The sequence below is a fragment of the Arthrobacter sp. NA-172 genome, from assembly GCF_043952055.1.
GTDB lineage: Bacteria > Actinomycetota > Actinomycetes > Actinomycetales > Micrococcaceae > Arthrobacter.
In genome coordinates, this window is sequence record NZ_JBINOT010000003.1 from 1,021,510 (window position 1) to 1,136,852 (window position 115,343).

The 115,343-nt window shown below is 63.7% G+C and carries 85 protein-coding genes, 16 pseudogenes and 1 riboswitch (2 of these 102 only partly in view); of the genes and pseudogenes, 62 read left to right on the forward strand and 39 right to left on the reverse strand.

From position 1 onward, the window contains the following. From ACF0H6_RS18895 to ACF0H6_RS18945, 11 genes are all read left to right on the forward strand, one after another. A protein-coding gene (locus ACF0H6_RS18895; protein WP_395251002.1) for a 50S ribosomal protein L25/general stress protein Ctc crosses the window boundary here: on the forward strand, nt 1–112 show its final stretch. 464 nt of this gene lie to the left of the window's left edge; the window shows 112 of its 576 coding nt (coding positions 465–576); its start codon lies beyond the left edge, outside the window; the stop codon is at nt 110–112. Between the two features lie 103 nt (nt 113–215). Beyond that, the gene (gene pth / locus ACF0H6_RS18900) at nt 216–800 is read left to right on the forward strand and encodes an aminoacyl-tRNA hydrolase (protein ID WP_395251003.1); all 585 of its coding nucleotides are present in this window, start codon (nt 216–218) and stop codon (nt 798–800) included. A gap of 250 nt (nt 801–1,050) precedes the next feature. Then, a complete protein-coding gene (locus ACF0H6_RS18905; RefSeq protein WP_395251004.1) occupies nt 1,051–3,771 on the forward strand; it encodes a LuxR C-terminal-related transcriptional regulator in 2,721 nt (906 codons plus the stop codon). Further along, nucleotides 3,749–4,372, forward strand: a complete 624-nt coding sequence (locus tag ACF0H6_RS18910; protein ID WP_395251005.1) for an AAA family ATPase — start codon at nt 3,749–3,751, stop codon at nt 4,370–4,372. Before ACF0H6_RS18905 ends, ACF0H6_RS18910 begins: the two co-directional genes overlap by 23 nt. Before the next feature lie 288 nt (nt 4,373–4,660). Then, the gene (locus ACF0H6_RS18915; protein WP_395251006.1) at nt 4,661–6,505 is read left to right on the forward strand and encodes a response regulator transcription factor; all 1,845 of its coding nucleotides are present in this window, start codon (nt 4,661–4,663) and stop codon (nt 6,503–6,505) included. A gap of 354 nt (nt 6,506–6,859) precedes the next feature. After that, complete coding sequence (locus tag ACF0H6_RS18920) at nt 6,860–9,505, forward strand: LuxR C-terminal-related transcriptional regulator (protein ID WP_395251007.1); 2,646 nt, start codon at nt 6,860–6,862, stop codon at nt 9,503–9,505. Next, a complete protein-coding gene (locus ACF0H6_RS18925; RefSeq protein ID WP_395251008.1) occupies nt 9,502–12,183 on the forward strand; it encodes a LuxR C-terminal-related transcriptional regulator in 2,682 nt (893 codons plus the stop codon). The genes ACF0H6_RS18920 and ACF0H6_RS18925 overlap by 4 nt, the downstream gene beginning before the upstream one ends. 516 nt (nt 12,184–12,699) lie before the next feature. After that, nucleotides 12,700–14,085: a nucleotide sugar dehydrogenase gene (locus ACF0H6_RS18930; protein ID WP_395251009.1), complete on the forward strand. Its 1,386-nt coding sequence runs from the start codon at nt 12,700–12,702 to the stop codon at nt 14,083–14,085. Between the two features lie 31 nt (nt 14,086–14,116). Next, nucleotides 14,117–15,121: a dTDP-glucose 4,6-dehydratase gene (locus ACF0H6_RS18935; protein WP_395251010.1), complete on the forward strand. Its 1,005-nt coding sequence runs from the start codon at nt 14,117–14,119 to the stop codon at nt 15,119–15,121. Nucleotides 15,122–15,242: 121 nt separating this feature from the next. Next, entirely contained in the window at nt 15,243–15,551 is a 309-nt protein-coding gene (locus ACF0H6_RS18940; RefSeq protein WP_395251011.1) for a hypothetical protein, read from the forward strand. Nucleotides 15,552–15,582: 31 nt separating this feature from the next. After that, nucleotides 15,583–16,026 (forward strand): hypothetical protein, encoded by a 444-nt coding sequence (locus ACF0H6_RS18945; protein ID WP_395251012.1) that lies wholly within the window; start codon nt 15,583–15,585, stop codon nt 16,024–16,026. Nucleotides 16,027–16,173: 147 nt separating this feature from the next. Here the strand turns inward: ACF0H6_RS18945 and ACF0H6_RS18950 are convergent, their stop codons facing one another. Further along, a complete protein-coding gene (locus ACF0H6_RS18950) occupies nt 16,174–17,232 on the reverse strand; it encodes a chitinase (RefSeq protein ID WP_395251013.1) in 1,059 nt (352 codons plus the stop codon). Nucleotides 17,233–17,889: 657 nt separating this feature from the next. Here ACF0H6_RS18950 and ACF0H6_RS18955 point away from each other — a divergent pair. Beyond that, nucleotides 17,890–19,302 (forward strand): polysaccharide deacetylase family protein, encoded by a 1,413-nt coding sequence (locus ACF0H6_RS18955; protein WP_395251014.1) that lies wholly within the window; start codon nt 17,890–17,892, stop codon nt 19,300–19,302. 191 nt (nt 19,303–19,493) lie between these two features. After that, nucleotides 19,494–20,456: a glycosyltransferase family 2 protein gene (locus tag ACF0H6_RS18960; RefSeq protein ID WP_395251015.1), complete on the forward strand. Its 963-nt coding sequence runs from the start codon at nt 19,494–19,496 to the stop codon at nt 20,454–20,456. A gap of 353 nt (nt 20,457–20,809) precedes the next feature. Here ACF0H6_RS18960 and ACF0H6_RS18965 read toward each other — a convergent pair whose 3' ends face one another. Then, nucleotides 20,810–21,208, reverse strand: coding sequence for a hypothetical protein (locus ACF0H6_RS18965; RefSeq protein WP_395251016.1), 399 nt, complete (start codon nt 21,206–21,208; stop codon nt 20,810–20,812). A 28-nt stretch (nt 21,209–21,236) separates the two neighbouring features. Beyond that, entirely contained in the window at nt 21,237–21,548 is a 312-nt protein-coding gene (locus tag ACF0H6_RS18970; RefSeq protein WP_395251017.1) for a hypothetical protein, read from the reverse strand. Nucleotides 21,549–21,579: 31 nt separating this feature from the next. Here ACF0H6_RS18970 and ACF0H6_RS18975 point away from each other — a divergent pair, with 31 nt between their 5' ends. The 6 genes and pseudogenes from ACF0H6_RS18975 to ACF0H6_RS19000 all read left to right on the forward strand — a co-directional run bounded on the left by ACF0H6_RS18975 (nt 21,580) and on the right by ACF0H6_RS19000 (nt 27,193). After that, a complete protein-coding gene (locus tag ACF0H6_RS18975) occupies nt 21,580–21,915 on the forward strand; it encodes a hypothetical protein (RefSeq protein WP_395251018.1) in 336 nt (111 codons plus the stop codon). Nucleotides 21,916–22,302: 387 nt separating this feature from the next. Beyond that, nucleotides 22,303–24,786 (forward strand): hypothetical protein, encoded by a 2,484-nt coding sequence (locus ACF0H6_RS18980; protein WP_395251019.1) that lies wholly within the window; start codon nt 22,303–22,305, stop codon nt 24,784–24,786. Nucleotides 24,787–24,799: 13 nt separating this feature from the next. Further along, nucleotides 24,800–25,036 (forward strand): response regulator transcription factor, encoded by a 237-nt coding sequence (locus ACF0H6_RS18985; protein WP_395251020.1) that lies wholly within the window; start codon nt 24,800–24,802, stop codon nt 25,034–25,036. Between the two features lie 122 nt (nt 25,037–25,158). Further along, complete coding sequence (locus tag ACF0H6_RS18990) at nt 25,159–26,493, forward strand: SufS family cysteine desulfurase (RefSeq protein ID WP_395251021.1); 1,335 nt, start codon at nt 25,159–25,161, stop codon at nt 26,491–26,493. Next, nucleotides 26,490–26,989, forward strand: a pseudogene (gene sufU, locus ACF0H6_RS18995) (Fe-S cluster assembly sulfur transfer protein SufU). Before ACF0H6_RS18990 ends, sufU begins: the two are co-directional and overlap by 4 nt. 66 nt (nt 26,990–27,055) lie before the next feature. Beyond that, on the forward strand, nt 27,056–27,193 hold the full coding sequence (locus ACF0H6_RS19000; RefSeq protein ID WP_395251022.1) for a hypothetical protein: 138 nt from the start codon (nt 27,056–27,058) through the stop codon (nt 27,191–27,193). A gap of 137 nt (nt 27,194–27,330) precedes the next feature. Here the strand turns inward: ACF0H6_RS19000 and ACF0H6_RS19005 are convergent, their stop codons facing one another. From ACF0H6_RS19005 to ACF0H6_RS19020, 4 genes and pseudogenes are all read right to left on the reverse strand, one after another. Continuing rightward, nucleotides 27,331–27,468, reverse strand: a complete 138-nt coding sequence (locus ACF0H6_RS19005) for a hypothetical protein (RefSeq protein WP_395251023.1) — start codon at nt 27,466–27,468, stop codon at nt 27,331–27,333. A 110-nt stretch (nt 27,469–27,578) separates the two neighbouring features. Beyond that, nucleotides 27,579–28,890, reverse strand: a pseudogene (gene nhaA, locus ACF0H6_RS19010) (Na+/H+ antiporter NhaA). A gap of 97 nt (nt 28,891–28,987) precedes the next feature. Continuing rightward, nucleotides 28,988–29,209 carry an SCO4848 family membrane protein gene (locus ACF0H6_RS19015; RefSeq protein ID WP_395251024.1) on the reverse strand — a complete coding sequence of 74 codons (222 nt, stop codon included), beginning with the start codon at nt 29,207–29,209 and terminating at the stop codon, nt 28,988–28,990. Nucleotide 29,210: 1 nt separating this feature from the next. After that, nucleotides 29,211–29,707: pseudogene (locus tag ACF0H6_RS19020) on the reverse strand (DUF2505 domain-containing protein). Between the two features lie 159 nt (nt 29,708–29,866). On the opposite strand from ACF0H6_RS19020, the gene mfd reads away from it, so the two are divergent. Then, entirely contained in the window at nt 29,867–33,607 is a 3,741-nt protein-coding gene (gene mfd / locus ACF0H6_RS19025) for a transcription-repair coupling factor (protein ID WP_395251025.1), read from the forward strand. A gap of 4 nt (nt 33,608–33,611) precedes the next feature. Beyond that, a pseudogene (locus ACF0H6_RS19030) lies at nt 33,612–34,420 on the forward strand (metal-dependent hydrolase). 88 nt (nt 34,421–34,508) lie between these two features. On the opposite strand, the gene ACF0H6_RS19035 reads toward ACF0H6_RS19030, so the two are convergent. From ACF0H6_RS19035 to ACF0H6_RS19055, 5 genes and pseudogenes are all read right to left on the reverse strand, one after another. Next, nucleotides 34,509–34,733 (reverse strand): hypothetical protein, encoded by a 225-nt coding sequence (locus ACF0H6_RS19035; protein WP_395251026.1) that lies wholly within the window; start codon nt 34,731–34,733, stop codon nt 34,509–34,511. Between the two features lie 50 nt (nt 34,734–34,783). Next, entirely contained in the window at nt 34,784–35,488 is a 705-nt protein-coding gene (deoC, locus tag ACF0H6_RS19040; RefSeq protein WP_395251027.1) for a deoxyribose-phosphate aldolase, read from the reverse strand. Between the two features lie 145 nt (nt 35,489–35,633). Further along, nucleotides 35,634–36,555 (reverse strand): annotated as a pseudogene (locus ACF0H6_RS19045) (FAD-dependent oxidoreductase). A 153-nt stretch (nt 36,556–36,708) separates the two neighbouring features. Next, on the reverse strand, nt 36,709–37,497 hold the full coding sequence (locus ACF0H6_RS19050) for a LacI family DNA-binding transcriptional regulator (protein WP_395251028.1): 789 nt from the start codon (nt 37,495–37,497) through the stop codon (nt 36,709–36,711). A 4-nt stretch (nt 37,498–37,501) separates the two neighbouring features. After that, a complete protein-coding gene (locus ACF0H6_RS19055; RefSeq protein ID WP_395251029.1) occupies nt 37,502–37,720 on the reverse strand; it encodes a LacI family DNA-binding transcriptional regulator in 219 nt (72 codons plus the stop codon). Between the two features lie 133 nt (nt 37,721–37,853). Here ACF0H6_RS19055 and ACF0H6_RS19060 point away from each other — a divergent pair, with 133 nt between their 5' ends. Beyond that, nucleotides 37,854–39,311: a sugar porter family MFS transporter gene (locus tag ACF0H6_RS19060; RefSeq protein WP_395251030.1), complete on the forward strand. Its 1,458-nt coding sequence runs from the start codon at nt 37,854–37,856 to the stop codon at nt 39,309–39,311. Nucleotides 39,312–39,324: 13 nt separating this feature from the next. Here ACF0H6_RS19060 and ACF0H6_RS19065 read toward each other — a convergent pair whose 3' ends face one another. The 3 genes and pseudogenes from ACF0H6_RS19065 to nirB form a co-directional block, all read right to left on the reverse strand. Beyond that, nucleotides 39,325–40,485: a uroporphyrinogen-III synthase gene (locus ACF0H6_RS19065; protein ID WP_395251031.1), complete on the reverse strand. Its 1,161-nt coding sequence runs from the start codon at nt 40,483–40,485 to the stop codon at nt 39,325–39,327. A 10-nt stretch (nt 40,486–40,495) separates the two neighbouring features. Continuing rightward, the gene (gene cobA / locus ACF0H6_RS19070) at nt 40,496–41,530 is read right to left on the reverse strand and encodes a uroporphyrinogen-III C-methyltransferase (protein WP_395251032.1); all 1,035 of its coding nucleotides are present in this window, start codon (nt 41,528–41,530) and stop codon (nt 40,496–40,498) included. A gap of 11 nt (nt 41,531–41,541) precedes the next feature. Further along, nucleotides 41,542–44,167, reverse strand: a pseudogene (gene nirB, locus ACF0H6_RS19075) (nitrite reductase large subunit NirB). A gap of 280 nt (nt 44,168–44,447) precedes the next feature. Between nirB and nirD the strand changes: the two are divergent. Further along, complete coding sequence (gene nirD, locus ACF0H6_RS19080; protein WP_395251033.1) at nt 44,448–44,819, forward strand: nitrite reductase small subunit NirD; 372 nt, start codon at nt 44,448–44,450, stop codon at nt 44,817–44,819. A 31-nt stretch (nt 44,820–44,850) separates the two neighbouring features. Here nirD and ACF0H6_RS19085 read toward each other — a convergent pair whose 3' ends face one another. The 4 genes from ACF0H6_RS19085 to ACF0H6_RS19100 all read right to left on the reverse strand — a co-directional run bounded on the left by ACF0H6_RS19085 (nt 44,851) and on the right by ACF0H6_RS19100 (nt 49,117). Beyond that, on the reverse strand, nt 44,851–46,638 hold the full coding sequence (locus ACF0H6_RS19085) for a phospho-sugar mutase (protein ID WP_395251034.1): 1,788 nt from the start codon (nt 46,636–46,638) through the stop codon (nt 44,851–44,853). Nucleotides 46,639–46,740: 102 nt separating this feature from the next. Beyond that, nucleotides 46,741–47,472 (reverse strand): YcnI family protein, encoded by a 732-nt coding sequence (locus tag ACF0H6_RS19090; RefSeq protein WP_395251035.1) that lies wholly within the window; start codon nt 47,470–47,472, stop codon nt 46,741–46,743. A 121-nt stretch (nt 47,473–47,593) separates the two neighbouring features. After that, nucleotides 47,594–48,196 carry a hypothetical protein gene (locus ACF0H6_RS19095; RefSeq protein WP_395251036.1) on the reverse strand — a complete coding sequence of 201 codons (603 nt, stop codon included), beginning with the start codon at nt 48,194–48,196 and terminating at the stop codon, nt 47,594–47,596. Nucleotides 48,197–48,316: 120 nt separating this feature from the next. Beyond that, nucleotides 48,317–49,117: a purine-nucleoside phosphorylase gene (locus tag ACF0H6_RS19100; RefSeq protein ID WP_395251364.1), complete on the reverse strand. Its 801-nt coding sequence runs from the start codon at nt 49,115–49,117 to the stop codon at nt 48,317–48,319. Between the two features lie 146 nt (nt 49,118–49,263). Here ACF0H6_RS19100 and ACF0H6_RS19105 point away from each other — a divergent pair, with 146 nt between their 5' ends. Further along, nucleotides 49,264–50,679, forward strand: a complete 1,416-nt coding sequence (locus tag ACF0H6_RS19105) for an NAD(P)H-quinone dehydrogenase (RefSeq protein WP_395251037.1) — start codon at nt 49,264–49,266, stop codon at nt 50,677–50,679. A gap of 78 nt (nt 50,680–50,757) precedes the next feature. On the opposite strand, the gene ACF0H6_RS19110 is transcribed toward ACF0H6_RS19105, so the two are convergent. From ACF0H6_RS19110 to ACF0H6_RS19125, 4 genes are all read right to left on the reverse strand, one after another. Then, the gene (locus tag ACF0H6_RS19110) at nt 50,758–51,024 is read right to left on the reverse strand and encodes a type II toxin-antitoxin system Phd/YefM family antitoxin (RefSeq protein WP_395251038.1); all 267 of its coding nucleotides are present in this window, start codon (nt 51,022–51,024) and stop codon (nt 50,758–50,760) included. A gap of 220 nt (nt 51,025–51,244) precedes the next feature. Further along, complete coding sequence (locus tag ACF0H6_RS19115; protein WP_395251039.1) at nt 51,245–52,804, reverse strand: FAD-dependent oxidoreductase; 1,560 nt, start codon at nt 52,802–52,804, stop codon at nt 51,245–51,247. Next, nucleotides 52,801–55,053: a molybdopterin oxidoreductase family protein gene (locus tag ACF0H6_RS19120; RefSeq protein ID WP_395251040.1), complete on the reverse strand. Its 2,253-nt coding sequence runs from the start codon at nt 55,051–55,053 to the stop codon at nt 52,801–52,803. The genes ACF0H6_RS19115 and ACF0H6_RS19120 overlap by 4 nt, the downstream gene beginning before the upstream one ends. A 1-nt stretch (nt 55,054) precedes the next feature. Further along, on the reverse strand, nt 55,055–56,464 hold the full coding sequence (locus ACF0H6_RS19125) for an MFS transporter (protein ID WP_395251041.1): 1,410 nt from the start codon (nt 56,462–56,464) through the stop codon (nt 55,055–55,057). A gap of 291 nt (nt 56,465–56,755) precedes the next feature. Here ACF0H6_RS19125 and ACF0H6_RS19130 point away from each other — a divergent pair, with 291 nt between their 5' ends. Next, nucleotides 56,756–58,165: an MFS transporter gene (locus ACF0H6_RS19130; RefSeq protein WP_395251042.1), complete on the forward strand. Its 1,410-nt coding sequence runs from the start codon at nt 56,756–56,758 to the stop codon at nt 58,163–58,165. A 77-nt stretch (nt 58,166–58,242) separates the two neighbouring features. On the opposite strand, the gene ACF0H6_RS19135 is transcribed toward ACF0H6_RS19130, so the two are convergent. From ACF0H6_RS19135 to ACF0H6_RS19175, 9 genes and pseudogenes are all read right to left on the reverse strand, one after another. Next, the gene (locus ACF0H6_RS19135) at nt 58,243–60,048 is read right to left on the reverse strand and encodes an acetyl/propionyl/methylcrotonyl-CoA carboxylase subunit alpha (RefSeq protein ID WP_395251043.1); all 1,806 of its coding nucleotides are present in this window, start codon (nt 60,046–60,048) and stop codon (nt 58,243–58,245) included. Nucleotides 60,049–60,164: 116 nt separating this feature from the next. Then, the gene (locus tag ACF0H6_RS19140; protein WP_395251044.1) at nt 60,165–60,848 is read right to left on the reverse strand and encodes a Maf family protein; all 684 of its coding nucleotides are present in this window, start codon (nt 60,846–60,848) and stop codon (nt 60,165–60,167) included. Between the two features lie 49 nt (nt 60,849–60,897). Then, nucleotides 60,898–63,420 carry an MMPL family transporter gene (locus ACF0H6_RS19145; RefSeq protein ID WP_395251045.1) on the reverse strand — a complete coding sequence of 841 codons (2,523 nt, stop codon included), beginning with the start codon at nt 63,418–63,420 and terminating at the stop codon, nt 60,898–60,900. A 43-nt stretch (nt 63,421–63,463) separates the two neighbouring features. Then, on the reverse strand, nt 63,464–64,147 hold the full coding sequence (locus tag ACF0H6_RS19150; RefSeq protein ID WP_395251046.1) for a TetR family transcriptional regulator: 684 nt from the start codon (nt 64,145–64,147) through the stop codon (nt 63,464–63,466). A 156-nt stretch (nt 64,148–64,303) separates the two neighbouring features. Continuing rightward, a complete protein-coding gene (locus ACF0H6_RS19155) occupies nt 64,304–64,759 on the reverse strand; it encodes a YbjQ family protein (RefSeq protein ID WP_395251047.1) in 456 nt (151 codons plus the stop codon). 99 nt (nt 64,760–64,858) lie between these two features. Next, nucleotides 64,859–66,278 (reverse strand): annotated as a pseudogene (locus ACF0H6_RS19160) (dicarboxylate/amino acid:cation symporter). Between the two features lie 161 nt (nt 66,279–66,439). Continuing rightward, nucleotides 66,440–68,127 (reverse strand): annotated as a pseudogene (locus tag ACF0H6_RS19165) (DUF885 domain-containing protein). A 124-nt stretch (nt 68,128–68,251) separates the two neighbouring features. Beyond that, nucleotides 68,252–68,479: an acyl-CoA carboxylase subunit epsilon gene (locus tag ACF0H6_RS19170; RefSeq protein WP_395251048.1), complete on the reverse strand. Its 228-nt coding sequence runs from the start codon at nt 68,477–68,479 to the stop codon at nt 68,252–68,254. Then, nucleotides 68,476–70,060 (reverse strand): annotated as a pseudogene (locus ACF0H6_RS19175) (acyl-CoA carboxylase subunit beta). The gene ACF0H6_RS19170 and the pseudogene ACF0H6_RS19175 overlap by 4 nt, the downstream one beginning before the upstream one ends. 211 nt (nt 70,061–70,271) lie before the next feature. On the opposite strand from ACF0H6_RS19175, the gene ACF0H6_RS19180 reads away from it, so the two are divergent. The 11 genes and pseudogenes from ACF0H6_RS19180 (at nt 70,272) to ACF0H6_RS19230 (ending at nt 79,660) form a co-directional block, all read left to right on the forward strand. Next, nucleotides 70,272–71,159: an SDR family oxidoreductase gene (locus ACF0H6_RS19180; RefSeq protein WP_395251049.1), complete on the forward strand. Its 888-nt coding sequence runs from the start codon at nt 70,272–70,274 to the stop codon at nt 71,157–71,159. A 47-nt stretch (nt 71,160–71,206) separates the two neighbouring features. Further along, a complete protein-coding gene (locus ACF0H6_RS19185; RefSeq protein WP_395251050.1) occupies nt 71,207–72,115 on the forward strand; it encodes a biotin--[acetyl-CoA-carboxylase] ligase in 909 nt (302 codons plus the stop codon). Between the two features lie 210 nt (nt 72,116–72,325). Continuing rightward, a complete protein-coding gene (locus ACF0H6_RS19190; RefSeq protein ID WP_395251051.1) occupies nt 72,326–72,742 on the forward strand; it encodes a PH domain-containing protein in 417 nt (138 codons plus the stop codon). Continuing rightward, nucleotides 72,732–73,895 (forward strand): adenylate/guanylate cyclase domain-containing protein, encoded by a 1,164-nt coding sequence (locus ACF0H6_RS19195; RefSeq protein ID WP_395251052.1) that lies wholly within the window; start codon nt 72,732–72,734, stop codon nt 73,893–73,895. The genes ACF0H6_RS19190 and ACF0H6_RS19195 overlap by 11 nt, the downstream gene beginning before the upstream one ends. Before the next feature lie 103 nt (nt 73,896–73,998). Beyond that, complete coding sequence (locus ACF0H6_RS19200; RefSeq protein WP_395251053.1) at nt 73,999–74,766, forward strand: PP2C family protein-serine/threonine phosphatase; 768 nt, start codon at nt 73,999–74,001, stop codon at nt 74,764–74,766. Between the two features lie 141 nt (nt 74,767–74,907). Continuing rightward, nucleotides 74,908–75,420, forward strand: a complete 513-nt coding sequence (locus tag ACF0H6_RS19205; protein ID WP_395251054.1) for a hypothetical protein — start codon at nt 74,908–74,910, stop codon at nt 75,418–75,420. Then, the gene (locus tag ACF0H6_RS19210) at nt 75,417–75,542 is read left to right on the forward strand and encodes a hypothetical protein (RefSeq protein WP_395251055.1); all 126 of its coding nucleotides are present in this window, start codon (nt 75,417–75,419) and stop codon (nt 75,540–75,542) included. Before ACF0H6_RS19205 ends, ACF0H6_RS19210 begins: the two co-directional genes overlap by 4 nt. Before the next feature lie 39 nt (nt 75,543–75,581). After that, nucleotides 75,582–77,784: pseudogene (gene ligA / locus ACF0H6_RS19215) on the forward strand (NAD-dependent DNA ligase LigA). Next, nucleotides 77,781–78,623, forward strand: a complete 843-nt coding sequence (locus ACF0H6_RS19220; protein WP_395251056.1) for an inositol monophosphatase family protein — start codon at nt 77,781–77,783, stop codon at nt 78,621–78,623. The pseudogene ligA and the gene ACF0H6_RS19220 overlap by 4 nt, the downstream one beginning before the upstream one ends. Nucleotides 78,624–78,697: 74 nt before the next feature. Further along, on the forward strand, nt 78,698–79,210 hold the full coding sequence (locus ACF0H6_RS19225; protein WP_395251057.1) for a GNAT family N-acetyltransferase: 513 nt from the start codon (nt 78,698–78,700) through the stop codon (nt 79,208–79,210). A gap of 57 nt (nt 79,211–79,267) precedes the next feature. After that, nucleotides 79,268–79,660: a RidA family protein gene (locus ACF0H6_RS19230; protein WP_395251058.1), complete on the forward strand. Its 393-nt coding sequence runs from the start codon at nt 79,268–79,270 to the stop codon at nt 79,658–79,660. Between the two features lie 57 nt (nt 79,661–79,717). Here ACF0H6_RS19230 and ACF0H6_RS19235 read toward each other — a convergent pair whose 3' ends face one another. Continuing rightward, complete coding sequence (locus ACF0H6_RS19235; RefSeq protein WP_395251059.1) at nt 79,718–80,392, reverse strand: response regulator; 675 nt, start codon at nt 80,390–80,392, stop codon at nt 79,718–79,720. After that, a complete protein-coding gene (locus tag ACF0H6_RS19240) occupies nt 80,389–82,209 on the reverse strand; it encodes an ATP-binding protein (RefSeq protein ID WP_395251060.1) in 1,821 nt (606 codons plus the stop codon). The genes ACF0H6_RS19235 and ACF0H6_RS19240 overlap by 4 nt, the downstream gene beginning before the upstream one ends. 240 nt (nt 82,210–82,449) lie before the next feature. Between ACF0H6_RS19240 and ACF0H6_RS19245 the strand changes: the two are divergent. From ACF0H6_RS19245 to ACF0H6_RS19295, 11 genes and pseudogenes are all read left to right on the forward strand, one after another. Further along, nucleotides 82,450–83,894: pseudogene (locus ACF0H6_RS19245) on the forward strand (CitMHS family transporter). Nucleotides 83,895–84,023: 129 nt separating this feature from the next. Then, complete coding sequence (gene gatC, locus ACF0H6_RS19250) at nt 84,024–84,320, forward strand: Asp-tRNA(Asn)/Glu-tRNA(Gln) amidotransferase subunit GatC (RefSeq protein ID WP_395251061.1); 297 nt, start codon at nt 84,024–84,026, stop codon at nt 84,318–84,320. Nucleotides 84,321–84,324: 4 nt separating this feature from the next. Then, nucleotides 84,325–85,891, forward strand: a pseudogene (gene gatA / locus ACF0H6_RS19255) (Asp-tRNA(Asn)/Glu-tRNA(Gln) amidotransferase subunit GatA). Continuing rightward, complete coding sequence (gatB, locus tag ACF0H6_RS19260) at nt 85,891–87,399, forward strand: Asp-tRNA(Asn)/Glu-tRNA(Gln) amidotransferase subunit GatB (RefSeq protein WP_395251062.1); 1,509 nt, start codon at nt 85,891–85,893, stop codon at nt 87,397–87,399. The pseudogene gatA and the gene gatB overlap by 1 nt, the downstream one beginning before the upstream one ends. Nucleotides 87,400–87,499: 100 nt before the next feature. Then, on the forward strand, nt 87,500–88,504 hold the full coding sequence (locus ACF0H6_RS19265) for a LacI family DNA-binding transcriptional regulator (RefSeq protein WP_395251063.1): 1,005 nt from the start codon (nt 87,500–87,502) through the stop codon (nt 88,502–88,504). A 260-nt stretch (nt 88,505–88,764) separates the two neighbouring features. Beyond that, the gene (locus ACF0H6_RS19270) at nt 88,765–90,087 is read left to right on the forward strand and encodes an ABC transporter substrate-binding protein (protein WP_395251064.1); all 1,323 of its coding nucleotides are present in this window, start codon (nt 88,765–88,767) and stop codon (nt 90,085–90,087) included. 143 nt (nt 90,088–90,230) lie between these two features. Further along, a complete protein-coding gene (locus ACF0H6_RS19275; RefSeq protein WP_395251065.1) occupies nt 90,231–91,070 on the forward strand; it encodes a carbohydrate ABC transporter permease in 840 nt (279 codons plus the stop codon). Further along, a complete protein-coding gene (locus ACF0H6_RS19280; RefSeq protein WP_395251066.1) occupies nt 91,063–91,992 on the forward strand; it encodes a carbohydrate ABC transporter permease in 930 nt (309 codons plus the stop codon). Before ACF0H6_RS19275 ends, ACF0H6_RS19280 begins: the two co-directional genes overlap by 8 nt. Nucleotides 91,993–92,596: 604 nt before the next feature. Further along, nucleotides 92,597–93,193: pseudogene (locus ACF0H6_RS19285) on the forward strand (glycoside hydrolase domain-containing protein); the annotation flags it as partial. Nucleotides 93,194–93,251: 58 nt separating this feature from the next. Next, on the forward strand, nt 93,252–93,719 hold the full coding sequence (locus tag ACF0H6_RS19290; protein ID WP_395251067.1) for a DUF4091 domain-containing protein: 468 nt from the start codon (nt 93,252–93,254) through the stop codon (nt 93,717–93,719). A gap of 63 nt (nt 93,720–93,782) precedes the next feature. After that, on the forward strand, nt 93,783–94,964 hold the full coding sequence (locus tag ACF0H6_RS19295; RefSeq protein ID WP_395251068.1) for a Gfo/Idh/MocA family protein: 1,182 nt from the start codon (nt 93,783–93,785) through the stop codon (nt 94,962–94,964). A gap of 7 nt (nt 94,965–94,971) precedes the next feature. Here the strand turns inward: ACF0H6_RS19295 and ACF0H6_RS19300 are convergent, their stop codons facing one another. Then, the gene (locus tag ACF0H6_RS19300; protein WP_395251069.1) at nt 94,972–95,907 is read right to left on the reverse strand and encodes a LysR family transcriptional regulator; all 936 of its coding nucleotides are present in this window, start codon (nt 95,905–95,907) and stop codon (nt 94,972–94,974) included. 115 nt (nt 95,908–96,022) lie between these two features. Between ACF0H6_RS19300 and tdh the strand changes: the two genes are divergently transcribed. The 12 genes and pseudogenes from tdh (at nt 96,023) to ACF0H6_RS19360 (ending at nt 107,333) form a co-directional block, all read left to right on the forward strand. Next, nucleotides 96,023–97,069: an L-threonine 3-dehydrogenase gene (gene tdh, locus ACF0H6_RS19305; RefSeq protein WP_395251070.1), complete on the forward strand. Its 1,047-nt coding sequence runs from the start codon at nt 96,023–96,025 to the stop codon at nt 97,067–97,069. A gap of 44 nt (nt 97,070–97,113) precedes the next feature. Next, nucleotides 97,114–98,322 (forward strand): glycine C-acetyltransferase, encoded by a 1,209-nt coding sequence (locus tag ACF0H6_RS19310; RefSeq protein WP_395251071.1) that lies wholly within the window; start codon nt 97,114–97,116, stop codon nt 98,320–98,322. 6 nt (nt 98,323–98,328) lie between these two features. Further along, a pseudogene (locus tag ACF0H6_RS19315) lies at nt 98,329–98,673 on the forward strand (6-phospho-beta-glucosidase); the annotation flags it as partial. Between the two features lie 52 nt (nt 98,674–98,725). Beyond that, nucleotides 98,726–99,709, forward strand: a complete 984-nt coding sequence (locus tag ACF0H6_RS19320; RefSeq protein ID WP_395251072.1) for a 6-phospho-beta-glucosidase — start codon at nt 98,726–98,728, stop codon at nt 99,707–99,709. 53 nt (nt 99,710–99,762) lie between these two features. Next, nucleotides 99,763–100,233 carry a pyridoxamine 5'-phosphate oxidase family protein gene (locus tag ACF0H6_RS19325; RefSeq protein ID WP_395251073.1) on the forward strand — a complete coding sequence of 157 codons (471 nt, stop codon included), beginning with the start codon at nt 99,763–99,765 and terminating at the stop codon, nt 100,231–100,233. A 51-nt stretch (nt 100,234–100,284) separates the two neighbouring features. After that, a complete protein-coding gene (locus tag ACF0H6_RS19330; protein WP_395251074.1) occupies nt 100,285–101,382 on the forward strand; it encodes an NAD(P)/FAD-dependent oxidoreductase in 1,098 nt (365 codons plus the stop codon). 11 nt (nt 101,383–101,393) lie between these two features. Continuing rightward, a complete protein-coding gene (gene hutI, locus ACF0H6_RS19335) occupies nt 101,394–102,617 on the forward strand; it encodes an imidazolonepropionase (RefSeq protein ID WP_395251075.1) in 1,224 nt (407 codons plus the stop codon). 193 nt (nt 102,618–102,810) lie between these two features. After that, on the forward strand, nt 102,811–103,743 hold the full coding sequence (locus ACF0H6_RS19340; protein WP_395251076.1) for an SIS domain-containing protein: 933 nt from the start codon (nt 102,811–102,813) through the stop codon (nt 103,741–103,743). Between the two features lie 96 nt (nt 103,744–103,839). Then, entirely contained in the window at nt 103,840–104,718 is an 879-nt protein-coding gene (locus ACF0H6_RS19345) for an ROK family protein (protein ID WP_395251365.1), read from the forward strand. A 20-nt stretch (nt 104,719–104,738) separates the two neighbouring features. Next, a pseudogene (locus tag ACF0H6_RS19350) lies at nt 104,739–105,682 on the forward strand (1-phosphofructokinase family hexose kinase). Further along, nucleotides 105,679–106,518 carry a ketose-bisphosphate aldolase gene (locus ACF0H6_RS19355; protein ID WP_395251077.1) on the forward strand — a complete coding sequence of 280 codons (840 nt, stop codon included), beginning with the start codon at nt 105,679–105,681 and terminating at the stop codon, nt 106,516–106,518. Before ACF0H6_RS19350 ends, ACF0H6_RS19355 begins: the two are co-directional and overlap by 4 nt. Nucleotides 106,519–106,541: 23 nt before the next feature. Further along, nucleotides 106,542–107,333 carry a DeoR/GlpR family DNA-binding transcription regulator gene (locus ACF0H6_RS19360; protein WP_395251078.1) on the forward strand — a complete coding sequence of 264 codons (792 nt, stop codon included), beginning with the start codon at nt 106,542–106,544 and terminating at the stop codon, nt 107,331–107,333. Nucleotides 107,334–107,348: 15 nt separating this feature from the next. On the opposite strand, the gene ACF0H6_RS19365 is transcribed toward ACF0H6_RS19360, so the two are convergent. Next, nucleotides 107,349–108,029 (reverse strand): histidine phosphatase family protein, encoded by a 681-nt coding sequence (locus ACF0H6_RS19365; protein ID WP_395251079.1) that lies wholly within the window; start codon nt 108,027–108,029, stop codon nt 107,349–107,351. 109 nt (nt 108,030–108,138) lie between these two features. On the opposite strand from ACF0H6_RS19365, the pseudogene ACF0H6_RS19370 reads away from it, so the two are divergent. Beyond that, nucleotides 108,139–108,904: pseudogene (locus ACF0H6_RS19370) on the forward strand (CPBP family intramembrane glutamic endopeptidase). A 182-nt stretch (nt 108,905–109,086) separates the two neighbouring features. On the opposite strand, the gene ACF0H6_RS19375 reads toward ACF0H6_RS19370, so the two are convergent. Next, nucleotides 109,087–109,725, reverse strand: a complete 639-nt coding sequence (locus ACF0H6_RS19375) for a VOC family protein (RefSeq protein WP_395251080.1) — start codon at nt 109,723–109,725, stop codon at nt 109,087–109,089. 246 nt (nt 109,726–109,971) lie between these two features. Here ACF0H6_RS19375 and ACF0H6_RS19380 point away from each other — a divergent pair, with 246 nt between their 5' ends. Continuing rightward, a complete protein-coding gene (locus ACF0H6_RS19380; protein WP_395251081.1) occupies nt 109,972–111,288 on the forward strand; it encodes a bifunctional o-acetylhomoserine/o-acetylserine sulfhydrylase in 1,317 nt (438 codons plus the stop codon). A gap of 56 nt (nt 111,289–111,344) precedes the next feature. Here ACF0H6_RS19380 and ACF0H6_RS19385 read toward each other — a convergent pair whose 3' ends face one another. Then, complete coding sequence (locus tag ACF0H6_RS19385) at nt 111,345–113,702, reverse strand: S8 family peptidase (protein ID WP_395251082.1); 2,358 nt, start codon at nt 113,700–113,702, stop codon at nt 111,345–111,347. 214 nt (nt 113,703–113,916) lie between these two features. Then, a riboswitch (SAM riboswitch) is annotated at nt 113,917–114,033 on the forward strand. A gap of 13 nt (nt 114,034–114,046) precedes the next feature. On the opposite strand from ACF0H6_RS19385, the gene ACF0H6_RS19390 reads away from it, so the two are divergent. Next, nucleotides 114,047–115,168 (forward strand): homoserine O-acetyltransferase, encoded by a 1,122-nt coding sequence (locus tag ACF0H6_RS19390; protein ID WP_395251083.1) that lies wholly within the window; start codon nt 114,047–114,049, stop codon nt 115,166–115,168. Between the two features lies 1 nt (nt 115,169). Here ACF0H6_RS19390 and ACF0H6_RS19395 read toward each other — a convergent pair whose 3' ends face one another. Then, nucleotides 115,170–115,343 carry the 3' end of a hypothetical protein gene (locus ACF0H6_RS19395; protein WP_395251084.1) on the reverse strand. It continues 303 nt past the right edge of the window, so the window shows 174 of its 477 coding nt (coding positions 304–477); its start codon lies off the right edge, out of view; the stop codon is at nt 115,170–115,172.

The following is a 115,343-nucleotide window of genomic DNA, read 5'->3' on the forward strand; positions in this document are numbered from 1 at the left end:
CGTCCTGCCGAGCGGTTCGACGCTGCTGACCGATCCCGAGACGCTCATCATCAACATCTCCGAGGCCGCTTCGGCTTCCGAGGAAGAAGAGGAAGCTCCTGCTGCCGAGTAGTCATTGCGACTAGTCGTGGCATCAGCCTCGTGAGTGGCCGGGTCCCCTTGGGTCCCGGCCACTTCCTTTTCATTCCACCTTCCCGATTCCCTAGGATGGCTTCATGACAGACACTTGGCTGATTGTCGGCCTTGGCAATCCCGGCAGTGAATACAGCCACAACCGCCACAACGTCGGCCAGATGGTTCTGGACGAACTTGCTTCGAGGATGGGCGGAAGCTTCAAAGCCCACAAGGCGCGGGCCCAAGTGGTGGAGGGCAGGCTTGGGATCGGGGGACCACGCGTGGTACTGGCGAAACCGATGTGCTACATGAACGTCTCCGGGGGACCGGTCTCCGGCTTGGCCAGGTTCTTCGATGTCGCGCCGGATCACGTCATTGCTGTCCACGACGAAATAGATATTCCTTTCAATACCGTGAAGTTGAAGATCGGCGGCGGAGAAGGCGGACACAACGGCCTGCGGGATATCTCCAAGGCTTTGGCGACCAAGGACTACCTGCGGGTGCGCGTGGGCGTAGGCAGGCCGCCGGGCCGGATGGATACCGCGGATTTTGTGCTCAGGGATTTTGGCGCCTCCGAAAAGAAAGAGTTGCCGTTCCTCCTGGATGAAGCGGCGGACGCCGTTGAACTGCTCGTGACCCAGGGATTGCTGGCGGCCCAGCAGAAATTCCACCCGGTCAAGGCATAGTTTCCACCCTCGCGAGGCATCGCACCGGCGACTAGGACGCGTGCGTGGGAATCAGCGTGCGCAGGTGATCCGTGCGCACCCAATTCACTTGTTAACAAGTACCCTGGTGGTTCGCTAGCTGACTAATTGATTCAGGCGGATCGCTATGATATTTTGCAAATCACTGCTGGGGCTGAACAGGAAATACCGCAAAGCACATGACCCGCTGAACGTCACGTCCGCCAAAGCGACGAAGGTAGCGTGATCTACATTGCGAGCAACACCGGAAACTGACGTAGGGCGACCCCCAACGGAGCGGCAAGCGCTGGGGTCTGCAGAACGCCGGAAATGGTCGTCGCTGGTCCGGCAGGATCTCCAGAACACGGTAATTGACGCGCTTGGCGATCAGTCTTTGTACGGGGTGGTGGTGGTCGGCCCACCCGGCGTCGGCAAAGCGACATTTGCCCGTTCAGTAGAGGCCCGGATCACTCCAAATACCCACGTACTCCACGTGCACGGTTCCGCTGACGTCACAACTCCCTTTGGTGCAATGGCCCACCTGGTGGCCAGGTTGCCGGCGGATGCTGCAAATTCCCCTGGCGCGATCATCCACGGCATATCGCAACTGATAACTTCAGATGCCGCGGGACGCGAAGTGCTGTTGATGCTTTCGGAAATTCCCGGTTTGGACAGCATGAGCACGGCTGTTTTGGTGCACTTGTTAATTAGTGGCACGGCAAGAGTCCTCGTCACGGTCCGTCAACCTACTGATATGCCCGAAGACCTGATCAGGCTGCTGAAGGACGGCCTTCTTCAAGAGGTTCAGCTTCAGGTCTTTTCCCGGGCGGAAGTGGCCAAGTTGCTCGCTGGTGTGCTTGGAAAGCGAGTGACAGCGACGGCCGCAAGCGCATTGCATGCTTCAAGTGGCGGGAATCCCTTGGTCCTTCAAGCAATCGTCACGGAGCAGCTCCGCTCAGGAAACCTTCATCTGGCCGGGCAGGTTTGGGCGGTGAAAGGCGAAATCCACCTTTCATCGGCGGAAGTTCTGACCGACCTGGTCCGTTCTCGACTGGCGCGGGAGAGCCCCTCGATCAGGGAGGCGCTGGAGCTGCTTGCCCTTATTAGAACCGCCCCGCTCTCCGTGCTGTTGGATGTCCTCGAACCTGAAGTGGTTGCGGAGATGGAGTGGTCCGGTTACCTCCGCATCGAGCCGTCTGGTGCCCGCCGGGTGGCCCTGCGCGATGAGTACATGGGGGAGGTCATTCGAGGTTGGATGGACCTGCCCCGGCGAAACGAGCTCCGGAGTCTCGCCGCAGGGGTCATTGGCGGCATGACCCGTGACCTGGACGCCGAGGCCCTCTTGGGATTCGCTTCCTCGACGCTGAACTGCCGCGAACCGCTGGAACCCGCGGTGGCCCTGGCCGCTGCGGCGGCCGCCAACAAGCAATTCGATCCGTGGTTCGCTTTGGAGTGCGCCCGGCAGATCACGCGGGAAGACAAAGAGTGGGTTGCAGCCGCTCAGCAACGATGCGTTTCGCATGTCATTCTTGCCGAGCACGAGGCTGCAGTCGCCGCTTTGGAGGATGTGACTCCCGAGCAACTTCGGCGCCTGCCGGCGTACGACTATGCGGACTACATCCAGGAGTTCTGCAGCGCCCTGTTATGGGTTCCTGGTGGGCACATTCAGGTGCCGGGCGTGCTCGCCAAGGCCCAGGAGGAACTTGCTCGCCGGGCAAGCGAAAGTGCCACTGATGCAGCCGACCTCGAACGGGCAGGCGGAATGCTCAGGCTCGCCAGTTTTGAGCTTCACGTCCATCAGGGGGAGTATTCCGAGGTTGCCGAGGCCCTCGAACACGAGTACAGGGACGGCAGCGACCTTCAACAGAGGTTGAGCTGCGGGAGCCTGCTGACGATGGCGTGGGCAGTACTTGGCAGGGAAATGGAAGCAATCGAGCTTGCGCGTGAGCTGAGGCTCAAGATACAACGGGCCAAAGCTCAGCCGCGGCTACACAACTGGTTGTCCGAAGGCCTGTTTGCCGCCCTGCTTTGCAGTGGCCAGTGGGAAGAGCTGGCGCGAATGCTCACGGCTACCCTCGATCAGCAGCCGAAGAACATCCACTACCTGGGTGGAGCGGCAGAGCTTGCCCTGGGCGTTGCCTACACCTACGCCGGACGGGCCGCTGTGGCGATTGACACCCTGCTGGGGGCCCAAGCGCAGTTGGAGATCAGGCGCAACTACTATGGACCCGCCCTGGCCTACTCCGCCCTTGCCTTTGCTTATGCGCAGGCCGGCGACGTGAAGGAATCCCGGACGTTCCTTGAACTGGCGGAAAATGGGCAAGAGGAAACGGCGTGGTTTCCCGCATGGATGGCCGAATTTTGCGTCAAAATGGCACGACGGTGGTTGAAGGATCCAGGGGCGAAGCAGGGCCTCATCGAGTCGGCCACCCGGGACCTGGCGAAAGGACGGACCACGACGGCATCCATCAGTCTCTTTGGAGCCACCGTGCACGGGACCGACGAAGAGCTGCTGCTCCTGGAGCAAGTCTCGTCGCGCCGCCAAGGCAAGATGGCGGCCGTGAACCGAATGGTGGCTGAAGGTAGCCGCAAGAAGCAAGCGAAGACTCTTCTGCTTGCCGCCTCCGTTGCCCAGGAACTGAAGTTGGATGCCGTAGAGTCGCGCTGCGCCGTGCTGGCACTGGATATCGCCCGGGAAGCCAGCGATTCGGCGTCGGCCAGGTTGGCCCAGCAACGGCTGGACCGCTTGGTGGGCACCGTTCCGGTGCTGCCCCTGACACCGCATACTTTCGGACCCGAACTGACCGAAAGGGAGCGGCAGGTTGCAAAGATGGCCAGTCAGGGGTTGAGTAACAAAGAGGTAGCCAACCAGCTGCAAGTTTCCGTCCGCACGGTCGAAGGCCACCTGTATCAAATCTTTACAAAAATGGGAATCTCATCGAGGAGCGAGCTTGAAGGAACCGCGCAGGCATGACAACGCTGCCGTGGTGCATGGTTCTGTCGGAGAAAGCAGTACGAGACGGCCTGAGCAGTGGCTCGACTACGGGCATTTGCTTCCGGGAATTACGGCTGCAATCCGTGCGGATGACTGTTCGGCTGTCTTCATCGTGGGCGATTCCGGGCTCGGCGCGTCCACCCTTTTAGCTCAATTGGCCGCGGTCTTTGGTGCGGACCTTGCGGTAGTCCCGATTCATGGAAGTCCTTCACTTACTGCCGTCCCGTATGGAGTGTTGGCCCCCTATCTTTCGCAACTTTCCGTCGCCGACATTTCCTCCCGGGTCGCGGTGCTTCGCGCGCTGTGGGATCACCTTGAGAGCGTCCGCATCGGCACCGGACCAGCGTTGCTCCTGGTAGATGACGCGCATTACTTGGACGATGCCACGTGCGCGATGCTGACCGAGCTCGTGCAGGCCGGGTGGGTGAAAGTCGTGGCCGCTTGCGTCCCGCGGCCCGGAGTTCCCGCACCGCTCTTGCGCTTGTGGCACGAGGGAACTGCCGAGTGGTTTGACTTGGAGCCGCTGACAGCCGCTCAAGGCCACGAATTGTGCGAAGCATTGCTGGGGGAATCGTCCTGAACAGCACCAGCCATGGATTCTGGACAGAGGCCGGCGGCAACACCCTGCTTCTGAAGACCCTAGTCCGGGAGGCAGAGAGTTCAGGGAGCCTTGTCCAGCGGCACGGGGTGTGGCTCAAGACGGCCGCAAACCCCGTGCATACGTTGAAGCTGGAAGCCGTGGTCAAGCTGCAGCTGATGCGCATTTCTGCCGCGGGCAGGGATGCACTGAGCTTGATTGCGTTGGCTGAGCCGGTGGACGAGGGGCTGGTCACCGTTGTCGCGGGAGAACCCGCAGTCCAGGAAGCTCTTGGACCAGCATTTGATCAAGCCCGCAGGCAACGGGTTGCCAAGCCTCCGGCTCGTCAATCCGGTCTACGGAGAGGTGCTTCGCAGCATCGTCCCCGCTGCCCAGAGCCTGCAATTGCACAGGCAACTGATATCCAGGATGGATGTCCTGGAGGACAATCCTGATTCCCTTCTGCGGATGGTGACGTGGTCCCTTGACTGCGGGGCGGACGTGCCGGACCGGCTCTTGATCCGCGCCGCAGTCCTTGCCGGGAGGCTCCTGCAGAGCCACACTGCATTGCGCATGGCGGCCGCGGTGCAGGAAGTGCAGTGGCAAGCGATTGCCCAGGCTGTTATGGCCCGCTCGTACTTCAATCTTGGCCGGCGCGAAGAGGCGGCGGCAGTCCTGACCCAGGAAACATTGGACGACGCCGGACCTTCCCACGTAGTCTTCGGCAGCCTGCTACGAGCTGTCACGCGCGCCGCTGTAGGCGAACCGGCCTCCCTGATCCTGGCCGACGCCGAAGCACTCCAAGAGTGGCGCGGACAGTTGCCCGGCCTCGAGGGGCAAGAAACGCCGGATGCGAAAACCGAGGTACCGCTCGCCGTCACCCTGATGGGCCTCATTGCCGCTTCCTTGCAGGGCGAGTACGGGCGCATGGGCGCTGAGGCGGAAAGCGTGCTGGAGCAGCTTGGATCAGTGGAAGGTCCTTCGGCGGCACTGTTCAAGGCTTTGGCACTGTCCCTGAAATCAGAGAGGCTATGCGCCCAGGGTTTCGCAGGCCAAGGAAAGCTGCTGGCATTGGAGGCTGCCTCCTTGGCCCAGCCCCAAGAGAACGACGTATTCTTCCTTCCCGAGTTCATCGCTGCCCGCCATGTCATCTGCACGTTGGCTACCGGTGCGTGGGCCGATGCGCAAGAGTTCCTCGACAACTACTACGAATCGTCAGGCATCGCCATGACCTCGTTCGGCGGCGCGGCCTACGTAGTGCTCGGCTACATCGCGATCAGGCAAGGAAAGTCCGGCGACGCCCTGCCGCTGCTGACCGCCGGACTGGAAGCCCTGCGGGACAGCGACCCTCAAAATCTTTTTGGACTGTGTGCGGCCCTGGCCTTTTATGCAGCAGCCAGCACCGGGTTTTCCGAAGCTGAAAGGTTCCGGGCGGACTACAAGGCATGGGGGCAACACGGCATGCATCTTCTCTCGGCCCAGGCCAGCAACTTTTTCGAAGCCGCGATTGAACTCCTCAAGGGTGACGGATCCGGCGTCGAGGCGTTGTACCGCAACGCCGACGATGCCGCGAAAGAGAACGCCACCTTCTTGGAATTGCATGCCCTGGAGCTTGCGCTTGGCCTGGGAGACACCAGCAGGCTGGACCGGTTTTGTGAAGTTGCTGCCGCAACGGAAGGCGAATGGGCCCAGGCTCTCGCTGAGTACGGGCTTGCGCTCAAATTCGGGGATGCTGCCCGGCATTTATCCGCGGGGGAGAAGCTCTACGCGGCCTCTGTCTACCACCTGGCCGCGAAGGCTTTCGGCTCGGCCCTCGGAGCCCCGGATCGAAGCCGAACGAAGGAACTCACCGCCCTGGCAAGGGCAGGGCTGGCCCGCTGCAACGAAGAACTAGGGCACGGCAGCGAGGAATCGCAGCATGAGTCGGTCGCTCCAAGGCTGACCAAGCGGGAATGGGACATCGTTAACCTTGCCGTCCATGGCCTCAGCGACCGGCAGATCGCGGACACCTTGCTCATCTCCGTCCGCACGGTCGAAGGACACTTGTACCGGTGCTACTCGAAATTGGGGATCACGGGCCGGGACGAACTTGCCGGTGCCGCGGCGGTCGCGCAGGGAACGTCCGCGAACAGCTGAACTTCAGGTGCAGCTGAACTCCGGGAGCGGAACACGGCAGTAGCAGCGCACGCTCGATGTGAAGAAACGCCACTGCCACCGCCGAGTAGCCACCACCCTTGGTAGGGGTACTCACACCCGCATACGAGTACCGGGCACGAGGAAAGTCGAGTACTCACTACTGGTGTAGCGCTGACGCCTAGCTGGTTAATTGGGGGGTGTCACACTCGATCACTGGGGGTCTCGCTCATGTTGACAACAGGCAGTGCATCTACGGTCCATGCTGTTCGGTCCGGGGGCGGGGCCCGGTACCAGGCATTCGACGGGTCTTCGGCTTCATCTTCACCTGAAGGCGAGGTCAAGTCGGTAATTTCGATGGCGTGGCCGCCGATTGGGCCCAGGGCCGCTGTTGAGGACATTGCACTTGCCATACAGGCTTCCACGGGAGGCGTACTCGTCACGGGGCCGTCGGGGAGTGGCAAAAGCTACTTGACCACTCGCGCGGTGAACGAAATACGCGGGCAGTCATTCGTCGTCGTCATCCGCGGCAGCGCAGCGCTGGCGAGATCACCGTACGGCGCACTCAATATTCTCTTGAGCGACCTTGACCCGGGGTATCTGGCCCATCCCGTCCTCGTGTTGTCAGCGCTCACCGCACTGCTCCGTGAGCGCGCTGAGGGAAAACCGGTGTACCTGGTCATTGAAAATGCGTCCGAGCTTGACGAGCTGGCCGCGATGACGGTGGCCCAACTCGCGCGGAACGGAACCGCGCAGCTTGTCCTGACCTGCACCGACCCGCAGCGTCTCTGTGGCGAGATCACGCGGCTCTGCGGTGATGGCTTCCTGAACCGGATCGACCTCAAACCACTGACGTTTCAGGAGACCCATGCCTGGCTCGAGGCGGGGCTGGGGGCAAAGGTCTCGCCATCGGGGGCCCATGCGCTGTGGGCAGCCAGCGGGGGAAACCCCCATTACCTCAAGATGCTCGCGGCCGAGCTTGCCGAATCGGGTGCGCTCCGGAATAGCGGCGGCGTCTGGGTCCTGACTTCGCGGAGCGAACTGCACGGCCGGGCGATCACGGATCTCATCACCACCCGGCTTGGCCGGATGAGCGGTGGCGAACGGAAAGTCCTCGAGATCCTCTCACTTGCCAAAACGGTGCCCCTGGAATCGTTGCTGGCGCTCGCATCCCCGGACGATGTTGATTCCCTCGAGAAGAGGGGCGTCCTTGTAGTCGACGATTCGCTGCCCAGGATGGCCCGGCTGCAAAGCCAACTTGTAGGTGACGTGGTCCGGGCAAACGTTCCGCCCGGCCGAAGCAACGAACTTCGGGACATATTGACAGGGGCGACCCATCCGTCCCTCGGCCAATCTTCGATGCGGCTCTCCATGGCTGCCTGGGCGCTGGACTGCGGGGCCAAACTTAGCAGGGAAGAAACGCTTGAAGCCGCCGCGATAGCGAACCGGCAACTTGATGCGCAGCTGGCCCTGCGCCTTGTCCGGTCGCTTCCAAGCCACTCCACGATCTCCGGCGCAGTCGCCGAAGAAGCCCGGGCGTTGATGACCCTGGGTGACGTTATGGGGGCCCAAAAGGTTCTGAGGCTTCATCTTGAAGGACCCGGTGAAGAAGCTGCCCTTTCCGAATGGGTCCGGCTGAAGCTGGCCGAAAGTTCGGTCCTCCTGGCCCGGCCCGAAACGACGGCCCAAGCCTGCGAGACACTGGCAAACGTTCGACGGCGGGTGGAGGAGGAAGGCGAAGGGCGGGACATCCCCGGGATTCGGGAGGACCTGGTTCTGGCCGAATCGCAGGCAGCCAGTTATTCCGGCTCGTACGCTGAGATGGCCGCACGGCTGGAGGAAGTACTCCAGGACTTCCAGGCCCACGGAGTGGAGTTTCGCCTCCTTGCCGGAAGCTGGCTGTGCGAGGCCTGGGCCCTGACCGGTCGGCAAACCGAAGCGGCGGACATGGCCGAACAACTGATGGCCGGCTGCCACGATCCTGCCGTTTCGGTGGCGGCAGCCCGGCGCGCAACATCGCGCCTGAGGTTCGCCTTCGTCCTTGCCGGAAGGTGGGACAAGGCCGATGAAATGGTGCAGCCGGACGACGACGTCCTGATCTCCACCGTCGAAGCACTCCCCACGGCTATTGACCTTCCGAAGGCGATCTTCCGTTGCCTCCAAGGACGTGGACAAGACGGTTTGGAAGCGCTTATTCCCGTCATCAGCCAGCTGAGGGTCCAGGACAACGAGGGCATGTTGGACATCGCCTGTGCCGCAGCGGCCTATGCCTCGGCACTGCAAGGTGAGGAGGATCAGGCCTTGGCCTACCTGCAGGAAGCGTCCACGCAGCAGCGCCGGCCGACATGGCGGAAGGCACGGACGCAGAAGTACCTCACGGCACTGGCCCACGAGCGTCTCCAAAGCCCGGAAGCCGCCGTCGAGGATCTCCTCCGCCTGGCCGACGCCGACCGTGCGGAGGGCGCCCCGGGCCACGAGATATTTTGCCTCAGTTCGGCCATCCGGCTCGGTGCGGTGACGGCCGCTCCCAGGCTGCTGGACTCGGCACTCAGGTGCCAGGGAAAATTCGCCGAACTGTGCGCCGCGTACGCACGGGCGGTGATATCGGGTAGCGCCGAGCTTCTTCTCGAAGCGGCACGGTTGGCCGAAGACATGGAGAACGACAGGTTCGCCTTCGACATCGCCGAGACCGTGCTGCATCAGGAACAGCTCCAGTTGGACAAGACGGTTCTCAGGAAGGCGCGGCAGCTCGCGGAGACCTGCCGGCAGCGCCTGCGCACTCCGCAAAGCGGCAACCAAGAGGGACTGAGACTCACCGCCCGCGAGATGGAGATTGCGAAGCTGGCGGCGAGACGGGAAAGCAACAAGGGTATTGCCGCCAAGCTGCACGTTTCGGTACGCACGGTGGAGGGTCATCTGTACCAGACCTTCGGCAAGCTGAAGATCGTGGAACGCTCGGAGCTGAGCTTTGCCCTTGGTAGCGTCGAAGGCGGTGCGCAATGACCGAGGTGGTCTCCACGGAAGAGCTGGTGGGAAGATTCAGCGTCATGGCCGCCGTCGTGGACTGCCTCCTCGATGCGAACGGCCCCGGGGTCCTGCTGTTCGGTGACGCGGGGATCGGCAAGACGGCACTGATTAACGAAGTGATCCATGAGCTGGGGCATCGAGTCCGTCCTTTCCGGGTCTTTGCCGGCCCGACTCTGGCCTCGGTTCCGTTCGCAGCATTGGCTCCTTTGCTGACGGCCTTGACCCCGGTCCAGATCAATGAACCGTTGTCAGTCCTCCGGGCCGTAGTAGCAGCGCTGAACCCGGCAGGGCAGCCCCATCCAGCACCAGCCGTGCTGATTGTGGAAGACGCACATCACATCGATGACAGCAGCGTGGCAGTCTTGGCGCAATTGGCGGCGGCGGAAGCGGCCAAAGTCGTGTTCTTGTGCCGTCCGTACCCTGCGCCGCCGGCGGAGGTATTCTCCATGTGGTCCGAAGGGCTCGTGGACCGATTCGATCTTCAGCCGCTCACCGAGCAGGACGTCAATCAACTTTGCGCCCAGGCCTTGGGTGCCCCGGTGGTACAGAGCACCAGTGCGGTCCTCTGCAAGTACTCGAGCGGGAACCCGATGTTCCTGCTGGAGCTCATTGAGCACGCCAAGTCGCTGGGCCAGTTGATTTGCCGCAACGACGCCTGGATGCTGTCGGGGGAGCTGCGGGGAACCAGTGTGCGTTTGATGGACCTCGTGAGGAACCAGATCCTCCTTTTGGGACCCCGGCAGCGGGAGACCTTGGAGACCGTGGCATTGGCAGAGCCAGTCCCGCTGAATGTGGTGCAACAAGCCAGCGACTCCGACGCGGTGGACGAACTGCAAGAGCTCCATTTCATCGAGATCGCCGCCGATCCCGCGCGGCACGTCCGGCTGGCCCAGCCGCTGGTGGGCGAAGTGATCCGCCAATTGGTTCCGACGGCCCACAGCATGACTATCCGACGCCGCATCGTGGCGCTGATGGAGGCCAAGCCGCAGACCATGGACGGGCTTCTGCGCTACGTCTCCTGGGGATTGGAATCAGGTACCGACGTACAAGACGCCGACATCCTAGAAGCAGCGCAGCTGGCCAACCGGCTGTTTATCCCGAGCTACGTGGAGCGGGTTGCCGGAGCGATCAGGGATCCGTCCCTGAGATTGGCCGCCCAGGTGGAGGTGGCGCGGGCTAAATGGTACCGGGGCGACATCAGGGGATCGGTGTCCTCCCTTGCCGGGGTGGTGGACAGAACCGGCGATCCCCGGACGGTCAGGCAGGCATCGATGTTGGCAGCCCAGCTTGCAGGGCGCCAAGGCGTCGGACCGAACGCCATTAAACAGGCGGCCTACGAATGGGAAGCGGCCCTTGCCAGGCTCGCAGAGTCGCCGCTGGGGATCGACCCGCGTGAACTGGAGCGCGGGAGGCTGGGAAGCCGGCTTCTTTCGCTCGAAGGCCTCCAGGCGGAGGGTCACTATGTCGAAACAGAGCGCGAGCTCCGGCAGATCTGGAAAGAAACGGACGACGACGAGTCCCGACTGGTCGCGGGGACCCTGCTCGCGGAGGCCATGGCGGTCACGGGACGGCCGGTCTCTGCACTTCAGATCCTCATGGGGATCCAGGAGATGGTGGCGGAGAGCGGTGATTGGAGCCTCCAGTACGCAGGCTTTGTCATGCGCAGCTACATTCTTGCTCTGCAACATGCAGGTGAGTTCGGCGTTCTTGAGGCGTTCCTGAGGAACCATATTTCGCAAGCACCGAACTCCCTGATCTATTCGGGCGGGATGCTCCATTTGGCAGCAGGAATGGTGGACTTGCGCAGGGGAGACTTGGGCGTGGCGCTGCCACGGCTTCGCCAGGCCGTCAGCATGCTGCGGGTCTCGGATATGGGAAGCGACTTGCCCGACGCCGTTGCTGCCGCCGCCTACGCGGCCTCGATCCTGAAACGCCGGGACACCGCCATGACGTACTCCAGCGAGTACGACGCATTGCTCCGGGAAGGCGTGCATCCATCTTTGCTTGCCCAGGGCCATGCTGCAGTTGTCAGGGCGGAACAGACCGGATCACAGGCAGCGATCGCGAGACTCATGTCGATTGCGGATTCTGCTGCCGCAGACGGAGCGATCGGCGCTGAGATCGACATCCTGACGTTGGTCCTGAGACTGGGAGACACAAGTGTGGCACGCCGGCTGATCGCGGTCGCCGAGGGGAGCGAAGGCCGCACTGCGGAGTTTGCCTTGAGCGTCGGGTTGGCCTTGTCGCACAAAGACGCCGATCGCCTCATTCAACTGAGCGATACAGCAGCAAAGGAAGGCTTGGAACTGGCCGCCACCGATTGTGCCAGCCAAGCCCTGCGAATCCTGGAAAGCAGGGGGGACAAGGCTCGGCAGCTCGAGGGACAGCGGCTTCTCAAGCGCCGCACCGCAGCCTTGGACAAAGCAGGACCGGTTCTGGAAGGGGGCTCGCCGGACCTGCAGAAGCTCACCAGGCGAGAACAGGAAATCGCAAACCTCGTTCAGTACGGCTCAAGCAACAAGGACATTGCGATGAGTCTGGGCCTTTCATTGCGCACCGTCGAAGGCCACCTGTACCGGATGTTCGCCAAGCTTGGCATTAGCCACCGGGAAGATCTGATGAACGGCACCCACGGCATGGAAAGCCTGGGCTAGCAGCACCGAAACCGGGTTACCCGGCGCCTTGGGCGCGGGGCCCTTCGTCGTCTCCTTTGCGCCGTCGTGCGGGGTTCCCTTCGTCGTCTCCTTGCGCCGTCGTGCGCCTGATTCAAGGGTGCAGGGACCAAAAACGAGTACTAAATCGAGTGGTTGAAAGCCCGTGGACGGGTAGTCAATGGCCTCGGAAGGGACCGCGCATCCAAAGACGGGTAGAGCCCACTCGCGCCCGCCCTAGGGGTTGGTTAATACGCTTTTCTTGATGGCAACCGCCTCTCAATTGGGGATAAGTGAGTCTCAAATGAAACGCAGGAAGAATTCTTTGCTAGAGGAAAGCCAACCGGCAGTCCGGCGAGAAATCAGCTCCAATGCGAACGGTCTTCCGCATTATGCGGTTACCCCCACAAGCGAGCCGGCGGCGGGCGGTCACCTGCCCTCTGAGACCAGGGCACACCCCGCTTCGCCGCCGGCTTTTTTTCACACTGGAGTCAATAACCACCGGGAGGTCGACTGACCATGGCACCGAACACGAAGGTAAAGATCCTCAAGACAGAGCCCAGCGGGAGCTCACAGCCATTGCACACGCAAGCTCCTGCATGGCCGGAGGGCGCTGCAACAAGGACAACTATCCCGCAGGACCAGACCTTCACCTTCGACGTGGCGATCGTCGGCATGGGGTACGTAGGACTGCCTACTGCGCTGGCCATCAACGCCTCTGGCCGGCGTGTCCTGGGCCTGGACGTATCCGATGGCCGGCTGGCAGTGATCCGCGAGCAACGGGCGGATCTCCTCGATTCCGACAAGGAACGGCTCAGCAATGCCCTTCTGGACCCGACGTTCATGCTGAGCAGCGATCTGTCGTTGCTCGCTCACGCGGCCGCAGTAGTTGTCTGTGTTCCTACTCCGGTTGATGAGTACTTGGTGCCGGACCTCGGTATTCTCCGGGCGGCCTGTGCCTCCGTGGTCGATTTCGCCACCACGGGCCAGCTGTTGATGCTGACCTCCACAACGTATGTGGGGTCCACGCGTGACCTCCTTGCTTTGCCCTTGGCCGCGAAGGGGCTTATCCCCGGCCGGGACGTGTTCGTTGCATTTTCACCGGAACGCATCAACCCAGGCGTGGACTCGTTCTCGCACGAAGACGTTCCCCGGGTAGTCGGCGGCGTGACTGCGGCATGTGGCGAAGCTGCGGAACGCCTCCTGAGCGCCAGCACCAAGCTGGTTCACGTGGTCCCGTCCGCAGATGTCGCTGAAATGACCAAACTCGTGGAAAACACCTTCCGGGCCGTCAATATCGCCTTGGCGAACGAGTTCGCCGATATCTGCCACGAACTCAACATGGAGGTCATGGACGTTATCGACGCGGCGTCCACCAAACCCTACGGATTCATGCCGTTCACGCCTGGCCCCGGAGTAGGCGGACACTGCATCCCGTGCGACCCCCACTACTTGCTGTGGCAATTGCGCAAAGCCCGGTTGACGGCACCAGTGATAGAGCAAGCGATGGCCGGCATTGCAGGCAGGCCGCACCAGGTGGTGGAAAAGGCCCGGCGTATCCTCTCGGACCGCAACCACGGTGTATCCGGTGCCCGCGTCATGGTGCTTGGAGTTGCCTACAAGCCCGATGTCGAAGATCTTCGGGAATCCCCGGCTTTGGAGATCATTGCAGCCTTGATCGCTGACGGAGCGGAAGTTGCGTACTCCGATCCTTGGTGCCACACGGCGCCCGATGGCCATGGCGGCACCCTCCAATCCGAGCAGTCACCGGCTGACTGGGGTGCGGACCTAGTGATCCTGCACACGAGGCACAGCCGGATGGAGCTTGACTGGCTGGCCGGAGCACCAGCAGTCCTGGACACGACATACCGCTTGCCCAAAGCCGATAACGTAACCCGGCTCTAGACCACCAGGTTTTTCGACGGAAGCAGGAGTAATGAAAACAGCGATAACCGGCGGTGCCGGATTCATTGGAAGCCATCTAGTTGAGCACTTGCTCGCGGCCGGGGACGAAGTCGCGGTCCTGGACAACTTGTCGACAGGCCGCCTGGAGAACCTCAAAGGCGTGATCGGCCACAGGAACTTCCACTTTGTCGAGGGAACCATTCTCGATCGGGACGCAGTGGACAGAGTTGTGGCTGGCGCCGACAGGGTCTTCCACTTGGCGGCCGCCGTCGGCGTGAATCTGATCGTCGATCATCCACTGGAAAGCCTCCGCACGAATATCCACGGCACTGAAGTGGTCCTGGACGCAGTGCTGGAGTCGGGCGCGACGTTATTGTTGGCGTCAACAAGCGAGATCTATGGCAAGAACACCTCGGACAGCCTCTCTGAAGAAGCGGATCGCATCCTGGGATCCGCGCTCAAGTCACGGTGGACCTACGCCGCGGCCAAGGGCATTGACGAGGCATTTGCGCATGCTTACTGGCGCCAGTTCGGGCTGCCGGTTGCCATTGTGCGGCTCTTCAACACGGTCGGGCCGCGGCAGACGGGCCGGTACGGAATGGTTGTCCCGCGGCTTGTGCGTCAGGCGCTCATGGGTGAGCCTTTGACGGTGTATGGCGATGGCCATCAGACCAGATGCTTCTCCTACGTCGGTGACATCGTTCCCGCCATCACCCGCATTTCCGAGGAACCCCTTGCCTATGGGAATGCGTACAACCTCGGTGGCAGCTACGAGATTTCCATCCTGACGCTGGCCGAAAGGATAGTTGAACTCCTCGGTAGCGACAGTCCTGTCACCCTGATTCCTTACGAGCAGGCTTACTCGGAAGGATACGAAGACATGCGCCGGCGGGTTCCCGATAACAGCAAGTCCTTCGGCCTTGTCGGCTTCGCGCCGAAGACAACCCTGGATGAAATCATCCTGAACGTGGCTGCCGACTACAAGCCGGCAAAAGTCCTGGACCCCGCAGGCTGGAAGGTCACCTTGGCATCTTGAATGATAGGGCAGGATAGCCTACAGCTTAGGGACAGGCGGCCGGGCAAGTGGAGGATCCGCTCACCGGTCGCCTGTCCGTGTCCAAGGAACAATTGGCCGAACAATTTCCAGGAAGCACAATGTGAATCGCTCAGCATCCGGACCAGGGCGTCACGGCCGCGGCGGAGTGGCTGTACTTGCTGCCTTGACCCTGCTGACCGCAGCCTGCGGTGGACCATCACCCGCGCCGAGTCCCTCCCCATCAGCCACAACGGCCGGGAAATATCCCTGGCACACAGGGATCGTCTCCACCACCTTTTGGGTGGGGGAGATCTTTGACCCCAATGCCGCAGATGGCAGCCAAGTGACGTCCACTTACGATTCCCGGTGGATGCAGAGCTACGGAGGTTGCGACGGCCTGGTCGACGAATGGCTGCAAGACCGAGGCTAGAACGCAGGCCAAGGGATTTGCACCCACCAGCATGACTCCGAAGGAGAACCCCTTCTACCTGGATCTTCCCTATGACGACATTAACGATCCCACTGCCTTTGCGGAACGGGCCACTGTCATCCCCTGGGCCAACGATCCTGGCTTTGCTGGCAACGCGCAGAACCGTTCCTTCAGCTACATGAAGAACCAGTGGGTCCGGATCCGCAAGGGCGGCCGCGAGTGCTATGGACAGATCGAAGATGCCGGTCCCGGCCAGTACCACGACAAAAACTATGTTTTCGGCACGAATGACGCCCGCCCTGTCAACACAAAATTCAACGGGGCCGGCATGGACGTCTCACCGGCGCTCAACGGATGCCTCGGCTTCTCCGAGCTCGACGGCGAATCGGACAAGGTCGACTGGCAGTTCGTGCCAAGGGACCAGGTTCCTGCGGGACCGTGGATGAATATCGTCACGGTCAGCCAAGTGAAGTAGGACCGAGGAAAACAGGAGGTATTCATGAAGTGGTTCAAGAAGCTGTTTCGTCGCGGCAACGGCAGGCACCTCGCCCGCCCCGTCGAACCCAAAGCCCAGGACAGAAACGAGCGTCCCGGCCTGGCATGATCCCGCTGGGCGCTGGGCTCAGGGCAGCTTGCCTTGGAATCCCGCACTCAACAAATCAGAGAAGCGCTGGCTTCCTTGGTTGATGCCGCTGCATATGTGGCTGGCTGGATCTAACGGGGCGTCCTGGAGGCATGCCATGTCCCGGTTCAGCGACCACATCGAGACCCTTGTTACTCCCTTGCTGACGGCAAAGGAGTTCAACCCGCGCGCCGCGTCGAGGTCAAATACTTCGCCCGGGAGATCGTTCCGGCCGATCATGGGGGTCAACCCCATCTTCCTCCAGATTTGCTCGCTGCTGAGCGTCGTTCCGACACGCTGATAGATGATGCTGAGTTGCTCGTGGGTCGACTGGGCCGCCGAGATACCAGCGTCGAGCATGCTCTGCGATGAACTACGGCTTGAGCCATAGTTCATCGTCATGATGTTGACGCCGGCCACTTGGACGCCGGCGGCGAGCATCTGATCGACAGCCAAGGTCCCGGCGTCGGTCAATCCTTGCGGCGTGACCGGAAGCGTCAGCCAGACTGCAAGGGGGTGGCCTTCGTTGCTTCGCGACTTCTGGAGTGAGGCGACAGCTGCTGCGCGACGCTGCCACGCGGAGGTGTCGCCCAGATTGTTGCCTTCGACGTCAAAGTCGATGGTTCCAGGGTTGTACCGGTCCAGCACGGATTGATATGCCGTTTCGAGTTCCGCCACGTTCTGGCAAGAGTCAGCGAGTTCGCTGTTAATCGAGCCGCCGAATGAAACGGCGATCGCCCCACCGTTTGAGCGTAGCTTGGCAATCCGCTCGTCGAGCTTGAGCGAGGTCTTCGCAGCATCGAGACTGTAGGTGCTTCCCCATGTGGGCGTGCAGGCTTGCCCGGCCCCTGCCACGACGAACGCCAGCGTGACATTCTTGGTGCCGCCGCTCACGGGTGCCTCGAATGGGTACTGCGGGACCACGGTGACATCGACGTAGCCGGAAAACCAAGGTGGCTGGAGAGCGCCGTCTGCGTCCGTCGTCACCCGCCACGCGACAAAGCCACCGGCTCCCGCCACCACCAGGGCTGCGGCAATCCAAGCCCTTGTAAAAGACATGGGCTGGCGGCGGTGTCTCTTGGCTGGGCCGGACGGTCCTCGGACATTCCGCGTGTTTTCTGCCGCAACTGCAACCGAGGTGCCACTTCCCTGTTTCTTGGACACGCTCTTCCGCCATCCCTAAACTCCAACTGCCCGATGCACCATTTGACCATGAACACCCCGGATTCGCGCCTGCCAGCTCCTGGCGTTCGAGCAGGAGTTCGAGCTCGTGTTCGAGCTGGGGTTCGACGCCGGCGGCTTCGATAGGTGGCGCACGAGTAGTGGCGATGTTCGAAGGCCGGGTTTGAGTGAAAAGACGGGTAGAGCCTACTCGTGCCCGTGGTCGCCGGACTTCCTAGGCTGAGGGTGTCAGTTGGTTGACGGCAACGGGGGAAAGACAGGTCTCACAATGGAAAAGGACGCTCCGGTCCGAGCGGCATCAGAACGCGGCGGACATATCCGGGACGGCGTACGGCTCGAATTCGGGTCTGTCCCCGAGGGGCTCAGCCTTGTCCCTCCCAAAGATCCATCGCCAATTGACAGCGCTGCCTTACGGCAGCGAGCCCTCGCAGAGAGGGCCCCTGAGCGGGGGCCGGTGGTGAATAAGCCTTTGAGACCGAGGCTTCCCCCAGTCGCCACCGGCCCCTTCAGGAATCCGCACAGTAAGGGTTGGCGATGAGTTCCGGGGGGAAGGACTTCGCCGCTGGACCAGTCCGCACCTCGAGGAAGAGGGCAGGGCTGTGGGCCGCCACCTGGGTGTCGGTCTTGGTGCTCCTGACGGGCACCGCTACGCTGCTCAATGGAAACCAGAATTCGGCTGGCGGGTCCCAGCCGGCAAGCGCCACCCCTTCTGCAGCCCCTTTGTCATCCGTGAGCCTGACGTTTGATTCGGGCCGCGCCAGCCAGATGGAAGCCGCCCGGATCTTGAAAGACCATGGCCTCCGCGGCACCTTCTACATCGATTCAGGGTTTGTTGGGGCACCCGACTACATGACCATGGATAATCTCCACAGCTTGGCCGCGGACCAGAACGAAATCGGCGGCCACACAGTCACCCTCGCCGATCTCACGGCCGTGGAACCTGACGAAGCTTCGAGGCAGATCTGCAACGATCGGGTGAGCCTTACGAACTGGGGTTTCAAAGTGACGTCCTTCTCCTATCCGTTTGCGGCCTCGACGGCGGCGTCGGAGAACCTCGTCTCGGGATGCGGGTACAGCAGCGCCCGGGGCCTCGGCGAGATCCACAGCCCGGTTGACTGCCCGAGCTGTGCAGCGGCAGAGACGGTCCGGCCCGCGAACCTCTTCCGGACACGGGCCACATCAGAGGTGGGCAGCACCTGGACGTTGGCCGGCCTTCAGGCAACAGTGGAGCAGGGGGAAAAGGCTGGTGGATGGTTGCAGCTGACTTTCTACGACATTGACAACAGCGGCAGCCCCCGCTCCATCAGTCCCGCCCTGTTCGAACAGTTCGCCACGTGGCTGGCGGCCAGGACGGCACAGGGAACCATGGCTGTGCGTACCGTTCATGACGTGATCGGCGGAGTGTCAAAGCCCGTGGTCAACGGTCCCGCAGCCGCACCGGCAGCCCCGGGCAAGAACGCACTCCGCAATCCGGGACTGGAAATCGCTGGAAATTATGGCTTGCCGCAGTGCTGGCAGGTTGCCTCGTACGGCAAGAATTCAGCAGTGTTGAGCACTTTGAACCCGGGACACAGCGGAACGGTGGCACGTCGCCTGGACGTGAGCCAATACGCGTCCGGTGACGCAAAATTGATTCCCGTCCTCGATCTTGGAGCATGCGCCCCGAGCGTCACGGCGGGCCACACTTATTCGCTCCGTACGTGGTACCAGTCCACTGCGAAGACGCAATTTGAACTGTATTACCGTAACAAGCTGGGTACGTGGACCTATTGGACAGCGAGTCCCTGGTTTGCACCAAACACCAGCTACGAACATGCAATCTGGCAAACACCGCCGGTTCCCGCCGGAGCCGAAGCGATCAGTTTTGGCTTGAATCTCTTTAGCGATGGCCAGCTTGCTACCGATGATTACGAAATGTACGACACAGTGGGAGCTCCGTCGCCGTGATACTTCTTTCAATCGTTTTGGTTCTGGGGATCAGCACGATTTTCTGGTCGTGTGCCGGGCTCTTGCGCCTGGCCAGTGAGCAGTCGTGGCGGGTCCAGATATTGTTCCACCGAATCCGTGGATGGGGTTCTTTGCTGCGCCGGGGGGCGCCAGTCCAGCAACGCCAGCATGCCCGCCACCGTTCAGGAGGAGTGCGGATCAATCCGTCGAATGTGGCGGTCCTCGTAGCTGCCCATAACGAGGCGCTCGTGATCGAGGAGACGATCCTTGCCGCGTCCGCCTTGGTCCCTCGACGCAACATCCATGTCATTTCGGACATGTCCACTGACGACACCGCAGCCATTGCCCGGGCCGCCGGAGTGAAGGTCCTTGAACTTGAACCGAACCGAGGGAAGGCAGGCGCTCTGGCAGCGGGAATCGCCCACTTTGATCTGTGCAAGCGGTTCAAGGTGGTCATGCTCCTTGACGCGGACACACGCCCGACACCGGATTACCTCGAAACGGGGCTGCCGCTGTTTTCCGATCCCACCGTGGTGGCGGTGGCGGGACGCGCCAAGTCGATCATGAGCCCGGCGGCTCCAACGGCGATTGGCCGCTTCCTGGTGGCCTACCGGGAGCGCCTGTACATCGTGGTTCAACTGTTGCTCAAATACGGCCAAGCAGCCCGGGGCGCCAATGTTGTCTCCATCGTTCCGGGCTTTGCCAGCATGTACAGAACCAGCGCGCTCGCCGAGATCGAGGTCTTGGCACCGGGACTGGTGATCGAAGATTTCAATATGACCTTCGAAATCCACGCGAAAAAGCTGGGACGGATCGCGTTCCATCCAGGCGCCGCTGTTGCGTACACGCAAGATCCCGATAATTTGCAGGATTACGTCAAGCAGGTGCGGCGCTGGATCCTTGGCTTCTGGCAAACCGTCAGGCGGCACGGCCTGCAGTTCAGCAGATTCTGGTTCGTCTTGGCGCTGTACATCGTTGAGCTTGTTGCCAGCTGTATCTTCTTCGTTCTGCTGGTGCCGGCTTTCCTGCTATCGTCGATCGCCGCCGTCGAGGTTTGGATCCTGGGCAATCGATGGGATGTCTTCGTCTTCCTGTCCGGTGTACTGCGGCCCAGGACGTACTCATCGGCGTCTTCCTGCCGGATTTCGTCCTGACAATCCTTGCCGCCGTGTCGATGCGCCGGCCCCGCCTTCTGCTTTTGGCCCCGTTGTTTCCGCTGATGCGGATCCTGGATGCAGTCATTTGCCTCCAGGTATTGCCGCGGGCGTACTCGGCGAGTTCATCGGGAGTCTGGGTGAGCCCTGTCCGGAGGATCCAACGCCAACCCCAGGAAATGAGCCCGGTGGGACGGTCCGTGGTGCGGGCTGGCTAAGGTGCGGCTTCTTGGGGGTGGGGATGGCCTGCCGCGGAAAGACGAACGCCCATGTCCCAGCCGCCTCGGCTGGGACATGGGCGTCGCCCCGCTACCCAGGGCCCCGGAATGGGTCCCCGGAATCGGCGCTGTTGCTTAGTTTGTGACTCCCGAGGTGGTGACCACGGAGAGCCACGGGCCGGCGGGCACGCTGGCACGGTCGACGAAACGCCACGACACGTGGTCGTTGTCGCCGTTCAAGTCAGCGAAGCCGAGGCAGCCGTTCAGGGCTGGGGAAACATCCATGCCCGCACCCTGCGACGGGTCGCCGGAGAACTGCTTGTTGGCGGGCCTGGCGTTGTTCGAGCCGAAGACGTAGGCGGAATCGTGGTAGAGGGAACCGCTGGACGGACCCGCATCTTCCACTTGTCCATAGCAGACGCCGCCCTTGGGGCCGGTGATCTGGACCCATGCGTTCTTCATGTAGCTGTAGCTCGAGTCGGCACAGTGGTTGACGCCGGTTGCGGCATTGTCTGCGGCGGCCCACGGAATCACTTTGCAACGCTCTGCGAAAGCAGCGCTGTCATTGACGTCGTCGTAAGGCAGATCCAGGTGAGAAGGGGTTCTGCAAAGGCTTGGACTGGTGCAACGGGAAGTAGCCGTTGCTGGCTACGCGCTGTTCCGTGGCGCACTTGAAATTCGAGCCGGTTCCGGAACTGACGCCATCGCAGCCGCCATAGGGGCTGCCGGGACAACCGCTGGCGCCCGCAGGGGTAGTTCCGAGGTTCACTCCGGTGTGCTGGAGCGCCCACTGGCCGTTGAAAGTGGAGCAGACCTGAGAACCATCAGAGAGGCTCGCGTTGAAGATTTCGCCCACCCAGAAGGTGGTGCTCACGATGTTGGTGTGAAGCGGGTAGGTCCCGCCTGTGGCAGGCAGCGGCGCGGGTGCCGAAGCCGGGGTACTGGCTGGCGCCGCAGGCGCCGGAGCGGCTGGAGCGGGCGTGCTCGAGGGCTTCGCAGCCGGAACTTTGCTCGGCGTCGGGGTTGGCGTCGGCGTTGAAGCGGGTTTGGGGGTGGAGGAGGGCGAGGGAGAGGCGCTTGGGCGGGCGCCCGAAGTGCGGTCCGAGGCCTGGGCGGAGGATTTGTGGGAGGACTGGACGGCCGATATGGTTGCTAGCCCGCCGAAGGTCAGGAGCAACACGGCGACGAGTGCTGTTAACAGGTGTTTCATATTTTGGGTGACATATCTGTTGGGGACATAGACATACGAGACCGAGGCAATGGATAGGGCGGTCTGCAGGCGAAAATGCCGCAGAGTCGTACACGGCCAAATGGTGTGTCACGACAGAGTTGTTACGAAAATCGGCTGTGCTTCGACTCCCCAGAAGTAGCCAGCCAGAACCTACTCTTGCGAGACCAGCTTACACATTGTGGCCAGACCGTCGAGGAATCGGGGCCGCGAAGGTGCCTGTCGTGCCTCTCATGGCGGCTGCGTGGAGGGGTCGAATCCCATGCGAGTAGCCCTGGAAATTCAAGTAGTTACCACTCAATCCAGGACAGAAACCCGCAGGTAGGTTTTGGAAATGACACCGGTCCGTGCCGCGGCCGTCAGGAACACGAGTCCGGCGGCCCGAGGATGAGACAGGACCATGGACGATACTGAAGGGACCCACACCTCGCCCCCGATCATTCGGGCCGCAGAGCTTCAAGAGATAGTTATTGCCTTGTCAGGGCCGGAGCCAGCCGGAGTAGTCATTTCAGGTCCGGGAGGCTCAGGGATGACCACCCTCCTGGGCGCCGCCGCGTCCGTCCTGCGCGGATCATTCAGCGTGATCGCCCACAATGTTTCCGAGTCATTCGCCGATATCCCCTTCGGAATCGCCATGGCACTTGTTCCGGACCTGCCAGCCCGGTCCAAGGTGTGGCCGGGCTCCATCGTCGCTGCATGTCGCAAAGCGGTACGCGGCGCTACGGCATCGGGGTCCTCTGCCTTGCTGGTGCTGGACAACATCGATTTCCTGGACGACATGTCTCTTTGGCTCCTGAACCAGCTGCTCGTTGAACCGGATATCCGCCTGATCGCCACCCACCGCTCAGACCGGCCCTTGCGGATGGAACTGATGGAGTCCGTGGTTTCGCGGCAGTTGTCGGTGGTGACTTTGGACGAGCTCACCCAGGAGCAGCTTCGCGAATACCTGGACCACCGTTTGGGCGGTCGCGCTGCGCGCAGCCTGGTTCGGGATATCCATGCCCTGACCGGTGGAAACCTGCAGACCGCGAAATTGCTTCTGGACGAAGCCTCGGCGCGCGGCGAGATCGTGGAGCAGGCCGATTCCTGGATGCTCTCCGGGCCGATTCGAATGGATGGATCGCAGGCCCTGGAGCTGACCCGGCACCGGCTTGAAGGGTATTCCGTACCCCAGCGGCAGGTGGTTGACACCCTGGCGGTGGGGGAGCCGATACCGCTTGCTGTTCTTGAGGAACTTGTCCAAAAACGGGCCATTGAAGCGCTCCGGGGCGACGGCACCATCCGCGTTCAGAACGACAGCCAGGAGATGGCGACCCTCAGCCACGCCATCGAGGGTCGGTTGGCGCGGCAGCAGCTGGGACCTGCCCGGATCCTGGAACTTCGGCGGAGCATCTACATCATGTCTGCACCACTTGCCGACGATTCGCTGTGGACCCTGTTCCGTCGTGTGGACCTCGAACAGGAAAACGGCTTGCCGGTGTCCGACGCAGACCTCTTGGCCGTGGCCATAGCGGCGAACGACATCCATGACAATCGGCGGGCCCGCCGCGCCGCGGATGCCGTCCAAGCCCCGGAACTGGCGCTGATTGCAGGAGTGGAGCTGGCAAGGGCGCTCTACCAGACGAGGGACTTCACCGGAGCGGTAACCGTCCTGAAAGGCTTGGTCGCAAACACTCCAGACGTCCTGACGGCGGACTTCGCCCACGCCGTATGGCTGCTGCTGCACGCACTATTGCCGACATCGCCCGGGGTCAGCGTGCTCCAGGCGGTCCTTCACGATGCCCGACGGCGGGTGGAGGCTGCCGCCGTCGGGCCCCTGCCCGGCGGGCAGGCCTCTCCCGAGCAATCGGCCGTCCGAGACGAGCTGGACGTTCTCCAGGTCTATCTGGATGCCCAGAACGGTAGCTGGCCTTCCGCCGGCAGTGAGCTGTTCCGCAGGCTTTGCCACAGCCAATTGATCGACCCCGTCTTGCGCTCGGAGACCCAGCCGCCACCGCCCACCTTGGCCTGCGTCCTTTTGATGGCGCTGGTATCTCAAGGGTTGGCCGTGAGCGGACGGTTTGCGGACGCCGTCGCGCTTTCGAAGCTGGCTCTCGAGGCCGTGGGTAAGCTGCCGCGGTGCCCCGTGGATTTCCACTCCACCATATTGACCATCCACGGATCCAATTTGATCTGGCGCGGGCAATGGGGCGGTACTGAAATGTTCTGCGCCGGCAGTTCCAGCTACAGCAACCGGATGAGCTACTTCGGCGGATCGGCCCACCTCTACAGGGCGCTGGTGCTTGCCAGGCAGGGGAGCCTGGAGCTGGCCTGTGAACAGTTCCGCCAAGCCAAGGCCCGGTTGGACGAAGCTGACCCAGACGGACTTCTGCCACCTGCCCTCGGGGGACTTGCCGCAGCCGCATGGTTGCTGGGCGATGTCAACCAGGTACGTCGGGCGCTCGCGGCCTACGATTCACGCCTCAGCGCAGGGAACTATCTTGCGTCGCAACTCGCCGAAAGCTATTCATCCGCAGCACGGTCAATCCTGATTGGCGCAGAACATTCCCACAGGAAGCTCCTGCAACTCGCGGGTTCTGCTGCCAAGAGGGGACACCGGGCGCTCGAAATGCTGAACCTCGGCTTGGCCGCCCGCACCGGTAGCCGTGGCTATCGGCAGCTGGGCCCAGGAGTGTCCGAGGTGGTGTGGAGCGTCGAGCCCGGCATGCCGCCGGGCTCGGATGCAACCCAAGAACCGGGGCACGGACTTGGTGCAGGGCAGCTCGGCGCAGGACCCCTTGGAACGGGGCCCCTCGGAACAGGGTCCCACGGAACAGGGCCGGGAAGCGCGGGCGAGCCGTTGCAAGATTGGGCTTTCGACCAGGAAAGAGGCGTTTGCGTTTGACGAACCCGCCGCGGTGGGTCCGGAGACCGGGGCATCTGTTCTTCCAGGGATCGTCAAGCTCTCGCAACGCGAACGCGAGGTGACCGCCCTGGTCGCGTCCGGGCTAAGCAGTGCGGAGGTAGCCGCTCGCTTGGGCATAGCTGTCAACACTGTCAACGCCCACCTGCAGCGGGTCTATGGCAAACTCGGAGTCTCCCGCAGGCAGAAGCTTTCAGAGCTCTGGGACGAATTGGCGAAACCCGAGGAGTAGCCTGTGCTGCACCACGGATGAGGCAGCGATGGCAATTGGTGGGACAATTACTAGGTGACGCCGCCATTCCTGGCGGTTAGCCGCTGGCGATTGCCACGTATTTCCAACAAGGAGCACCGGTTTTGACAATGGTTTCCACCCCCGCGCGGGGAGATGCCCAGGCTTCCGCACTCGATGACGCGGAGGTCCTTCGCATACGCAATGACTTCCCCGTTCTTGACCAGGAAATCAATGGCAAACCTTTGGTCTATTTGGATTCGGGTGCCACCTCGCAGAACCCCAGGAGCGTCCTTGAGGCCGAGCAGGAGTTCTATGAGCAGCGAAACTCCGCGGTCCATCGCGGCGCACACCACCTTGCTGTGGAAGCCACGGATGCCTTCGAAGAGGCACGAGCCACGGTGGCACGCTTTGTAGGCGTTGGAGACGATGAACTGATTTGGACCGCGAACGCCACGGCCGGTTTGAACCTTCTGGCCTATTCGTTCTCGAACGCCAGTGTGTCCAACGCGGCGGCAGGTGGTGAGCGATTCGCCCTGATGCCGGGTGACGAAGTCCTCGTCACCGAAATGGAACACCACGCCAACCTGATCCCGTGGCAGGAACTGTGCCGGCGGACCGGTGCCACCCTCAAGTTCATTCCGATTGACGACGCCGGTGCGCTGCGACTTGAGGAAGCCGCCCGCCTGATGACCGGACGCACCAAAATCTTCGCCTTTACCCACACGTCCAATGTGCTTGGCAACATCAATCCTGTGGACATTCTGGTTCGGATGGCCCGGGAAGTAGGCGCCTTGGTGGTCCTGGACGCCTGCCAATCCGCTCCGCACCTTCCCCTGAACTTCAAAGCCCTGGACGTGGACTTTGCCGTGTTCTCGGGCCACAAGATGCTCGGGCCCACGGGAATCGGCGCGGTCTACGGACGCCGTGAGTTGCTCAACGCCATGCCACCGTTCCTGACTGGTGGTTCCATGATCACCACCGTGACCATGGAACAAGCCCAATACCTGCCCGCTCCCCAGCGCTTCGAGGCGGGAACACAGGCTATTTCGCAGGCTGTTGCCCTGGCTGCCGCAGCGAACTACCTCAGTGAAACAGGCATGCAACGGATCGCGCTTCGCGAGGCGGAGCTTGGCCAACGGCTTGTCACCGGCCTTAGCGCCATCGACGGAGTCCGCGTTCTGGGCCCTGGGACCGGGGAGGAACGGACCGGACTTGCCGCGTTCGACGTCGCCGGAGTGCACGCGCACGACGTCGGGCAGTACCTCGACGAGCTGGGCATTGCCGTCCGTGTGGGTCACCACTGTGCGCAGCCATTGCACCGGAGGCTGGGCCTGACAGCCTCCACGAGGGCCAGCACCTATTTATACACCACTTCCGAGGAAGTAGACCTTCTGATCGAGACAGTTGCCCAGATCCGGCCCTACTTCCGCGTGACTTCTTCTGGAGCCACGTCATGAGCGGCCTGGACGCTTTGTACCAACAGCTGATTCTCGAGCACTCGAAGGCGCGCAGCGGTGGAGATCTGGCTCATCTTCCGGACGCAGCAGCCGGCACGGCCGGCACGGGACAGAGCCATCAGCTCAATCCCGTGTGCGGGGATGAGATCACCCTCCGGCTGAGTGTGGGCATGGCCGGAGACGGACAGGCCGTCACGGAAATCCATTGGGACGGCGATGGCTGTGCCATTTCCATGGCGTCAGCGTCCATCCTGAGCGAAATGGCACCGGGCATGTCGCCGGCGTCCCTTCGCCGGACGATTGATTCTTTCCGTGAATTGATGCGCTCGCGCGGCAAACTGGAGGCGGATGAGGAATTGCTCCAGTGAACGCTGCCGCTTTAGCCGGGGTTGCCAAATATCCGGCACGGGTAAAGTGCGCCATGCTCGCCTGGGTGGCTGCGGAGGACGCACTGCGGCAGGCTGAGGCCAGCGAAGGCGTGTCTCAAGCTCTCTAATTCGGGTAAGCGAGTCGAGTAGCGTCCACTCTATTTCGAACCCGCGGCCGGACTTAGCCTCGAAGCATGATTACCTTGGAGAGCAGGCGCGAATGGCGCCGGAGCCAGCACCGGGTCCGCAGGGCCGAATTTGTGATTGTGGGAATGTTGTTTGCCCTCGTCGCCGCGACCATTTTTGCCGCCGCCGCGGGGTTAATGCGCTGAATACCAAGGCTCGAATGCAGTCAAGCCACTGCACTGACGCCTGGCCGCATTACCTTTGAAATCTCATGAGTAAATAAAAGCTCGGACCCGTGTATACCGGTCCGAGCTTTTTGTACCATTGGCCTTTTGTCATCGCATCACCTGGGTACCGCTGCAATGACCACCGAAATCGACATGAGCCCGAAAATCGCCCAGACAAAGATCAACGACCAGTTCTTTGCCCGGACCTTCCTGTGGCTTCCGTGCCACACCCGTTCCATACTATTCGCGTCCATACCAGCAAGGTATTCCTGGCGGTACGGGGCAAATAGCGTGCCAATCACCCTAATTGCGGACAGCAATACTCCATAAGAAATGTAGGCTACTCGCATACCGGCCAGGCACCTCAGGCGCGGGTGAAAACGTCAGGTACGCCGTCGCCGTCGTCGTCCCTTTGCTCTTCTTTCGCCACGTGGCGGTAATGGCGGTTGCGGGCCTTGAGCACGACGGCGGCGAGCACCGCCGCGGCGAGGGAACCGGCCAGTGATCCGCAACCTTCGCATGATCGTCGTGCGGAGAACCGGAGCCGAAGCTCAGCTCGGCGATCAGGAGCGAGACGGTGAAGCCGACGCCGGCCAGCATGGCGAGCCCTGCGACGTCGATCCAGGCCGAGCGCCGTCATCCAGCCGTGCGCGGGTGGTCTTCGTGATGAGGAATGTGGTGCCGAAGACTCCCACCGTCTTGCCCACCACGAGGGCCATGATGATGCCAACCGCCACTGGATCGCGCAGGGCGGCTCCCAGCCCTTCGGCGCCGCCCAAGGCAACGCCGGCGGAGAAGAAAGCGAAGACGGGCACCGCGAATCCTGCAGAGAAGGGACGCAGGCGGTGCTCGAACGTTTCGGCGAGGCCGGCTTTGGGTTCGCCCTTCTTTCCCGACGCCAGGACGGGAACAGCGAAGCCAAGCAGGACGCCCGCCACGGTGGCGTGGATGCCGGAGGCATGGACGAACGCCCAAGTGGCGGCCGCAAGGGGGAGCAGCAGATACCAACTGCGGATGCGCTTCTGTACCAGGAAGGTGAAGAGGGCCAGCGGCACGGCTGCGGCCAGCAGCATGAGTGGCTCAAGGCCGTTCGAGTAGAAGAACGCGATGATGCCGATGGCGATCAGGTCATCCACCACCGCCAATGTCAGCAGGAAAGTCCGCAGCGCTGACGGCAAATGCGTGTTGATGACTGCCAGAACGGCCAGGGCAAATGCGATGTCGGTGGCAGTAGGTATCGCCCAGCCTTTGAGGGTTTCCGCGCCCGAGCCAAGATTGAGCACCACGTAGATGAGTGCCGGAAGAGCCACGCCGCCTATTGCGGCCGCCACCGGGACGATCGCCTTGGACGGCTTCCGCAATTCCCCGGCGACGAATTCGCGCTTCAGCTCGAGTCCGGCGATGAAGAAGAACACAGCCAAAAGCCCGTCTGACGCCCAGTGGCCCAGGCGCAGTTCAAGATGCCACGGGGCATAGCCGATTTTGATATCGCGGAGCGAAAAATAGCCGTTGGAAAGGGGCGAATTGGCCCAAACAAGAGCGGCCACGGTAGCGGCGAGCAAGAGGGCGCCGCCAACGGTCTCAGTGCGGAGAATAGCAAGGATGCGTTGGTACTCGGGGAAACTGGAGCGGCTGAAAACCCGGGTATGGGCAGCGGAGTGCGGGCGGTTCGCCATGTGGCTCCTCGGGGAGTTCGGGGTCAACAAAACTGTTGCCGACCAGACTTCCCGGCGCACCTGTTTTCTATTTTACCCAACTAGCTCGGAAGGGGCGCTAGGCGACCAGGCCCGCGACGCCGATGATCGCCGTCGCGAGGCCAAGCACCATGGAGATGGTCACGAGCACAACGTGCACCGTGAGGAACTTGGTCGCCTTCCCGGCGGCGTCGCGGGCGCGGGGGTCCGTCATGACGCGGCGCAGGAACTGCGGCCACACGATGAGCGACCAGGCCCCGGCGACAATCAGCACAATGGCCAGGCCAGGTACCAGCTGCACGCTAGTGGCTTTCGAGCCAGGCCTGGCCTGCTGGGACTGGATGTTCAGGGCCTTGCCCACCATCGGTTCGGCCGCTTCGGCGATCTTGCCGCCGAGGAACGGTACCGACGAGGTGACGTTGCCTTCAAGCTCGACGCGGGTGTTGCCGCCGTCGGCCACAAGACGCTGTACCGCGGTGACATCCAAAGGGGCGCCGGAGATTTTCAGGGAAATGGTGCTGGCGCGGGAGCCGTCGGCCGTCGGTGCCTCCCACTTTTCGGTCTGTGTGACGGTGAGCTTTTCGCCCACGAACTTCCGGGCGATCTCGGGCAGCCGCGTGGTGGGCAGGGTACGGACCGTGATGGTGCTGAATGCGCCGGCGGTGTCGCCGTCGACCTGGAATGATTCCAAAGTGCCGCCGACATACTCGCTCGTGTGGCGCAGGAAGTCTTCGTCAATGAAAGTAGCTGTTACGCGGTCGACGCCGTAGGGCAGCGTGGTGGATGCGTTCAGGGCCATGGGGGTCCTCCGTGAATATCTCGGTTGAAAGGTCTTGCGGCTCCCAAACATCCTACGGTGTTGCCGGGGTAGGCTAGGAACGCCCCGGGATTCGAGAGAATTTCGGGCTTTCGTGTTGCCTTCCCCAATCCGACTTCCCTCTTCCGAGGAGTGCCATCCATGAGCCCCAAAGGCCAGCCGTCCGCGGTAAACCCTGGAACCAACCACGCGGGCACCGTCGCATCCCTTGACGGATTGCGGCGGGCTTTGGGCGAGGACCGGACGTTCGCGCGCGTCAGGCCCGAGGCCGCACGGACGTTCAGCGAACGCAGCAGCGACTACCAGATCAGCGCGCCTGCAGGCTTGAGGGCCGCGCTGCTGGCGGAGATGGTAGATGGCCTCGCCTCCCAGGAGGACGAAGGCGGCTCTCTTGAAAACAACGCGGTGGTGTTGGCCGTCACGGCAACCGGCCGCGAAGCCGAGGACCTCACGGCCGCCTTGGCCGCCTATCTTCCGGCGGATTCAGTGACGGCTTTCCCCAGCTGGGAAACCTTGCCGCACGAAAGGCTCTCGCCCCGCTCGGACACAGTGGGCCGCCGGCTCTCGGTACTTCGCCGGCTGGCCCACCCGGAGAGCTCGACGGCGGGTGCCTTGCGTGTGGTGGTGGCCCCGGTTCGCGCCGTGGTCCAGCCGATCGTGGCGGGCCTGGGCGAACTGGTCCCCGTGACCCTGAGGGTAGGGCAGGAAATGCCCTTCAGCGACGTGGTACGCCGCCTTGCCGACGCCGCCTACTCCCGCGTGGACATGGTTACCCACCGGGGTGAATTCGCCGTCAGGGGCGGCATATTGGATGTTTTCCCACCCACCGAGGACCACCCCATCAGGGTGGAATTCTTCGGCGATGAGGTAGACCAGATGCGGTGGTTTGCCGTGGCGGACCAGCGTTCGCTGTCGGGTCCGTCCGTGCATCACCCCACCGAATTGCATGCCCCGCCCTGCCGGGAAATCCTCATCACGCCGTCGGTCATGTCCCGGGCTGCCAAGCTCAAGGCCGAGATGCCGGCCGCCGCGGACATGTTGGAAAAGATCGCCGGCGGCATCGCCGTCGAGGGCATGGAATCCTTGGCACCTGTCCTGGTTGATTCCATGGTGCCGTTCGTCGAACAGTTGCCGGCCGGTTCGATCGCCGTGGTGATCGAACCGGAGAAAGTGCGCACCCGTGCCCACGACCTCGCTGCCACCAACGAGGAATTCCTCGAAGCGGCTTGGTCCACGGCGTCCGACGGCGGAAAGGCGCCTTTGGCGCTCGACGCGGTCCTGGGTTCCCAAGCCGCCTCCGCCCTGCACTCGGCCAGCTTCCAATCCTTGACGGACACCCGGGGCGCAGCCTTGGCGCACAGCGTCTCTTGGTGGTCCATCACGTCTTTGGCGACGGACGAAGAACTTGTCCTCGACATCGACGTCCTGAACTTGCATGCCCGCGAACCGCGCGGGTACCAGGGCGACGTCGCAGAGATGCTCGAATTCATCGGGTCCCGCGTGCGGGACCAATGGCGCATCGTGGTGGCGACCGACGGACCCGGACCGGCTCAACGGCTCGCCGAGTTGTTCCATGACGCTGATATCCCGTGTTCCCGCGTCGAATCCCTGGCCCACGAACCGCAGGCCGGCATCATCGAGGTGACCACGGCCGCCGTCGGACGCGGATTTGTGCTCGACGGCCTCAAACTGGGGCTGCTCACGGAAGCGGACCTCCTGGGCCGCACGTCGGCCGGGTCCACGAAGGACATGCGGCGCATGCCCTCCAAGCGGCGCAACGCCGTCGACCCCCTCCAGCTGCACGCCGGTGACTTCGTGGTCCACGAACAGCACGGAATCGGGAAGTTCGTGGAGCTGATCCAGCGCAAGGTGGCTGGCTCCTCTGCCGGTCCGTCCGGGGGAGACGCAGGTCTTCGCGAGTACCTCGTGCTCGAGTACGCGGCGTCCAAGCGCGGTGCCCCCGGCGACCGGCTTTTCGTGCCCACGGACCAGCTCGACCAAGTGACCCGCTACGTCGGGGGCGACTCGCCGGCGTTGAGCAAGATGGGCGGCGCGGACTGGGCAAGCACCAAGTCCAAGGCCCGCAAAGCCGTCAAGGAAATCGCGGGCGAGCTCATCCGGCTGTACTCGGCCCGCATGGCGTCCCGCGGGCATGCCTTCGCTCCGGACACCCCGTGGCAGCGGGAGCTTGAGGAGGCTTTCCCCTACGTGGAGACGCCGGACCAGTTGACCACCATCAACGAGGTCAAGGCAGATATGGAACGCGAGATCCCCATGGACCGCCTGGTCTCGGGCGATGTTGGCTACGGAAAGACCGAAATCGCGGTCAGGGCCGCGTTCAAGGCGGTACAAGACGGCAAACAGGTAGCGGTGCTGGTACCAACGACACTGCTCGCCCAGCAGCACTACGAAACCTTCACCGAGCGCTTCTCCGGATTCCCTTTGCGCGTCAAGCCGCTGTCACGGTTCCAGGGCGCGAAGGAAGCCAAGGAGACCATCGAGGGAGTCAAGAACGGCTCCGTGGATGTGGTCATTGGCACGCACCGGCTGCTCTCCAAGGACTTCGAATTCAAGGACCTTGGCCTGGTGATCGTGGATGAGGAGCAGCGCTTCGGCGTGGAGCACAAGGAAGCGCTCAAGAAGATGCGCACCAACGTAGACGTCCTCGCGATGAGCGCCACACCCATCCCGCGTACCTTGGAGATGTCCCTCACGGGTATCCGCGAAACCTCCACGCTGGCCACCCCGCCGGAGGAGCGGCACCCCGTGCTGACGTATGTCGGGCCGTTCACGAACAAGCAGACCTCCGCGGCGATCCGGCGTGAACTCATGCGCGAAGGGCAAGTGTTCTTCGTCCACAACCGTGTGTCCTCGATTGAACGCATCGCCGCCCAGATCCGTGAACTGGTTCCCGAGGCCCGCGTTGAAGTGGCGCATGGGCAGATGTCCGAGAGCCGCCTGGAAAAGATCATCGTGGACTTCTGGGAGAAGCGCTTTGACGTCCTGGTCTGCACCACCATCATTGAGACCGGCCTGGATATTTCCAACGCCAACACCCTCATTGTGGACGGCGCGGACAAGTACGGCCTCTCCCAGCTCCACCAGCTGCGTGGCCGTGTGGGACGTGGCCGCGAACGTGCCTACGCCTACTTCCTGTATCCCTCGGAGAAGCCCCTGGGGGAGGTGGCCCTTGAACGGCTCAAGGCCGTCGCGGCCCACAATGAACTCGGCGCGGGAATGCAGCTGGCCATGAAGGACCTCGAAATCCGCGGCGCCGGCAACCTGCTGGGCGGGCAGCAGTCCGGGCACATCCAAGGGGTCGGATTCGATCTGTACATCCGGCTGGTGGGCGAAGCCGTGGCCGAGTACCGCGGCGAGGCCGAAGAGAAGGCCGCAGACATGAAGATCGAGCTGCCCGTCAATGCCCATTTGCCCCACGACTACGTGCCGGGTGAACGGCTGCGCCTGGAGGCTTACCGGAAACTGGCTGCAGCTATTACCAATGAGGCTATCGACGAGGTCCTGGCCGAGCTCGTGGACCGTTACGGTGAGCCGCCCCTGCCCGCGAAGAACCTGATCGCCGTCGCGCGCTTCAGGGTGGGTGCCCGCGAAGCCGGGCTGTCCGACGTCGCACTCCAGGGCAACTTCATCCGTTTCTCGCCCGCCCAGCTGCCCGAATCGAAGGTCATGCGGCTCAACCGCATGTACCCGGGCTCGCAGATCAAGCCGGCCCTGGACGCCGTGCTGCTCCCCAAGCCCAAGACGGCGAGGATCGGCGGGCGCGACCTGCAGGACGCCGAGATCCTTGAGTGGGCCAACACAGTCATCGAAGCTATCTTCTCGGCTTCACCGAGTGCGTCCGCTTCCCAGACCGCAGGCTGAACCAATGATGGGAGGACATCACGCCGCGTCCGGGGCCGCGGCGTGGATAGCTATCGCTTCAACCGGCCCGTACGCCTTGGGCTGGTACCCGCTGGACGCCACCGGAATACTCATCGGAGCGATGACGACGGCGGGAACCGCCGCTGGTGTGCGATTGGGACCACCGCTCAAGCACCATCGCCCACTCGCTGCCGCCCTTGTCGAACGTGATCGCGGTGGGGATCGAGAAGGCCAGCGGAGGGCACCGGCAGGGAACCCATTCACTCGCTGGGAGCCTCGGCATTTGTCGTGCTCGCAGCCATGGCTGCCCAGTTCCAGTTTGATACTCCCGTGGGCCGCCTGTCCGTTGGCGCCGGGTTGCTGTGCATGTTCATGATCAACCTGGCGGCCAAGGCCCTCAAGTTGTTCCCGAGCTCGGGGTGGATCGCCAACTGGGTCTTCGCCCTTGCCATGGCCGGACTGGTCACGTGGTTTGCCCCGCACCAGTGGAGCTGGCTGCCGTTGTCCATGCTTACCGGCGTCGTGGTCCACATCGTGGGTGACATGATCACCACCGGCGGCGTGCCCCTGCTGTGGCCGATCGTGATCAAGCCGCCGAAATTCCTGCGCAAGTTACCCCTCGTCAGCGGAATCTGGCGGGCCAACGGCGCCTTCTCGATCCCGTTGCTCGGCAAAGCCGGGTCGCGGCGGGAATGGCTGGTCCTGATTCCAGTGGGCGGTTATGCGATGGTTGGGCTTGGTCTGGCGGCGTGGGCATTGCTTCGAAACCAGTGGCCGGCCCTCCAGGCCCTCATGTTGGGGCTGGGTGGATGACGGCGGCAGGAGGTTCTGCGGAGTCACGCTTAAACCACTGTGGCCCCGGACTATGAAGTCCGGGGCCACGGTTTTCTGCAGTTAGGTCTTAGCTTTCGCCAGCCGAGTTGGAGCGGCCCAGAATGGTCTGCGGAATCCAGAATGCGAGGGCAAACAGGCCAAGACAGACGGCCATCGGCCAAGGGTTCTCCAGCGTGAGGTAGGACAGCGAGTAGATCCCACCGAGGAACAGGGCGATCATGATCGCGAAGAGCAGAATGCTCTGGCCCAGTGGGTTCTCTTTTTCGATGGGCTGGCTGGCGTTCTGGGACATGCTTTCCTCCTCGGCCCCTCGGGGCTCAAAAACTGTGGCGGCCGGGCAAATCAGTACGCAGATGAACCCTGTTCACCCTTGACAATGGCAATCCCGGAGCTCGCACCGATACGTGTTGCACCAGCAGCAATCATAGCCTGTGCATCGGCCAGGGAACGTACTCCACCGGAGGCCTTGACACCAAGGTCCGGGCCGACGGTCTTGCGCATGAGGGCAACGTCTTCCACCGTGGCGCCGCCACCGTTGAATCCGGTTGAGGTCTTGACGAAATCGGCTCCGGCTTCGACGGATGCCTGGCACGCCAAGACCTTCTGCTCGTCGTTCAGGAGGGAGGTTTCGATGATGACCTTCAGGATGGCTCCGCCAGCGTGCGCTGCCTCCGCGACGGCGGTGATGTCATCCACCAAAGCGCCTTTGTCACCGGCGCGGGCGGCGGCGATGTTGATCACCATGTCGATTTCATCCGCACCGTCCAGTACGGCACCGCGGGCCTCAAAAGCCTTGACGTCGCTGGGAGTCGCGCCCAGCGGGAACCCGACCACCGAGCACGTGAGTACTCCGGAACCCTTGAGGGCCTTCGTGACAGTCTTGACCCACAGCGGATTGACGCACACCGACTTGAACTTGTACTCGGCAGCCTCCGCACAGATCTGGCGCACGTCAGCCTCGCTGGCCTCCGGCTTGAGAAGAGTGTGGTCGATGTATGAAGCGATGCTTGCCGTGTTTTCGACTGCGGTATCGGCTTCGTGGCTCATGGAGGTCCTTCCGTGGGCGGGCCCGTGGCTTGTGCCGCATGGGTCGCGGCTCGTCAAATGACCATCTTGCCACACTGCCCGGGCGCCCTGGAGGCCACCAGGGGAGGACTGCCGGGGGACGGAGCGTGCCGGCTACTGGCCGCCCTCAGGCCGCGGCGCCGGCGGAATGGGGAGACGGTATGGACCGCGCGGCCTGGAGCCTAGCGTCTTCTTGGAGCCGGGCTGCGCAATGGGCCGCAGCCGCATCAGAGGAAAGGACGAGGCCCAGTCGCATGCCGTCCCGCGAGGCGGCGTCGCCGATCGCCCAGATGCCCGGTACGGACGCGGCGAAGTCGCGCCCAACCCGGATTCCGCCGTCGGGAGCTGTTTGCAATCCCGCGCTTTCGGCCAGCTCATGACGGGGGAGGCGTTCCTCGGCGAGCACCACCAGATCGCCGTTCATGCTGCTTCCGTCCTCGAAAAGGATTCCGGTGGCCGGCAGAACCGACCCCGCAATTGAAGGCACGACGGCGGTTGGGCGCAAGGTGGTGCGGATGGGCCGGACTCCGCGGGCTCGCAGCACGGCCTCGGCCTGGCCGGCTGCCGGGCCGGTGCCCACCAAAATTCCCAGCGGGCGGCGGCCCAGGACCCGGGTGATGTCCTTGATCGCAGCGCCGATCTGCTCGGCGTCGTCGATGGTGGAGTAGCTCAAGCTGCGTGCTGCGCCTTGGACTGGCGGGAGCATCGGCGCGGAGCCGGTGGCAATCACCAGTTGGTCGTACGGGAACTCCAGGCCTTCCGAGGTGGTCACAGTGCGGGGCCTGGGCATCGATGAAGCTCGCCGCCTGGCCAAAACGAACGGAGACCTGGGGGAGGGAAGCGAGCTCCAGGAGTGCGGTGGGGCAATCGTCCCGGTTGCTGAGGACCGTGATGGCGCCGTGGAACCCGGCCGTTCCGGGCTGTTCCCGGCTGTTTGGTGGTGTGCTTGTGCCCGCCAACTGACGGACAAGTGCCTGGGCTGCGGGCCCGGCTCCGGCGATGACCAACTGGTTCAAGTGCTTGGAGCCTGCGGACGGGGTGATGGACATGGTGGGTCCCTTCGCTGGACTGAGCTGTGGTGTGGCTGTGGTTGATGTTCCTGTGCCCAGCGTAGGCGCGGTGTTTTTCGGTGGTGTTTCCCTGTTGTTGCCATTTTGGCGGTGGCCCGTTCCCTGATGGTTACCAGCCGGTAATGAGGTGGGTCACATGGGGGCGGGTGCCGTTGAGTTGCGGACTACCAGCTCGGGCGTGAGGCGCTCATTCGCGATGGGAGCATCCGGATTGTTGAGCCGGTCCATAGCCACGGCTCCGGCGACGCTTCCCAGTTCCGTCGCGTGCAGGTCGATGGACGTCAGGTCGATGCCGTGGAGCCCGCCGGTCCGGGAATTGTCGTAGCCCACCAGCGACAGGTCTCCGGGAATCGCCAGGCCTCTGGCGTAGGCGGCTTCGCGTGCCGCCATCGCGAACTGGTCATTGTGGGTGAAGATGGCCGTCGGGCGCTCCGCGGCATCAAGTATTTCAGCTGCGGCACGCTGTCCGGCATCTTGCGTGAAGTCATGGGCTGGCACTGTCCAGGGAACCAAGCCTGCGCCGCGCATTGTCTTCTCGTAGCTTCTCCGGCGGACCGTGTGGCCGTCATAATCGGGTCCGGCAAGATGGGCGATCCGGGTGTGGCCAAGGCTGAGGAGGTGTTCGGTGGCGGCGCGGGCGCCGGCGTCGTCGTCCGAATAGACGCTGTCGACGCCGGGTACCGGCCGCGCGACGCTGACGATCGGGACTATTTTGGCCAGTTCCCGCACTCGTTCGTCCGGGTCGAGCAGTGTTGCGGCGATGATGATCCCCACCCGTGCCTCGATCAGCGAGTCCACGGCTCCCGGATCCACGCCGTCGATAGACTGGGAGACGCTCAGGATGAGCCGGTTGCGGGCCTGGGGGAGTGCCATCCTGACGCCGCTGAGGATGTCGGCGTAGACCTCATTATGGATGTCCATTAAATCAGAGCCCGACGGCGGAGCGATGCTTGCGTGCCAGGTCGGCGGCGGCCGCGTTGGGCCGGTAACCGAGACGTTTTGCAGCGTCGAAGATCGCCTGTTTGGTCTCGCCGCTGACGCCGGGAGCATCGCGGAAGGCGAAGGACACGAGCGTGCGCGACACTCCCACTTCACGAGCCACATCGCTCTGCGTTGCGGGACGGAGCTGACGGTCAAGACCCATGCACTCATCTTCCCACGGCGAAGAAGCCCCGATTAAGTCATTTGTTAGATTGACCTTACATTTCAGTCTTTCGCGCGTTAGTCTAGTGTTCAGAGCGGGTGTATGACCCGCATCTCAAGACAAAGGAGTCCTGATGTCTGCAACGCAAAGCCATAGGGGAGTCGGCAGCGCAGTCGCGCTTCCTCCACTGACCAGCGGCCCGCACCGTAAGCGCCTTGGCATGGTCGCCCTCATCGCCACCTTTGGTGGTCTGCTGTTCGGTTATGACACAGGTGTCATCAATGGGGCGCTTAGGCCAATGACGGCCGAACTCGGCCTCAGGCCGTTCACTGAGGGAATTGTTGCCAGCTCGCTCGTCTTCGCCGCGGCGATCGGCGCGCTCTCGGGCGGCCGCATCTCCGACGGGTGGGGGCGTCGCAAGACGATCATCCTGTTGGCGGTGCTGTTCTTCGCTGGCACCTTGGTGTGCGTATTCACGCCGAGTTTCGGGGTGCTCGTTCTCGGCCGGATCCTGCTCGGTCTCGCGGTGGGTGGCGCCTCTGCGGTGGTCCCGGTGTTCCTGGCGGAGATGGCCCCGTATGAGATCCGCGGATCCTTGGCGGGCCGCAACGAGCTCATGATCGTCGTCGGCCAGCTGGCGGCCTTCGTCGTCAACGCGATCATCGGCATCGTGTGGGGCGACATCCCGGGCGTGTGGCGCATCATGCTTGCGGTCTGTGCGTTGCCGGCCATCGCGCTGTTCTTCGGTATGCTCCGCGTGCCCGAGTCACCACGCTGGCTCGTGGAGAAGGGCCGGCACGACGAGGCCCTCGCCGTGCTGAGGTCCGTCCGCTCCGAGGACCGTGCCCTTGCTGAGCTCGGCGAGGTCGAGAGCGTTGCCAAGGAAGAGCAGCAGAGCCAGCAGATCGGCTGGCGTGCGGTCTTCAGCAACAAGAACCTGTTCCGCATCCTGCTGGTGGGAATCGGCCTGGGCGTCGCCCAACAGCTGACCGGCATCAACTCGATCATGTACTACGGCCAGACGGTGCTCGTCGAGTCCGGCTTCAACGAGAGCGGCGCGCTCATCGCGAACATCGCGCCCGGCGTGATCGCCGTGATCGGCGGCGTCATCGCCTTGTCGCTCATGGACCGGATCGACCGTCGCAAGACCTTCATCCTCGGCCTCACGCTGACCACCAGCTGCCACCTGCTCATCGGGTTCGCCTCCATGATGTTGCCCGTGGGCAACCCGATCCGCCCGTATCTGATTCTTTTCCTGGTAGTTGCCTTCGTCGGGTCCATGCAGACGTTCCTGAACGTCGCGGTGTGGGTCTACCTGTCGGAGGTCTTCCCGCTGCACATGCGCGGCTTTGGTACCGGCGTCTCGATCTTCTTCCTCTGGGTGGTGAACGGCTTCCTTTCGCTGTTCTTCCCGTCGCTGGTGGCGGGGGTCGGCATCACCGGCACTTTCTTCCTCTTCGCCGTCGTCGGGGCGCTGGCCCTGATCTTCGTCGTCAAGCAAGTTCCCGAAACCCGTGGCCGCACCCTCGAAGCACTGGAGGAAGACGTCACCACCGGTGCCATCTACCTTGTCCACAAGAACCAGGGCTAGACGCTAAACAGGTCTAGACGCGTAGCCGGTAACCCCGCTTGACCACGGTTTCCACAAGCTTTCCGTCCGGCAGCGCGGACCGTAAACGGCTCACTGTCATGTCCAGGGCGTGGACCGAGCCGCGCAACTCCAGAAGATCGGAAAGCGCCTCGCGGGACAGCACAGCACCCCCGGCTCCCAAAAGCGCCCGCAGCAGGAGCAACGGAGCCGGGGCCAGTTCCACCACGGAGCCATTGATCCTCAAGCAGCGCCCTCGCAGCTCAATGTTCCCTGAGGGAGTGTCGAGCCGGCGCACGTGGTTGAGGGCCAGATGTTCGGTGACAAGGCGGATGAGCGCGCCCATGCGGTAACGGTGCGGGATGAGGGGGGTCAGTCCGGCGTCGATCAGCGGTTGTGCGGTGACAGGCCCGACGGCGGCAACGGTCACCTGGGTCTTGAGGGCCTCGACCAGCTGGCGGTACAGGCCCATTTCGTGTGCCGTGCTCCACATCGCGTCCACCGCGGGGGCGCTCGTGAAGGTGAGGACATCCAAGTCCCCGCTGCACGCGGCTTCGATCAAGCGCGGCAGCTTGTCCTCGCCGTCGGGCTTTACCCAGCGGTAGGGGGTGACGGTGAGGACCGTCGCGCCGGACATCCGGAGGCGTTCGAGCTGGCGGACATCGGTATACCCGTGCAATTGCACGGCGACGATCTTTCCGCGGACCCCTTCTTCGAGGAGCATGTCCACCAGTGTGGCCGTGGTTTCGTCACTGCTGATCCCGACGTCGGCAAGGCCGGCCGCGCGGACGGCACCGCGGGCTTTTGGTCCCCGAACGAACATGCGGCAGGCGGCCAGGGCGTCGATGAGTTGCTCGCCGATACCGAACGAGTCCGCCGCCTCGCACCAGCGGCGCATACCGTAGGCGGTAGTGGCGATGCAGATATCGGGTTTGGCCGCAATGATTCGTTTGGTGTCCCCGATGAGGATGATGTCTTCCTGGACCGGGGCAATCTTCAGCGCCGGGGCGTGCAGCACCGAGGCACCACGCCGTTCGAGCGCTTCGATCAGGTCCCTCGACCGGCGATGGGAGGTCACTCCGATGCGGAAACCATCCAGGGGCGCGTCCTCGATTGGTCCGGGGGTGGCCAACGGCGAGCCTACATCGACGGAATCAAGGGCATTCAGCGTAGTCATGGGTGTCCTTTCAGGCTTCAAGGAGTGAAGCTGCGAGGCGGTCCAGGTCTGCGGTGGCTTCGACCTGATTGCGGTTGGCTTCGGCTACCCGGACGACGTCGCCGATCACCAGCACCGCCGGGTTGGTGCAGTCTGCAGCTGCAGTGACGATGGTACCGAGTTCGGCCATGGTGGTGCGCTGACCCGGGCGGTAGCCGCGTTCGACGACTGCCATCGGCGTTGCCGGGTCCATCCCGGCCCGGCTGAGTCCGGCGGCCAGTTGGGGGAGGGTGCCGATGCCCATGAGGACCACGATGGTCCCGCCGAGACCTGTCAGATGCAGGTGTTCTTTCTCGGTCAGGGGTGCATGGCCCGAGACTACCGTGAACATGTGGCTGACCTCCCGGTGGGTTACAGGGATGCCGGCGGCCGCCGGGACGGAGATAGCGCTGGTCACGCCGGAGATGACGCGGACGGGAACGCCCGCCTCGACGCAGGCGGCGACTTCTTCGCCACCGCGGCCGAATACGTAGGGGTCGCCGCCCTTGAGCCGGACCACATTCTTGCCGGCGAGGGCGGTGTCCACCATCAGTTGTTCGATGTCGCGTTGGGCGACCTTATGGTGTCCGGGGCGTTTGCCGACGTCGATGAGTTCGCCGGTGGTCAGCGCCGCTAGTTCCTGGTAGGGGGCGAGGCGGTCATAGAAGACGACGTCGGCGTCCCGCAACGCGCTGACTGCGCCGACCGTGAGGAGCTCGAGGGAGCCGGGGCCGCCGCCGACCAGCGTAACGTGTCCCGGCTCGCCCGCTGCCGGTTCGCTGGCGATGGGGATCCCCGTATTCCGGCAGCGTTCGAGCAGAGGTTCCCAGCCGGGCTGGCCATCGTCTACCGCGGCGACCAGGAAGGGGCGTTCGGGCAGCGGCCCGTCACCTTCAGCACCGTTTGGGGTGCTGAGCCGGTAGACGACGGCGCCCGCGGCCTCGTAGCGGCGAATCGCCTGCCGGGCGGCGCTGGCCGAACCGATGACAAGAACGTCGCGGCCTGTGAGGTCGATGGTGAGCTGCATGGCTTTGCTCCTTAGTCCTGGCCGCGGACGGGGATGGTGGTAGCGATGAGGACAGCGCCCTTCTCTTCCTGCGTGGCCGGTCGGATCTGGCCGCGTTCCGGCACGAAGGCGATGGCTTCGTCTTTTTGGTCCGGGGCGTTGACGAAGGAGCGGAAGCGGCGGAGGCGTTCGGGGTCTTTGAGTGTTTCGGCCCATTCGTCCTGGTAGTTGTCCACGTGGCGGGCCATGGCTGTTTCGAGTTCGGCGGCGATGCCGAGGGAGTCGTTGACCACGACGTCCTCGACGTGTTTGAGGCCGCCGTCGAGTTCTTCTTGCCAGCGGGCGGTGCGCTGGAGGCGGTCGGCGGTGCGGATGTAGTACATCAGGTACCGGTCGATGTATGTGATCAAGGTTTCGTCGTCCAGGGCCTGGGCGAGGAGTTGGGCGTGGGCGGGGAGAAAGCCGCCGTTGCCGCCGACGTAGAGGTTCCAGCCTTTGTCCGTGGCGATCACGCCGACGTCCTTGCCGCGGGCTTCGGCGCATTCGCGGGCGCAGCCGGAGACGCCCATTTTGAGTTTGTGGGGGCTGCGTAGTCCGCGGTAGCGCAGTTCCAGGTTGATGGCCATGGCGACGGAGTCCTGGACGCCGAAGCGGCACCAGGTGGAGCCGACGCAGGATTTCACCGTGCGCAGGCTCTTGCCGTAGGCCTGGCCGGACTCGAAGCCGGCGTCGACGAGTTCCTTCCAGATCTCCGGGAGCTGCTCGAGGCGGGCACCGAACATGTCGATGCGCTGGCCGCCGGTGATCTTCGTGTACAGGCCGTACTTCTCCGCGACGGCTGCAATGACGCCCAGGCCTTTCGGCGTGATCTCGCCGCCGGCAATGCGGGGGACCACGGAGTAGGTGCCGTCCTTTTGCATGTTGGCCAGGGCGCGGTCGTTGGTGTCCTGCAGGGTGCCTCGTCCGGCGCCCAGGACGTATTCGCTGTTCTGGCTGGCCAGGATCGACGCGATGGTGGGCTTGCAGATGTCGCAGCCGGCGCCAGAGCCGTACTTGGCCAGGATGTCCTCGAAGGAGGTCAAATTCCAGGACACGGATGGCGTCGAAGAGTTCCTGGCGCGAAAGACTGAAGTGCTCGCAGAGTGCCTTGGAGACCTCGATGCCGGACTTCTTCAGCTCGCCTTCGAGGAGCTTCTTGAGCATGGGCACGCAGGAGCCGCACTGCGTGCCGGCCCGCGAACAGGTCTTCAGCTCGCCCAGTTCCTGGACGGGCGCGTTGCCATCGCAGGAGCCGCAGCCGTTGATCGCGTCACGGATGGACCCGGCGGGGACGTTGTTGCAGGAGCACAGGATGGCGTCGTCGGGGAGCTCGGTTTCCGGTGCTTCGCCGCCGGCTGCGGTGAGGTAGGCGCCTGGCTCGGCGGGAAGCTCGCGGCCGAGCAGGGGGCGCAGGCTCATGTAGGGGGTGGCGTCGCCCACGAAGATGCCCCCCAGCAGGGTCTTGGCGTCGTCGGTGGTCACGATCTTCTGGTAGACGCCCCGGGCCGGGTCGGCGTAGACGATCTCCAGGGAGTGCTCGGTCTTGGCGAACGCGTCGCCGAAGCTCGCGACGTCGACGCCGGAGAGCTTGAGCTTCGTGGCGGTGTCGAAACCGGGGAACGTCGCTTGCCCGCCGTGCAGGCGGTCGGCCACGATCTCGGCCATGGTGTTCGCGGGGGCCACCAGGCCCATGCACATGCCGCCGAAGTTGGCCACCTCGCCGATGGCGTAGATTCCGGGAATCCCGGTCTCGCAACCATCGGAAATGACGACGCCGCCCTTGTGGCCCAGTTCGAACTGCGGCTGGTTGCCATCCGCGGGACCATTGGCGGCACGGAACAGTTCGTCGCGGGGACGAATCCCGATGGACGCGATGACCATGTCGGCGGGGATGATCCGGCCGTCCTTCAGCAGGACACCGGTGACCTGGCCGTCGTCGTCGGACAGTACTTCTTCGGGGTACGTTCCGGTGAGGACTTCCAGGCCCTTGGCGGTGACGAGACGGCCCAAGGCCTGCCCGGCGCCCTCATCCAGCTGGGCGTTCATGAGCCAGCGCGAGCCGTTGATGACGGCGGCTTCGGCACCGAGTTCCATGGTGCCGGCCGCGGCTTCCAGACCGAGGAGACCGCCGCCTATGGTGACCGTTTTGACGGTGCGCCCGAGCTTTTCCGTGAGTTCGCCAACAGCTTTGTTGATGGCCCAGACGTCGTCGAGAGTGCGGTAGACATGGGCGAGCTCGCTGCCGGGGAAGGGGAGTTGCGCGGCGTCCGAGCCGGTGGCGACCACCAGGTGATCAAAGGGGTAGCTATTCCCGGCCGCAGTTTCCACGGTCTTGGCTTCAGTGTTGATCCGGGTGACGCGTTCGCCAGTGCGCAGGTCCAACGCATCGTGCTCCCACATGGACGCGTCGCCCAAGGTGAGGTCGTACTCTACCTCGGTGAGGGCCTTGCTCAAGGTGACGCGGTCGTACGGGAGGTGAGCCTCCTCGGTCAGTACCGTGACGTGCCAGCCCTCGAGACCGCGGGTGTGCATGGCGTCGGCAAAACGGTGGGCAGCGGGGCCTCCGCCGGCGACAACAATGCGGCGCTGGTTTTCTGGGGTGGAAGTGTGTCCGGTCACGGGTGGCCTTTCGCATACGCCGCAGAATGTGCTCCGCAACTTGTCACTTCAGACTACGGACGGGCAGTTTCACCTCAGTTTCCCGTTTGTTTCGTGGTCTTAACTTCTGGGTCACGATTGGATTTCGTTGGGGGTGAGGTCTCTTTTACGCGCCGGACACATTGATTGCATTCGGGTGAAACACCGTCGACCTACCTTGAAGGTACGGCTGCAACAGGCGGCCGAACCAGACGGCCGGGACAGCATTTGTCCGGCCGCTGGCCTAGCCGGAGGGGTTGACATGACTGTCATTCTGGAACGCGAAGAGCAGCTGCTGAGCCCGCCGACGGCGTCAGGATGGCACCGCGTGTGCCCCTTGGATGAGCTTGAGCTGGCGTGGGGCGAGGCCGCCCTGATCGACGGCGTGCAGGTAGCGCTTTTCCGCCTCGACGCCGAAAAGGTGTTCGCCGTTGCTCAACAGGACCCCGCAACGTTGGCCAACGTCATGGCCCGCGGCATCACAGGGTCCAGAGGATCTCGGCCCACCATCGCCTCGCCGTTGCACAAGGAGGTCTACGATCTTCAGACCGGTGAGTGCTATTCCAATCCAGGGCTCCGGCTTCCGGCTTTCAAGACCCGCTTGATTGACGGCTTCATCGAAGTCGAAGTCTAAGAGCTAGTCAGACGCCAGTCACCGCGGCGACTCAGAGCCCTAGTGCCTCGCGGACATCGGCCAGGATGGTGTCCAAGGTGGTCCGCGCCGCCTGCCGGGTTTCCGCGAGTTCTGCCGCGGAACCTACCGGCTTGATGACTTCCAAGTAGCACTTGAGCTTCGGCTCCGTGCCGCTGGGCCGGATGATGACGCGGCTCAGGTCCTTGGTGAGGTACAGGAGTCCGTCCGTGGGCGGGAGCTGATCGCTTCCCTGGGCCAGGTCAACAAAGGTCTCGACGGCGGATCCGCCGAAAGATTCCGGCGGATCCGCGCGGAGCCGGTTCATCATGGCGTCGAGCAAACCAAGGTCCGCTACCCGGATGCTGAGTTGGTCGCTCGCATGCAGGCCGTGCACCAGGTAGATCTCGTCCAAAGTGTCGAAGATCGTCTTTCCCTCAACCTTGGCCGCTGCGGCCAATTCGGCGATGAGCAGGGAGGCTGAAATGCCGTCCTTGTCCCGCACCAGCTCGGGAGCCACGCAGTACCCCAGGGCTTCTTCGTAGCCGTAGATGAGTCCCGGCACGCGCGAAATCCACTTGAATCCCGTCAGGGTTTCCTCGTGGGCGAAGCCAGCCGCAACCGCGATACGCGAGAGCAGCCGGGAGGACACGATCGAATTGGCAAACACTCCCTTCTTCGCCGGAAGGCCTGACGTCCCCTCGCCCTGGCGCCCGTCGCCTACGGCGTGCCGGGCCACCACATGTGCCCCAAGCAGGGCGCCTACTTCGTCGCCACGCAACATCCGCCAAGCACCCGTATCCGGGTCCTGCGCCGCTACAGCCGCGCGGTCGGCGTCGGGGTCGTTCGCCAGCACGATGTCGGCGTCCGAACGGGCCGCTGCCGCCAAAGCCAGATCCAACGCGCCAGGCTCTTCCGGATTGGGGAAGCTGACGGTCGGGAAATCGGGGTCCGGTGCTGCTTGTTCTTCCACCAGGGAAACATCCGTGAAGCCGGCCGCATTAAGGACCGATACCGCGGTTTCACCGCCCACGCCGTGCATGGGGGTCAGGACAATCTTCAGCTCGCGGGCCGGGAAATTTGCGGGATCTGCCAAGCCGGCTATCGCGGTCTCGTAGTCCTTGGTGATGGAGGTAGGAAGAACGGTCCAGCCGGATTCAGCCAAGGCAATGGACTCCAGCGAGCCCACGGCTTCGATACTCTCGGCAATGTGCGAATCGTAGGGCGCCACGATCTGGGATCCCTGACCGCTTTCCTCCACGGCGCGCCCGCCCAAGTACACCTTGTAACCGTTGTCCTGCGGCGGATTGTGGCTCGCTGTGACCATGACACCGCCGTCGCAATCGAGGGCGCGGACAGCGTAGGCCAACAGCGGGGTAGGAAGCGCGGACGGCATCAGGAAGGTGTCGATTCCGGCGGCCGTGAAAATGGCGGCCGTCTCGGCGGCAAAGACGTCCGAGTTGTGCCGGGCGTCATAGCCGACGACGGCGCGCGGCCGCGTTCCCTGCGAAGCTGCGACACCCTGCGAAGCCGCTTCAACGGCATTCTTGAGGAAGGCCGCCAAACCTGCTGCTGCCCGTCGCACCACTACGCGGTTCATCCTGTTGGGACCCGGGCCGAGGGCGGCACGGAGTCCGGCGGTACCGAACTGCAGCGTTCCATTGAAGCTGTCTTCAAGCTGCTGACGGGCTGCCGCGACGCCCACGGAGGCGAGTCCGGTGAGTTCGGACAGTGCAGCCGAAGTGATCGGGTCCGGGTCCTGGGCTGCCCATTCGCTGGCGTCGGCTATCAACTTGTCAAATGCGGCATCGCTCGATGTCATAGGGATAAAGCTATCGTCAAAGAGCATGGATACCGAGGTCCAGGGTTGTGTCAACTGTCACAGTTCGGCCTGCCCCAGACAGTTCCGTTGTTCGTGGTGGCGTTATTTGGCTTTGGTCGAGCGTGTTCGCACGAGGGCGATGACGCCTGCAGCCAAGCCCAGGAGGCCCGCCACAAGGCCGAACCAGCCCGCCGTCGAACCGGCGTCTCCGCCGGAGGTCGACGCCGCAGCGGACGAAGCCTGAGTCGCTGACGGTGATGCGGAGGCAGACGCCGCCGCAGCGTCACTAGCTGTCGTCACGAACGACGGGGCCGGGTGCTCGGGCTCTGCTTGGCCCGCGACGGCCTTCTCATCCCATTTCACGACAGTGCCGTCAGTGTACGTCTGGGTTGCCGGCAGCGCGACAGTGGTGCCGGCGTCGGGCAGGACACCTACCGAGATCGAGAACGCCTGGTATTCGTTCTGTCCGATCTGGTGCGCGGCATCTGCGGTCCACACCACGGAACTGACGGCTTTGGTCACCGTTGCCCCGGCGACTGTGACGGGTTTGGGCAAGGTGGTGGTGATGAGCTCCGACTTCCACCCCTCGATGGGTTTCACGGACACCTCGTTGAAGGGCATGTCGGTGGGCAGGGACACTTCGAGTTTGCTGGTTTTGGCAGTCGGGGACTCATTGGGGACGTTGAAGGTCAGGTGCGTGGAGCCCCCGGCGGCAGGATCATCGGGAGCAACGTTGACGTGCGCCGAGGCGGCTGAGACGCCGACGGCGAGCAGCCCGGCAGCCATGGTGGCGGCGCAGGCGGTCTTGAGGGTACGGCGGTGGGAAGTCTTCATGGCAATGGTGCCCTTTCACGAAGGAAAAGCGGTTGGGGGCCGGGGCGGACGAAGGTCCGGACCGGTGAAGGCAGTGGGTTGCCGCCTGTCCCTCTGCCCGCATATGAAAGGGGAGAGAGTCTTAGGCGGCAGGCATCAGGACTGGCGGACCGCGCCGGGAGGGAAGCCGCAGGCAGGGAAGGCTGCGGTGACGCACAGCCGGGGCCGTGCAGGGGGCGGGGGCGCGGAACGGCTGAATCGCTGTTCGAGCGGGCAGTTGGACCAATGGGCGCAACCACGCAGCCAGGGCCCACAGCGCTTGTTCGCCGCGAGCAAGCACCAGCGCAGTGCCCACGGTTGCCATGGTGTGCGCCGCGAGCATTTGCCAGTCGCTTGCTGCGGCATGGGTCGAGGTGATGGCGCCTACGGTTTCGGGGGGCGGCGCAAACGGAACATGTCCTGCATGCCCGGACTGCGATGGTGCGGCGGAGGAGGCCCCGGATAGGGCATAGAACGCCCAATGGAGCCAGAGTTGCCCGCCCCCTAGCAGTCCCGCGAGGGCCCGCAACGAAAGCCGGACGCGCGTCAGCACGGCAACAGGGAGGATTGTCAGTGCACCGAGTGCCGTCAGAATGGCTGGTGCGGGAAGGTTTCCGCCGCCGGCAAGGTGACCACCCGCGGCCAAGCCCAGGATGATTGAACCGATCAGTGCCGTGCGCAACAAGCGGAACGGGGCAGCTGTCACGATCGGCTGTCCTTTCCGGTTGAGTGGCCCTGGCGGAGAATCACTCAAATTCTATGGCCTACACGGCAGCGGAGGGTCCCGGGACGCAGGACTCCCCGGCGACTGTGTCAGAGCTTGGCTTCACAGCTTGGCAATGATGTCCGCCAAGAGCCGCGAAATACGCGCGCCTGCCGTTTGCCCTGCCTCGATGACTTCCTGGTGGCTCAGCGGCACCGGGCTGATGCCCGCGGCGAGGTTCGTCACGAGCGAGATCCCGAAGACCTCCATGCCTGCGTGCCGGCCGGCGATGGCTTCCAAAGCAGTGGACATGCCCACTAGATCGGCACCGATTCGCTTGGCGTACTGGACCTCGGCCGGGGTTTCGTAGTGTGGTCCGGTGAACTGTGCGTAGACGCCTTCGTCGAGCGTGGGGTCCACTTCGCGGGCAAGGCCACGGATACGGGAGGAGTACAGGTCCGTGAGGTCCACGAACGTTGCGCCTTCAAGGGGAGAGGCCGCCGTCAGGTTGATGTGGTCGCTGATCAGCACGGGTGTGCCGGGGGTCCAGGCCTCGTTCAGGCCGCCGCAGCCGTTGGTTACCACCAGGGTCTTGCATCCCGCGGCGGCCGCGGTGCGCACCCCATGGACCACAGAGCGGACGCCTTTGCCTTCGTAGTAATGGGTGCGCGCGCCGAGGACGAGGGCCCGCTTGCCCTCTTTTGTCAGCACCGAACGGATGGTGCCTACGTGTCCTTCAACGGCGGGGGCATGGAAGCCGGGAACCTCCGACGCCGTGAGGGTCGCCGTCGTTTCCCCTATGAGATCCGCAGCGGCGCCCCAGCCCGAGCCGAGCACGAGTGCGACGTCGTGGGATTCGACCCCGCTTTCCGCTGAGATGTAGTCAGCCGCGGCTTTGGCGGCTTCGAATGGGTCTGTGTTCATCAGCTCTGTGTTACTCACTGGTACAAGCTACAGTGCCGTCCGCGCTGTTGAACAGGGCGCTGTTGGACGGTGACCTGCGTCGCTTCGGGCGTTCTCAGGTGGGGCTTAGTGGCAGGTCCGGCAGCAATAAGTAAGAATTGATCATTGTGACCATGCATCCTGACTTCAGCTCACCACGAATTGCGATCCTGGGCGGAGGTCCAGGCGGATATGAAGCGGCAATGGTCGCGGCGTCCTTGGGAGCCCGGGTCACCATCATCGAACGCGCGGGGCTCGGCGGCTCTGCCGTCCTCACCGACGTCGTTCCTTCCAAAACCCTGATCGCGACGGCGGACCTGATGACCCGCGTCGGCGAGGCGGGGGAGCTGGGAGTCAAGTTCGCCGTCGACGGCAGCGATGTAGCGCCGCGCATGCGCGCCGATCTGGGCCACATCAACGACCGGGTCCTGCACCTCGCCCGCGAACAGTCCGACGACATTCGGGTAGGCCTGGAGCGCCTCGGCGTGGAGATCCTGACCGGATCGGGAAAACTCGTGGACAACCACACCATCGAGGTCCTCACCGTCGACGGCACCAAGACCGTCACCGCCGACGCGATCCTGCTGGCCGTCGGTGCCCACCCGCGGGAGCTGCCCACTGCTAAGCCCGACGGCAAACGCATCCTGAACTGGGCGCAGATCTACAACCTCGAAGAACTTCCGGAGGACCTGATTGTCGTCGGATCCGGTGTCACAGGCGCCGAATTCGCTTCGGCCTACAACGGTCTTGGCTCCAACGTCACCCTGATTTCGAGCCGCGATCAGGTGCTGCCCGGGTCGGACACGGATGCTGCCCAAGTTCTCGAAGGTGTCTTCAAGCGCCGTGGCGTGCGCGTCCTGTCCCGTTCGCGTGCGGAAGCCGTGGAAAGGACCGACACCGGGGTGCGGGTCACTTTGGGCGACGGTTCCGTGGTGACGGGCAGTCATTGCCTCGTCTGTGTGGGGTCCATTCCCAACACCGCCGGAATCGGACTCGAAGAGGCCGGTGTGGCTGTCACGGAGTCCGGACACATCAAGGTGGACGGCGTTTCGCGCACCACGGCACCGAACATTTACGCCGCTGGCGACTGCACCGGCATCCTGGCTCTTGCCTCCGTCGCGGCCATGCAGGGGCGCATTGCGGTTGCGCACTTCATGGGCGACGGCGTCATGCCGCTCAAGCTCCGCCAAGTGGCCTCCAACATTTTCACCTCGCCCGAAATCGCCTCCGTGGGCGTTTCCGAGGCCGACCTCGAATCAGGCAAGTACCAAGGCGACGTGGTCATGCTGTCCCTGCTGAGCAACGCCCGTGCCAAGATGCGCAACTCGAAGGACGGCTTCGTCAAGATCATCGCGCGCAAGGGCTCGGGCACGGTGATCGGCGGCGTCGTCGTCGGGCCGAACGCGTCCGAATTAATCTTCCCGATCGCTGTTGCCGTCAAGCAGAAACTGCACGTCGACGACGTCGCGAGCACCTTTACGGTGTACCCCTCGCTGACCGGCTCCATCTCGGAAGCCGCGCGAAGGTTGCACGTTCATATGTAGGTGCCTGCGCGTAGAGGGTCTAACGGCGAGTTGCCGTTGGACCCTTTTCGTTTTCGCGGTCTTCGTGGTGGGGGTCGGTCACATCAGACCCAAGCCGCGCTTGATGTCCTTCCAAGGAATCGGCGCTTGCCCTGTCCGTTCAGATTCCTTCCGTGCGGCGGCGGCTGCCCGAATGTCTTCAAGGTCTTCCACGGCCTCATAAAGACGCTCAAGCTCCACGGCGTCAACCACAGCGGCCACACGAATTCCCTCACGAGTCAGGAAAACCGGTTCGGGGCTGCGAAGCGCCATAGCCACAATCGATTCCAGCTGGCCTGGCGCTTCAGTGATTGCCACGTCCGTCATGCACTCGAGGATACGTCTCACGCAGAGAAGATTGCATTCTGAACCGCCGTGCCACATTTGCGAGGGACCTGGGGCGAATCCCGCGGCTTGAGGATCGCCCGCCACTGACGCCATCTAAACATCCGGACTGGCGACGCGCTAAATCTATTTCGACTCGGGAATTCCAGTGGCGCCAGTCGTTTTGCGCCTCATGGAACCAGATGCGCGTCGCCAGTCACCCCTACGCAGGCACCCCCTGAAAGTGCCTCTCGATCATCCCCTTGATGTCTGCGTGGCAGCCGCCGCAGCCTGTCCCCGCGCGGGTTGCCTTGGAAACCTCTGGCACGGATGAGCAGCCATCCACCACGGCTTCCTCGATGATCGTACCGCTGACACCCGCGCAGCGGCAGACCGTGCGCTGGGGGTCATTGTTCGAAGCAGAAGAGTCCAGCTGGTCCGGACCGTCCAGGCGAAGCAAGAGTGAACGGTCGGCCGGCAATTCGGAGCCGCGTTCAAACAGCATCACGAGCTCTGCGGCTGTACGCGGCATGCCCACGGTCACAAGACCTTCGAGCGCGCCGCCCCGTGTGGTCATCTTGACGTACCGGCCGTGTGCGGGATCGGCCCATTGGGCCACTTGACGCCGCTTCTGACCGCTGGGCATGTCCCCAAGGGGTTCGTCATCCCACGGTTCGGCGCTGTTGTCGCCGGCGACGGCCAGGTTGATGCCGCGTGCCTTCAGGACCACGACGCCGGGCTTCTCCTGCGGCAGCGGTGCCAGCGTATCTGCAGCATCCTGGCCGCCCTCGGCAAGGAGGATCAGGTACCCGGCAAGCCACTCCGCCTGACGCCAGCCTGGACCCACCAGACCGGAAGGCCCCAGTGCTGTGCGGCATTCAGGGCACTCGGCATCGGCGCAATGGACCTCGGCGCAGTCGCCGATCGCGAACATGTGCGGCTCGTGGTACGTGCGCAGGTGGTGGTCCACCAGGATGCCGGTGCCCGAGGGCAGCCCGCATCCCTCGGCCAGTTCAATCCGGGGCCGCACGCCGCAGGAAAGGACGAGAAGATCGCCTTCGATCCGTGATCCGTCGTCGAGCACCAGGGCAGAAAACATGCCGTGCGGGCCGTTATGTTCCACGGCGGTTGAGCGGGCATTGCCCGCCACGGTGATTCCGCTGTTGCGCAAGCTCGCCGCGAGAACGGCTCCGCCGCCGCGGTCAATATTGCGGCCCAGCGGATAGGGGCCGTTGTGCACCACGGTGGTCACGGCGCCTTCCTCTGCCGCAGCCAAGGCCGTTTCGAGTCCCAGTACGCCGCCGCCGAGGACGATCACGCGCTTGCCCGCAGTCACGGTGTCGCGCAGTTGCGCGGCATCGCGGACGTCACGGAGCGCGGTTACTCCCAGCGGGAGCACAGGGTGAGAAGGATCGGGATTGATGCCGGTCAGATTGGGAATGACGGGCCGCGAGCCGGTCGCGAAAAGCCGGCGGTCATAGCCTGGCGTGGTTCCGTCCGAGAGAACTACTTGCTTGCGTGCGCGGTCGATGCGTTTGGCCGTGACTCCCAGCCGGACCTCGACGCCGTCGGCCGCCAAATCGGCAGCATCCGCCATGGCGAGGGCCTCCGCGGTGGTCCGGCCGACGCCGAGTTCTGCCACCATGACGCGGTTATAGGCGGCTTCGGTTTCTTGGCCGACGACGAGCAGCTGGACAAGGCCGCTGCGCACGGTGGGCAACAATTCGTCCACAAGCCTGGCCGCGACCGGCCCGAACCCCACGACCACAATTCGCTCGCTCACGATGCCTCCTTGACCCGCATTGACGAGCCGACATACATTGACGGGCCGCCCGACGCTGGCACAGCTGTGGAGAGCACAGCCAACTGGGCAGCCAACGCCGGTTCGACCTCCGGTAGTGCCGCCTTCCGGACCCAGACCGTGCTGGACTTGAACTCCGGCATGCCGGAAATGGGATCCGTGACCGCCTCAGTGAGCCGGTTGGCGCTGCCCAATCCGGGGAAATGGAACGGCAGGAACACGGTGTCCGTCCGGATGGTATTGCTGAGCTCGGCCCTGCACAGGACCTCGCCGCGCTCATTGGAGACCCGGACAAAGTCGCCGTCGGAGATTTCCCTGACGGCCGCCGTCGCGGGGTGGATCTGGAGGAGGGCTTCCGGTTGGGCGGCAGCTAGCTCTGCCACGCGGCGGGTCTGGGCGCCAGATTGGTAATGTTCCAGCAGCCGCCCCGTGACGAGCGTCAGCGGATCGGGATCATCGACCACGACGGCGGAGCGCCGGGACCGCTTCAGCGGCACCACCGGGACCATCACCGCGCGCCCATCGGCGTGCGCGAAGCTGTCAAGGAAGAGGCGGGGAGTGCCCACACTGCCTGCAGGATAGGGCCAGTAGGCGGCTTCTCCACGATCCAGCATGGCGTAGTCGATTCCGGAGTAGTCGGCCAGGCCGCCTGCCGAGGCGAGCCGGAGCTCCTCGAAGACGGTCTCGGGATCGTCGCTGAACGTGGACGGCGCCTCAAGCATCTCGGCGAGCCGGGCCATGAGCCACAACTCGCTGCGGACGCCCGGGGGAGGAGCAAGCGCCTTCCGACGGCGGAGCACCCGGCCCTCGAGGTTGGTCAGGGTGCCTTCTTCCTCAGCCCATTGGGTGACCGGGAGGACCAGGTCGGCTTCAACTGCGGTCTCGGACATGAAGAAATCGCAGACCACCAGGAAGTCCAGGCTGCGCAGGCCCTGGATCACCGAGCTGGCGTCGGGGGCCGACACCGCCACATTGGCGCCGTGCACGAAAAGGCAACGGACGCCGTCGGGCTGTCCCAAAGACTTCAAGAGCTCCACTGCCGGCAGTCCGGGGCCGGGAATGAGGGATTCCTCGACGCCCCACACTTTGGCGACGTGCGCGCGGGCAGCGGGATCGGTGATCTTGCGGTAGCCGGGGAGTTGATCGGCTTTCTGGCCGTGCTCGCGGCCACCCTGGCCGTTGCCTTGGCCGGTCAGCGTGCCGTACCCGCTGCGGGAGAGTCCTGGAAGGCCAAGGAGCAGGCTGAGGTTGATGGCGGCCGTGGCCGTATCGGTGCCGTCGACGTGCTGCTCGACGCCACGCCCGGTCAGGATGTAGCTGCCGCCACGACGTGCGCCATCCGCGAGACGACGGGCGGTCTCTCGGATAAGGGTGGCGGGGACGCCGGTGATTGATTGGACCCTCTCGGGCCAGAAAGCTGCGAGGCTGCGCGCAATTGCCGGGTATCCGGTGGTGCGGTTCTGGAGGTACTCGGTGTCGGCGAGGCCTTCGTGGACCACCACATGGGAGATTCCCAGAAGCAGCGCGAGGTCGGTGCCGGGTGTCGGCTGCAAGTGGATGCCGCCGCCGTCGCCGGTGAATTTGGCGGTCGCGGAACGTCGGGGATCGGCCACAATCAACCCGCCGGAATCCCGCGCGCCCTGCAAATGCTGGACGAACGGCGGCATGGTCTCGGCAACATTGGAGCCAAGAAGAAAGATAGTGCTCGCCGAATCGAGTTCCTCCACGGGGAACGGCAGCCCGCGGTCCACCCCGAAGGCGCGGTTTCCAGCGGCCGCGGCGGAGGACATGCAGAAGCGTCCGTTGTAGTCGATGCGTGAGGTACCGAGTGCCAAGCGGGCGAACTTTCCGAGCTGGTAGGCCTTCTCATTGGTCAGCCCGCCGCCGCCGAACACGCCGACCGCGTCAGCCCCGTATTGCGCGCGCGTCTGCTTCACGGCTCCGGTGACCAGCATGAGCGCCTGGTCCCAAGTCACCGGCCGGTGGACGCCGTCGGAACCCTTGAGCATGGGTTCCGTGACCCGTCCGGTGTGGTTCAACAACGACGCCGATGTCCAGCCCTTGCGGCACAGCCCGCCCCGGTTGGTGGGGAAGTCGCGGCCGGTTACTTCCAACGCGGGTCCGGTCCCCGGCTGCGGCGCAGCCCCTGACCCCGGCTGAGCGGCCGGCGTCAGGGTCATGGCGCACTGCAGCGCACAATACGGGCAGTGGGTGTCGGCGCCATTGGGCATATTAGATGTGTCCCATCGCGTTGCGGTCGGCCTTGCGGAGGTAGAAGCCCCAGCAGACGATCAGCATCAACACATAGGCGCCCACGAAGCCATAGAACGCGGGGGTGTAGGACCCGGAGGCGGTGCTGGATGCGTTCAGCACCTGGGGGATGACGAATCCGCCGTAGGCGCCGATCGCCGAGATCAGGCCGAGGGAGGAAGATGCGAGGCGGGCGGTGTTTGCTGGACTGGCCCCGGAGCGGGCAGCCCGGCTGGACGTAGCGAAGATGACCGGAATCATCCGGTATGTCGCTCCGTTTCCGAAGCCGCTTGCGGTGAAAAGCATCAGGAACAGGACCAGGAAGAGCCAGAAGTTCTTGAGCGGAAGAGTCCAGATCATGGTCAGGGTGATGACGGCCATCGCAGCAAAGGCCGCCACGGTCATGCGGGCGCCACCCATGCGGTCGGCCATGCGTCCACCGTATGGGCGTGTCAGGGAGCCGACCAGCGGACCGAGGAACGCGAGTGAAAGGGCCACTGCTCCGAGGTGGAAGGAGGAGAAGGCCGGGAAGTAGTCATGAATCAGCTTGGGGAAGACGCCGGAGAAGCCGATGAATGAGCCGAACGTGCCGATGTAGAGGAAGGCCATGATCCAGAGGTGTGGTTCCTTCAGCGCGGCGATGGAGCCTGCCGCGTCACCCTTGGCGCTGGTGAGGTTGTTCATGTACTTCCACGCTCCGAACGCGGCCACCAGGATGAGCGGGATCCAGATGAGGCCGGCCATGGGCAGGTTGACGGTTCCGGCGGCGAGGAGGGTGACGGCGATCGGGACCACCAGCTGTGCGATGGCGGCACCGAGGTTTCCACCTGCGGCGTTCAGCCCCAGCGCCCAGCCCTTTTCGCGGGCAGGGTAGAAGAAAGTGATGTTTGCCATCGAACTGGCGAAGTTGCCGCCGCCGAAGCCTGCGAGTCCCGCTACCAGAAGCATGACGCCGAAGGGGGTTCCTGGGGTGGAGACGCACAATGCAAGGCCGGCCGTGGGGATCAGCAGCAGGAGGGCCGAGACGATGGTCCAGTTGCGGCCACCGAACCTCGGAACCATGAAGGTGTACGGGATGCGCAGGGTGGCACCGACCAGGCTGGGAATTGAGATGAGCCAGAAGATCTGGTTGGTGTCGAACTTGAAGCCTGCTGCCGGGAGCTGGACGACGACGATCGACCAGAGCTGCCAGACGACGAAGCCGAGGAACTCGGCGAAGATGGACCAGTACAGGTTGCGCTTGGCGATGGAACGGCCGGCGGTTTCCCACTGCTCCTTGTTCTCAGCATCCCAGTTGGCAATCCAGCGGCCGGGGCGGTGTTCGAGCTCGGGGACGAGGGCGGTGGGCGCCTTCTCTTTGGTGAGGATTTCGGTGCTTCGGTCAACTGTCACGGGGTGCCTCCTTTGTGGGGACGTTGTGCTTCCACGTTAGGGAGGGCGCGTTTCGCGGACTGTCGCGGTATGTAAACGTGCTGTGACATTTGCCTATCGGCGGGGGTCACCGGTGCGTGAGGCGACGGTGAGGTTATGTGGTGCAGGCCACAGGGTGAGACTTTTCAGAGCGTCCGCATATTGGACTTAATTGTCCATTTGCTGGATTCCCGGAACTATTATTGAACTCTCAATAATCTTTGCCGGCAGGCTCAGCGACGCCGGGCCGGCGTGAACGAAAGCATCCATTACATGTCTTCCATCGCTGAATCCAAGGAAAGCGAGTCAGTCAAGCCGGTCAACTCGCGGGGACGGGTGATCTTTGCCAGCCTCATCGGCACGTCCATCGAGTTCTACGATTTCTACGTATACGCCACGGCTGCTGTCCTCGTCTTTCCCAAGCTGTTCTTCCCGACAGCTGACGAGACCACCCAGCTGCTGAGTTCTTTCGCGGTCTTCGGCGTCGCATTCGTCGCCCGGCCGCTCGGCTCCATCATCTTCGGCCACTTCGGTGACAAGTTCGGTCGCAAGGGAACCCTGGTTGCGTCCCTCCTGACCATGGGCATTGCCACGTTCCTGATCGGTTGCCTCCCCACGGCGCAGGTCCCGGGCTGGACCTTCCTGGCCCCCACATTGCTGGTAGTCCTGCGCTTCGCACAGGGCCTGGCCCTCGGTGGTGAATGGAGCGGCGCCGCGCTGCTTGCAACGGAGAACGCCCCTGCCAACAAACGCGCCATTTATGGAACCTTCCCGCAGATGGGTGCGCCGATCGGCTTCATCCTGGCCAACATCATCTTCCTGGTCTTCAGCTACACCCTGACCCCGGAAGCCTTCGCTGCTTGGGGATGGCGCGTGCCCTTCCTGCTCAGCGCCATCATGGTGATCCTTGGCCTGTATGTGCGGCTCAAACTCATCGAAACCCCTGCGTTCACGAAGGTGCTGGAGTCCAATGAAGTGGCCAAGCTGCCCATCGGGCGCGTGTTCAAAAAGAGCTGGCGCCCGCTGATCCTCGGCACCTTCATCATGCTTGCCACCTACGTGCTGTTCTACCTGATGACCACGTTCACGCTGACCTATGGCACCAAGCCCACTTTGGCGGGCGCGCAGGCCGCCGCGGTGAAAGCCGGCAAACCGATGACAGAAGCAGCCGCTGCGGCGTTCGTCCCCGGCCTGGGATTCAGCCGGAACGACTTCCTCTGGATGCTGATTGCCGGTGTCGTCTTCTTCGGCATTTTCACCCTGGTGGCCGGTCCGCTCGCCGAAAAGTATGGCCGCCGCAAGATGCTCCTGGCCGTGACGGCGGGAATCCTGGTGTTCGGCTTGCTCTTCGTGCCGTTGTTCAGTGGCGGCTTCGTGGGGACCATGGCGTTGCTGATCCTCGGATTCTCGCTGATGGGCCTCACTTTCGGTCCCATGGGCGCGCTCCTTCCGGAACTGTTCCCCACCAACGTCCGCTACACCGGCTCCGCCGTCAGCTACAACATGTCCAGCATCCTCGGTGCGGCCGTGGCTCCGTTCATCGCGGTGTGGCTCTGGGAATCGGCCAAGGGAAGCACAGTCCTGGTAGGCGTCTACCTCAGCGCCATGGCTGTGCTGACGATTTTGGCCTTGTCCCTGTCCAAGGAAACCAAGGACACGGACTACGAGAACAACGTCGCCTGATCTTGAATTAGCAGGCCCGAGTTAAGCGGCTTCGGCCCCGCACCATTGGTGCGGGGCCGAATCCATTTAACTACTGTTTAGTCTTCGATCGTCGCGATGACGGCGCCTGCGGAGACGGTTTCGCCTGCCTTGGCCACCAAGCCGTGAATAGTGCCGGCCTTGTGGGCGGTGAGGGGCTGTTCCATCTTCATGGCTTCGAGAACCACGATCAGATCGCCTTCGGCAACCACATCGCCGTCGGCCGCTGCTACCTTGACGATGGTGCCCTGCATCGGAGACGTGAGGGCATTGCCGCCCACTGCGGCCGCCGCGGCACCCGCCGAGCGGGAACGCTTCTTGACCTTCGCGCCCTTGGCGCCCGCGCTGGAAGCCGAGGAAACCGAGCCGAGAGTTGCCGGGAGGACAACTTCCAGCCGCTTGCCGCCAACCTCGACGACGACGCGCTGGCGCTCACCGGCGTCGGCTGATTCAGTGGCGCCATTTGGTGTCCAAGCGGGGATGTTGTTCACGAACTCGGTCTCGATCCAGCGCGTGTGCACCTGGAACGGACCTTCAGCAGGAGCGAACGCCGGATCGGTAACCACTGCGAGGTCGAAAGGAATGACGGTGGGGATACCCTCGACCACCATTTCCTCAAGGGCCCGGCGGGAACGCTGGAGGGCCTGTTCGCGGCTGGCGCCGGTGACGATCAGCTTCGACAGCATGGAATCGAAGTTCCCGCTGATGACGTCGCCCTGCTCGACGCCGGAGTCGATGCGGACGCCGGGACCCGTGGGGTTCTTCAGCGTGCTGATCGTGCCAGGTGCGGGCATGAAGTTGCGGCCCGGGTCCTCGCCGGTGATGCGGAATTCAAAGGAGTGGCCGCGGACCTCGGGATCGCCATAGCCGAGCTTCTCGCCCCGGGCGATGCGGAACTGCTCGCGGACCAGGTCGATGCCTGTGACTTCCTCGGAAACACAGTGCTCCACCTGGAGACGTGTGTTGACCTCGAGGAAGGAAATGATGCCGTCCTGGCCTACCAGGAACTCGCAGGTTCCTGCACCCAGGTAGCCGGCTTCTTTCAGGATGGCCTTGGACGACTCGTAAAGGCGCTCATTCTGCTCGGCGCTCAGGAACGGCGCTGGCGCTTCCTCGACGAGTTTTTGGTTGCGGCGCTGGAGGGAACAGTCGCGGGTGGACACCACAACAACGTTTCCGTAGGCATCGGCGAGGCACTGGGTCTCGACGTGGCGGGGTGAGTCAAGGAAGCGTTCGATGAAGCATTCGCCGCGGCCGAAGGCTGCAATGGCCTCGCGCACGGCAGATTCGAAAAGTTCAGGGATTTCCTCGATGGTCCGGGCCACCTTGATACCGCGGCCGCCACCACCGTAGGCGGCCTTGATGGCGATCGGGAGCCCGAACTCCTGGGCGAAGGCCAGGATCTCGTCAGCCGATTCGACGGGGTCGGCAGTGCCGGGAACCAGGGGAGCGCCGACCTTTTCGGCGATGTGGCGGGCCTGTACCTTGTCGCCCAGCGCCGAGATGGCGTCCGGGGACGGCCCGATCCAGGTGATGCCGGCGTCGATGACCTTTGCGGCGAATTCCGCGTTTTCGGCAAGGAAGCCATAGCCGGGGTGGATGGCGTCCGCGCCCGACTGCTTGGCGACCTCGATCAACTTGTCCATGACGAGGTACGACTCGGCAGCGGTGTTGCCGCCCAGTGCGTAGGCCTCATCTGCTAGCCGGACGTGCAGGGCGTCACGGTCGGGATCGGCGTAGACGGCCACGGAGGCGATGCCTTCGTCCCGGGCGGCGCGGATAATACGGACCGCGATTTCGCCTCGATTGGCTATCAAGACCTTGGTGAGAGGGCTGGAAATGGGCTGCACCGGATTAGCTGACAAGTTGACTCCTTCTGTCCTTCAGGGAGCCTAGCGTGATTTTGAGGGTTCCGCCCATATTGATGGGGGATTCCGTGTGTGAAGCGGCTCAGCTTTGTAGGGTTGCTACAAACCGCGGTTCATGATGACGCCGGTTCGTCATCGCGGCGGCTCCAGAGTTCAGTGATGGCCACGTTCGCTTGGCCGAGGAGATCGCGGAGCGTGGAGATAGAGAGCCCGACGACGGCGTGCGGGTCGCCGTCGACCTTGCGGATGAAAGCCCCGCCCAAGCCGTCGATCGTGAACGAACCCGCGCAATGGAGGGGTTCGCCCGTCGCGATGTAGGCGTCGATGTCCTGCTCGCTCATCTCCGCAAAATGGACTTCGGCGCTGGATACCGCCCCGACCGTTGCGCCGGTGCCGTCTGCCGTTTCTTCCGTGTCACTATCGTCCAGGTCGGCTGCGGTTTCCCGGCAGTCCACCAGCCAGTGCCCTGTGTGGAGTACGCCCCTGGAGCCGCTCATGCGAAGCATGCGTTCCTTGGCAACACCGGCGGTGTAAGGCTTGCCGTGCGATTCGCCGTCGAACTCGAACACCGAGTCGCAGCCGATCACGAGGGCCCCGTCTGAGTCAGGCAAAGAGGCGACCGCTTCGGCCTTGGCCCGGGCAAGGAGCAGCGCGGTGTCGTGCGCGTCGGTCACCCCATACCGGGCTTGCACCGCATCCTCGTCCACGTCAGAGACAAGTACTTCGTGGTGAATACCGGCGTCGGTGAGGAGCTTGGTGCGGGCAGGGGACTGGGAAGCCAAGATCAATCGGGTCACGGCTCAAGCGTAGTACGCGGCGCAGTCCCCCCGACGCTCAACCACCTTCTTAGTGAACCAGTTCCTCTACCTGGCCTGCCGGCGTCGAGCGCTGCAGCTTGGCGCCTTCGACGTCGACGTCGGGCAGGATCCGGGACAGCCAGCGCGGCAGCCACCAGGCCTTCTCGCCCAACAGGTACATCACGGCCGGAACAATCGTCATCCGCACCACGAACGCATCCACAAGCACGCCGAACGCCATCGCGAAACCGAGCGGCCGGACCATCGTCAGGTGGCTGAAGATGAACCCGGAAAACACGCTGACCATGATGATGGCGGCGGCCGTGACCACAGCGGCGGCATGGCTGAAGCCGGTTCGGACCGCTTGCTTCGCGCTCTCCCTGTGTATGAACGATTCGCGCATGCCGGAGGTGACGAACACTTGGTAGTCCATGGCCAGGCCGAACAGCACACCAATCAGGATGATCGGCAGGAAGCTCAGCACGGCTCCGGGGTTGGGAACGTCGAACACTGTGCCCAACCAGCCCCACTGGTATACCGCCACCACCGCGCCGAAGGCTGCAGCGAGCGAGAGCAGGAAGCCGCCGGTCGCGAGCAGCGGAACCACGATCGAGCGGAACACCAGCAACAGGAGGATCAGCGAGAGTCCGACGACGATCGCCAGGTATGGCGGCAACGCGGCACCGAGCTTCGCGGAGACGTCGATGTTGCCCGCTGTCTGCCCCGTCAATCCAATGGTGGCGCCTGTGGCCTGCTGGATTTCGGAACCCTTGGCTCGCAGCTCCGAGACCACCTGAACGGTGCTGGCACTCGCGGGTCCGTCCTTCGGGATGACCTGGAAGACGGCCGTGCGGTGGTCCGGACTGATGGCCACCGGCACGGCCGCCACCACGTTGTTGACGCTGCGCAGCTTGTCCGCGACGTCGAACTGTTTGGTTTTCGCTTGCTCGTCGCTGAGTCCGGCCGGGAATGAGCCCACCACCACGATGGGTCCGGTCATGCCCTCACCGAAGCTCGTGCGGGTGAGGTCATACGCCTTGAATGCCTGCGAATCAACAGGTTCCGAACCGCCGTCGGGCAACGCCAGACGAAGCTGGGATGCCGGTAGGGCAAGCACCCCGAGCAACACCACGCCTGCAAGAAGCGAGGCCACGGGGTGGCGCGTGACCAGGCCGCCCCAACCCCGGCTGCTCCGGCGCTGGTCCGCGGCGCGGTCTGCCGTCGCGTGGTTCGGCTCGGCATTGTGGCGCTCGGCTTTGGCCCAGGCCCGCTTGGAGATCAGTTTGCGCCCCACCAGAGAGAGCACTGCGGGGGTCAGCGTGAGGGAAACGACGACGGCGACTGCCACCGTCGCCGCTGCGGACAGGCCCATGACAGCCAGGAAGGGGAGCCCGGGAACCACCAGTGCAGCGAGCGCGATGACGACCGTGAGGCCGGCGAAGAGGACGGCGTTGCCGGAGGTGCCGGTGGCCAGAGCGACAGACTCCTCGGCATCCATTCCGGAAAGCAGCTGTCCGCGGTGGCGGTTGACGATGAAGAGCGAGTAGTCGATGCCGACGGCGAGTCCCAGCATGAGCGCGAGCATCGGGGATATGGAGCTCATGTCGATGACACTGGTAAGCGCGAACGTGCCGCCGACACCCACGGCCACGCCGATGATTGCCATCAGGAGCGGCAGCCCCGCGGCGACGAGGGTTCCCAGCATGACGATGAGGGCGATGGCCGCGACGGCGATGCCGATGATTTCGGAGACACCAAACAATTGGGAGACGTCCTCGGTGATTTCCTTGCTAGCAAGCGCGGTGATACCTGCTGAAGAAACTCCATGGACGATGTCCTGGACTTGCTGCCGGACGGCGGGGGTCAGGCCGTTGATGGAGGTCTTGAACTGAACCTGGGCGATTGCCGCCTTACCGTCCGTGGAGACGAAGCGCATGCCCTGCGAAGCGGTCACCTGGCGTTTGGCCAAGGCAAGGGTGGCGGCGGCGTCAGTGGCTTGCTTCTGGCCTGCATCGAGCTTCTGGCGTCCGGCCAGGAGTTCGGCCTTCTGCGTGGCAAGTTGAGCCTCGATTTGTGCGGCGGGCATGCCGGCGGCCGTCATTTGCTGCTCGGCGGCCTGGAGCTGGGCGTCACCGGCGTCGAGGGTGGCCTTGGCCTTGTCCAACTCAGCCTGCCCGGCGGCAGCTTTCTGTTCCCCGGCAGCCAGATCGGACGGTGCTTTGTCCAGTGCGGCCTGAGTGGTGAAGGGATTGACCGTGGACTGCACGTCCGGCATTGTTTCCAGCTTGGCGAGGGCCGACGCAATGGCGTCCTTGCCTGCTTGGTTGAATCCGGCGTCGCCGGCTTCGAAGACAATCCCCGCGGAGCCGCCGGAGGAAGCCGGCAGATCCTTCTTGAGCTTGTCCAGCATTTGCTGGGTCTCGGTGCCGGGGATCTGGAAGTTGTTGGACATCGCGCCGTGGAAGGCTGCGGCGGAACCGCCCACCGCCACGAGCACTGCGAGCCAGAGGGAAATCACCAGCCAACGGTGACGGTAGGAGAACTTGCCTAGACGGTAGAGCAGGAGTGCCATGTCGGAACCGATCTTTCGGTGTGGGGTTAAGCCGAGTGTGGGGTTATGCCGTGGGGTGGGCGGTACGGGATGGCGTGCCGCCGGAGACGGCGCCGGGGGCGGCCGCCGTCGTGAAGCCCGATCCGAGCAGGCCGATTGCGTCGATTAAGTGCTGCCGCAGGCTTGCGAGGGATGCTGCTGAAAGATCCGGGCCGTATTGCTCGAACCAGACGCTCATGGCTGCCTTGCCGCAGGAAATGACGGACCCTGCCAGGGCCCGCAAATAGAGTTCCTCGGCTTCGGGGCCGAGGCGATGCCGGGCGGCGTCGATGATCTGGGTAGTGCAGTGGTCCCATGCTTCGAGTTCGGAACGTGCCAAGGCCCGGTTGTCCTGGGTCAGGCTGAAGAGTTCGGCCATGGGGGAGACGGTCATAGGGTCTGCCAGCGCCATCAGGGCGGCGCGGGCGGAATCAAGGATGGGCTCGTCGGCGGGGCGCAAGCGGAATTGTTCCAGGGCGTGGTCCAGGAAGCCCTCGGTCACGGAGGCCAAGGCGGCCTCGAGGCTGGGGAAGTAGTTGAAGAAGGTGCGCCGGGAAACCCCGGCTTCTTCGGCGATGTCCTCAACGGTGAAGTTGCCAACGTCGCTTCTGCGCAACACCGCAAGGGCTGCATCCGCGATCGCCCGGCGGGTCGCCAGTTTATTCTGCTCACGGCGTGAGGGGAGGGCAGCGGTATCGGAAATGCTCACCTGTTTACACTAAGTGCAACTTTGCACTCTGAGCAAGTTAAATATTTGCCCATCAAGCAAACGGCCGACGACGCCGGTGCGTCGCCAGCCGTTGCTGGTGCGTCGCCAGCCGACCCCGGTGCATCGCCAGCTGTTGCTGGACGGGCTTCGGCCGCGTTACTGCTGGAAAGGCGGCTGCGGAGTTTGCGGGGCGGGCGCAACCGGTGCGGCCGGCGTCGTGGGCTGGGTGGATTGCTGTGCGGCGGCGCTGGTCAGGTAGATCGACTGGCCCGTGGCGCCGGGTTCGCCTTCCGCGAGGGGGATAGCGAAGACGGCCGTCCCGTAGGCGCACACCTCGGTCCAGTTGCCCCCCATTTCGGACGTGTCGAAGCGCATTGCCACGATCGCATTGGCACCGCGCTGCTGCGCTTCGGTGACCATGCGGGCCATGACTTCCTGACGGCTTTCATACAGTGCCTTGGTCATTTCGGGCAGTTCGCCGCCGCCGAGGGACCGGAATCCGGCCATGACCTGCGCGCCGATATCCCGTGAGCGGACAGTGAGGCCCATGACTTCGCCGAAGACGGCGTCGATCCTGTGGCCCGGAATCTTGTTTGAGGTGACGATCAGCATGGACCGAGCCTATCCAGAATTCCCCGTTTCACCCCGTTAAAAGGACAAATCCCCCGGGGAGTTTCCCGGGGGATTTGTCCTCATGGCGGTGAGCTGTCGCTAGGCGTTGGCGGCTGCGAGTTCGCGAGGGTCGTCGGCCGGCGCCGGCGACTGTGCGTCGTCGTCGGCCGCGAACGCCGTTCCCTTGCGGGGCGCGTTGTAGAGCGATTCGTCAAGGATTCCCTGCCGTTTGGCGACAATTGCCGGAACCAGCGCCTGGCCCGCCACATTGACGGCAGTGCGGCCCATGTCGAGGATGGGGTCGATCGCCAGGAGGAGTCCGACGCCGGCGAGCGGCAGTCCCAGCGTGGAAAGGGTCAGCGTGAGCATGACGACGGCGCCCGTGGTACCCGCCGTTGCCGCGGATCCAAGAACCGATACCACCACGATCAGCAGGTACTGGCTGAAGTCCAGGTTGATGCCGAAGAACTGGGCCACGAAGATCGCAGCAACGGCCGGGTAAATCGCGGCGCAACCGTCCATCTTGGTGGTGGCGCCCAGCGGAACGGCGAAGGAAGCGTAACCCTGGGGAACTCCGAGGTTGCGCTCGGCGACGCGTTGCGTGAGCGGCAGCGTGCCGATCGAGGAACGCGAGACGAATGCCAGCTGGACGGCAGGCCACACGCCGGAGTAGTACTGCTTGATCGAGAGCCCGTGGGTCTTGACCAGGATGGGGTAGACCACGAACAGCACCAAAGCCAGCCCTGCGTAGATGGCCACCGTGAACTTGCCGAGCGAGCCGATGGTGTCCCAGCCGTACACCGCAACAGCGTTGCCGATCAGGCCGATGGTGCCCAACGGAGCGATGCGGATGATCCACCAGAGAACCTTCTGGATCACTGCCAGGGCAGACGCATTGAGGTTCAGGAACGGCTCGGCCTGCTTGCCGACCTTGAGGGCGGCGACCCCGACGGCGATGGCGATCACGAGGATTTGCAGCACGTTGAAGCTGATCGAGGTGCTGGCAACGCCGTCAGTGACGCTGGTGCTGGCACCCAGGCCAAGGAAGTTCTTGGGGAAGAGGCCGGTGAGGAATGCCCACCAGTCGCCCGTCTTTCCGGCGTACTCAGCCTTCTTGGTGATGCCGGTGCCGGCGCCCGGCTGCATGAGCACGCCCAGCCCGATGCCGATCATCACAGCGATGAGCGAGGTAATGGCGAACCAGAGCAAGGTGTTCCACGCCAGTTTCGCCGCATTGGAAGACCTGGCGAAGGTTCGCGATGGAACTCACCACAGCAGTGAAGATCAACGGTACGACGGCGGTCTGCAGCAGCGAGACGTAGCTGGAGCCGATGGTCTGCAGGGTAGCGCCGAGCCCGTTGGGCGCCTTGGTGGTGCTGCCGGTGGCCTTGGCCAGAAGGCCAAGAGCCAGGCCGATCACCAAGGCTGCGATGATCTGGACGCCGAAGGACGTTGTCCACTTGGGAAGCCGGGACGCAGTCTTTCCGGCGGAAGTCGAAGTGTTGGATGAATTGCTCACCGGAACAAACTAGGCCCGGTACAAATACCACCGCGACCGGACATTGAGAAATATGACGGTTCCACCTTCGGCCAGCTACCAAAGAGGCCTGTGAATTCGCCGTTAATCCACCAATTTGTGAAGTTATTCCCGGGCGGTGTGTGGGGAAAGTAACAGCCTACTTACCCCAGCAAAGCGCGCTTGAGCGTGTCCAAGCCAACCGACCCGATGTTCAAGGCATCCGTGTGGAAGGACTTGAGGTCGAAGCCGTCGCGGCGTTCGAGTTCGGCCCGGATCTCCTCCCACAGCCGCTGCCCCACCTTGTAAGAGGGAGCCTGCCCTGGCCAGCCGAGGTAGCGGGTGAATTCGAACTGGAGTTGGCCTGCGCTGATGGGGAGGTTGGCCTTGAGGAATTCGAAGCCCTTCTCAGACGTCCATGTGCCGCTTCCCCAACGCTCCGGAACCTGAAGCTCGAGGTGGACGCCGATGTCGAACACCACGCGGGCTGCACGCATGCGCTGCATGTCCAGCATGCCCATGTGGTCGCCCGGGTCCTTGAGGTAGCCAAGTTCCAGCATGAGCTTCTCGGCGTAGAGGGCCCAGCCTTCCCCGTGACCGGAGACCCAGACCGCGTTGCGCCGCCAGTTGTTGAGGAGCCCGCGTTGGTAGACGGCTGTGGCCACCTGGAGGTGGTGCCCCGGCACGCCTTCGTGGAAGACCGTGGTGGTTTCGGCCCAGGTGGTAAAGGTGTCCTCGCCGGCTGGGACGGACCACCACATGCGGCCGGGCCGGGAGAAGTCGTCCGAGGGTCCGGTGTAGTAAATGCCGCCTTCGTCGGTGGGCGCGATGTGGCATTCAAGCGTCTTCATGATGTCCGGGATGTCGAAGTGGACGTCGGCCAGCTCAGCTACCGCACGGTCGGAGAGTTCCTGCATCCAGGCTTCGAGGGCATCGGTGCCCTTGATCTGCCGTGCGGGATCGTTGTCGAGGATGGCCTTGGCCTCCTCGATGGAAGCGCCGGACTTGATTTGCTCCGCAACGCGTTCCTGTTCGGAAATGAGCCTTTCGAGCTCCTCCACACCCCAGGCGTAGGTTTCCTCCAGGTCGCACGGTTGCTCCGAGGAACAAGCGGGAGGCCAACGCATAGCGCTCGCGGCCCACGGCGTCCTTTTCGGGGGCGGCAGGCACAAGTTCCGTCTCGAGGAAGGCGGCCAGGCGAGCGTAAGCGGAACGCGCGACGGCGGCGCCGGCGTCGAGCTGTTCCTTCAGTTCGGTGGGCAGCGGCTGGCCGGCGATGGCGGCTTCGGAGGCCAGCTTGGCGAAGAAGCCGTCCTCGGCTGCATATTTGCTGGTCTGTTCGATGACTGTCTTGACTTGGCGGACCGCGGAAACCTTGCCGGCGTCCCGGGCGGAACGGAGTGAGGAAATGTACCCGTCGATCGCTGCCGGAATGTTGGCCGCACGGCGCGCAATGTGCTCCCACTGCTCGGCGGTGTCAGTAGGCATCAGGTCAAAGATCGCCCGGATGATCTGCGCCGGAGACTCGATGTTGTTCAGATCCGCGGCATCCCAGCCGGACTCGTGGATCTCCATGGGCCAGGCCGAGCCGTTCGCGCATCGCGTCGAGAGTGATGACATCCGAGGCGTCCGCCGGCTCGAGGGCGGCCAGTTCGTCGAGGGTTTTCCGTGCCGCCTCGGCGAAGGCCGCAGCGCCGGCGGGCGAGAAGTCCTGGTATTCGGACTCGTGCCCGGGCAGCCCCAGCGTAGTGGCGAGGGTCGGGTTGAGGGCAAGGAGGGTGTCGGTGTAGGCGTCGGCGACCGCATCGATGGCAGTCTGGAGGCGTGCCGGAGCTGTGTTAGGAGTAGTCACCCAACGAGCTTAACGGCGCCCGCCCACTTATGAAAGGGTTGTTGCACTTTCCCTCGAAAGCAGGGGCCTCCGCCGCCGAGGGTTCCCTGGCCGAGCGGAGCGAGGTTAGGGACGCGGTGGGGACTTAGCCCCTGCTGCGCTTCCAAGCGCCGGGCCCCGGCGTGGGATCCAGGCGTAGTTGCTGCCGCCGCAGCCACTGGCGCGTGCTGGGTGGTGCAGCTTCGGCTTCCTGCGGCGATCCGAGGGAGGCGACGACGGCGGTAAGCGCCGCGAGCTCTTCCGGCGTCGGGTCTCCCTTGACCACCGAAAGCAACGGCTCGGCGGCCACGGAATCGTTCTGTTCGGCGGTCACAGCGGGATGTTTCCGTGTTTCTTCGTGGGCAGGCTGGCGCGCTTGTCGCGAAGGGCGCGGAGGCCCTTGATGATCTGCAGGCGCGTCTCGGACGGCGCGATGACAGCATCCACATAACCCAGTTCAGCGGCCTGGTAGGGGTTGAGGAGTTCTTCCTCGTACTGCCGGATGATCTCGGCACGCTTGCCTTCGACGTCGCCTCCAGCCTCGGCTACAGCGGCAAGATCGCGGCGGTACAGGATGTTGACGGCACCTTGGGCGCCCATGACGCCGATCTGGGCCGTGGGCCACGCCAGGTTGAGATCGGCCCCGAGCTTCTTGGAGCCCATCACGATGTACGCTCCGCCGTAGGCCTTGCGGGTGATGACCGTCAGTTTGGGCACCGTGGCTTCGGCGTAGGCGTACAGCAGCTTGGCTCCGCGGCGGATGATGCCCTGGAAATTCCTGGTCCTTGCCGGGCAGGAAGCCGGGCACGTCCACCAAGGTGATGATGGGAACGTTGAAGGCGTCGCAGTGGCGGACAAAGCGTGCGGCCTTTTCCGAAGCGGAGATGTCCAGCGTTCCGGCGAACTGCATGGGCTGGTTGGCCACGATGCCAACGGTATGGCCTTCTATGCGGCCGTACCCGATGATCACGTTGGGGGCGTAGAGCGACTGCATTTCGAGGAAATGTGCGTCATCCACGATCTGCTCGATGACCTTGCGAATGTCGTAGGGCTGGTTGGACGAGTCGGGGATGAGGGTGTCCAGGGCTAGATCGTCGTCGTCGATCTCGAGTTCCTGCTCGTGCTCCAGGACCGGCGCCTCGGAAAGGTTGTTGGAAGGTAGGAAGTCCAGGAGCTCGCGGACGAATTCGATCGCGTCGGCTTCGTCGCTGGCGAGGTAGGTGGAGGTGCCGGTGGTGGCGTTGTGCTGGCGTGCGCCGCCGAGGGTTTCCATGTCCACGTCTTCGCCGGTGACGGTCTTGATCACGTCAGGGCCGGTGATGAACATGTGGGAGGTTTTGTCGACCATGACCACGTAGTCGGTGAGGGCGGGGGAGTAGGCGGCGCCACCGGCGCACGGGCCCATGATGAGGGAGATCTGGGGGACGACGCCGGAGGAGTGGACGTTGTTGCGGAAGATGTCCGCGAACATGGCCAACGAGGCGACGCCTTCCTGGATGCGTGCGCCGCCGCCGTCGTTGATGCCCACCACGGGGCAGCCGTTGCGGAGGGCGAATTCCTGAACCTTGACGATCTTCTCGCCATTTACCTGGCTCAGGGAACCGCCGTAGACGCTGAATTCCTGACTGTAGATCGCTACAAGCCGGCCATCAACGGTGCCGTAGCCGGAAACAACGCCGTCGCCGAGAGGTTTTTTCTTCTCCATGCCGAAAGCAGTGGAGCGGTGAACGGCCAAGGCATCGAATTCCACGAACGAGCCCTCGTCAAGCAGCATGTCGATGCGCTCCCGGGCTGTGTTCTTGCCGCGCGCATGCTGCTTTTCGATGGCTTCGGGGCCGGAGGGTTGTTCTGCACGGGCCTGGCGGTCGCGGAAGTCGGCAATCTTTCCCGCTGTCGTTGTCAGATCGTGGCTCATCAAATGTCTCCGGCTCTGTAGCTGATTTACGCTGGCACTGCTTTGTTAGGCGTGCGCTCTTAAGTAGCTTCCGTACAAAGTGCGGGCCCTGGTGGCTAGTCTAATGACGCAAAAGCAACAGACCGCTGTAGAAACCCTACAATTTTCCGACTTCAAGTCGAGCATCGAGCGATGTTACTCGCCGGTAACATCCTTCGGTTACAGTGTCCTCATGACCTCAAGCAACGACGCTTCTGCAAGCCCTGCCCTTCCCTTCCAGGCACCCCACCCCTACCAGGCACAGGGATCACTGAAGGGACGCACCATCCTGATGTCGGGCGGAAGCCGCGGCATCGGCCTGGCAATCGCCACCCGCGCGGCCCGCGACGGCGCCAACATCGTCGTCATGGCCAAGACCGGGGAGCCCCACCCCAAGCTGCAAGGAACAGTCTTCACGGCCGCCGAACAGTTGGAGGCCGCCGGCGGCCAAGCGCTCCCTCTCGTGGGAGACGTCCGGAACGACGGAGATGTTGCCGCGGCGGTTGCCGCCGCCGTCGAACGCTTCGGCGGGATCGACGTCGTGGTCAACAATGCCTCGGCGATCGATCTCTCGCGCACGGACGCGATCGACATGAAGCGCTTCGACCTCATGCAGGACATCAACGTCCGCGGCACCTTCCTGCTGTCCAAGCTCGCGCTGCCTGCGCTGCGGAAGTCCGGCAACGCCCACATCCTGACTCTTTCCCCGCCGCTGAACCTGGACCCGAAATGGGCCGGCGCGCATTTGGCCTACACCATGGCCAAATACGGCATGAGCCTGACCACGCTGGGCCTCGCCGAAGAACTGAAGAACGACGGCGTGGCGGTCAACTCCCTGTGGCCCTGCACGCTGATCGACACCGCAGCCATCCGAAACATGCCTGGTGGGGAACAGATCGTCCAGGCCGCCCGAGGTCCGGAAATCATGGCAGATGCTGCCCATGCAGTCCTGACCGGCGTCGGATCAACGGGTAACTTTTACACCGACGAACAAGTTCTCAGGGACGCGGGAGTCACAGACTTCACGCCTTACAGTCTGGGAGCCCCGGAGGAGAAGCTGGTGGCGGATATCTTCCTGTAGGCGGACATCTTCGTCCGTGACCAGCTTGGCTGGATAGGATTCTGTCTATGGACGTCGAACAGCCTGCCAGCAGCGAACCACGTGCCCCGCGCTTGGGTCTGGACCGTGATGCCCTGCTTCACCCCGACTTCCTCGCGGCCGCCGGTATTTCGCACCTGGAGATCGTCGAGACCACCGGCTCCACCAACGCGGACCTGATCCGTGCTGTTACCACGGAGCCTAAGGAGTGGGCCGACCTCGCCGTCCTCACCGCTGAGCACCAGACGGCCGCGCGTGGCCGTCTCGACCGTCACTGGGAATCTCCCGCGCGCTCGGCGATTTCCGTGTCGATCGTGCTGCGTCCAGTGAATTCCCGGGGCCTCCCCGTCCCGACCCAGAGCTACTCGTGGCTGTCCCTTCTGGGAGCGCTGGCCTTGCGTGAGACCCTCCTGGAAACTGCCGGTCTGCCTGCCGAGATCAAGTGGCCCAATGACGTGCTGGTGCGGGGCAAAAAGATCGCCGGCATCCTGGCCCAGATGGGGCCGATGGGGGACGGATCCGTTCCGGCCGTGATCCTGGGTACCGGCCTCAACGTGACGCTCAGCGAGGATGAATTGCCGGTCCCGACGGCGACGTCCCTCCTCCTTGAGGGTGCCACCACCACGGACCGCACCGTGATTCTGCGGAACTACTTGTCCCGTTTCGCAGCGCTCTACCGCAGTTTCTGCAATGCCGACGGCGACCCTACAGCGGGATTGGCCGGCGGATCTTCCCTGCACAAGCGGGTAGAAGCTGTCATGATCACCTTGGGACGCGAAGTAAAAGCCCATCTGCCCGGCGATCATGAACTGGTGGGGCATGCGTCCAGGCTGGATGAATATGGTTCCCTTTTAGTGGTGGACCATGGTGGCCGCGAGCACGTCGTGACCGCCGGCGACGTCGTCCACCTGAGGGCTACCGAAAGCGGTTATGCGTAAAGAGCTCCTGCGTGGGGAGCAAGTCATCGTGATCACGCGGCAGCAGCCCAGGATGCTTTTTGGTCCCGTCCTGGCGTTCATCCTGGTCCCGCTGCGGCGGCCTTCGGCTGTGCATGGATAGTCAAGGGCGGACCGGGCAAGTTGCTTCCGGTCATCACGAGTGATTGGACCCAATGGTTGGTGGCGGCGTGCCTGGCCATAGTGGCGATCGTGCTGCTTGGCTACTGTCTCCCGCGATTCCTCCGCTGGCGCGGCATACGGTACATCCTGACAAGCGGCCGGATAGTTGCCCGTTTCGGAATGCTTCGCCGGGGCGACTGGCAGCTTCCGCTGGCCGCGGTGCGCAGCGTGGGGATCAAACAATCGATGCTTCAACGGATATTGCGCTCCGGGAATATATCCTTGGATACCGGGCATCCCGGCGCGGCCGTTCTCGCGGATGTCCCGGAGGTCGGCAAGTTCCGAAGTTTCATCCTGGATGCCATGGCCGAGCTTCCGACGAATGTCAGGTTCGGCCCCGGCGGTGTGCCGGAGCCTGGCGATTTTGGCGGTTTTCCCGGTTTTCCGGGCGACCCGGATGCCGCGTTGCCCTGGGATATGAGAGAAGGTGGAAGAGATGAGCGTTGACGAGCAGGAGCCTGAGTACATGGATCATGAGCCCGGCGCCGTGCCCGAACCTTCCGTGGACCAAGCACCATCGGGGGTCCTCCCCGCCGTGCCCCCGCCGACCGGCGCCCTGTCATCAGAACGGCTTGCCATCAAGGCCCTGGAAACGAGGCTTCTGGGCGGCGAACGCAAGCTCCGGCGACGCGAAGTGGCGGCGGGCGCAGGCGTCTCGCTGTTGTCAGCCCGTAAACTCTGGCGGGCGCTGGGTTTCCCCAATTTCGGCGACCAGGACGTCGCGTTCACTGAGCGCGACCTCGCCGCGCTTACCACCATCCTTGACCTCGTGCGTGCCGGAAAGCTCACCGAGGAAGCTGCCATCTCCGTGACGCGTGCCATCGGCCAGATGACCGACCGCATGGTGGTGTGGCAAGTCGAGGCACTCATCGAGGACATGGTGGTGCAGCAAGGCATTCCCGATGCCGTTGCCCGCAAGCAGCTGGTCAATGAACTGCCCAACCTTGTGGATGCCATGGAAGAGATCCTGCTTTACTCATGGCGCCGCCAGATGAACGCCGGTGTGCAGCGCCTGGCCGTCCGTGCAGAGGCAGGTTTGCAGGCCAGCGAGGCCGGCCGCGAAGGCGACGAGGACGACGCCCCGTTGCCTCTGGCGCGCGCCGTGGGCTTTGCCGACCTTGTCTCCTACACGAGCCTGTCCCGCCGCATGAACGAAAAGACCCTGGCGCAGTTGGTCCAGCGTTTCGAGAACAAGTGCGCCGAGATCATTTCCATCGGTGGCGGGCGCCTGGTCAAGACCGTCGGCGACGAAGTTCTCTACATCGCCGAGACGCCGGCCGCGGGTGCCGAGATCTCTTTGGCGCTCGCCCAGGCCTTCACGGAAGACGAAATCCTCCCGGAGGCCCGGGTGGCCATGGTCTGGGGACGCATCCTTTCCCGGCTCGGCGATATCTACGGCCCCACCGTCAACCTCGCGGCCCGCCTTACGGCTTTGGCTGAACCCGGCACGGTCCTCGTGGACGAGATGACGGCAGCAGCGCTGGGCGAAGACGAACGCTTCGTGTTGGAACCGCAGACGGCCGAGAACGTTCGTGGCTTCGGGGAAATCCTTCCCGTCCGGCTTGCCCGGGGACTTGGCAAAGGGCTGGTCCTCGACTGATCCACGGGCTGCCAGCGTTGGAGTTGACTCTCGGTTGGTGGCATAGTCATCTCCGCAGCCCTCGAGTCCACGGGGGCGCCCGTGCCTTCAACCAAGGACAAAAATGATTTCACAGCCCGCCGCGTCAACAGAGACCGGCCCTGAACCAGGCTTGATGCTGAGCTGTGGGTACGGGACGGACCGTGGACTCCTCCGGGAGCACAACGAAGATTCGCTCATCGCGATGGATCCGGTCTTCGCCGTGGCTGACGGGATGGGCGGGCACGAGGCGGGCGAGATCGCCAGCAGCTTGTGCGTGGAAACGCTGGGGAACACGCCGCAGTTGGCTCCAGGCGTCCGATCGGCGACGGCGATTGCCCTGCAAGAGTGCATCCTTGCCGCCGACTCCCGGATCCGGAGCGCTGCCGGCGCCCGCGCTGGAACGACGCTTTCCGGCGTCGTGGTCGTTGAACAACTGGGCGTCCCCTACTGGCTGGTCATGAATATCGGAGACTCCCGGACGTATCGTCTGAGCCAAGGCCTGTTCAACCAGGTCAGCGTGGACCATTCGGAGGTCCAGGAACTCGTGGATGCCGGAACCATCACGCGTGAAGAGGCCGCCGTTCACCCGCGACGCCACGTAGTCACCAGGGGACTGGGCACGGGAGACGCGACCGAGGCCGATTTTTGGTTGCTGCCCCTCATGGACGGGGACCGGATGCTGGTGTGTTCGGACGGGCTCAGCGGGGAACTCGACGACGAGCATTTGTCCCGGATCCTTAGCGCGGTTGCCCACCCGCAGGACGCAGTGGATGCGCTCATTGAGGCTGCGCTGCACAGCGGCGGACGGGACAACATCACAGCGATCGTGGTGGACGCACGGATCGCCTAGCGCGAGACCGAAGGTACCGGTGGTCGCTCCTTCCGGCGGCGTTCTCCGCGGACGGAATTTGCGACACGCCCGGACTATGTAGGAAGATTCCCGTCATACCACCCCAACTCCGGGCGGCCCGGCCGTCCTGCAGAGGTAAACATGACCCAACGCATTTCCGCGCGCTCTGGCGGCGCCACCCGTACCGCCGTGCGACGCCCGTTCTCCGTTGCCCTCGCGGGCATTGCCATGGCTGTGGCGATGTGCGCTTTCCCGCTGGTTTCGGCGCATGCCGAGACCGTTTTGGCTCCCCAGGATAGCCATTCGACCCCTACCCCGGCCCCGGTCCCGGATCCAGCACCCGCTGAGCCCACGCCGACCCAGCCGAAAGTGGTTGATCCCGCGCCTTCCACGCCACCCGTCGTCGTACCGGCTCCCGTGGTTCCCGCCCCCGTGGCCCCCGCACCCGTTGTGCCCGCTCCTGCGGCGGACCCCGTGACACCGGTGACCGTTGAAGCGCAACCCAGCGTCGCGCCGTCGGAGGCTCCCACCGTTTCCAGCGCGGCTACGCCATCGGCGAGTGCGACGGCGAGCAGCGCCTCGCCGTCGGCGTCCTCCAACTGGAATACCCCCGTCCAGAGCGGGCTCCAGGGCGACCCAGTGCCGCCTCCGTGAGCGGCGCTAAAGGGCCGGGAGCGGACATGTTCGGCGTGATCGCCATCATGGGCGGCGTGCTGTTGGTCGCAGCGGGCGGCATCGCCTTCGCTTTGTGGAGCCGGAACCGCTTCTCGCACTGATTGTTCGCTGTCCTCTGAGGGCGGTAAATTGTCGTGGGTTTGCGGCAAGATAGGTACGTGAGCACAGCAGAGAGCGAAACCGCAGTTCCGGCCGAGTCCGTACGGGAAGAGTACGAAAACCCTGGCGGACCTCGTCCGCAAGTACCGCTACGCGTACTACCAGGAAGACGCGCCGACGGTTTCGGACGCCGAGTTCGACTCCCTGTACCGCCGCCTTGAGGAACTCGAGGCCCTGCATCCGGAGCTCGTGTCCAACGATTCGCCCACTCAGGAAGTGGGCGGCGAAGTGTCTGCCGCGTTTGCCGCCGTCGAGCACCTTCAGAGGATGTACAGCCTGGAGGACGTCTTTTCGCTGGACGAGTTGGAAGCGTGGGTCCGCAAGGCCGAGGCTTCCGTGGGAAAGCTGGGCACTTCGGCCGCCCGCATCGAGTGGCTGACGGAGCTGAAGATCGACGGCTTGGCCGTGAACCTGCTCTACCGCGACGGGAAATTGGTGCGTGCCGCCACGCGCGGAGACGGGACCACGGGCGAGGACATCACCCACAACGTGCTCACCATCAAGGAGATCCCGCGCCAGCTGAGCGGAAGTGGTTTTCCTTCCGAGGTGGAGATCCGCGGTGAGGTCTTCATTCCGTCCAAGGCTTTTGCGGAATTCAACGAGGCACTGATCGAGGCCGGCAAGGCGCCTCTGGCCAACCCGCGCAACGCTGCGGCGGGCTCATTGCGCCAGAAGGACCCGGCGGAAACGGCCAAGCGTCCGCTTCGGATGTTCGTTCACGGCATCGGCGCGCGCGAAGGACTTGATTCCACCAGCCAGTCCGGCACCTACAAGCTGCTGGAACAGTGGGGTCTGCCCGTGAGTCCCTACCTGAAGGTCCTGGGCTCCTTCGAGGAAGTCCTGAACTTCATCAAGCACTTCGGTGAACACCGGCATGATCTCTTGCACGAGATCGACGGCATCGTGGTCAAGATCGATGACTTCGCGACGCAGCGGGCCCTCGGCTACACCTCACGCGTGCCCCGTTGGGCGGTGGCCTACAAATACCCGCCTGAGGAAGTCCACACCAAGCTGCTGGACATCCAGGTCAACGTTGGCCGCACCGGCCGCGTCACGCCTTACGGCGTGATGGAACCTGTCAAGGTGGCCGGCTCCACGGTGGAGATGGCCACTCTGCACAACCAGGACGTGGTCAAGGCCAAGGGAGTCATGATCGGCGACATCGTGGTGCTGCGCAAAGCGGGCGATGTCATTCCGGAGATCGTCGGGCCCGTTCTCGCGCTGCGGGACCAGCAGGATCCGCCCGTGCGGGAGTTCGTGATGCCCACGGAATGCCCGTCGTGCCACACGCCCTTGGCTCCTGCGAAGGAAGGCGACGTGGACATCCGTTGCCCCAACGCACGCTCTTGCCCCTCGCAGCTGCGCGAACGTGTCTTCCACGTCGCAAGCCGGGGCGCCTTCGACATTGAGGCCCTGGGATGGGAAGCCGCCATCGCCCTCACGCAGCCAGCGGAGCCGGAAACGCCGCCGTTGCGCAGCGAGGCCGCTTTGTTCAGCCTTACCCCGGAGGACTTGGCGGACGTCATGATCCGCCGCGAAAAGCGCTCCAAGGGTGTCGGCACCGGCGTCTTCGAACTGGTGCCGTACTTCTACTCCAAGGCCACCGCCAAGACTCCGTCCAAACCCACGGCCACCACGGAGAAGCTGTTCAAAGAACTCGAGAAAGCCAAGACCCAGCCCCTCTGGCGTGTCCTGGTGGCACTGTCCATCCGGCATGTGGGCCCCACAGCGTCCCGGGCACTGGCGACGGCGCTGGGGAGCATGGAAGCCATCCGCGCCGCTTCCGAGGAAGAGCTGGCAGACGTAGACGGGGTGGGGCCGACTATCGCGGTTGCACTCAAGGAATGGTTCGCAGTGGACTGGCACCGGGAAATCGTGGACAGCTGGGCGGCTGCCGGAGTGCGCATGGTTGATGAGCGCGACGCCGGTATCCAGCGGAACCTGAAAGGCCTCACCATCGTGGTGACGGGCTCCCTACCCACACTGAGCCGGGACGAAGCCAAGGAAGCCATCATCATCAGAGGTGGCAAGGCAGCCGGCTCGGTTTCCAAGAACACCAGTTACGTCGTGGCGGGGGAGAACGCAGGCTCCAAGCTGGATAAGGCCGAACAGCTCGGTATCCGTGTGCTGGACGAGGACGGCTTCAGGGCATTGCTCGACGGCGCGTTGGAGGCTGCAGAATGACGGCCAACGTTACGGAGCTCCTCGGGGTAGCCCATGCAGCAGCTGCGGCAGGGGCAGCGGTACTCGCTGGCCGGCCTGTCGGGGCCGATGCGGCGGGGAGTGTCGGCGTCGCGAATCTAGGCCTTGTGAACAAGGGCGATGCGGGCGATTGGGTGACGGCCTTCGACGTCGCAGCCGAGAACGCGGTCCGGGACGTCATCACCTCGGCCCGCCCACACGACACCATCACTGGCGAAGAGCACGGCACCACCGTGCCTGAGTCGCCCAGCGGCTACCGGTGGTCCATCGATCCGCTGGACGGTACCACCAACTTCATCCGGAACATCGTCTACTACGCCACGTCTGTGGCGGTCGCGGATGCCGACGGCGTCTGGCTGGCCGGGGTGGTCAACGCCCCTGCACTTGGGCGGATCTACTCTGCCGCCCGCGGCCGCGGGGCTTGGTTGGAAGAAAAAGGGCAGCGGACCCAGCTGAGCGGACCGTTGCTGGGGCGCACGGGACTGATCGTGGCGTCCGGGTTCAGCTACGATCCCGCCACCCGGACTGAACAGTTCTCCGGACTCGGGAGCCTCATGGAGGGCTTCGCTGATCTGCGCCGGCTTGGCTCCGCTGCGTTGGATCTATGCCTCGTGGCCGATGGAACCCACGATGCCTTCGGAGAGCGCGGACTCAACGAACACGACTACGCGGCGGGTGCCCTGATCGCGGAGGAAGCCGGTTGCTGGGTCCGCCGCCCACGGCTCACCAGCCCGCTGGACGGCGGTCCCACGGATGCGGACCGGCTAGAAGCCTGGACCTGCGCAGGAACCCTGGAACTCTCAGGCAAGTTCCCGCTGTAGCCCCGGGTGATAGTTCGGTCACTGAAACGGCCTTTTGGCGCCCCGGGTCCCGTGAACGCGACTACCATGGATCAGTGCATTCGCAGATTACCGTTCGTCCCGCCCTACCCGAAGACTACGACGCCGTAGCCAGCATCACGATGGCTTCCTACGTGACCGCCGGCTACTACGGCAGCCCCGACCACCCGTACTTGGAGAAGCTCCGCGACGTGGCAGGCCGTGCCCGGCACGCAGACGTTTTCGTCGCAGAGCGCGACGGCAGGATCATCGGCTCCGTCACTTCTGCCAAGGCGGGCGGGGACTTTTCGGATATCGGATTGTCGGACGAACTCGAAATGCGCACGTTGGTGGTCGACCCTGAGGTTCAGCGCTCCGGCGCGGGACGCGCGCTGGTGCAGGCCGTCGTCGAGCAGGCCCGCTCGCTTGAAGGGATCAACGCCGTTTCCCTCACCACAGGCGCCACATGGGAGAGCGCCAACGCACTGTACGCAAAGACCGGTTTTGAACGGAAGCCTGAGCGTGACTGGTTCGTTCCCGGAACCGACATAAAGCTGTTCGTTTACCGGCAGGACGTCCGTCAGCCATAAAGTTTCCTCGTACCCCCCCGGTCGCCAGGCCGGGCGCAGCAAGAGGAAAGGCGCGGCATGCGTAAGACATTCGGCACGGGCTCGGTCTGGGAACAGACCCTCGGATACTCCCGCGCGGTCCAGGTGGACAACACTCTCTTCATTTCAGCGACGGCCGCCTCTGGAGTCGTTGACGGAAAAGACGGCATTGTCGGCGATGATTTCTACTCGCAGACCAAATACATCCTCGAAAAGCTCGAAGTGGTCTTGGCCGACGCAGGGTTCTCGTACGAGGACGTCGTGCAGTCCAAGCTGTACTTGACCGACATCAGCAAGTGGGAAGACGCCGGCCGCGCGCACGGCGAGGTCTTCGGCGAGATCCGTCCCACCCTTTCCCTGGTCCACGTCCTGCCGTTCCTCGATCCGGAAATGCTGGTCGAAATCGAGCTGGTGGCCCAGAAGAGCGCCTAAGTAGCCCAAGCCCTTGCGCGAACTGGCAGCTGATGCCCGCAAAATCGCCTGGAAAGGTCATCTGCTGCCAGTTCGCGCGGGGATGCCGTAACGGTGTTCCGGGCGGCCCGTGGTGCCGTAGCGCAATTGGATCTCGACGGCGCCATCATCGGCCAGCGAGGACAGGTACCGTTGCGCCGTGGCACGAGAGACACCCACCCGTTCCGCCACTTCCGTCGCGGAGTATTGTTCCCCCGGTGCCAAGGATTCCAACACCGATGCTTCGGTCGCCGAACGCGGCTTGCCGGAGGGCGCGACGTCGACGGCGATGAGCGCGCGTTTCGCCCGTTCGATCGTGTCCTGGTCCACGCCATGCTGTTGGCCCAGAATCCGCCGGTATCTGGCATACGAACGCAGCTGCTGAGAGAGTGATTCAGCGGTGAACGGCTTCAGGAGATAGGCCAACGCCCCGCGGCGCAGCGCCGTTTTGATGGACATGGCGTCAGAAGCCGCGGTCAGCATCATGGCATCGACGTCGAGCTGCCCCAAGAGATCCAGCCCCGATCCGTCCGGCAAATAGACGTCCAGCAACGCGAGGTCGGGCCGGAGGCTATGCACGGCCTGCAGCGCCTGCGCGGTGGATCCCACCGGTGCGAGGGCCATGAAACCTGCCACGGAGTCAACGTAGGCGGCGTGGAGCTTGGCGACGTGGAAGTCGTCATCCACGATCAACACCCTGAAGTCTTCGCTCACTGGTGTCCTTCCTTCGGTCCGGCTGCTGCGGAGGGTTCGGCTGATGGTGGTTCCGCTCGCGGGGCGTCGTCCGGTGTGCCGGTAACCTTCGGCATCGTGGCCATGAACACGGCGCCCGGCCCACCGGGGGAGCCGGTCTCCAGGACGCGCACGTCGCCACCTCGACGCCGGGCGAGTTGCCGGACCAGCGCGAGTCCAAGCCCCAAGCCGTGCCCGCCTGCGTGCACCAACCCGTCTTTCGGGGACTCCGCCGTCGTGAATCCCTCCGCGAACACCCGCTCGGGCTCGATATTGCCGAGGCCGTCGCCCGAGTCCGCAACGACGATGTGCAGCGTACCGCCGTCGGGCCCTGTTTCGTCGAGCAACTCCAGCTCTACCCAGCGCTGCGTCGAAGAGCCGGCGACGGCGGCGTTGACCGCGTTGTCGATCAGGTTGCCAAGAACCGTGGTGACATCCTGCGGCTCGGTGATGCGGCCCCGCACGAGGGTTTCGGGACCGATCCGCAACGCCACGCCCCGCTCGTCCGCTTCCACGCTTTTCGCGCCGAGGAACGCCTGCAGATAAGGATCCTGCAGGAGCTCGGCTTGCTGCACCGGGAACTTCAAGGGCCCGGTGGCGGAGATCGTGGCGAGGTAGTCTTTCGCCTTGCCGTGCTGGCCGATGCTCATGAAGCCGGCGATCGTGTGGAGCTGGTTCGCGAACTCATGGCGCTGGGCCCGCAGCGCAGCTGACATGGTGCCCACGGCGTCGAGCTGGCGCGTGAGTTGCTGCAGTTCGGTGCGGTCCCTGAGCATGACCACCCAGCCGAGATCCTCTTTGCGGTGCAGCGCCTTGCGGGCATTGGCGACCAGGACCCGGCCGCCGGCGACAATTTCCACAGCCTCAGCGTCGTGGGACGACGGTTCGGTGAGAGCCTTCAATTGCGCCGGAACCGCGGATGAAGCCCAGTCGGTGCCTGCCCAGCCGGTGCCGGTCAGGACATGTCCATCGGTGGCGTCAGCCGTCGCGGACGAGCCGGGCGTTCCGGATGCTTCCGGGAAGCCCAGCAACCGCCGCGCCGCAGCATTGAAGACCGTGATGCGGCCGTCCGCGGAAATGCCGATCACGCCGTCGTCCACGCCCTGAAGCACGGCCACTTGGTCATGCACCAAGGTGCTGATCTCTTCGGGCTCGAGCCCCAGCGTCAAGCGTTGCAATCGGCGGCGCAGGAGAAAGGACGCCAGGACGCCGGCAAGCAACGCGCCGGCAGCGGTCAGGGCAATGGGGACAATGTCCTCGGCCAGGCTTTGGCCGAGCGACTCCATGGAATAACCCACGCTGACTTCACCCACCACCGTTGCAGCGGAACCCGGCGCAAAGACCGGCACCTTGGCACCGGCGGACGGCCCGAGGGTGCCGGTGTTACGGGTGGTGACTTCCTTTCCTGAGAGGGCAGCCGAGGGATCCGTGCTGACCCGTTCGCCGAGCCGGATGTGGTCCGGGTGCGCCAAACGCAGGCCCGTCTCATCCGTGACAACCACGAACAGGGCGCCAGTACGGCTCTTGGCGGCCTCGGCGGCCGCCTGGATGGGTCCGGCCGCGAGCACTGCGGGCGGGGGTGTGCCCGCCTCCTTGCTGATGGCTTGGACCTCCGAGCGGATCGCCGGGTCCGAGGCCACGGTACGCGCCAAGGTGAGCGCCTGGTTCTCGGCCTCCGCTCCGACGCGCCCGTAGACGAGCCATGCGTGGACAGTGCCGCTGAGAAGCACCACCAAGAGGACGACGCCGAGCTGAAGGAGCAGGGTCTGCGTCGAGAACCGCAGGGCAAGCCGGGGCATCCTGCCTCCTTTCGGCTGGGGTAGGCCGGCTGGATCAGGGCAGCAGCGGCGCTGTGGTTGTCGGGTCTCCTCAAGTGAAGCCTCTATCAATTCAAACACTGAGCACAATGAGCAAAATGCTCTCAATCAGCACTATGTCCATCAAATACCGCAAACACATCTCTGTGAGCGCCGCCACTATACGGTCTGTATCGCGCATCACATCGACGTGATGCCGTTCACTGTAGTAAGGAGCCGGCTATGCTGGTATTGCTTGGATTCGCAATGATTGCGGTGTTCATGGTCCTGATCATGACAAAGAAGTTGACGCCCGTTCTGGCGCTGATCATCGTCCCCACTATCTTCGGTCTGTTTGCCGGCGCCGGTCTTGGCATCGGAAGCATGGTGATGGATTCGATGAAGTCCATGACGTCCACGGCCGCACTCTTGATGTTCGCGATCGTGTACTTCGGACTCATGATCGACGTCGGACTGTTCGACCCGTTGGTGAAGTTCATCCTCCGCAAGCTGGGAAACGACCCCGCCAAGGTGGTCCTCGGCACCGCCGTCCTGGCCGCCGCCGTATCGCTCGACGGCGACGGCTCCACCACCTTCATCCTCACCACCGCGGCGATGCTGCCCGTCTACCTCCGTTTGAAGATGAGCCCCGTGGTCCTGACGTGTGTGGCCGGCCTGGCCAACGGCACCATGAACATCCTGCCGTGGGGTGGTCCCACGGCCCGCGCCGCGACCGCCCTCAAGATCGACGTCAACGACGTGTTTGTACCGATGGTTCCGTCCCTCATCGTGGGCCTCGTCGTCGTCTTCGTGTTCTCTTGGCTGCTGGGCCTGCAGGAACGCAACCGCCTCCGCGCCACGGCCCCCGAGATCTGGGGCGACGTCGCGGACGCAGGTGACATGTTCGACGGCGGCACTGGTCACCGCGGTTCGGGCCTGAGCCGCACCGCCGCTAAGCCTGCCACCGGTGGAGGCGCCGGCGTCGTAGTCCTGGAAAGCACCGAAACCCTGGTTGACGTCTACGACACCGGTTTGACCGACACTGCACTCGATCCCAACCGCAAGACCCTGCGCCCGAAGCTCTTCTGGTTCAACCTCGGACTCACCGTCGCAGTGATGATCATGCTCGTGGCCAACCTTGTGCCGCTGCCCTACGTCTTCATGGTGGGCTCCGCCATTGCCCTGCTGGTCAACTTCCCCAAGGTCAAGGAGCAGGGTGCGCAGTTGGTTGCCCACGCCCCGTCCATCGTGGCCGTGGTCAGCATGGTCATGGCGGCGGCCGTCCTCACGGGTGTCCTCAACGGCACCGGCATGGTCAAGGAAATGTCGGCGTGGCTGGTCCACATCATCCCCGCTGAACTCGGTCCGTTCATGGCCGTCATCACCGGCCTGCTCAGCATCCCCATGACCTTCTTCATGAGCAACGACGCTTTCTACTTCGGCGTCCTGCCGGTCCTGAGCGAAACCGCCGCGCACTACGGCATCAGCGGCGCCGAAATGGCCCGGGCCTCCATCACCGGCCAGCCCTTCCACCTGCAGAGCCCCTGGTCCCGGCGATCCTGCTTCTGGTTTCCTTGGCCAAGGTGGAACTAGGCGACCACCACAAAAAGGTCCTGTGGCGCACCGCGGTCATCTCCATCGTGATGCTCGCAGTCGGCATGCTGACAGGAGCCATCGGCATCGGGTAACCAAGCAACGCGGGGTCACTTACGGCCCATTCCGGACCTCCGGATGGGCCGTAAGTGACCCCGCGTTCTTCGTCGTTCAACCAACGTAGACTAGTCCGGAAAACCATTTGAACTTTGCAGGGGAGATCCATGGCTGCGATCAACCGTGACGACGTCGCGCATCTTGCGCGTCTGGCTCACATTGAAATGAGTGCCGAAGAGCTGGACAGGATGGCCGGCGAGCTTGCCGTCATCGTGGATTCGGTGAAGTCCGTCAGCGAAGCCGCCGGAGAGGATGTTCCGGCCACGTCCCACCCGATTCCGTTGAGCAATGTGTTCCGTGAAGACGTTGTGGGCCACACGTTCACGGCCGAGCAGGCGTTGTCCGGGGCTCCGGATGCCTACGGGAACCGCTTCAAGGTGCCGGCAATCCTGGATGAGGGCTAAGCGAATGACTGAATTGAACAACTCCGAACTCATCCGCCTGTCCGCTGCGCAGCTGGCTGCCAAGCTGGCCGCGCGCGAGGTCACGTCCGTCGAGGTCACCCAGGCGTACCTGGACCGCATCGCCCTTGTAGATAGCGGGGCTGATGGCATCCATGCCTTCCTGCACGTCAATACCGAAGAAGCCCTCGCCGTCGCCGCCGAGGTGGACGCGATCCGCGCCGCCGGCGGTGCCGAAGCTGAATCGCTGCACGAACTTGCTGGCGTTCCCATCGCGGTCAAGGACCTCATCGTCACCATCGGTCAGCCCACCACGGCCGGCTCCAAGATCCTCGAGGGCTGGCACAGCCCCTACGACGCCACGGTCATCAAGAAGCTGCGCGCCGCCAAGATGCCTATCCTGGGCAAGACCAACCTGGACGAATTCGCCATGGGGTCCTCCACGGAACACTCCGCCTACGGACCCACCCGCAACCCTTGGGGCCTGGACCGCATTCCGGGCGGCTCCGGCGGTGGCTCCGCGGCCGCCGTCGCAGCTTTTGAGGCTCCGCTGGCCCTCGGCACGGACACCGGCGGATCCATCCGCCAGCCCGGCGCCGTGACCGGCACGGTCGGCATGAAGCCCACCTACGGTGCAGTGTCCCGTTATGGTGCCATTGCCATGGCGTCTTCGCTGGACCAGATCGGCCCCGTTTCGCGGACTGTGCTGGACTCAGCCTTGCTGCAGGAAGTCATCGGCGGGCACGACCCCTTCGACTCCACCTCGCTGACCGATCCCTTCGATAACCTCGTTGCCGCGGCCAAGACGGGCAACGTCACAGGCATGAAGATCGGCATCATCAAGGAACTTCACGGCGAGGGCTATCAGGCAGGCGTCGAGAACCGTTTCAACGAGTCCCTTGAGCTGCTCAAGGAGGCCGGCGCGGAAATCGTCGAGGTTTCCTGCCCCAACTTCAAGTACGCCCTGGGCGCCTACTACCTGATCATGCCGTCCGAGGTCTCCAGCAAGCCTGGCCAAGTTCGACGGCGTCCGCTACGGCTTGCGCGTCCTGCCCGAGGACGGCCCCATGACGATCGAACGTGTCATGGCCGCTACCCGCGCCGCAGGCTTCGGCGAAGAGGTCAAGCGCCGCATCATTCTGGGTACTTACGCCCTGAGCGCCGGCTACTACGACGCCTACTATGGCTCGGCCCAGAAGGTCCGCACGCTCATCCAGCGCGACTTCGACGCCGCGTTCGCGCAGGCTGACGTGCTGATCTCGCCCACGGCGCCCACCACGGCCTTCAAGCTGGGGGAGAAGCTGGACGATCCGCTGGCCATGTACCTCAACGACGTCGCGACGATCCCCGCGAACATGGCCGGCATTCCCGGCCTGTCCCTGCCGGGTGGCCTGGCTGACGAAGACGGACTGCCGGTAGGCATCCAACTGCTGGCACCCGCCCGCGAGGACGCCCGCCTGTACCGCGTGGGTGCCGTCCTTGAATCCTTGCTCGAAGAGAAATGGGGCGGCCCATTACTGGCGCAGGCACCCGTTCTTGGTTCCAGCACCACCATCGCCGGAGGTTCCAACTGATGTCTACCGACGCCATCCTCAGCTTCGAAGAGGCTATGGAGAAGTACGATCCCGTCCTTGGCTTCGAGGTCCACGTGGAGCTCAACACGAAGACCAAGATGTTCTCCTCCGCCCCGAATGTCTTCGGCGACGAGCCGAACACCAACGTCAACGAGGTGGACCTTGGCATGCCGGGTGTCCTGCCCGTGGTGAACAAGGCGGCCGTGGAGTCCTCCATCAAGATCGGCCTCGCCCTGAACTGCACAATCGCCGAGACCTGCCGCTTTGCCCGGAAGAACTATTTCTACCCGGACACCCCCAAGAACTTCCAGACCTCGCAGTACGACGAGCCCATCGCGTACGACGGCTACCTGGACATCGAACTTGAGGACGGCACGGTGTTCCGCGTCGAGATCGAGCGCGCACATATGGAGGAAGACGCCGGCAAGCTCACCCACATGGGCGGCGCAACCGGACGAATCCAGGGCGCCGACTACTCGCTGGTGGACTACAACCGTTCCGGTGTTCCGCTCGTGGAAATCGTGACCAAGCCGATCGAGGGTGCCGGCAGCCGTGCGCCCGAGCTCGCAAAGGCCTACGTCGCCGCCGTCCGCGAGATCGTCAAGAACCTCGGTGTCTCCGATGCCAAGATGGAACGCGGCAACGTCCGTTGCGACGCCAACGTCTCGCTGCGTCCGCACGGTCGCGAACGTTTCGGCATCCGTTCGGAAACGAAGAACGTGAACTCGCTGCGCGCCGTCGAGCACGCTGTCCGTTACGAAATCCAGCGCCACGCCGCGGTCCTTGACTCCGGTGAGCCGGTCATCCAGGAAACGCGCCACTGGCACGAGGACACGCGCACGACGACGTCGGGCCGGGCGAAGTCCGACGCTGACGACTACCGCTACTTCCCGGAGCCGGACCTGGTTCCGGTGGTCGCGTCCCGTGAGTGGGTGGAGGAACTCCGTGCCACGCTGCCCGAGCCGCCCGCGGCCCGCCGCAAGCGGCTCCAGGCTGACTGGGGTTATTCGGACCTGGAGTTCCGCGACGTCGTGAACGCCGGCGTCATGGACTCGATCGAGGAAACCATCGCAGCCGGTGCAAGCGCTTCCGTGGCCCGTAAGTGGTGGATGGGTGAGATCGTCGGGCGTGCCAAGACGGCCGACGTCGACCCCTCCGAACTCGGCGTCACGCCGGAAATCATCGTGGAGCTCAACAAGCTCGTCGAGGGCGGCAAGATCAACAACAAGATGGCTTCCCAGGTGCTCGACGGTGTGCTCGACGGCGAAGGCACGCCGGCCGAGATCGTCGAGAAGCGCGGCCTCGCCGTTGTGTCTGACGACGGCCCCCTGCTGGAAGCGATCGACGCCGCACTGGCGGCCCAGCCCGACGTCGCGGAGAAGATCCGTGGCGGCAAGGTACAGGCCATTGGCGCGATTGTCGGTGGAGTCATGAAAGCCACCCGCGGGCAGGCCGACGCCGGCCGCGTCCGCGAGCTGATCCTGGAGAGGCTCGGCGTCGAAGGCTGACCCCCTGCCACCCGGCCCACCCAACTGGGCCGTCTGGCTATGATGCTAGTACCGCCGAACCACGCCCGTGGTTCGGCGGTACTAGCCAAGAAGGAGACGAATGCGCCCCACGATCAAGTCCGTGGCGGCGGTGGCCGGAGTTTCGACGGCGACTGTGTCTTACGTACTCTCCGGCCGGAGCAGCAAAGTCGGCGGGGGGAGCGGGTCCGGGGTAGCACCCGCTACGGTTTTGCGGGTTCAGGAGGCCGCCCAGTCTTTGGGTTACAGGCCCAACCAAGCGGCCAGGGCTATCCGCACCGGAAGAACAAATCTGCTCATGCTCTCATTGACCATGATTTCGGATCCTTGGGCGTTGGACATCAGCCGGGCCGTCGGCACGGCAGCCGGTCAACGCGGTATCACCCCCATGATCCTGGCTGACACTGACTGGCGCATCGCACTCAAGCGGCAGAACGCGGACGTGACCTTCATCGACGCCGCGGAGGAGCCGGGAGACGCTGACCTGTTGGCGCAGGCGGCCAAGTTGCAACGGTTGGTTGTCTTCAGCGACACCATGGAACCCGAGGGGTTCGACGTGGTGCGCTCCATGCCGGGGTCCTCCTGTGATGAGGCGGTGGCACATCTGACCCGCCGGCACGTCCGGGTGGGTTGCCTGGCAGCGGCGCCCCGGCCAGGCAACGCCATCTCAATCCGCCTGCGGGCGTACATCGAGGGTCTCGCCGTCGCAGGATTGGACTACCGCGATGACTACGTCGAGAGGTTCGATCTGGACAGCCAAAGCGCGTTCGATGCGGCCCTGCGCCTTTTGCAGCGGAAGGACCGCCCGACGGCGATCTACGCCACCACGGACTTCGCGGCCATCGCGGCCATTCATGCAGCCCAACGGCTCCAACTTCGCGTTCCTGAGGACGTCGAAGTGGTCGGCATTGGCAATACCACCGAAGGCGAGTTCATGGCGCCGTCGCTGACTACGGTCGGTCCGGAAGGATTTTTCGACGGTGTAGCAGAGTTCCTCCTTGACCGGGCAGAAGACCCGGATGCGCCGACCAGGGTGCTGGAATTCCCCTGGAACCTCGTCGTCAGGGACTCCGCACCCGCTTTCTGAAGCACGACGGCGGTAGTCAGGTGGCCCCGGAAACCCGCCTTTTGCTTTGAAACCACGTCACCAACCCCTCTCAAGAGTGCACGTTGGTGACGTTTTGAACCGATAAAAGTCATGAAAAGATCATTTTCGATCTTGCTTTTAAACGATTAACATGATGTGATCAACTACACATCACCAGTGGGGTTGGCTCTTCGCCGAATGCGTTGCCTGCCGCCGCGAGGGATCGTCGGTCTTCTGACCCATGACATCGGAGAATTCTTATGAACCACAACCTGAATCGCAGGTCGTTTCTGTCCTTTGCGGCTGCCAGCGCGGCTGTCGTTTCGCTTGCGGCTTGTGGCGGCAATGGTGCCGCTGGAAGCAACGCGGCCCAGGCTGCGTACGCTGCCCCCGCCAAGGACTTGAGTGCGGAGCTGAGCTACGCCATTTGGGACGCGGCGCAAAAACCCGCAATCCAGAAGATTGTCGCTGAATTCAACAGGCAGTACCCGAATATCAAGGTGACCATCGACGTCACGCCGTCGAAGGGCTCGGCCTACTGGACGAAAATCCAAACCGAGGCGAGCAGCAACACGCTGCCGGACGTCTTCTGGATGAATGGCCCGCACATCAAGCTCTACGCACAGAACAACCAGCTGCTGGCTTTGGACGGCATGGCGTCCGGGAAGGCAGTGGACAAGGCCAACTACCCCAAGGCGCTGGTGGATCTGTACACGGTCAACGGCACGTTCTATGGGGTGCCGAAGGACTTTGACACCAGCGCGCTGTTCTACAACAAGGCCCTCTTCAAGGATGCAGGCGTGGCTGAACCGACGTCGTCCTGGACGTGGGACGACGTGAAGTCCGCCGGCGCCAAGCTGTCCACGTTCTACCGAGGAAAGGGCATCTACGGATACGCCGGAGACCTCACCGGCGGCCAGACCAGCTACTACAACACAATGCTTGAAGCCGGTGGAACGATTATCTCGGCGGACGGGAAGAAGTCCGGATACGACTCGTCCGGATCCATCGCCGGCCTGCAGTTCTGGCGTGACCTGATTGAATCCGGGGTTTCGCCGTCCATGCAGCAGCTGACCGACACTTCCTCCAGCGACATGTTCACCTCCAAGAAGCTGGCCATGACCATGGACGGATCCTGGACTGTTGGACCGGCTCACACGGCCCTTGGCGCCGACTTGGGCATTGTTTCCCTCCCCAAGGGACCGAAGAGCAACCAGAGCGTGATCCATGGTTTGGCCAACGTGATTCCCGCCAATGCGAAGAACCCGGCGGCAGCCCAGGCGTTCGTCGCCTTCCTGGGATCCCAGGACGCGGCCAAGATCCAGGCCGAAACAGGAACTGTCATCCCGGCCTTCAACGGCACGCAGGATGCCTGGGTCAAGACCGTACCGTCAGTTGACCTCGGGGTGTTCCTTGACCTCGCCAAGGACGCCTCGCCTTACCCGGTGTCGGCCAACACTGCTGCATGGAACGAACTCGAGAACTCCCTCCTGCCGCAGGCTTTCGCCGGGACCAAGCCGGTTGCCGACGTCGCCAAGGACCTCGCCAGCCAGATGAATTCTGCGCTGGCCAAAGAGTCATGAAAGCCCCGGCCCTGACGCCGGGCACCGAAAGCAACCGTGTTGGTACCGGGCAAGCTGAGCGAGCAGCGGCCCAGGCCAAACGAACAACGGCGGCTCGAAGAAAAGGCACGTCAAAGTCAGATGGGTTCTGGCCGTGGTTGTTCGTGGTCCCCACTGTTGCGGGAATCGGCGTCTTCTATCTCTGGCCGATCGTCCAGACGTTCTACTACAGCTTCACGAAGTGGGGGGTCTTCGGCGGGGCAAAGTTCATCGGCTTGGACAATTACACCCGGATGTTGGCCGACTCCACCATTCCGCAATCAATCCTCAACACGCTGATCTACACGGCCATCGTGCTGTTGGGGATTCCCCTCGCCGTGGTTCTCGCATCCCTGATTGAGCGTCCCGGCATGCGGTTCGCGTCCTTGTACCGGACTCTGTATTTCATTCCGTACATCACCATGCCGGCCGCGGTGGGCATCGTGTGGAGACTGATTTACAACGGTGACTTCGGACCGATCAATTGGTTCCTCAGCCTGTTCGGAATCCATGGCCCGTACTGGACCTCAACGCCCGGGTTTGCCCTCCTGGCCGTAGCCACGGTGGGACTGTGGATGTCGCTCGGTTTCAATCTCCTCATCATCAGCGCGGGCTTGCGTGAAATTCCGCGGGAGCTCTTCGAAGCTGCGGAAATGGACGGTGCCAGCAAGGTCCGCCAGTTCTTCAGCATCACGTTGCCGTTGCTGACTCCCAGTATCTTCTTTGTCACGATCGTCACCGTGATCAGTGGATTCCAGCTATTCGACCTGCTGTACGTGATGATGGGCAAGGCCAATCTGGCCATGCCGCAGACACAGAGCCTGGTCTATATCTTCTACAACCAGGCATTCCTGCAGAACGACAAGGGCTACGCGGCTGCCATCGGTATCTTGATCCTGGCAATCATCGCTCTTTTGACCGCTTTCCAATTCCGTATCCAGAAGAGGTGGGTCAACTATGTCTGAGTCGACGCTTGCTGCCACAACCAGGGCCGGATCGGGACCGGCCGGTGCAGTGGCTACCAAACCGTCTTCGACCCGACGCCAAGTTCCGGCTGCCAAAAGCCGGGGCGGCAAGCAAGGGTCCAATACCGTGGCCCACGTAGTCCTCGGGCTGGGCGGGTTGATCATGATCTCGCCCCTGCTGTACCAGATTGTCATGTCTCTTTCGACGAACACCGAGGTGCAGAGCACGCCGCCCACGTTGTGGCCCAGCGTTGTCCAGTGGCATAACTTCGCGGATGTTTTTACGTCCATGAATTTTGGTTCACAGCTCTGGGTAACGGTGTCTATCACGGTCCTGAGGGTGATTGGACAGGTGCTCTTGTGCTCGATGGCCGGCTACGCCTTCGCCCGGATGCGCTTCCGCTTCAAAGGGCCCTTGCTAGCGCTCGTGTTGTCGATCATCATGGTGCCGTCCCAGCTATTCCTTATTCCGCAGTACCAGATCATCCAGAACCTCGGATGGTTGAACAGCATCGCCGGCATCGTCGCGCCTGGCATCTTCAGTGCGTTCGGTCTGTTCCTGATGCGCCAGTTCTTCATGGGACTCCCGGATGAACTTGAAGATGCCGCCCGGCTTGATGGAGCCAACCCGTTCCAGATCTTCTTCCGGGTCATGCTGCCGCTGGCAGCCAACGGCCTGTGGGCGCTGGTCATTATTACCGTGCTGTGGTCCTGGAATGATCTGCTCTGGCCTTTGGTCGTCACGTCGACGGCGAACGCCGCACCGTTGAGTGTCGGGTTGTCGAACCTCCAGGGCGAACATTCCAACAACTATCCGATCCTGATGGCGGCCTCATTGATGGCCATGGCGCCCATCCTGATCATGTTCCTGCTCATGCAGAAACGTGTCATGGCGGGCATCGGCCGCTCCGGGCTCAAATAGGAGAGGACACCCAACTTTGACGGAGCAGAAATCAACGTCACTTGACGGTTGGTCATTCGTATTGGCTGACTCGTTGGAAAAGGTCTATCCGGAGGGAGAGCCGCGGCCGTTCGACACCAGCATCCCGCAGTCTGTTTTTCCTGGCGAAACCGCTTCGGTCCAGCTGGCTCTGCGGCCTCCGCTTAAGCATGATTTCGGGGCGTCGCAGCCGCTGATTGTGGCAGTCAGCGGTACGGCGGCGCGGTTCACCTCCCTTTACCAAGTGGAGCTCGTGCCATGCAGCTTGGCTGCATTTCCGCAGCACGACGCCGGTTACGACCGCGACACGCCAGGCCTGTATCCGGATCTGTTGCGACCCGCCCCGGACGGGGCGATCCAACCCATTTTCGGTCATTGGACTGCGGCCTGGATCGATATTGTGGTGCCTTCCGCCGAACAAGCGGGAGAACACGACGTCGACATCTCAGTAACAGACGCAACGGGAGGATTCCTCTTCAGCACGAGCGTCAGGATCCGGGTTCTCGCGGCTCCGGCACCGGAACTGGAGATCGTGAACGCCCACTGGTTTCACTGCGACGGGCTGGCAACGCATTACGGAGTAAGTGTGTTCAGCGAGGACCACTGGTCCATCATCGACGCGTTCATTGGGTCCGCCGCGCAGATGGGAGCCAACTCACTGTTGACCCCTACATGGACGCCCCCGTTGGACACTGCCGTTGGCGGGAGTCGCTTGCCGACGCAGCTCATAGGCATCAGCGATGTTTCCGGATTCGAATTTGATTTCAGCAATTTGCTCCGCTGGGTCGCCCTCTGCGCCAAACATGGCATCCGGTATTTGGAAATCGCCCATTTGTTTACCCAGTGGGGAGCCAAGGCAACGCCTGCCATTTACGTCCGCACCGCCGAAGGACAGGAACGCCGCTTTGGCTGGGACGTCCCGGCGACGTCGGCTTCATACCGTGCATTGATGGCCGAACTGCTGCCGGCGTTGCGTTCCTTCCTGGCGGAGCATTGGTCCCTTGACCGGGTGATCTTCCATATTTCCGATGAACCGTCGGGAGCCGAAGCCATAGCAGGGTATCAACAGGCCAAGGACGTTGTGGACGATCTTTTGGACGGGCTGACTGTGGTGGAGGCTCTCAGTGACTTTGAGCTCTACAGCACTGGTGCCGTACCGCATCCGGTGGTGGCAACGGATGCGGTGGCGCCGTTCCTGGCCGCCGGAGTGGAGAACCTTTGGGTCTATTACTGCGTCTCCCATGGACCGGGACGTTGCCAACCGTTTCATCTCCATGCCCTCTGTCCGCAACCGGGTCTTGGGGCATCAGTTGTTTGCTTTGGCCTGCGGCGGTTTCCTGCACTGGGGATTCAATTTTTACAACACTGCTCACTCCTTGGCGCCTGTAGATCCGTTCACGGACACCTGTGCCGGCGGTGCTTTTCCGGGCGGCGACGCATTCATGGTCTACCCGGGGCCGGACCGCAAGCCGTGGGAGTCGATCCGTTACAAGGTGTTCGCGCAGGCCATGTGGGACCACCGCGCATTCTCCCTGTTGGCGAAGCTGATTGGGCGCGAAAGCGTGCTGGAGCTCATGGATACAAATGGCTCCGGCGGACGCCTGGCCATGGACGACTTCAGCTACGACCCGCTCCACTACAGGAGAGTGCGCGAGCAGGTCAACGAACGAATCGCGCAGCTCATCGATCAGCAGCTCATCGATCAATGATCCAGAGGACACGCGGATCCTGAGGGCACGCGCACATCAACTTTTCGAGTTAGGAAATCACTTATGGACCTCAAAGTAGGCATCATCGGCTTCGGCTTGCGCGCGTCCTTGTGGCACCACGCTCACAAACCCGGCCAAGGCTCCGAAGTCACCATCGTGTGCGACACGAGCGAGCGTGGCCGTGCGGATGCGTCCAAGCACATCCCCACAGCCCGGGTGACGGCCGATCTTGACGAGCTCCTGAACAGCGGAATCGACGCCGTTCTGGTCCTCACCCCGGACAACCAGCACGCCGCCGTCGCGGTCCGCACGCTTAAGGCGGGAATACCGACCTTCTGTGAGAAGCCCCTCGACGTCACCATCGAGGCGGCGGACCTCGTTCTGCGAACCGCCCACGAAACCGGTACCAGGCTCTACGTCGGCCACAACATGCGGCACATGCCCGTGGTGGTCCAAATGCGCCAACTCATTGAGGAAGGCCGGATCGGCGAGGTCAAGGCCGTTTGGTGCAGGCATTTCGTGGGCAATGGCGGGGACTACTACTTCAAGGACTGGCACTCCGAGCGCAAAAACGTCACCTCGCTCCTGCTGCAGAAGGGTGCACACGACATCGACGTGATCCACTGGTTGGCCAACGGGTACACCCGGCGAGTCTCCGCCGTCGGGGATCTGGCCGTTTATGGCTCGGTACCCGGGCGCAGCGACAACAGCGGCAAGCGCCTGGGGGATTGGTTTTCGATCGACAACTGGCCGCCGACCGAGCAGAAGGACCTCGCGGAGACAATCGACGTCGAGGACATCTCCATGATGAACATGGTCTTGGACAACGGCGTGCTGGCGTCCTATCAGCAGTGCCACTTCACGCCCGATTACTGGCGGAATTACACCGTGATCGGGACGAAAGGCAGGATCGAGAACTTCGGCGACGGTCCCGGCGAGCAGATCAAAGTGTGGACCACCCGGTCAAGCGGTTACCCGGAGCCGGACGCCGTCGTCGAGATCCAGGACGGCGACGGCGGCCACGGCGGCGCGGATCCGCGGCTGATCGCGGAGTTCCTCCGTTTCGCCGCGGAGGGCGGCCAGACCCAGACCAACCCGATCGCAGCCCGCCAGGCAGTTGCGGCCGGAGTCCTGGCCGCGGAGTCCTTGCGCGGCGATGGTTCCGCCCGCGAAGTTCCGGCCCTGCCGAAGGATCTCGTGGAGTACTTCGAAGCCGGGCAGCCGGCTTTGGTCGGGGAACTGTAGCGGCGCGCTAGGCAGCGCCGGCGAGTTCGGTCATGACGGTTCGCAACGATTCGCAAACTGTCATGACTGATTTCCGTTTGAGCGTTTCCGGCCGGGCCAGGATGTCGATCTTGCGCACCGAATTGACCCCCGTGAGCGGACGCAGCACCACGCCGGCAGCCAGTACGCGCTGGGCAGTGAACCGCGGGAGCAAACCGATCGCCCCGCCGGCCGCCACCAGCGAGGCCACCGTTGAATAATCGTTGATGCGGTGCAGGACTTCCGCCGGGCGCCCGCTGACGGCGACGACGGCGGCCAACACGTCCGCGGGGGAGTAGCCGCCGCGGCTGGTCACCCAAGGCTGCCCGACGACGTCGGCCGGCCTGAGTTCGCGGCGGGCGGCGAGCGGGTGCCCGGCAGGCAGCGCGACGTCGAGCGGTTCGTCGGCAAGCGGAATGACAGCCACCTTATCGGCGGGCCATTCGGGACTGTTCTCCATGCGATGGGCCAGCACGAGGTCATATCGCGCGGCGAGGCCGGGAAAGTCTTCTTGCGCGACGTCCTCATCGGCGAGCTTCAAACGGGGGACGCCGCCCTCCGGGCCGGAGCTGCCCGCGGTGGCCAGCAGCAAGGCTGCCAGCGGAGCGAAGAGGGCCTGACCGGCGCTGTGGAAGGCACTCACAGTCACGGTGGAATCGGGAGAGTCGTGGTACGCGCCGATGGCTGCCTGGGCGTCGGCGAGCGCATTGACGACGGCGGCTCCCGCGTCAGCAAGGACGCGGCCGGCATCGGTGAGTACCAACGCGCGGCCTTCCTTCCTGGTCAGAGGCACGTCGACGGACTTCTGCAGGAGCGCGAGCTGCTGGGAGACAGCGGACGGTGTGACCATAAGCGTCTCTGCTACGGCCTTGACACTGCCGAGATCTCCGAGTTCCCTAAGCATTTGGAGCTGGTGTACTTCCATTTAGTAAATGCTAAATCGTTGATTGAGAAAAACCTAGTTGTGCTAAATCGTTCGCGAGGATTCAATGAAGTGAAACGGCACACAACCGGCACCCTCCCTTGAGTTAGGAAGACCCATGAAGGCTCTCTACAAGTCCGGTCCGCACGCTGGTTTTGAACTCGTCGATCGCCTCGAACCGGAGGCCGGTCCCAGCGACGTCAAGATCCGCGTCATGACCACGGGTATCTGCGGAACGGACCTGCACATCCAGTCCTGGGATGCCTGGGCTCAGAGCATCATCGAGACTCCGCTGATTGCGGGCCACGAGTTCTACGGTGAAGTGGTGGCCGTGGGCGAAGACGTCCGCGACGTCAAGGTAGGGGACCGCGTCTCCGGCGAAGGCCACGTAGTCTGCGGAATCTGCCGTAACTGCCGTGCGGGCCGACGCCAGATGTGCATCAACACGGTCTCAGTAGGCGTGCAGCGCGATGGCGCCTTCGCCGAATACGTCGTGATCCCGGAGACCAACGTCTGGGTCCACCACGATTCCTCCGTCACTCCGGAGCTCGGCGCGATTTTCGACCCCTTCGGCAACGCGGTCCACACCGCCCTGAGCTTCCCGCTGGTGGGCGAAGACGTGCTCATCACGGGCGCGGGCCCCATCGGACTCATGGCAATCGCCGTCGCACGCCACGCAGGTGCCCGCAAGATTGCCATCACGGACGTCTCCGCTCCGCGCCTTGAACTGGCCCGGAAAATGGGCGTTGACCTCGCCGTCGATGTGTCGAAGATGCGCGTCAAGGAGGCCCAGCGGGAACTCGGCATGCGCGAGGGATTCGATATCGGCCTGGAAATGTCCGGACATCCCACGGCCCTGCCTGAGATGATCGACAACATGAACCACGGCGGACGCATCGCCATGCTTGGCCTGCCCAGCCAGTCGATCGACATTGACTGGGGCAAGGTGGTCACCCACATGCTGACCCTCAAGGGCATCTACGGCCGCGAAATGTACGAAACCTGGTACGCCATGAGCGCCATGTTGTCCTCCAACCCCACGCTGCACCGCAACATTTCCGCCGTCGTCACGGACAAATTGTCCGCTACCGACTGGGAGAAGGGCTTCGAGATCGCCCGCGCCGGCACAGGCGGCAAGGTTGTCCTCGACTGGACCGAAATCTAAGACGCCGTAAAGTCCTTCCCAAGACCCAGTACCAGGAGCCACCAATGTACTCAAGCATCAAAGACCAGCTGCAGGGCGAGCTGGAAGAGATCCGCACAGCAGGCCTCTTCAAGACTGAACGGCACATTGATTCGCCGCAGGCAAGCCACATTTCCGCGGGCCAGTTGGGCCAGCCGGCCAACGCCGTCTTGAACTTCTGCGCCAACAACTACCTGGGCCTGGCGGACCACCCGGACATCATCGCGGCCGCCAAGTCCGCCATGGACGAACGCGGCTTCGGAATGGCGTCCGTTCGTTTCATCTGCGGCACCCAGGACCTGCACCTTGAGCTCGAAGCCCGCGTCTCCGAGTTCCTGGGCACCGAAGACACCATCCTGTTCTCAAGCTGCTTCGATGCCAACGGGGGAGTGTTCGAGTCCCTCTTCGGACCCGAGGACGCGATCATCTCGGATTCCCTGAACCATGCCTCCATCATCGACGGCATCCGGCTCAGCAAGGCCAAGCGCTTCCGCTATGCCAACCAGGACATGGCTGACCTCGAAGCCAAGCTCATCGAGGCCTCCACCGGTGACGCCCCGGCCCGCCGCAAGATCATTGTGACGGACGGCGTCTTCTCCATGGACGGCTACCTTGCTCCCCTCGAGGCCATCTGCGACCTCGCGGAAAAGCACGATGCCCTGGTCATGGTGGACGACTCCCACGCCGTCGGCTTCATGGGTGCCACCGGCGCGGGAACCCCGGAACACGCGGGTGTCTCCGCACGGGTGGACATTTACACCGGCACCTTCGGCAAGGCCCTCGGCGGCGCGTCCGGCGGCTACGTCTCCGGCCGCGGTGAAATCGTTGCGATGCTGCGCCAGAAGGCCCGCCCGTACCTGTTCTCCAACTCCCTGGCCCCGGCGATCGTCGCAGCCACCATCAAGGCCATTGAGCTGGTCCAGGGTTCGGGTGAGCTCCGCTCCAGGCTCTTCGAGAATGCCGCGCTGTTCCGCAGCCGCATGAGCGAGGAAGGCTTCGAGCTGCTCGCCGGCGAGCACGCCATCATTCCGGTGATGTTCGGGGACGCCGTGGTGGCCGCCAAGGTAGCCGACGAGATGCTCCACCACGGAGTCTTCGTCACCGCATTCAGCTACCCGGTGGTACCCAAGGGCGCCGCCCGCATCCGCGTGCAGCTCTCCGCTGCACACAGCCGGGACGACGTCGAAGCGTGCGTTCAGGCCTTCGTGAAGAGCCGTGCTGCCGCGGGGCTCTGATCTGCCATGATCCTCACCCTCCTCGGCGGCGGCGGATTCCGGGTTCCCTTGGTCTATTCGGCCCTACTGGCGGACCATGAGCCCGGCCGCGTCACGCAACTCAGGCTGTTCGATGCCGACGCCGGGAGGCTGGACGTCGTGGCAAGGGTGCTCGCCGACATGGCTGAGGGTGTGCCCGATGCACCGGTAGTGCGGTTGTTCACGGAGTTGTCAGCCGCACTGCCGGGCACCGACTTCATCTTCTCCGCCATCCGAGTGGGCGGGCTGGAGGGACGTGCCGCGGATGAACGGATTGCCCTTAGGCATGGCGTGATCGGGCAGGAAACCGTGGGCGCAGGAGGGATTTCCTATGCCCTGCGGACCATCCCCGTGGTCCTGGACATCGCCGAGTCGGTGAAGAAACATGCTCCGGAAGCCCTGGTTCATCAACTTCACCAACCCTGCCGGGGTCATCACCGAGGTCATGACGCGAGTCCTGGGCAACAAGGTGGTGGGAATTTGCGATTCGCCGGTGGGGCTGGCCAGGCGGTCCCTGGCTGCGGCCGGCGTGCATGGAGTCGATGTTCGAAGCCGCCGGGTGGAAATCGACTACATCGGCCTGAACCACCTCGGCTGGCTGCGCGGGCTGGTGGTTGATGGCGAGGACGTCCTGCCACGCCTCCTTGCAGATCCGGCAGCCATCGAGTCCTTTGAAGAGGGCCGACTTTTCGGCGCGCCTTGGATCCAGGCCCTGGGCGCCGTTCCCAACGAGTACCTGCACTACTACTACTTCACGCGGGAAGCGCTCGACGCCGATCGCCGCGCCGCGAGCACTCGCGGTGCGTCCCTGGCGCGTCAGCAATCCGCTTTCTATGGCGGGTTCCGGGGCGGAAACGACGGCGGCACAGAACCCGCCGCGAAACCGGCCCTCCGGCTCTGGGAGAAGACCAAGCTGGACCGCGAAGAAACCTACATGCAAAGCAACAGGGAGGCAGCCGGCACCTTCGAACGGGATGCCGCCGATCTGGTGTCCGGCGGGTACGAGGCCGTTGCCCTGGCCATCATGAGGGCCATCAGCCAAGGGGAGACGGCCCGCTTGATCCTCAACGTCCCCAACAGGGGCACCTTGGCGGAGCTCGACGGCGACGCCGTCATCGAGGCACCTTGCCTCGTGGATGCCGGGGGAGTCCGCCTGCTCCCGGCCAAGGCGCTGCCGGACTACGCCCGGGGGCTCGTCATCAACGCCAAAGCCGTGGAACGTGCCACCATCGAGGCGGCGCTGACGGGTTCCAAGCGCTCCGCGTATAAGGCGATGGCCATGCATCCATTGGTGGACTCGGTCAGGGTGGCGCAAGACCTTTTGGCCGACTACATCAGCCATTTCAGCGAACTTCAGTACCTGCGCTGAGCCCCCTCGGGGACCCCTGTCCCGATCCGGATCGGAGGCCTAGGATCGGCAGCATGGACAGTGATGCAGCACAACCTCGCACCGAGGTGTTGGATTCCCAGCAATGCTGGGATCTTTTGAGGGGCGTGTCCGTGGGCAGGCTGGCGGTGTGGCTCGGTGACCACCCTGACATATTCCCTATCAATTACGCAGTGGACCAAGGGACGGTCGTTTTCAGGACCGGGGCCGGCGCCAAGCTCACCGCGGCTTTGGGCGAATTCCCGGTAGCGATGGAGGTGGACGGTGTGGACCCGGACACCGGAGTTGCATGGAGCGTGGTGCTCCACGGCAAAGCCGCCCCGGTGAGCCAGATCGACGACGTCGTCAACTCGTTCTCGCTGCCGCTCTTTCCCTGGGAAGCCGGCCGCAAGGATCATTTCATCCGGATTCCCGTGGACTCGATTTCCGGCCGTCGCTTCGCGGTCACGGCCCCACTGACGTGGTGGACTCCGTACAGCGGCATCAAGCCGTCCGCCGTAGAATAGCCGCCACTGAGCCCCCTCGCATCTTGGCCCGGGCGCTGACAGGATGGAGGAATGGCTGCAAACTATGACGTGGTAATTGTCGGCGGGGGCATCGCTGGATTGTCCCTGGCTTCAGCTCTGGCCGGCCAATGTTCTGTGGCCCTCGTGGAAGCCGAGCAAACGCTGGCGTACCACACGTCCTCCCGTTCGGCCCGGCAGTTGATCCCGAGCTATGGTCCCGCCGTCGTGCAGGAACTGACCGTGCGAACGCTGGAACTGATGAAAGAACGCGACGCCGCGTTGCCGGTACCAGTGCTGGAGCCCCGGTCCTTCATGTTGGTGGGCGACGACGCCACGGTCAAGGCAGAGGCCAGCGGCCACATGCATCCCATCACCCACGCCGAAGCCCTCGAGCTCTGTCCGGCCCTCAACCCCGGATCCTTCACGGCAGCAGGCCTGGATACCGGGTCGTTTGCCTGCAACGCGCCGGTGCTGTTGGAAGACCACCGGCTGCGTGCAGAAGCAAACGGAGCGGACATCATCACCGGGGCCCGGGTCCATTCAGCCCAGCGCCTGGGCTCAGGCTGGCAAGTGGGCGCAGGGGTGGAAGGCTTCCAGTCCGCCGTCGTCGTGAACGCTGCCGGCGCCTGGGCGGACGAACTCGCGGTACTCAGCGGCGTGGAGAAGCTCGGCTTGCAGCCGTTCCGCCGCACCGCGGCAATCGTCGACGTCGAACGCCCGCTTCGGCAAGGGAGCCCCATGGTGGCGGCCGCGGATGACTCCTTTTACTTCAGGCGCGAGGGCGAGCAAGTGCTGATCTCGCCGTCAGAGACGGTGCCGAGCGGCCCGGAAGATGCCCGGCCGCGGCCCGGTGACGTGGAAGCGCTTGTGGCCCGCTTGAACTCACTCACGTCGCTGGGCATCCGCTCCGTGGCCAAGGCGTGGACCGGGTTGCGCACGGAAGCGGCCGACGGCGTCCCGGTGGTCGGGTTCGACGCCGAGGCTCCCGGCTTCTACTGGCTCGCGGGTCAAGGCGGCTACGGTTTCCAGACCTCCTCCGCCATCGCAGAGCTCGCCGCGGCTGAGATCCTGGGCTCACTCTCCGGGGTTAGTCCGGTATCCCGGACAGCGACGGAGCTTGCCGCCACCCGTTGGTCCATCCGCCGTTGAACAATAGGTTCATGAGCGGGCAGACGAGCACACTGATCAGCAACATCGGCGAACTGATGACCCAGGATGTGGAGCATCGTGTCCTCAAGGACGCCGCAGTGCTCATAGAGGGTGAACGGATCTCCTGGATCGGCCCGGCGTCGGAGGCTCCGGCCGCTGACGGACTCGTGGACGCCGAAGGCCGCGCCGTGCTGCCCGGCTGGGTGGATTCGCACTCGCACTTGATTTTCGCCGGGGACCGCACTGCCGAATTCGAGGCCCGCATGGCAGGGCAGAGCTACAGCGCCGGCGGCATTGCCGTCACCACGGGAGCCACCCGCGCCGCGAGCGATGAGGAGCTCACCCGCCTCGCCGCCGGACGCGTGGCCGAAGCCGTCTCCCAAGGCACCACCTATCTCGAAAGCAAGACCGGGTACGGCCTGGACCTTGAGAACGAAGCCCGCAGCGCCCGTATCGCCGCAGCCACCGTCGACGAGGTGACCTATCTGGGTGCCCACCTGGTTCCAGCCGGAGCGGACGCCGAGGAATACACGGACCTTGTCTGCGGTCCAATGCTCGACGCCGTCCGTCCCCACGTGAAATGGGCCGACGTGTTTTGCGAACGCGGTGCCTTCACGGAAGAGCAGTCGCGCCGAGTGCTTACTGCCTGCCGGGATGCGGGCCTGGGCTTGCGTGTCCACGGCAACCAGTTGGGCGAAGGGCCCGGGGTCCAGTTGGCCGTGGAATTCGGCGCGTCCAGCGTTGACCACGTCAACTACCTTTCCGAGGCCGACATCCAAGCGCTCGCAGGAACGTGGAGTGGCTGGGATGCTTCCACCGGAACGGGCGCGCGCGGGACCGTGGCTACGTGCCTGCCTGCCTGCGATCTCTCGACCCGCCAGCCACTTGCTCCGGGCCGCGCGTTGATTGACGCGGGCGTCCAGATTGCCTTGGCCGCCAACTGCAACCCCGGCACCTCCTACACCAGTTCCATGGCTTTCTGCGTCACTACTGCGGTGTTGCAGATGCACCTGAGCGTCCATGAAGCCGTTCGCGCGGCCACATACGGCGGCGCGCTGGCTTTGGGCAGGGAGTCAGGCAGCGACGTCGACGGCGGGCGGGCAGTGGGTTCGATCGCCGTCGGGCACCGCGCCGATCTCCACATGCTCAAAGCGCCGTCGGCAACCCATCTGGCCTATCGGCCCGGAATTCCGCTGACCTTCGGGGTGTGGCGGGCCGGTGCCCGCATGATCTGACAACTCAATTTTTCACGCAAAAGGCAGGGTACTTCCGTTGGGAGGGGCCCTGCTTTTTTCTTTGGGCCGACAGGGCTCCGCGATCCTTGTGCGATTGAAAATGATCGTTTAGTGTTTGTATGGATCATAAAACGTCAAATCATTGAGTGTGGAAGAGCGCGTCGAAGAAGCGCGGACAGGAATGGTAAGTGCGATGAGTAACAACACCCTCGGGGCCTTCATGGAAGAAGAGCTTGTTTCGCAGCCCGAGGTCTGGGAGCGGGCCATCGAGCAGTCCAAGCTTGAGAAAGCCAAGGCAGGGGACCTGCTTCCCGCCGACGGCGAGCGGATCGCCGTCGTCGGGTGCGGCACCTCATGGTTCATGGCGCAAAGCTACGCCGCTGCGCGCGAGGCCGCGGGCAAGGGCGTCACCGACGCGTTCGCAGCATCGGAAGCCTTCCTGAACCACAACAGCGCCGGTCGCCAGTACGACGCCGTCATCGCCATTACCCGTTCCGGCACCACCACTGAGGTTCTTGAGCTCCTGGAAGCCCTGCGCGGAAAAGTCCGCACAGTTGCGGTCATTGGTGACGTGAATTCACCCATTACCGCCCTGGCAGACGCGGTGATCGGCCTTCCGTACGCGGACGAGAAATCCGTGGTCCAGACCCGTTTCGCCACCACCGCGCTGGTGTACCTTCTGACGAGTCTGGGTATCGAACTCGGCACGGCCATCGAGGACGCCCGCGTTGCCGTCACCGAGCCGGTTTCCCAGGAGTTGCTCGACGCCGAACAGTTCACCTTCCTCGGCACTGGCTGGACCGTTGGCCTGGCCCACGAGGCAGGACTCAAGATGCGCGAAGCGGTGCAGGGCTGGACCGAATCCTACCCGGCGATGGAATACCGCCACGGTCCCATTTCCATTGCTGCCCCCGGCAGGGTCACTTGGCTCTTCGGCGCACAGCCCGAGGGATTGGACGCTGACATGGCAGTCACCGGCGCCCTGTACGTCAACACAGGCAAGCACCCGCTCGCGGAGCTGGCCCGCGTCCATAAGGTCACCCTGGAACGGGCCCGCGTACGCGGACTCAACGCCGATGTGCCGCGAAACCTCACCCGTTCTGTTGTCCTGAACGCCACGGCCTAGGTCTTCCCATGGTTCTCGGAGAGCCGGTTCTCGGAGCCGCTGAATCCGCAGTCGCTGGCCTTTGACGTCGGCGGGACGGACCTGAAAGCAGGCCTGATCGATCGGGCCGGGAATGTCCTTGGGCTGCGCCGCATCGCAACGCCGCGTGATGCTGTACGGCCGGGCGAAGCGATCCTGGATGCCGTTACAGCGCTCGCCGCCGGCTTTGCCGAAGAGTACCCCGGCCACGCAGCGAAGGCCGCTTGCATTGTTGTTCCGGGAATCGTGGATTCGGACACCGGAGTGGGAATCTACTCGGCGAACCTCGGATGGAGGAACTTTCCCTTTGGCGAGAAAGCAACCCAGCGCCTCGGGCTGCCCGTCTCTTTCGGCCACGATGTCAGCACAGCCGCCGAAGCCGAATTCCGCTTCGGGGCGGCCCGCGACTTTCGAAACGTCGTGGTGATGGTGGTTGGTACAGGGATTGCCGCAGCCGTCATCTCCGACGGCTACCCCGTGCGGGCAGGTGGCTTTGCCGGAGAATTGGGCCACGCCCTCGTTCCGGATCCCGACCGTCCCGGTTACACGATCCTCGAGGCAGTCGGCTCGGCCGGAGCAATCGCGCGGCGCTACAGCGATAAGGCGGGAACCCCGCGAACGGGGGCCCGCGAAGTTCTGGAACGGGCCAAGGCCGGCGACGCGCTCGCGTCCCGGATCTGGGCTGATGCGGTGGACGCGCTCGCCTTCAGCCTCGGCCAATGCGTCAGCATCATTGGCACCGAGGCCGTGGTGGTGGGCGGCGGCCTCGCCGAAGCAGGGGAGGGCCTCTTGCAGCCACTCCGTTCGCGCCTTGACGTATTGCTCGACTTCCAACGCCGCCCGATCATCATGCGCGCCCAACTCGGCCAGGACGCGGGTCTGCTCGGCGCTGCCATGAGGGCCCGGGCCCTTCTCCCGGCCGCGAAGGCCGCCTCCAGCACCGGGTCCAGGCCATGAATGAGGCCATGAAACAGGCCATGAAGCGCGTCGTGACCGTGACCCCGAATCCGGCGATCGACCTCAGCTATCACATTGCCGGGATCACCCCGGAGCAAGCCATCGCGTCGCCGCACCCCTCAGCCGGGCAGGCGGAAAAGGCCTCAACGTTGCCCGGGTGGCGCACCAGCTGGGCCACCCGGTCCTGGCCATCGCGCCTTCGGGCGGCGCAGCCGGGGCCGAATTCGCCGCCGAACTCACCAACAGCGGCGTGCCCCACAGGCTGGTCCCGGTTACCGCCGAAACGCGGCGCAGCATCGCGATGGTGGACACCGTGGGCGGCGAAACCTCCATTTTCAACGAACAGGGAAATCCCCTCCAGCCGAGCGAATGGCAGGCACTGGCCGCCGCCGTCGTCGAGGCCCTCGATGGGCAAGGCGCCGGAGTGCTGGTCGGCTCAGGCAGCCTCCCGCCCGGCGCGCCGGCGGACTTCTACCCCGCACTGGTGCGTCTGGCGCACGACGCCGGGATCCCCGCCGTCGTCGATACCTCGGGTCCCGGGATCATCGCCGCCGCCCGGGCAGGGGCGGATCTGCTCAAGCCGAACAATCACGAACTTCTCGAAGCAACGGGGGAACGCAACCTGGAGACCGCGGCGGAGCAATTGATCGCCATGGGTGCCAGAACAGTCCTGGTCAGTTCCGGCGCCGAGGGCATGCTTGCCTTCGACCACGCCGCCCCGGGCGGCTACTGGAGCGCGCGGCTCCCCGAACCCCTCAGCGGAAACCCCACCGGAGCCGGCGACGCCGGAGTGGCGGCCGCCGCCGTCGCACTCGCCACAGGCGTCACCGACATTCGCACGATTCTCCGCAAGGCAACAGCATGGTCCGCCGCCGCAGTTCTCATGCCGGCGGCCGGCGAGATCTCGCCGCTCTACGCGGACCTCGAAGACCAACTCATTCTCAGCTGGAAGGAGACCCAGTGACGCTCGTCAGCACACGGGAACTCATGGACACCGCCCTCGCCCGTGGCATTGGCCAGGGAGCCTTCAACGTCATCCACCTCGAAACCGCAGAGGGGCTGGTTGCCGGGGCAGAGGCCGCGGGGGTCCCGTTGATCCTGCAAATTTCGGAGAACTGCGCCCGCTTCCACGGCGGACTCGTGCCGATCGCCCGCGGTGCCATGTCGATCGCCCGGGACGCTTCCGTGCCGGTGGCTTTGCACCTCGACCACGCCGAATCCGAAGAGCTGGCGCTGCAGGCCGTTGACCTCGGCTTCGGTTCTGTCATGTACGACGGCGCGCACTTGCCTTATGACTGGAACGTTGAAGTCACGCGCAGGGTCGCCCGCTACGCCAGCGAACACGGCGTCTACGTCGAGGCCGAGCTAGGAAAGGTCGGGGGCAAGGACGGCGCCCATGCTCCAGGAGTCCGGACGGATCCGGACGAGGCCCGTTCGTTCGTGGAGGCCACCGGGGTGGACGCCCTCGCCGTCGCCGTCGGCTCCTCCCACGCCATGACCGAGCGAAGCGCCACGCTGGACCTGGCATTGATCACGCGCTTGAAGCAGGCCGTCCAGTTACCGCTCGTGCTTCATGGCTCCTCCGGCGTGGCAGATGAGACCCTTACAGCTGCAATCGGTGCAGGTATGACTAAGATCAACGTATCCACCCACCTGAACGGGTTCTTCACCCGCGCCGTCCGTGAGTACCTGGATGCCAACCCCTCCGTGGTGGACTCCCGCAAGTACATCAAGGCTGGCCGGGATGCCCTGGTGTTGGAAACCGCACGTTTGCTGACGCTGTTCGCGAAAGTGAATTAGCCTCAATTTCCGGAAGGTTCGTGATGACCCGCAACGATCGACTGACAGCCATCCTTGATCTCCTCGCCGAGTCAGGGCATGTTGAGGTCGAGGATATCGTGACCCGCCTTGAGGTCTCGCCAGCCACGGCCCGCCGGGACCTGGACAGCCTCGCGAAGCAGCGGCTCCTCAGCCGTACGCGCGGCGGAGCCACCACGGGATCAGTGGCCTACGAGCTCCCGGGGCGTTACAACAGGGATGATCATGCAGAGGCTAAGCAGCAAATTGCGCTGGCCGCTTCGGAGCTCATCATGCCCGGGGCCGTGATCGGGCTCAGCGGTGGCACCACCAATACGGCCCTGGCCCAAGTTCTGTCCACCCGGGAAGACCTCAACGCACCCTCGAACCGGCCCATGCTGACGGTGGTCACCAACGCCATTAACATCGCCGCCCAGCTTGCCGTACGCCCCAACATCAAGATCATGGTGACCGGCGGCATCCTGAACCCACGTTCGTATGAACTCGTCGGCCCTTACACCGATGTCATCATGCAAAAGGTTGCCTTGGACATCGCCTTCATCGGCGTCAACGGGGTGGATCCCAAGATCGGCCCCACCATCACGGACGAGGGGGAAGCCATGGTGAATACGGTCATGGCCCGCCGCGCCACCGACTCCTATGTCCTGGCCGATTCCACGAAGATCGGCAAGCGCGCCTTCGCGGCGATGGCAGGATACGATTTCCGCCGGCTCATCACCGATTCCGGCATCACCGATGAAGACAAGGCAGCGTTCGAAGCCAGCGGCACTGAAGTGATCGTGGCCAAGGACGCCTAGCTTCGGGGGCTCCGCTCAGAAAATCATCGGAGGAGCGTCCAGTACGGTTTCGTCCGTGCTGCGCTCAACCCACTGGCTGAACGGAGTATCAAGATCGTACTTGCCCTGGTCGTTGCGGAGCAGGGTCCGGAGCGCGGCGTTGCCCGGATTGTTGAGGGACTCGAAGTATTCCACCGACCAATGGAACCAACGCATGCAGAACAGGCGCATCGTGAGGCCGTGGGTCACCAACAGGGTATTTCGTGCGTAGTCCGGTTTTTCCCAATGCCGGTACAGCGTTTCCATGAAGGACGAAATCCGGTCGTAGACATCGGAGCCTGATTCGCCCTCGCGAAACCGGTAGAAGAAGTGCCCGTAGAGGTTGCGGAGCTCCTTTTGGTCACTGATATCTCCGGCAATCTGGAAGTTGGCCCAGTCTTGTTCGCGCAGGCGGGGTTCTTCGATCACCCGTTCCGTCAAGCTGCCCAGATTCAGTGCCTCCAGGGTTTGGTATGCCCGAAGATACGGCGAGACGTAGACGCACACCGGCTCGCCGTCGAGCTTCCTGCGCAGTTCCTCACCGGCGGTCCGGGCCTGTTCGATGCCCAGCTCCGTGAGCGGGATGCGGTAATCGGGCACACGGTTGTAAATGGAAGTATCGGCATTGGCGGCGGATTGGCCGTGCCGGATCATGAAGATTCGTGCTGGGGCGCTCATCCCACCAAGCTTAGGGTCAGCCGCTCCGCGATGCCGTGCACGCCTTGCTGCCGACGCCGGGAATCGGGTTTCCGGGAAATCATCAGCCAAATACGGGCAAGATAGGAGCATGCTCCTAGCCTCAACGCGCCGGGTGCGCGCCGAAGTACTCATTGTCCTTGGCCTCTCGCTCGGCCAATCGGCTGTCTACTCCGTGGTGCAACTTTTGGACAAGTTGACGCAGGGACCATTGGCTCACGCAACCTCTACCCTTAACCGCTCCCAAAACAGCCGCGAGTACTTCGATCTCACGTACCAACTCCTGGATATTGCTTTCGCGCTGGTCCCCGTGGTGCTGGTGTTCTACTTCCTCTCGTTGCACCGCCAAACCGCGGAGAGTCCCTCGGGTTTCACCCGGTTGGGCTTCAACTTTTCCCGCCCGGGCCGTGATGCGTTGCAGGGACTAGGCCTCTTCGCGCTGATCGGCATCCCGTCGCTGGGCCTCTACGCGGCCGGCCGTGCTTTGGGAATCACCACGGCGATCATTCCCAGCGGACTCGACTCCTATTGGTGGACAGTGCCGGTGTTGATCCTGTCAGCCGTGCGGCACGCGATCGTCGAAGAAGTCATCGTGGTGGGCTACCTCTTGGACCGCTTCAGGAAGTTCGGATGGAGCACCCCTTTGGCAATCGTGATCAGCGCACTGCTGCGGGGAAGCTACCACCTTTACCAGGGATTCGGTCCCTTCATCGGTAACGCGGTCATGGGCCTGGTGTTCGGCTGGATCTACACCACTGACCAAACGCGTCATGCCGCTCGTGGTGGCGCACGCACTGCTGGATATCGTGGCGTTCGTCGGCTTCAGCGTGTTCGGCAAGGCAATCGGGCTGGGGTAAGGGTGCGGCGGAAATGCGCCGTCCTCTGCATGCTCGCTCGTTCCTCGCTTAGACGCATGCTGCCGGACGCCACACTCCCGCCGGATTGCAGGTTAAAAGGATTCGGCCGCCATTGCAGGTGACGTCATTGGCACCCGCAGATGGCGGCCGAAGTTTTCCGGGCTCTCCTGGCCGATGGTCCGTCAGATAGTGACGGCTCCGTTTGTGGTTTCAAACGTGACGGACATGATTCCCGGAGTTCCGTGCGGAGCCATCCATTGGACTGCAACATCCTCCAGCGGCTTCTCCACAGGTTCTCCGAGCCACTCCGTGACGCGCTCAGCAGAGCCGGCAATGGTGAGGCTGGACATCTTCACGTCGCTTGGGTAGACGAGGGACGGGTGGAGCGCGGGGTCGCCCTCCCAGCGGAGCAGGTAGGGGACCTGGGGATCAGCGATGAGTCCCAGGATGCCGATCTGCTGCCAGACGAGTTCGCGACCGTCCGGGAACTTGCGGTTGCCGGGGACAGCGGCCCGTCCGAGCCGTTGTTCGAACGGGCTTAGGTCGTCAACAGCGACGCACCAGCCCATCCAGCCACCTCCTGCGGCGGAGCGGGCACGGACGGCTTGTCCAAAAGGTGCCTTGTCGGAAGCCGGGTGGTCCAGGACCTCAACAACTTCCAGGGATTTGTGGTCAGCAAGGGGAATGATCATGTTCCGGGTACCGAAGCGCGGGTGCACTCCGCCCCGGACTGCGTCCACTCCCAGTGCTGCGGAAATCCGCTCGGTGGTGGCCAAGAGGCCATCTCGTTCACAAGCGTAAGAGACGTGATCCATGCGCATGGCTTCATCTTGGCACTTTGTGATGGACCTCTCAGCTAAGTCATGCCTAACTAACGTGGGATGTGCCGAAATGACGGCTCGAAGTCCCTTCAAGACGCCCGAAGACCGAAAACTTCTGCGTTCGTCACAAAGCTTCCGGAGCATGCCATGCCGTCCCTAGACTGACGGCAACCGAACACCAGCAAGGCAGAACACTTCAGCCCGGCAGGCTGAATCCCGCCGAGCCCCGAGAAACCAGGAGTCCGCATGTCCCAAGGATGGTCATTCGAAACGCGCCAAATCCACGCCGGCCAGGAGCCGGACATCGCCACCGGCGCCCGGGCGCTCCCCATCTACCAGACCACGTCGTTCGTTTTTCCCAGCGCGGAAAGCGCAGCCAACCGTTTTGCGCTGACCGAACTGGCCCCCATCTATACGCGGATCGGCAACCCCACGCAGGACGCCGTGGAACAGCGTGTGGCGAGCCTCGAGGGCGGATTGGCAGCCCTCCTTCTGAGCTCCGGCCAAGCCGCCGAGACGTTCGCCATCCTCAACGTCGCCGAGGCCGGTGACCACGTGGTCGCCAGCCCGAGCCTTTACGGAGGGACCTACAACCTGTTGGCCCACACGCTGAAGAAATTCGGCATCTCCGTGACCTTCGTCGAAGACCCGGACAACCTTGAGCAGTGGCGGGACGCGGTCCAGCCAAACACCAAGCTGTTCTTCGCCGAAGTCGTGTCCAACCCGCGTCAAGACGTACTGGACATCGAGGGCGTCTCCAGGACTGCCCACGAGGCCGGAGTCCCGCTCGTCGTCGACAACACCCTGGCGACGCCATACCTGATCCGCCCCATTGAGTGGGGCGCCGACATCGTGGTGCACTCGGCAACCAAGTACCTGGGCGGCCATGGGTCCGCCATTGCAGGGGTAATCGTGGACTCCGGCAACTTCGATTTCAGCAAGGACCCCGGGCGCTTCCCGAACTTCAACACCCCGGACCCCAGCTACAACGGCCTGGTCTATGCCCGCGACCTGGGCAAGGACGGTGCCCTCGGCGCCAACCTTTCCTACATCCTCAAGGCCAGGGTTCAGCTCCTGCGTGACCTCGGCTCTGCTGTTTCCCCGTTCAACGCTTTCCTGATCTCCCAAGGAATCGAGACGCTGAGCCTGCGGGTGGAGCGTCACGTGGAGAACGCCACCAAAGTGGCGCATTGGCTCGAAGCCCGGGACGACGTCGAATCCGTCGCGTATGCGGGCCTGCCTTCCAGCCCGTGGTTCGAGCGCGGCCGGAAGTACGGCCCCAAGGGCACCGGGGCGGTCGTGTCGTTCAACATCAGTGGCGGGATCGACGCCGGCAAACGCTTCGTGGACGCCCTGGAACTGCACTCCCATGTGGCAAACATTGGGGACGTCCGGTCCTTGGTCATCCATCCCGCGTCCACCACGCACAGCCAGTTGACGCCTGAACAGCAACTCGTGGCAGGGGTAACTCCCGGGCTGGTGCGCCTGTCTGTCGGGATAGAACACATCGACGACATCCTCGCGGACCTCGAGTCAGGATTCCGGGCGGCCAAGAGTTCCTAGGACCCTCAAGCAGTAGTCAGGAGGCGCCCTTGATGGCCAAGGGCGCCTCCTGACGGTTAACCGGCGAGGAAGTAGCCGGAGGTGTCCGCGATGAGCTGCACAGTGCCGTTGGAGTTGTTGGTGAAGGAGATCGTTCCGTTGGCGGCCACCGGGGTGATGGCGAAGTTGGGGATGATCTGCCCGTTCGCGTAATTTACGTTTGAGGTGCCCGGTTGCGGGGTTCCCCCGGCGTACGCGGTGATAAAGCCGAACGAGGAGGGGTTGGCGACCGTGATGTTCATCGCCACCGCGGAAACACCCGAAGCCGGGATGCCGCCGCGCCCCGTGACCTTCACGTTGATGGTCTGCCCCGGCGCAACAGGGCCGCCGACCCCGCCGGTTCCGTCACGGGTATCCAGTTGCCTGAACGGTGCCTGGGCGGAGAACGCCCCGGCCGTTGACGGTGTGCCCGCAAGGTAATAGCCCGAGGTATCGGCAATGATCTGGACGGTTCCGTCGGAGGTGTTCGTGAATGAAATGGTCCCGTCGGGAGCGACCGGCGTAATGGCGAAGTTCGGGACGATCTGTCCCGTCGCGTAGTTCACGTTCGAGGCGTTCGGCCGCGGAGTCCCGCCCGCGTAGGCGGTGATGAAGCCAAACGACGACGGATTGGCCACCGTGATGTTCATCGCGACGGCGGAAACACCAGAAGAGGGAACACCACCCCTCCCGGTGACACGGACCGTGATGGTGTGACCGGGCGCAACAGGGCCGCCGACCCCGCCAGTGCCGTCGCGGGTATCCAGTTGCCTGAACGGCGCCTGGGCGGAAAAAGCTCCGGGGGCGGGTGATGCGCCGGGGGTGAGGTAGTAACCGGTGACGTCGGCGATGAGTTGGACCGTGCCGTTGGAGCTATTCGTGAAGGAAATCGTTCCGTCGGACCCCACCGGCGTGATCGCGAAATTCGGAACGATCTGCCCGGGAGCAAAATTCAGGTTAGACGTCGCTGGTCGATTGGTTCCGCCTGCGTACGCGGTGATGAAGCCGTTCGACGTCGGGTTGGCCACCGTGATGTTCATCGCCACCGCGGAAACACCGGTGGCCGGGAGGGCGCCGCGTCCGGCAACCTTGACGCTGATGGTTTGTCCGGGGGCGACCGGTCCCTTGACCCCTCCGGTCCCGTCCCGTGTGTCAAGCTGCCTGCAAGGGGTGGTGGCCGCAAAACCGCCCAAAGGGTCTTGTGAGGGAGAGAAGAGCGACGCGCTGACGTAAAGCAGCCGGTTGGGCATACAGTTTCCGGTCGACTGGACTATTCCGGCTGTTGCGCCGACAGTCAACGTCGCCGAGACCTGCGCGGGGCTCCACGATGGATGCAGGGCGAGGAGCATCGCGGCAGCTCCTGCCACGTGGGGTGAGGCCATCGAGGTGCCATTGAGGACAGCCGTCGCCGTATTTGACGTGGCCCAGTCGGACGTGATGTGAACACCCGGCGCGTAAAGGTCTACGCAGGAACCAAAGTTGGAGAAGGAAGCCTGGTTGTCGAATTCGTCGCTGGCGGCCACGGTGAGGGCCGCCGGAACCCGGCTGGGGGACAGCGTGCAGGCATCCGTGCTCGAATTTCCCGCGGCCAGGGTGACGGAAATGCCGTTATTGATGGCTCCTTGAACTGCATCGTCAAGGCTCTGGTTTGCGGCGCCCGAGAGGCTGAGGTTGGCGACGGCGGGCTGGCCGGCCTGGTGTTGTTGCACCATCCAGTCCAGGCCGGCTATGACATCCGAGGCGTATCCCGTGCCATCGCAAGCGAGAACGCGCACAGGCACAATCGTTGCAGCTTTGGCCATTCCATAGGTGCTTCCCGCTGCGATTCCAGCTACATGCGTCCCGTGGCCAGCGTCCTGGATTGCCGGATCGGAGCAAGGAGCGGTGGCAGGTTCGCCCGAGAAAGCGCTCCATCCGGCGGTCACCCTGCCGCCGAAGTCCTGGTGGCTGCCAAGTACCCCGTTGTCCACTACGTAGATCGAAACTCCCGCGCCGCTTGAGGGCGGCGTGTAGGTTCCCGATAACGGAAGAGTCCTTTGGTCCGTTCGATCAAGACCCCACGGGGCGTTCTGCTGGGTGTCTGAGGTTCGAACCGGGGTGTCCCGCTCGACCGACGCCACCTGGCCCGATTTCGCCAACGCAGCGGCCTTCGCGGGGGTCGCCGTGACGACTGCGGCCTTCACGGCATGCGTGAACGTCTTGTCCACCGCAACTCCCTGCGAGCGCAGCTCCGCGGTCTTGCCGGCAACGTCCGTGCCTTCGGCGTAGTGGACCACGTATCGGTCCTCGCCCGCTGCCGGACTAGCGTCGGCGTGGGCCGGGAGAGGGGTTCCAACGCTGAAACCCGATATGAGCAAGAACAGGGCTACCGGCACGAGGCCGAATGGCTTTTTCAAGAGCTGAATCTCTTCCTGTGGCGCGTCGCATCGGCGGATGCATGAGAACGTGCTGACTGCTGTGCCCAATTATATCCAGTCACACCTGCATCATGCGTCTCTTCGGCCACCGGTCTTCGGAAGCCCTGCTGCGCGAACAAACCGCGGCAAAGTGTCACATAGATGTCATAATCTTCGCCAGATGGGGTCCGGTTTTCCTAGACTCTTGGTATGAGGTCATGAGTGCCAGTGACAGCCCCGGCTTGCTGGCCGGCAACCCTCCTTTCGCGGTGGGGTGCCCCGGGTGAAGACCCTGGCCCTTCGCTTTGTTGGCGGCGGGCAAGCGCGATGTGAGGTGTCAACGAATGACAATTGCTGCAACAGCCGTACCCGTTTCCGGTACCCAGGACGGGACCGTCAAGTATGCTTCCGTCGGTGGAATCGACCTCGAGGCCGGAGGTTTTCTCCCGGATGTCGTCCTTGCATACGAGACGTGGGGGCAGCTCAACGCTGATGCCTCCAACGCCGTCCTCGTGGAACACGCCCTGACGGGCAGCACGCATGTGGCCCGCGGCGAGAGCGACGAAGAAGGCTGGTGGGAGCAACTCGTTGGCCCCGGCGGAACGATCGATACGGACCGCTATTTCGTGGTTTCCGTCAACATCGTGGGGGGCTGCTACGGAAGTACCGGGCCGTCGTCGTGCGCGCCTGATGGCAAACCGTGGGGTTCGCGTTTCCCGTTGGTGACGTTGCGGGACAGTACCGTCGCCGAAGCGCGGCTCGCGGACGCCCTGGGGATCCGCAGCTGGCACACGGTGGTGGGCGGGTCCATGGGCGGTGCGCGGGCCTTGGAGTGGGCCGTCATCTATCCGGACCGCGTGAAGCGATGTGCCGCGATTTCGATCGGGCCGTCCAGTACCGCCGAGCAGATTGCGTTCGCCCAGGCCCAAACGCTGGCCATCCGCCAGGACGCGAACTTCAACGGCGGCGATTACTACGGGAAGGCGGCGCCTGAAGCCGGGTTGGCGCTCGCCCGGCGGATTGCCCACATCACGTACCGATCCGCAGATGAACTGGACTTCCGCTTCGGCCGGAACGCCCAGGGGAGCGAGGCCCCTCTCGAGGCTGCCCGGCTGGACCGCCGGGGCCGCTACCAAGTGGAGAGCTATCTTGACCACCAGGGAAACAAGCTGGTTCAGCGCTTTGACGCCAACAGCTACATCGCCATCACAGAGGCCCTCATGAGCCACGACATCACCCGCGGGCGGGGAACGCTGAAGGAAGCGCTGTCCGTGGTGACGGCGAAGTTCTTCCTGGCCGCAGTGGACTCGGACCGGCTCTATTTTCCGGAACAATCCCGAGAGTTGGCCGAGGCTTTGCCCGGCGAGGTGACGGTTCACGTGATCGAGGCGCCCATCGGGCACGACGGTTTCCTCACCGAGATCGGCCAGCTTGGCCCCCAACTGTGCGAGGCCTTTTTCGCCTGAATCAGCCGTTCATGATCTCCTGACGGAGCTTCATGTACTCCTCCATGGCGATTTTCCCGTCGCTGTACTGCTGGTCCAGTTCAGCCAGCTTCCGCGCCCGGAAGCCATGGGGCGCGGCGTCGGCCTGGGAAGCGGACGACGACGGCGGGGCAGCCTGCGGTGCGGGAGTCGCCAC

Coding starts and splice junctions, on each gene's coding strand:
- ACF0H6_RS18980 (WP_395251019.1), top strand. CDS start 22,303: ATGGACGATACTGAAGGGACCCACACCTCGCCCCCGATCATTCGGGCC.
- ACF0H6_RS19340 (WP_395251076.1), top strand. CDS start 102,811: ATGAGTAACAACACCCTCGGGGCCTTCATGGAAGAAGAGCTTGTTTCG.
- ACF0H6_RS19185 (WP_395251050.1), top strand. CDS start 71,207: ATGGACGTCGAACAGCCTGCCAGCAGCGAACCACGTGCCCCGCGCTTG.
- ACF0H6_RS18945 (WP_395251012.1), top strand. CDS start 15,583: ATGACTCCGAAGGAGAACCCCTTCTACCTGGATCTTCCCTATGACGAC.
- ACF0H6_RS19090 (WP_395251035.1), bottom strand. CDS start 47,472: ATGAAGACTTCCCACCGCCGTACCCTCAAGACCGCCTGCGCCGCCACC.
- ACF0H6_RS19035 (WP_395251026.1), bottom strand. CDS start 34,733: ATGTCCCAGAACGCCAGCCAGCCCATCGAAAAAGAGAACCCACTGGGC.
- ACF0H6_RS19270 (WP_395251064.1), top strand. CDS start 88,765: ATGAACCACAACCTGAATCGCAGGTCGTTTCTGTCCTTTGCGGCTGCC.
- mfd (WP_395251025.1), top strand. CDS start 29,867: ATGAGCCCCAAAGGCCAGCCGTCCGCGGTAAACCCTGGAACCAACCAC.
- gatB (WP_395251062.1), top strand. CDS start 85,891: ATGTCTACCGACGCCATCCTCAGCTTCGAAGAGGCTATGGAGAAGTAC.
- ACF0H6_RS19180 (WP_395251049.1), top strand. CDS start 70,272: ATGACCTCAAGCAACGACGCTTCTGCAAGCCCTGCCCTTCCCTTCCAG.
- ACF0H6_RS19145 (WP_395251045.1), bottom strand. CDS start 63,420: ATGGCACTCCTGCTCTACCGTCTAGGCAAGTTCTCCTACCGTCACCGT.
- ACF0H6_RS19320 (WP_395251072.1), top strand. CDS start 98,726: ATGCTCCGGAAGCCCTGGTTCATCAACTTCACCAACCCTGCCGGGGTC.
- ACF0H6_RS19200 (WP_395251053.1), top strand. CDS start 73,999: ATGATTTCACAGCCCGCCGCGTCAACAGAGACCGGCCCTGAACCAGGC.
- ACF0H6_RS19300 (WP_395251069.1), bottom strand. CDS start 95,907: ATGGAAGTACACCAGCTCCAAATGCTTAGGGAACTCGGAGATCTCGGC.
- ACF0H6_RS19310 (WP_395251071.1), top strand. CDS start 97,114: ATGTACTCAAGCATCAAAGACCAGCTGCAGGGCGAGCTGGAAGAGATC.
- cobA (WP_395251032.1), bottom strand. CDS start 41,530: ATGCAGCTCACCATCGACCTCACAGGCCGCGACGTTCTTGTCATCGGT.
- ACF0H6_RS19295 (WP_395251068.1), top strand. CDS start 93,783: ATGGACCTCAAAGTAGGCATCATCGGCTTCGGCTTGCGCGCGTCCTTG.
- ACF0H6_RS18920 (WP_395251007.1), top strand. CDS start 6,860: ATGGCGTGGCCGCCGATTGGGCCCAGGGCCGCTGTTGAGGACATTGCA.
- ACF0H6_RS18955 (WP_395251014.1), top strand. CDS start 17,890: ATGAGTTCCGGGGGGAAGGACTTCGCCGCTGGACCAGTCCGCACCTCG.
- ACF0H6_RS18930 (WP_395251009.1), top strand. CDS start 12,700: ATGGCACCGAACACGAAGGTAAAGATCCTCAAGACAGAGCCCAGCGGG.
- ACF0H6_RS19375 (WP_395251080.1), bottom strand. CDS start 109,725: ATGCGCATGGATCACGTCTCTTACGCTTGTGAACGAGATGGCCTCTTG.
- pth (WP_395251003.1), top strand. CDS start 216: ATGACAGACACTTGGCTGATTGTCGGCCTTGGCAATCCCGGCAGTGAA.
- ACF0H6_RS19360 (WP_395251078.1), top strand. CDS start 106,542: ATGACCCGCAACGATCGACTGACAGCCATCCTTGATCTCCTCGCCGAG.
- gatC (WP_395251061.1), top strand. CDS start 84,024: ATGGCTGCGATCAACCGTGACGACGTCGCGCATCTTGCGCGTCTGGCT.
- ACF0H6_RS19390 (WP_395251083.1), top strand. CDS start 114,047: ATGACAATTGCTGCAACAGCCGTACCCGTTTCCGGTACCCAGGACGGG.
- ACF0H6_RS18935 (WP_395251010.1), top strand. CDS start 14,117: ATGAAAACAGCGATAACCGGCGGTGCCGGATTCATTGGAAGCCATCTA.
- ACF0H6_RS19240 (WP_395251060.1), bottom strand. CDS start 82,209: ATGCCCCGGCTTGCCCTGCGGTTCTCGACGCAGACCCTGCTCCTTCAG.
- ACF0H6_RS19085 (WP_395251034.1), bottom strand. CDS start 46,638: ATGACATCGAGCGATGCCGCATTTGACAAGTTGATAGCCGACGCCAGC.
- ACF0H6_RS19380 (WP_395251081.1), top strand. CDS start 109,972: ATGTCCCAAGGATGGTCATTCGAAACGCGCCAAATCCACGCCGGCCAG.
- ACF0H6_RS19365 (WP_395251079.1), bottom strand. CDS start 108,029: ATGAGCGCCCCAGCACGAATCTTCATGATCCGGCACGGCCAATCCGCC.
- ACF0H6_RS19065 (WP_395251031.1), bottom strand. CDS start 40,485: ATGACTACGCTGAATGCCCTTGATTCCGTCGATGTAGGCTCGCCGTTG.
- ACF0H6_RS19155 (WP_395251047.1), bottom strand. CDS start 64,759: ATGCTGATCGTCACCTCAAACAAGATTCCGGGCCACAGGATCGACGCC.
- nirD (WP_395251033.1), top strand. CDS start 44,448: ATGACTGTCATTCTGGAACGCGAAGAGCAGCTGCTGAGCCCGCCGACG.
- ACF0H6_RS19265 (WP_395251063.1), top strand. CDS start 87,500: ATGCGCCCCACGATCAAGTCCGTGGCGGCGGTGGCCGGAGTTTCGACG.
- ACF0H6_RS19230 (WP_395251058.1), top strand. CDS start 79,268: ATGCGTAAGACATTCGGCACGGGCTCGGTCTGGGAACAGACCCTCGGA.
- ACF0H6_RS19060 (WP_395251030.1), top strand. CDS start 37,854: ATGTCTGCAACGCAAAGCCATAGGGGAGTCGGCAGCGCAGTCGCGCTT.
- ACF0H6_RS19205 (WP_395251054.1), top strand. CDS start 74,908: ATGACCCAACGCATTTCCGCGCGCTCTGGCGGCGCCACCCGTACCGCC.
- tdh (WP_395251070.1), top strand. CDS start 96,023: ATGAAGGCTCTCTACAAGTCCGGTCCGCACGCTGGTTTTGAACTCGTC.
- ACF0H6_RS19120 (WP_395251040.1), bottom strand. CDS start 55,053: ATGCCCAATGGCGCCGACACCCACTGCCCGTATTGTGCGCTGCAGTGC.
- ACF0H6_RS19220 (WP_395251056.1), top strand. CDS start 77,781: ATGACGGCCAACGTTACGGAGCTCCTCGGGGTAGCCCATGCAGCAGCT.
- ACF0H6_RS19290 (WP_395251067.1), top strand. CDS start 93,252: ATGGACCGGGACGTTGCCAACCGTTTCATCTCCATGCCCTCTGTCCGC.
- hutI (WP_395251075.1), top strand. CDS start 101,394: ATGAGCGGGCAGACGAGCACACTGATCAGCAACATCGGCGAACTGATG.
- ACF0H6_RS19330 (WP_395251074.1), top strand. CDS start 100,285: ATGGCTGCAAACTATGACGTGGTAATTGTCGGCGGGGGCATCGCTGGA.
- ACF0H6_RS19195 (WP_395251052.1), top strand. CDS start 72,732: ATGAGCGTTGACGAGCAGGAGCCTGAGTACATGGATCATGAGCCCGGC.
- ACF0H6_RS19005 (WP_395251023.1), bottom strand. CDS start 27,468: ATGGACGCGAATAGTATGGAACGGGTGTGGCACGGAAGCCACAGGAAG.
- ACF0H6_RS18950 (WP_395251013.1), bottom strand. CDS start 17,232: ATGTCTTTTACAAGGGCTTGGATTGCCGCAGCCCTGGTGGTGGCGGGA.
- ACF0H6_RS19055 (WP_395251029.1), bottom strand. CDS start 37,720: ATGGGTCTTGACCGTCAGCTCCGTCCCGCAACGCAGAGCGATGTGGCT.
- deoC (WP_395251027.1), bottom strand. CDS start 35,488: ATGAGCCACGAAGCCGATACCGCAGTCGAAAACACGGCAAGCATCGCT.
- ACF0H6_RS19325 (WP_395251073.1), top strand. CDS start 99,763: ATGGACAGTGATGCAGCACAACCTCGCACCGAGGTGTTGGATTCCCAG.
- ACF0H6_RS19050 (WP_395251028.1), bottom strand. CDS start 37,497: ATGGACATCCATAATGAGGTCTACGCCGACATCCTCAGCGGCGTCAGG.
- ACF0H6_RS19000 (WP_395251022.1), top strand. CDS start 27,056: ATGATTACCTTGGAGAGCAGGCGCGAATGGCGCCGGAGCCAGCACCGG.
- ACF0H6_RS19280 (WP_395251066.1), top strand. CDS start 91,063: ATGTCTGAGTCGACGCTTGCTGCCACAACCAGGGCCGGATCGGGACCG.
- ACF0H6_RS18925 (WP_395251008.1), top strand. CDS start 9,502: ATGACCGAGGTGGTCTCCACGGAAGAGCTGGTGGGAAGATTCAGCGTC.
- ACF0H6_RS19110 (WP_395251038.1), bottom strand. CDS start 51,024: ATGACGGACGTGGCAATCACTGAAGCGCCAGGCCAGCTGGAATCGATT.
- ACF0H6_RS19130 (WP_395251042.1), top strand. CDS start 56,756: ATGTCTTCCATCGCTGAATCCAAGGAAAGCGAGTCAGTCAAGCCGGTC.
- ACF0H6_RS19100 (WP_395251364.1), bottom strand. CDS start 49,117: ATGAACACAGACCCATTCGAAGCCGCCAAAGCCGCGGCTGACTACATC.